106 protein-coding genes and 10 pseudogenes (1 of these 116 only partly in view) are annotated in these 103,567 nt (G+C 68.3%); 51 read left to right on the top strand and 65 right to left on the bottom strand.

Annotated elements, in window-relative coordinates; translation table 11 throughout:
- Positions 1–543: the 3' end of a site-2 protease family protein gene (locus JAP66_RS22030; RefSeq protein WP_199433721.1), read on the top strand. The gene continues 597 nt to the left of window position 1, outside the view; the window shows 543 of its 1,140 coding nt (coding positions 598–1,140); its start codon lies off the left edge, out of view; its stop codon occupies positions 541–543.
- Positions 544–720: 177 nt separating this feature from the next.
- On the opposite strand, the pseudogene JAP66_RS33000 reads toward JAP66_RS22030, so the two are convergent.
- A pseudogene (locus JAP66_RS33000) lies at positions 721–1,496 on the bottom strand (SulP family inorganic anion transporter); the annotation flags it as partial.
- 313 nt (positions 1,497–1,809) lie between these two features.
- Between JAP66_RS33000 and JAP66_RS22040 the strand changes: the two are divergent.
- Complete coding sequence (locus JAP66_RS22040) at positions 1,810–2,235, top strand: Hsp20/alpha crystallin family protein (protein ID WP_199433722.1); 426 nt, start codon at positions 1,810–1,812, stop codon at positions 2,233–2,235.
- A gap of 75 nt (positions 2,236–2,310) precedes the next feature.
- Positions 2,311–2,457, top strand: coding sequence for a hypothetical protein (locus JAP66_RS22045; RefSeq protein ID WP_199433723.1), 147 nt, complete (start codon positions 2,311–2,313; stop codon positions 2,455–2,457).
- An 88-nt stretch (positions 2,458–2,545) separates the two neighbouring features.
- On the opposite strand, the gene JAP66_RS33265 is transcribed toward JAP66_RS22045, so the two are convergent.
- The 8 genes from JAP66_RS33265 to JAP66_RS33505 form a co-directional block, all read right to left on the bottom strand.
- Positions 2,546–2,743: an Hsp20/alpha crystallin family protein gene (locus tag JAP66_RS33265; RefSeq protein ID WP_372449000.1), complete on the bottom strand. Its 198-nt coding sequence runs from the start codon at positions 2,741–2,743 to the stop codon at positions 2,546–2,548.
- 205 nt (positions 2,744–2,948) lie between these two features.
- Positions 2,949–5,099: an amylo-alpha-1,6-glucosidase gene (locus JAP66_RS22055; protein WP_199433819.1), complete on the bottom strand. Its 2,151-nt coding sequence runs from the start codon at positions 5,097–5,099 to the stop codon at positions 2,949–2,951.
- Between the two features lie 34 nt (positions 5,100–5,133).
- Positions 5,134–6,213 carry a glycosyltransferase family 4 protein gene (locus JAP66_RS22060; protein WP_199433725.1) on the bottom strand — a complete coding sequence of 360 codons (1,080 nt, stop codon included), beginning with the start codon at positions 6,211–6,213 and terminating at the stop codon, positions 5,134–5,136.
- A gap of 2 nt (positions 6,214–6,215) precedes the next feature.
- A complete protein-coding gene (locus JAP66_RS22065) occupies positions 6,216–6,422 on the bottom strand; it encodes a TFIIB-type zinc ribbon-containing protein (protein ID WP_199433726.1) in 207 nt (68 codons plus the stop codon).
- 51 nt (positions 6,423–6,473) lie between these two features.
- Positions 6,474–7,145 (bottom strand): universal stress protein, encoded by a 672-nt coding sequence (locus tag JAP66_RS22070; protein WP_199433727.1) that lies wholly within the window; start codon positions 7,143–7,145, stop codon positions 6,474–6,476.
- On the bottom strand, positions 7,142–9,187 hold the full coding sequence (locus JAP66_RS22075) for a glycosyl hydrolase family 65 domain-containing protein (protein WP_199433728.1): 2,046 nt from the start codon (positions 9,185–9,187) through the stop codon (positions 7,142–7,144). The genes JAP66_RS22070 and JAP66_RS22075 overlap by 4 nt, the downstream gene beginning before the upstream one ends.
- Positions 9,174–9,467 (bottom strand): HPF/RaiA family ribosome-associated protein, encoded by a 294-nt coding sequence (locus JAP66_RS22080; RefSeq protein ID WP_199433729.1) that lies wholly within the window; start codon positions 9,465–9,467, stop codon positions 9,174–9,176. The genes JAP66_RS22075 and JAP66_RS22080 overlap by 14 nt, the downstream gene beginning before the upstream one ends.
- Before the next feature lie 44 nt (positions 9,468–9,511).
- Positions 9,512–10,351 carry an Rv1733c family protein gene (locus JAP66_RS33505; RefSeq protein WP_443706214.1) on the bottom strand — a complete coding sequence of 280 codons (840 nt, stop codon included), beginning with the start codon at positions 10,349–10,351 and terminating at the stop codon, positions 9,512–9,514.
- Here JAP66_RS33505 and JAP66_RS22090 point away from each other — a divergent pair.
- The 14 genes and pseudogenes from JAP66_RS22090 (at position 10,259) to fbp (ending at position 21,366) form a co-directional block, all read left to right on the top strand.
- Positions 10,259–10,741 carry an adenosine-specific kinase gene (locus tag JAP66_RS22090; protein WP_199433731.1) on the top strand — a complete coding sequence of 161 codons (483 nt, stop codon included), beginning with the start codon at positions 10,259–10,261 and terminating at the stop codon, positions 10,739–10,741. The genes JAP66_RS33505 and JAP66_RS22090 overlap by 93 nt on opposite strands.
- A 78-nt stretch (positions 10,742–10,819) precedes the next feature.
- Positions 10,820–11,764, top strand: coding sequence for a baeRF3 domain-containing protein (locus JAP66_RS22095; protein ID WP_199433732.1), 945 nt, complete (start codon positions 10,820–10,822; stop codon positions 11,762–11,764).
- A 182-nt stretch (positions 11,765–11,946) separates the two neighbouring features.
- The gene (locus JAP66_RS22100) at positions 11,947–12,177 is read left to right on the top strand and encodes a hypothetical protein (RefSeq protein ID WP_199433733.1); all 231 of its coding nucleotides are present in this window, start codon (positions 11,947–11,949) and stop codon (positions 12,175–12,177) included.
- A gap of 17 nt (positions 12,178–12,194) precedes the next feature.
- Positions 12,195–12,836 (top strand): PhoU domain-containing protein, encoded by a 642-nt coding sequence (locus JAP66_RS22105; RefSeq protein WP_199433734.1) that lies wholly within the window; start codon positions 12,195–12,197, stop codon positions 12,834–12,836.
- Between the two features lie 250 nt (positions 12,837–13,086).
- Positions 13,087–13,656 carry a GNAT family N-acetyltransferase gene (locus JAP66_RS22110; protein ID WP_199433735.1) on the top strand — a complete coding sequence of 190 codons (570 nt, stop codon included), beginning with the start codon at positions 13,087–13,089 and terminating at the stop codon, positions 13,654–13,656.
- Positions 13,646–14,260 carry an archease gene (locus JAP66_RS22115; protein ID WP_307849675.1) on the top strand — a complete coding sequence of 205 codons (615 nt, stop codon included), beginning with the start codon at positions 13,646–13,648 and terminating at the stop codon, positions 14,258–14,260. Before JAP66_RS22110 ends, JAP66_RS22115 begins: the two co-directional genes overlap by 11 nt.
- Positions 14,253–15,492 (top strand): annotated as a pseudogene (locus JAP66_RS22120) (RtcB family protein). The gene JAP66_RS22115 and the pseudogene JAP66_RS22120 overlap by 8 nt, the downstream one beginning before the upstream one ends.
- 239 nt (positions 15,493–15,731) lie before the next feature.
- Complete coding sequence (locus JAP66_RS22125; RefSeq protein WP_199433736.1) at positions 15,732–16,151, top strand: CBS domain-containing protein; 420 nt, start codon at positions 15,732–15,734, stop codon at positions 16,149–16,151.
- Positions 16,152–16,156: 5 nt separating this feature from the next.
- Positions 16,157–16,783, top strand: coding sequence for a hypothetical protein (locus JAP66_RS22130; RefSeq protein WP_199433737.1), 627 nt, complete (start codon positions 16,157–16,159; stop codon positions 16,781–16,783).
- 76 nt (positions 16,784–16,859) lie between these two features.
- Complete coding sequence (locus JAP66_RS22135; protein ID WP_199433738.1) at positions 16,860–17,114, top strand: hypothetical protein; 255 nt, start codon at positions 16,860–16,862, stop codon at positions 17,112–17,114.
- A 52-nt stretch (positions 17,115–17,166) separates the two neighbouring features.
- Complete coding sequence (locus tag JAP66_RS22140; protein WP_235999248.1) at positions 17,167–17,622, top strand: pyridoxamine 5'-phosphate oxidase family protein; 456 nt, start codon at positions 17,167–17,169, stop codon at positions 17,620–17,622.
- 34 nt (positions 17,623–17,656) lie between these two features.
- Complete coding sequence (locus JAP66_RS22145; RefSeq protein WP_199433740.1) at positions 17,657–18,355, top strand: response regulator; 699 nt, start codon at positions 17,657–17,659, stop codon at positions 18,353–18,355.
- Positions 18,345–20,081, top strand: a complete 1,737-nt coding sequence (locus JAP66_RS22150; protein ID WP_199433741.1) for a sensor histidine kinase — start codon at positions 18,345–18,347, stop codon at positions 20,079–20,081. The genes JAP66_RS22145 and JAP66_RS22150 overlap by 11 nt, the downstream gene beginning before the upstream one ends.
- Positions 20,082–20,220: 139 nt before the next feature.
- Positions 20,221–21,366 (top strand): fructose-1,6-bisphosphate aldolase/phosphatase, encoded by a 1,146-nt coding sequence (fbp, locus tag JAP66_RS22155; RefSeq protein ID WP_199433742.1) that lies wholly within the window; start codon positions 20,221–20,223, stop codon positions 21,364–21,366.
- Between the two features lie 1,638 nt (positions 21,367–23,004).
- On the opposite strand, the gene JAP66_RS22160 is transcribed toward fbp, so the two are convergent.
- The 5 genes and pseudogenes from JAP66_RS22160 to JAP66_RS33270 all read right to left on the bottom strand — a co-directional run.
- Positions 23,005–23,586 (bottom strand): CBS domain-containing protein, encoded by a 582-nt coding sequence (locus JAP66_RS22160; protein WP_199433743.1) that lies wholly within the window; start codon positions 23,584–23,586, stop codon positions 23,005–23,007.
- A gap of 10 nt (positions 23,587–23,596) precedes the next feature.
- Positions 23,597–23,908, bottom strand: a complete 312-nt coding sequence (locus JAP66_RS22165; protein ID WP_307849676.1) for a DUF1918 domain-containing protein — start codon at positions 23,906–23,908, stop codon at positions 23,597–23,599.
- A gap of 105 nt (positions 23,909–24,013) precedes the next feature.
- A complete protein-coding gene (locus JAP66_RS22170) occupies positions 24,014–24,178 on the bottom strand; it encodes a hypothetical protein (protein ID WP_199433744.1) in 165 nt (54 codons plus the stop codon).
- Positions 24,179–24,197: 19 nt separating this feature from the next.
- Complete coding sequence (locus JAP66_RS32295) at positions 24,198–24,455, bottom strand: sigma 54 modulation/S30EA ribosomal C-terminal domain-containing protein (RefSeq protein ID WP_307849677.1); 258 nt, start codon at positions 24,453–24,455, stop codon at positions 24,198–24,200.
- Between the two features lie 6 nt (positions 24,456–24,461).
- Positions 24,462–24,542, bottom strand: a pseudogene (locus tag JAP66_RS33270) (hypothetical protein); the annotation flags it as partial.
- Positions 24,543–24,765: 223 nt separating this feature from the next.
- On the opposite strand from JAP66_RS33270, the gene JAP66_RS22180 reads away from it, so the two are divergent.
- Complete coding sequence (locus JAP66_RS22180) at positions 24,766–26,505, top strand: phosphoribosyltransferase family protein (protein WP_307849678.1); 1,740 nt, start codon at positions 24,766–24,768, stop codon at positions 26,503–26,505.
- Positions 26,506–27,048: 543 nt separating this feature from the next.
- Positions 27,049–27,671, top strand: a pseudogene (locus JAP66_RS22185) (DUF2267 domain-containing protein).
- Between the two features lie 46 nt (positions 27,672–27,717).
- Here JAP66_RS22185 and JAP66_RS22190 read toward each other — a convergent pair.
- Complete coding sequence (locus tag JAP66_RS22190; protein ID WP_199433745.1) at positions 27,718–27,945, bottom strand: hypothetical protein; 228 nt, start codon at positions 27,943–27,945, stop codon at positions 27,718–27,720.
- A 435-nt stretch (positions 27,946–28,380) separates the two neighbouring features.
- Here JAP66_RS22190 and JAP66_RS22195 point away from each other — a divergent pair, with 435 nt between their 5' ends.
- From JAP66_RS22195 to JAP66_RS33005, 3 genes are read left to right on the top strand one after another with little or no spacing between them, the layout of a single operon-like run.
- A complete protein-coding gene (locus JAP66_RS22195) occupies positions 28,381–30,954 on the top strand; it encodes a glycoside hydrolase family 65 protein (RefSeq protein ID WP_199433746.1) in 2,574 nt (857 codons plus the stop codon).
- Positions 30,882–31,040, top strand: a complete 159-nt coding sequence (locus JAP66_RS33565) for a DUF302 domain-containing protein (protein WP_504957349.1) — start codon at positions 30,882–30,884, stop codon at positions 31,038–31,040. Before JAP66_RS22195 ends, JAP66_RS33565 begins: the two co-directional genes overlap by 73 nt.
- Positions 31,037–31,309, top strand: a complete 273-nt coding sequence (locus JAP66_RS33005; RefSeq protein ID WP_307849679.1) for a DUF302 domain-containing protein — start codon at positions 31,037–31,039, stop codon at positions 31,307–31,309. Before JAP66_RS33565 ends, JAP66_RS33005 begins: the two co-directional genes overlap by 4 nt.
- Positions 31,310–31,426: 117 nt before the next feature.
- On the opposite strand, the gene JAP66_RS22205 is transcribed toward JAP66_RS33005, so the two are convergent.
- Complete coding sequence (locus JAP66_RS22205) at positions 31,427–31,699, bottom strand: hypothetical protein (RefSeq protein ID WP_235999249.1); 273 nt, start codon at positions 31,697–31,699, stop codon at positions 31,427–31,429.
- Positions 31,700–31,964: 265 nt separating this feature from the next.
- On the bottom strand, positions 31,965–32,951 hold the full coding sequence (locus JAP66_RS22210; RefSeq protein ID WP_199433748.1) for a DUF6119 family protein: 987 nt from the start codon (positions 32,949–32,951) through the stop codon (positions 31,965–31,967).
- Between the two features lie 816 nt (positions 32,952–33,767).
- On the opposite strand from JAP66_RS22210, the pseudogene JAP66_RS33275 reads away from it, so the two are divergent.
- The 8 genes and pseudogenes from JAP66_RS33275 to JAP66_RS33280 all read left to right on the top strand — a co-directional run.
- Positions 33,768–33,881: pseudogene (locus tag JAP66_RS33275) on the top strand (hypothetical protein); the annotation flags it as partial.
- A 61-nt stretch (positions 33,882–33,942) separates the two neighbouring features.
- A complete protein-coding gene (locus JAP66_RS32300) occupies positions 33,943–34,104 on the top strand; it encodes a hypothetical protein (protein ID WP_235999253.1) in 162 nt (53 codons plus the stop codon).
- Positions 34,105–34,565: 461 nt separating this feature from the next.
- Positions 34,566–34,781, top strand: a complete 216-nt coding sequence (locus JAP66_RS32305; protein ID WP_235999255.1) for an SHOCT domain-containing protein — start codon at positions 34,566–34,568, stop codon at positions 34,779–34,781.
- Entirely contained in the window at positions 34,778–35,395 is a 618-nt protein-coding gene (locus JAP66_RS22220; RefSeq protein ID WP_199433750.1) for a hypothetical protein, read from the top strand. The genes JAP66_RS32305 and JAP66_RS22220 overlap by 4 nt, the downstream gene beginning before the upstream one ends.
- A gap of 37 nt (positions 35,396–35,432) precedes the next feature.
- Complete coding sequence (locus tag JAP66_RS32310; RefSeq protein ID WP_199433751.1) at positions 35,433–35,708, top strand: DsrE family protein; 276 nt, start codon at positions 35,433–35,435, stop codon at positions 35,706–35,708.
- Positions 35,675–35,785, top strand: a complete 111-nt coding sequence (locus tag JAP66_RS32750) for a DsrE family protein (RefSeq protein WP_210770500.1) — start codon at positions 35,675–35,677, stop codon at positions 35,783–35,785. The genes JAP66_RS32310 and JAP66_RS32750 overlap by 34 nt, the downstream gene beginning before the upstream one ends.
- 448 nt (positions 35,786–36,233) lie before the next feature.
- Positions 36,234–36,695, top strand: a complete 462-nt coding sequence (locus tag JAP66_RS22235) for a universal stress protein (RefSeq protein WP_199433752.1) — start codon at positions 36,234–36,236, stop codon at positions 36,693–36,695.
- A gap of 497 nt (positions 36,696–37,192) precedes the next feature.
- A pseudogene (locus tag JAP66_RS33280) lies at positions 37,193–37,791 on the top strand (MFS transporter).
- 199 nt (positions 37,792–37,990) lie between these two features.
- Here JAP66_RS33280 and JAP66_RS22250 read toward each other — a convergent pair.
- From JAP66_RS22250 to JAP66_RS22265, 4 genes are all read right to left on the bottom strand, one after another.
- Positions 37,991–40,285, bottom strand: coding sequence for a heavy metal translocating P-type ATPase (locus JAP66_RS22250; protein ID WP_235999295.1), 2,295 nt, complete (start codon positions 40,283–40,285; stop codon positions 37,991–37,993).
- A 511-nt stretch (positions 40,286–40,796) separates the two neighbouring features.
- Complete coding sequence (locus tag JAP66_RS22255; protein WP_199433753.1) at positions 40,797–40,970, bottom strand: DUF8730 family Cys-rich protein; 174 nt, start codon at positions 40,968–40,970, stop codon at positions 40,797–40,799.
- A 19-nt stretch (positions 40,971–40,989) separates the two neighbouring features.
- Positions 40,990–41,859 carry a sulfite exporter TauE/SafE family protein gene (locus tag JAP66_RS22260; protein ID WP_199433824.1) on the bottom strand — a complete coding sequence of 290 codons (870 nt, stop codon included), beginning with the start codon at positions 41,857–41,859 and terminating at the stop codon, positions 40,990–40,992.
- Between the two features lie 37 nt (positions 41,860–41,896).
- Positions 41,897–43,294 carry an MBL fold metallo-hydrolase gene (locus tag JAP66_RS22265; protein ID WP_199433754.1) on the bottom strand — a complete coding sequence of 466 codons (1,398 nt, stop codon included), beginning with the start codon at positions 43,292–43,294 and terminating at the stop codon, positions 41,897–41,899.
- 250 nt (positions 43,295–43,544) lie between these two features.
- Here JAP66_RS22265 and JAP66_RS22270 point away from each other — a divergent pair, with 250 nt between their 5' ends.
- Positions 43,545–43,802 carry an SHOCT domain-containing protein gene (locus JAP66_RS22270; protein ID WP_199433755.1) on the top strand — a complete coding sequence of 86 codons (258 nt, stop codon included), beginning with the start codon at positions 43,545–43,547 and terminating at the stop codon, positions 43,800–43,802.
- Between the two features lie 20 nt (positions 43,803–43,822).
- On the opposite strand, the gene JAP66_RS22275 is transcribed toward JAP66_RS22270, so the two are convergent.
- Together JAP66_RS22275 and JAP66_RS33010 are read right to left on the bottom strand one after the other, a co-directional pair.
- Positions 43,823–44,095, bottom strand: a complete 273-nt coding sequence (locus tag JAP66_RS22275; protein ID WP_199433756.1) for a metal-sensitive transcriptional regulator — start codon at positions 44,093–44,095, stop codon at positions 43,823–43,825.
- 181 nt (positions 44,096–44,276) lie between these two features.
- Positions 44,277–44,399 (bottom strand): annotated as a pseudogene (locus JAP66_RS33010) (DUF6069 family protein); the annotation flags it as partial.
- A 459-nt stretch (positions 44,400–44,858) separates the two neighbouring features.
- Here JAP66_RS33010 and JAP66_RS22280 point away from each other — a divergent pair.
- The 6 genes from JAP66_RS22280 (at position 44,859) to JAP66_RS22300 (ending at position 49,998) form a co-directional block, all read left to right on the top strand.
- Positions 44,859–45,713 (top strand): LiaF transmembrane domain-containing protein, encoded by an 855-nt coding sequence (locus JAP66_RS22280; RefSeq protein WP_372449001.1) that lies wholly within the window; start codon positions 44,859–44,861, stop codon positions 45,711–45,713.
- A 186-nt stretch (positions 45,714–45,899) separates the two neighbouring features.
- Positions 45,900–46,328, top strand: coding sequence for a hypothetical protein (locus tag JAP66_RS32325; RefSeq protein ID WP_235999258.1), 429 nt, complete (start codon positions 45,900–45,902; stop codon positions 46,326–46,328).
- Between the two features lie 150 nt (positions 46,329–46,478).
- Positions 46,479–46,808 (top strand): nitroreductase family protein, encoded by a 330-nt coding sequence (locus JAP66_RS32330; RefSeq protein ID WP_235999259.1) that lies wholly within the window; start codon positions 46,479–46,481, stop codon positions 46,806–46,808.
- Positions 46,809–46,999: 191 nt separating this feature from the next.
- Positions 47,000–47,332: a cupin domain-containing protein gene (locus tag JAP66_RS22290; protein ID WP_199433757.1), complete on the top strand. Its 333-nt coding sequence runs from the start codon at positions 47,000–47,002 to the stop codon at positions 47,330–47,332.
- A gap of 345 nt (positions 47,333–47,677) precedes the next feature.
- Complete coding sequence (locus JAP66_RS22295; protein ID WP_199433758.1) at positions 47,678–48,667, top strand: Acg family FMN-binding oxidoreductase; 990 nt, start codon at positions 47,678–47,680, stop codon at positions 48,665–48,667.
- The gene (locus tag JAP66_RS22300) at positions 48,664–49,998 is read left to right on the top strand and encodes a wax ester/triacylglycerol synthase family O-acyltransferase (RefSeq protein WP_199433759.1); all 1,335 of its coding nucleotides are present in this window, start codon (positions 48,664–48,666) and stop codon (positions 49,996–49,998) included. Before JAP66_RS22295 ends, JAP66_RS22300 begins: the two co-directional genes overlap by 4 nt.
- A 216-nt stretch (positions 49,999–50,214) precedes the next feature.
- Here JAP66_RS22300 and JAP66_RS22305 read toward each other — a convergent pair whose 3' ends face one another.
- Both JAP66_RS22305 and JAP66_RS22310 read right to left on the bottom strand, forming a co-directional pair.
- The gene (locus JAP66_RS22305) at positions 50,215–51,261 is read right to left on the bottom strand and encodes an NAD(P)-dependent alcohol dehydrogenase (protein WP_199433760.1); all 1,047 of its coding nucleotides are present in this window, start codon (positions 51,259–51,261) and stop codon (positions 50,215–50,217) included.
- The gene (locus tag JAP66_RS22310; RefSeq protein WP_199433761.1) at positions 51,261–52,172 is read right to left on the bottom strand and encodes a universal stress protein; all 912 of its coding nucleotides are present in this window, start codon (positions 52,170–52,172) and stop codon (positions 51,261–51,263) included. Before JAP66_RS22310 ends, JAP66_RS22305 begins: the two co-directional genes overlap by 1 nt.
- A 155-nt stretch (positions 52,173–52,327) precedes the next feature.
- On the opposite strand from JAP66_RS22310, the gene JAP66_RS22315 reads away from it, so the two are divergent.
- Positions 52,328–52,615 (top strand): hypothetical protein, encoded by a 288-nt coding sequence (locus JAP66_RS22315; protein ID WP_210770501.1) that lies wholly within the window; start codon positions 52,328–52,330, stop codon positions 52,613–52,615.
- A gap of 8 nt (positions 52,616–52,623) precedes the next feature.
- On the opposite strand, the gene JAP66_RS22320 is transcribed toward JAP66_RS22315, so the two are convergent.
- The 5 genes from JAP66_RS22320 to JAP66_RS22340 form a co-directional block, all read right to left on the bottom strand.
- A complete protein-coding gene (locus JAP66_RS22320; RefSeq protein WP_199433763.1) occupies positions 52,624–53,610 on the bottom strand; it encodes a magnesium transporter in 987 nt (328 codons plus the stop codon).
- A 48-nt stretch (positions 53,611–53,658) separates the two neighbouring features.
- The gene (locus JAP66_RS22325) at positions 53,659–54,243 is read right to left on the bottom strand and encodes a CBS domain-containing protein (protein WP_199433764.1); all 585 of its coding nucleotides are present in this window, start codon (positions 54,241–54,243) and stop codon (positions 53,659–53,661) included.
- 15 nt (positions 54,244–54,258) lie between these two features.
- A complete protein-coding gene (locus JAP66_RS22330; RefSeq protein WP_199433765.1) occupies positions 54,259–54,537 on the bottom strand; it encodes a DUF1918 domain-containing protein in 279 nt (92 codons plus the stop codon).
- 339 nt (positions 54,538–54,876) lie between these two features.
- Positions 54,877–55,068 (bottom strand): hypothetical protein, encoded by a 192-nt coding sequence (locus tag JAP66_RS22335; protein WP_199433766.1) that lies wholly within the window; start codon positions 55,066–55,068, stop codon positions 54,877–54,879.
- The gene (locus JAP66_RS22340) at positions 55,068–55,403 is read right to left on the bottom strand and encodes a hypothetical protein (RefSeq protein ID WP_235999261.1); all 336 of its coding nucleotides are present in this window, start codon (positions 55,401–55,403) and stop codon (positions 55,068–55,070) included. Before JAP66_RS22340 ends, JAP66_RS22335 begins: the two co-directional genes overlap by 1 nt.
- 516 nt (positions 55,404–55,919) lie before the next feature.
- Here JAP66_RS22340 and JAP66_RS22345 point away from each other — a divergent pair.
- Positions 55,920–56,132, top strand: a complete 213-nt coding sequence (locus tag JAP66_RS22345; protein ID WP_199433768.1) for a GyrI-like domain-containing protein — start codon at positions 55,920–55,922, stop codon at positions 56,130–56,132.
- 182 nt (positions 56,133–56,314) lie between these two features.
- Here the strand turns inward: JAP66_RS22345 and JAP66_RS22350 are convergent, their stop codons facing one another.
- A complete protein-coding gene (locus JAP66_RS22350) occupies positions 56,315–57,067 on the bottom strand; it encodes a class I SAM-dependent methyltransferase (protein WP_199433769.1) in 753 nt (250 codons plus the stop codon).
- A 56-nt stretch (positions 57,068–57,123) separates the two neighbouring features.
- On the opposite strand from JAP66_RS22350, the gene JAP66_RS22355 reads away from it, so the two are divergent.
- The gene (locus JAP66_RS22355; RefSeq protein ID WP_199433770.1) at positions 57,124–57,915 is read left to right on the top strand and encodes a TetR/AcrR family transcriptional regulator; all 792 of its coding nucleotides are present in this window, start codon (positions 57,124–57,126) and stop codon (positions 57,913–57,915) included.
- Between the two features lie 141 nt (positions 57,916–58,056).
- Here JAP66_RS22355 and JAP66_RS22360 read toward each other — a convergent pair whose 3' ends face one another.
- Both JAP66_RS22360 and JAP66_RS22365 read right to left on the bottom strand, forming a co-directional pair.
- Positions 58,057–58,326 carry a DUF1876 domain-containing protein gene (locus JAP66_RS22360; RefSeq protein WP_199433826.1) on the bottom strand — a complete coding sequence of 90 codons (270 nt, stop codon included), beginning with the start codon at positions 58,324–58,326 and terminating at the stop codon, positions 58,057–58,059.
- A 136-nt stretch (positions 58,327–58,462) separates the two neighbouring features.
- The gene (locus JAP66_RS22365; RefSeq protein WP_199433771.1) at positions 58,463–58,882 is read right to left on the bottom strand and encodes a hypothetical protein; all 420 of its coding nucleotides are present in this window, start codon (positions 58,880–58,882) and stop codon (positions 58,463–58,465) included.
- A gap of 526 nt (positions 58,883–59,408) precedes the next feature.
- Here JAP66_RS22365 and JAP66_RS33285 point away from each other — a divergent pair.
- Positions 59,409–60,136, top strand: a pseudogene (locus JAP66_RS33285) (hypothetical protein).
- Between the two features lie 45 nt (positions 60,137–60,181).
- Positions 60,182–62,404, top strand: coding sequence for a phosphoenolpyruvate synthase (ppsA, locus tag JAP66_RS22380; protein WP_199433773.1), 2,223 nt, complete (start codon positions 60,182–60,184; stop codon positions 62,402–62,404).
- On the opposite strand, the gene JAP66_RS22385 is transcribed toward ppsA, so the two are convergent.
- Together JAP66_RS22385 and JAP66_RS22390 are read right to left on the bottom strand one after the other, a co-directional pair.
- The gene (locus JAP66_RS22385; RefSeq protein ID WP_199433774.1) at positions 62,405–62,686 is read right to left on the bottom strand and encodes a hypothetical protein; all 282 of its coding nucleotides are present in this window, start codon (positions 62,684–62,686) and stop codon (positions 62,405–62,407) included.
- The gene (locus JAP66_RS22390; RefSeq protein ID WP_199433775.1) at positions 62,677–62,868 is read right to left on the bottom strand and encodes a hypothetical protein; all 192 of its coding nucleotides are present in this window, start codon (positions 62,866–62,868) and stop codon (positions 62,677–62,679) included. Before JAP66_RS22390 ends, JAP66_RS22385 begins: the two co-directional genes overlap by 10 nt.
- Positions 62,869–63,036: 168 nt before the next feature.
- Between JAP66_RS22390 and JAP66_RS22395 the strand changes: the two genes are divergently transcribed.
- The gene (locus tag JAP66_RS22395) at positions 63,037–63,189 is read left to right on the top strand and encodes a hypothetical protein (protein WP_199433776.1); all 153 of its coding nucleotides are present in this window, start codon (positions 63,037–63,039) and stop codon (positions 63,187–63,189) included.
- Between the two features lie 393 nt (positions 63,190–63,582).
- On the opposite strand, the gene JAP66_RS22400 is transcribed toward JAP66_RS22395, so the two are convergent.
- The 7 genes from JAP66_RS22400 to JAP66_RS22430 all read right to left on the bottom strand — a co-directional run bounded on the left by JAP66_RS22400 (position 63,583) and on the right by JAP66_RS22430 (position 67,858).
- Positions 63,583–63,759: a hypothetical protein gene (locus JAP66_RS22400; RefSeq protein ID WP_199433777.1), complete on the bottom strand. Its 177-nt coding sequence runs from the start codon at positions 63,757–63,759 to the stop codon at positions 63,583–63,585.
- Positions 63,760–63,782: 23 nt separating this feature from the next.
- A complete protein-coding gene (locus JAP66_RS33015; protein WP_199433778.1) occupies positions 63,783–64,253 on the bottom strand; it encodes a P-type ATPase actuator domain-containing protein in 471 nt (156 codons plus the stop codon).
- A gap of 10 nt (positions 64,254–64,263) precedes the next feature.
- Positions 64,264–64,866 carry a CBS domain-containing protein gene (locus tag JAP66_RS22410; protein WP_199433779.1) on the bottom strand — a complete coding sequence of 201 codons (603 nt, stop codon included), beginning with the start codon at positions 64,864–64,866 and terminating at the stop codon, positions 64,264–64,266.
- A 21-nt stretch (positions 64,867–64,887) separates the two neighbouring features.
- Positions 64,888–65,499 (bottom strand): Rv1733c family protein, encoded by a 612-nt coding sequence (locus JAP66_RS22415; RefSeq protein WP_199433780.1) that lies wholly within the window; start codon positions 65,497–65,499, stop codon positions 64,888–64,890.
- Positions 65,500–66,179: 680 nt separating this feature from the next.
- Positions 66,180–66,635, bottom strand: a complete 456-nt coding sequence (locus JAP66_RS22420; protein ID WP_199433781.1) for a hypothetical protein — start codon at positions 66,633–66,635, stop codon at positions 66,180–66,182.
- Positions 66,636–66,644: 9 nt separating this feature from the next.
- Complete coding sequence (locus tag JAP66_RS22425) at positions 66,645–67,238, bottom strand: DNRLRE domain-containing protein (RefSeq protein WP_199433782.1); 594 nt, start codon at positions 67,236–67,238, stop codon at positions 66,645–66,647.
- On the bottom strand, positions 67,226–67,858 hold the full coding sequence (locus JAP66_RS22430) for a hypothetical protein (protein ID WP_199433783.1): 633 nt from the start codon (positions 67,856–67,858) through the stop codon (positions 67,226–67,228). Before JAP66_RS22430 ends, JAP66_RS22425 begins: the two co-directional genes overlap by 13 nt.
- A 1,336-nt stretch (positions 67,859–69,194) precedes the next feature.
- Here JAP66_RS22430 and JAP66_RS33290 point away from each other — a divergent pair.
- Positions 69,195–69,527, top strand: a complete 333-nt coding sequence (locus tag JAP66_RS33290) for a hypothetical protein (RefSeq protein WP_199433784.1) — start codon at positions 69,195–69,197, stop codon at positions 69,525–69,527.
- 257 nt (positions 69,528–69,784) lie between these two features.
- Here JAP66_RS33290 and JAP66_RS22440 read toward each other — a convergent pair whose 3' ends face one another.
- The 17 genes from JAP66_RS22440 to JAP66_RS22520 all read right to left on the bottom strand — a co-directional run bounded on the left by JAP66_RS22440 (position 69,785) and on the right by JAP66_RS22520 (position 91,549).
- Positions 69,785–70,693, bottom strand: a complete 909-nt coding sequence (locus tag JAP66_RS22440; protein WP_199433785.1) for a nucleotidyl transferase AbiEii/AbiGii toxin family protein — start codon at positions 70,691–70,693, stop codon at positions 69,785–69,787.
- On the bottom strand, positions 70,690–71,271 hold the full coding sequence (locus tag JAP66_RS22445) for a type IV toxin-antitoxin system AbiEi family antitoxin domain-containing protein (RefSeq protein WP_199433786.1): 582 nt from the start codon (positions 71,269–71,271) through the stop codon (positions 70,690–70,692). The genes JAP66_RS22440 and JAP66_RS22445 overlap by 4 nt, the downstream gene beginning before the upstream one ends.
- A 536-nt stretch (positions 71,272–71,807) precedes the next feature.
- Positions 71,808–73,115 carry an aminotransferase family protein gene (locus tag JAP66_RS22450; protein ID WP_199433787.1) on the bottom strand — a complete coding sequence of 436 codons (1,308 nt, stop codon included), beginning with the start codon at positions 73,113–73,115 and terminating at the stop codon, positions 71,808–71,810.
- A complete protein-coding gene (locus JAP66_RS22455) occupies positions 73,112–74,785 on the bottom strand; it encodes a hydantoinase B/oxoprolinase family protein (protein WP_199433788.1) in 1,674 nt (557 codons plus the stop codon). Before JAP66_RS22455 ends, JAP66_RS22450 begins: the two co-directional genes overlap by 4 nt.
- Complete coding sequence (locus JAP66_RS22460) at positions 74,782–76,806, bottom strand: hydantoinase/oxoprolinase family protein (RefSeq protein ID WP_199433789.1); 2,025 nt, start codon at positions 76,804–76,806, stop codon at positions 74,782–74,784. The genes JAP66_RS22455 and JAP66_RS22460 overlap by 4 nt, the downstream gene beginning before the upstream one ends.
- Entirely contained in the window at positions 76,803–78,281 is a 1,479-nt protein-coding gene (locus tag JAP66_RS22465) for a sodium:solute symporter family protein (protein WP_199433790.1), read from the bottom strand. The genes JAP66_RS22460 and JAP66_RS22465 overlap by 4 nt, the downstream gene beginning before the upstream one ends.
- Positions 78,282–78,447: 166 nt before the next feature.
- On the bottom strand, positions 78,448–79,215 hold the full coding sequence (locus JAP66_RS22470) for an IclR family transcriptional regulator (RefSeq protein ID WP_199433791.1): 768 nt from the start codon (positions 79,213–79,215) through the stop codon (positions 78,448–78,450).
- Positions 79,216–79,415: 200 nt separating this feature from the next.
- Entirely contained in the window at positions 79,416–79,745 is a 330-nt protein-coding gene (locus JAP66_RS22475) for a hypothetical protein (protein ID WP_199433792.1), read from the bottom strand.
- 444 nt (positions 79,746–80,189) lie between these two features.
- A complete protein-coding gene (locus tag JAP66_RS22480; protein WP_199433793.1) occupies positions 80,190–81,446 on the bottom strand; it encodes an acyl-CoA dehydrogenase family protein in 1,257 nt (418 codons plus the stop codon).
- The gene (locus tag JAP66_RS22485; RefSeq protein WP_199433794.1) at positions 81,443–82,993 is read right to left on the bottom strand and encodes a class I adenylate-forming enzyme family protein; all 1,551 of its coding nucleotides are present in this window, start codon (positions 82,991–82,993) and stop codon (positions 81,443–81,445) included. Before JAP66_RS22485 ends, JAP66_RS22480 begins: the two co-directional genes overlap by 4 nt.
- Positions 82,994–83,021: 28 nt before the next feature.
- Positions 83,022–83,438 carry a hypothetical protein gene (locus JAP66_RS22490; protein WP_199433795.1) on the bottom strand — a complete coding sequence of 139 codons (417 nt, stop codon included), beginning with the start codon at positions 83,436–83,438 and terminating at the stop codon, positions 83,022–83,024.
- The gene (locus tag JAP66_RS22495) at positions 83,435–84,454 is read right to left on the bottom strand and encodes a phosphotransferase family protein (RefSeq protein ID WP_199433796.1); all 1,020 of its coding nucleotides are present in this window, start codon (positions 84,452–84,454) and stop codon (positions 83,435–83,437) included. The genes JAP66_RS22490 and JAP66_RS22495 overlap by 4 nt, the downstream gene beginning before the upstream one ends.
- Positions 84,455–84,462: 8 nt before the next feature.
- Entirely contained in the window at positions 84,463–86,010 is a 1,548-nt protein-coding gene (locus JAP66_RS22500) for a sugar ABC transporter ATP-binding protein (protein ID WP_199433797.1), read from the bottom strand.
- Positions 86,007–87,131 carry an SMP-30/gluconolactonase/LRE family protein gene (locus JAP66_RS22505; RefSeq protein ID WP_199433798.1) on the bottom strand — a complete coding sequence of 375 codons (1,125 nt, stop codon included), beginning with the start codon at positions 87,129–87,131 and terminating at the stop codon, positions 86,007–86,009. The genes JAP66_RS22500 and JAP66_RS22505 overlap by 4 nt, the downstream gene beginning before the upstream one ends.
- A 13-nt stretch (positions 87,132–87,144) precedes the next feature.
- Positions 87,145–89,352, bottom strand: a complete 2,208-nt coding sequence (locus tag JAP66_RS22510; protein ID WP_199433799.1) for an ABC transporter permease — start codon at positions 89,350–89,352, stop codon at positions 87,145–87,147.
- An 88-nt stretch (positions 89,353–89,440) separates the two neighbouring features.
- Positions 89,441–90,517, bottom strand: coding sequence for a sugar ABC transporter substrate-binding protein (locus tag JAP66_RS22515; protein ID WP_199433800.1), 1,077 nt, complete (start codon positions 90,515–90,517; stop codon positions 89,441–89,443).
- Between the two features lie 33 nt (positions 90,518–90,550).
- Positions 90,551–91,549: an ABC transporter permease gene (locus JAP66_RS22520; RefSeq protein WP_235999263.1), complete on the bottom strand. Its 999-nt coding sequence runs from the start codon at positions 91,547–91,549 to the stop codon at positions 90,551–90,553.
- A 187-nt stretch (positions 91,550–91,736) separates the two neighbouring features.
- On the opposite strand from JAP66_RS22520, the gene JAP66_RS22525 reads away from it, so the two are divergent.
- The gene (locus tag JAP66_RS22525) at positions 91,737–92,921 is read left to right on the top strand and encodes a CaiB/BaiF CoA transferase family protein (RefSeq protein WP_199433801.1); all 1,185 of its coding nucleotides are present in this window, start codon (positions 91,737–91,739) and stop codon (positions 92,919–92,921) included.
- A 39-nt stretch (positions 92,922–92,960) separates the two neighbouring features.
- Here the strand turns inward: JAP66_RS22525 and JAP66_RS22530 are convergent, their stop codons facing one another.
- Entirely contained in the window at positions 92,961–94,145 is a 1,185-nt protein-coding gene (locus JAP66_RS22530) for an acyl-CoA dehydrogenase family protein (RefSeq protein ID WP_199433802.1), read from the bottom strand.
- Between the two features lie 130 nt (positions 94,146–94,275).
- On the opposite strand from JAP66_RS22530, the gene JAP66_RS22535 reads away from it, so the two are divergent.
- Positions 94,276–94,911: a TetR/AcrR family transcriptional regulator gene (locus JAP66_RS22535; protein ID WP_199433803.1), complete on the top strand. Its 636-nt coding sequence runs from the start codon at positions 94,276–94,278 to the stop codon at positions 94,909–94,911.
- Positions 94,912–94,932: 21 nt separating this feature from the next.
- Here JAP66_RS22535 and JAP66_RS22540 read toward each other — a convergent pair whose 3' ends face one another.
- Positions 94,933–95,967 carry an alcohol dehydrogenase catalytic domain-containing protein gene (locus tag JAP66_RS22540; RefSeq protein ID WP_199433804.1) on the bottom strand — a complete coding sequence of 345 codons (1,035 nt, stop codon included), beginning with the start codon at positions 95,965–95,967 and terminating at the stop codon, positions 94,933–94,935.
- Between the two features lie 84 nt (positions 95,968–96,051).
- Between JAP66_RS22540 and JAP66_RS22545 the strand changes: the two genes are divergently transcribed.
- Both JAP66_RS22545 and JAP66_RS22550 read left to right on the top strand, forming a co-directional pair.
- A complete protein-coding gene (locus tag JAP66_RS22545; RefSeq protein ID WP_199433805.1) occupies positions 96,052–97,230 on the top strand; it encodes a thiolase family protein in 1,179 nt (392 codons plus the stop codon).
- Complete coding sequence (locus JAP66_RS22550; RefSeq protein ID WP_307849681.1) at positions 97,223–97,954, top strand: SDR family NAD(P)-dependent oxidoreductase; 732 nt, start codon at positions 97,223–97,225, stop codon at positions 97,952–97,954. Before JAP66_RS22545 ends, JAP66_RS22550 begins: the two co-directional genes overlap by 8 nt.
- 211 nt (positions 97,955–98,165) lie before the next feature.
- Here JAP66_RS22550 and JAP66_RS33295 read toward each other — a convergent pair whose 3' ends face one another.
- Together JAP66_RS33295 and JAP66_RS33300 are read right to left on the bottom strand one after the other, a co-directional pair.
- Positions 98,166–98,849 carry an MmgE/PrpD family protein gene (locus JAP66_RS33295; RefSeq protein ID WP_268963291.1) on the bottom strand — a complete coding sequence of 228 codons (684 nt, stop codon included), beginning with the start codon at positions 98,847–98,849 and terminating at the stop codon, positions 98,166–98,168.
- A pseudogene (locus JAP66_RS33300) lies at positions 98,838–99,332 on the bottom strand (MmgE/PrpD family protein); the annotation flags it as partial. The pseudogene JAP66_RS33300 and the gene JAP66_RS33295, both read right to left, overlap by 12 nt.
- Here JAP66_RS33300 and JAP66_RS33305 point away from each other — a divergent pair.
- Positions 99,258–99,649, top strand: a pseudogene (locus tag JAP66_RS33305) (TIGR00366 family protein). The pseudogenes JAP66_RS33300 and JAP66_RS33305 overlap by 75 nt on opposite strands.
- Positions 99,650–99,718: 69 nt before the next feature.
- Here the strand turns inward: JAP66_RS33305 and JAP66_RS33310 are convergent.
- The gene (locus JAP66_RS33310) at positions 99,719–99,988 is read right to left on the bottom strand and encodes an energy-coupling factor transporter transmembrane component T (protein ID WP_372449002.1); all 270 of its coding nucleotides are present in this window, start codon (positions 99,986–99,988) and stop codon (positions 99,719–99,721) included.
- Between the two features lie 1,628 nt (positions 99,989–101,616).
- Positions 101,617–102,222 carry a helix-turn-helix domain-containing protein gene (locus JAP66_RS22575; protein ID WP_199433811.1) on the bottom strand — a complete coding sequence of 202 codons (606 nt, stop codon included), beginning with the start codon at positions 102,220–102,222 and terminating at the stop codon, positions 101,617–101,619.
- A gap of 87 nt (positions 102,223–102,309) precedes the next feature.
- On the opposite strand from JAP66_RS22575, the gene JAP66_RS22580 reads away from it, so the two are divergent.
- Both JAP66_RS22580 and JAP66_RS22585 read left to right on the top strand, forming a co-directional pair.
- On the top strand, positions 102,310–102,936 hold the full coding sequence (locus tag JAP66_RS22580) for a class I SAM-dependent methyltransferase (protein WP_199433812.1): 627 nt from the start codon (positions 102,310–102,312) through the stop codon (positions 102,934–102,936).
- 40 nt (positions 102,937–102,976) lie between these two features.
- A complete protein-coding gene (locus JAP66_RS22585) occupies positions 102,977–103,474 on the top strand; it encodes a DinB family protein (RefSeq protein ID WP_199433813.1) in 498 nt (165 codons plus the stop codon).
- Positions 103,475–103,567 lie beyond the last annotated feature (93 nt).

A 103,567-nucleotide genomic window follows, 5' to 3' on the forward strand; every position in this document is an offset into this window, starting at 1 on the left:
CTGGTGGTCGCCGGCTTCACCGAGGTTCTCTTGCTCGCCCAGTTCACCGGACTGTGGCTGGCGCTCATCGGCTGGTTCCTGATCGGGGCCGCGGCGGCGGAGCGCGCACACGCCAACGTGCGGGAGCAGCTCGCGGACATGCCGGTGCGTGCCATCATGAGCCCCGATCCGGTCATCGCTCCGGGATGGCTGACGGTCGAGGCGTTCCTGGAACGGATCGCCTTCTCCGCACGGCACCGCACCTTCCCGGTCGTCTCGTTCGAGGGGGCTCCCATCGGGGTGCTGAGCCTGAGTGATCTCGCGAGACTCACGCCCGAACAGCAACTCACGACCCGGGTGTCCGACGTGTGCCGCACGCCGCCCCGAGTCGCGATCGTGCCCGCCAGCACCCCGCTCACCGACATACTCACCCACCACCCGCTTCGCCCCGGCGCGGACCTGCTGCTTGTCACCGACAACGCCACGCTCGCCGGCGTGGTCAGCGCCCAGGACGTCACCAGGACCGTCGAGCTGGCCATGCTGCACCACCGAGAGCGCCGGTAACCCGCTCCCCAAGGGCGCATTGTGGTTGCGTTCAACGCGACCACAGTGCCCTTGGGCGGGCGCTACTCCTCCTCGCGGCTGCCGAACGCCACGCCCGGTGAGCACGTTGTCGGAGAACCCGACGATCGCGATCCCCTCGTCCCGCAACGAGAACACGGCCACGACCACGGTCGCGAGCAGGATTCCGATGAGCGGACCGGGGCTGCGTGGCGCCAGCTTGCCCAACACGAGCAGCAGCGCGAGCACGCCGTCCGACAGCATGGCCGTCGGCCAGTGAGCCTGCGCCGATGTAGAGACGAACGATCGCAGCTCGGCGAAGAACTCCTCACCGGTGACGGGCACACCGGTCACTGTGCCCAGCTGGCTGACGATGTCACCCCGACTAGCAACGCCAGCATCGCCGCCAGGGCCGCGTATCTGCCGGGATCCCCCGCGGCGATCGGCGCCAACGCGACCGCCGTCATCAGGGCTGTGGTGGACTCCAGCCCCACCGACAGCTGCCGGGACGAACCGAACAGCACATACACCGCGAGCGGGCCCACGATCGCCCACAGACCGGTCACCGGCGGCAAGTCGGCCACATCGGCATAGGCCATCACCTGTGGGACCAGGTAAGCCGCCACGGTGACGCCGGCGAGCAGGTCACCCGCGCAGCCAGGCACGCTCGTAGCGCCGGAACTGGGCCAAGCCCGGTACAAGGCTCCCGATGACCACACCGATGACGACAGCACCGCAAAGACCTCACGCGCCAGAGCACAGCGGCACGTGCCACCGGGCCACAAGGCCCTGCAACACACCAACCTGGCTGACCTGTCACCTCGCCGAGCCCGACGAGAGACGGTGACCATCGACCCAGGCACCGTACGACTTTCCGCTCCACGGTACTCCTCGTGCGCGCCGACAGCCTCTACTCGACGCTTCCCCGGAGAAGGCACCCGGCACGGTGCGGTCATGACAACCGCCGTCGGCAAGCTGAGCGCCGTCCTGCGGACGGCCACCGGACTGTTGTTCCTGTGGGCGTTCTCTGGACAAGACCCTCGGTTTCGGCTACGCCACCACCACGGAGCGTGCCTGGATCAACGGCGGTCCCACCGAGGGTTTTGTGAGCGGGGTTTACCGAAGCCTTCCGCTCGTAGACCGGAACCGGTGGCTGCTCTGACGAAGGGTCTTTGGTCCCGCAGGAGCTGCACCGACGACCCTACATATGCAGGCGGCACGCAGCGTGGAATCGGCGATGTCAGTTCAACCCGAGCGAGAGGACTCGTGATGAGTTTGCCCGTCCGCAGGCAGGCGCCATCCCTGCTGCCCGACCTGCACGATCTGTTCGACATGTTCCCCTCCTTCCCCGGGATCCGGCCGCTGCTGGACTTCCACTCCATCCGGGTCGAGGACAAGGTCGAGGAGAATCGCTACGTACTACGTGCCGAGCTTCCCGGCATCGATGCGAGCAAAGACCTGGACATCACTGTCCAGAACGGAATGCTCACCATCGCGGCGAAGCGGTCCGAGGAGAAGACGGAGAAGGGCCACTCCGAGTTCCGGTACGGCTCCTTCACACGGACGGTCGCGCTGCCCACCGGCGCGAAGGAGGACGAGATCGAGGCCGACTACACGGACGGTATCCTCACGGTCGTCGTCGGCCTCGGCGAGCCGAAGGAGCCGACCAAGCACATCAAGGTGCGCAAGGCCTGACACCCCGCGGTGGCGGCCCGCCGGGTGCCGGGCCGCCATCGCGCCCGGCAAACCCAGGAGATTCCATGCCGCAGCATGTCGTCTGGTAACCCGACCTCCGCACGCGGGACACCGCGCTGGCCGGCGGGAAAGGCGTCAACCTTCGCCCTGCCCGACCAGGTCGAGCTGGCCGCCGCGCTACCGGTGGACGGCGTCAGCTTGCTGCGGACGGAGCTCATGTGATCACCGAGGCGCTCAACAGGGCGGCATCGCTCGGCACTGCTGCCGATCAGCGGCGCGTCGCGCCCCACCGTCATCTGCCGGAAGTGTACTACCGAGTGGTAGCCGCAGGCGGCAAGCTTCCTGGCAGGGAAGTCCTCCCGGCTGGTCTCTTCTCTTCGGTCCGCTGTGCGTTGATGCAGAGCTCCTCACCCTCGACGGTGATCTTGATGTCGTGTTCGGGATCCATCCCGGGCAGCTCGGCGCGCAGGATGTACTTGTGGTCTTCGACGGAGTCTTCCACGCGCACCCAGTGCCGGTCGGCGAACGTGCCGAACGGGAGCTCCGATTCGAGCCTGTGGAAATGTCTGGCAGCAGCGAACCCCGCGGTATTAGCGATGTCATCTCGTGATATCCCTCAGGCGGGTGTGCTCCGACACCGTCCAGGAAACCCCCGGTCTCGACCGGGGTGGCGGGTCACCGTTCCCTATCCGTTGGGACCAAAGACCCTGTCCTCACCTGGCTTCGCTGGCGCGCTCGCCGTGTGCCGGCCGCGGCTGGGCGAACATCCGAACACCGATGTCGTCGAGCCCGCGTAGCCGTGCGCCGCCGGTGGTGACATCGAGGCTGACGTCGTGGTCGCTGAGCCCGAGGCGGCTGATGCTCAGTGGCAGGTAGCGCTCGGGAAGGACGGGATCGCACCACAGGCGACCGCTGGGAATCTGCGGGTCGAAGCGGAGCAACGTGCGCAGCAGGTGTAGCGGGGTCGCCGCGGCCCAGGCTTGCGGCGTGCACGAGGTCGGGTAGGGCACTGGTGGATCGAACTCGTCACGGGGAAAGCCGCAGAACAGTTCGGGCGGCCGGTGGTCGAAACAGGTCGCCGCGTCCAGGATCGCCTCGGCGACGCGCTGCGCGTGCTCGACGAACCCGTATCGCATGAGCCCGGCAGCGCAGATGGCGTTGTCGTGGGGCCAGACCGATCCGTTGTGGTAGCTCATGGGGTTGTAGGCGGTCATCGACGTGGCGAGGGTGCGGATGCCCCAGCCGCTGAACATCTCCGGCGAGAGCAGGTGCTGCGCGACGGCGGGCGCCTTGTCGTCATCGACGATGCCGGTCCACAGGCAGTGGCCGATGTTCGAGGTGAGCGAGTCGATGGGGCGCTTCTCGGCGTCGAGGCCAAGCGCGTACCAACCGCGCTCGGGAAGCCAGAAGGCCTCGTTGAACGCGCGTTTGAGGCTCGTCGCCTTATCCTCCCAGTGCCGTGCTGCATCGAGGTCGCCGGCTTCGGCGGCGAAGTGCGCGCGGGCGATGTAGGCAGCGTAGGTGTAGCCCTGCACCTCGGCCAACGCGATGGGTGAGTGGGCGAGGTCGCCGTCGGCGAAGGTGATGCCGTCCCAGGAGTCCTTCCAGCCCTGGTTGGCCAGCCCGTGCTCAGTGGCCCGCTGGTACTCGACGAACCCGTCACCGTCGAGGTCACCGTGGCGTTCGATCCAGTCCAAGGCTCGGTCGGCATGCGGCAGCAGGGCCTCGACCTCGCGTTGGTCCAGGCCCCAGCGGCGCAGTTCGCCGAGCAGCATGACGAACAGCGGGGTGGCGTCGGCAGTGCCGTAGTAGATGTTGCCGCCGCCGAGGGCGAGGGAGGCGGCGGGGCCGAACCGCATCTCGTGCAGGATCCGGCCAGGTTGCTCCTCGGTGCGGGGATCGACGGTCGTGCCCTGGTAGGCGGCCAGTGTCTGTAGGGTGCCCAGGGCGAGCCGCTCGTCCAGTGGCAGCAGCATCCAGGAAGTGAGCAGCGAGTCACGGCCGAACACGGCCATGAACCAGGGCACGCCCGCGGCGACCACGGCGCGCTCGGGGTGGCGGGGGTCGAAGATGCGCAGCGACCCGAGGTCGTCGACGCTGCGCTCCAGCGCGGCGGCCAGGCCCGCGTCGCTGGTGCTGACCTCTGGGCCGCGGCTGCGCCACTCGCGCAGGCTGCGGGCGGGCAGGGTGTGCTCAACGGGGTAGCCGCACGGGTGTCGCAACGGCATCGGCACACCGCCGTCGATAGGCCTGGCTTCGACGCAGGTCGCCCACTCGCTCCGCGGTGGAATCAACACGTCCCAGTTCAGCGTGGTCCCGTCCATGACCGGGGCGCGCAGCGCCGTGACTGCCACCCCGTGGATGCGGTCGGCTCGGCGACGAGTCAGCTCGAGGATTCTCCCCGTCCTGCTGACGGAGATGTTCTCCGCCGGATGGGCGCGGCCCTCCTTGACCTCGAACAGATCCGCGAAGTCGGCCCACACGTGCAGGTCCACGGCGCAGGTGGCGGCGGTGGGGCCGACGTTGCGGATCTCGATGTCTTCCCGCATGCCGTCACCGACATACCGCCTGACGATGACCAGCAACGAGCTGTCCGCGTGGCCCGGCGCGGGAGGAACTCGACCGAGGAACGTTGCGGCGAAGGGCTCGTCCAGCACCGCGGTGAGCGGCTCGGGCCGCCTGCCGTCAATACGCAACTCCCGGGTTGACAGAAACCGGGTGTCCCGCGCGAAGAGCCCGTGCGCGTTGCCGGGCAGGATCGCGCCGTCGCCGGCGCTGATGCAGAAGGTGGACCCGTCGATCACTGTGACGTGGCCGTCCGTCGACCTGCGTCCGGCCGGTCCGCCCGTGCTCGCCCATGGCATCGTCACAGCCAGGACCTCCAGGCACACTGTCGGGTCAAGCCTCGAGGACGGGTACCGCGTCGAGAGGGCGCAAGGCCCGCTCCGCCGCCGGGAACCGTCTCGTCAGAATCGAACGATAGACCTGCTCGTGGTCGCGTACCATGCGCTCGAGCGAGAACCGCTGTTCGGCGGCTGCGCGACACCGGGCGCGATCGAGGGCGCCGAGGCGGTCCAGGGCGGCGGCCATCTCATCGTCGCCCTCGCACAGGTAGCCGGTTCTCCCGTGGTCGACAATCTCCGGGGCCGCGCCACGGGAAAAGGCGAGCACCGGTGTCGCGCAGGCAAGCGCCTCAGCCATCACCAGGCCGAACGGCTCCGGCCAACCGATTGGGTTGACCAGCGCGTCGGCGTGGCGCATCAGCTCGAGCCGACGTGGCAGCGGCTGCTCGGCAGGCCAGTCGTCGCCCGCCGAAAGCAGCGGGCGCACCTCCCGCTCGAAGTACTCTTGCTCCGCTCGCTCGCGAATCTTGGTAGCCATGATGAGCGTGCGGCCCGCCCGTTTCGCGATGCGCACCGCCCGGTGTACGCCCTTGTCAGCGCACATCCGGCCGACGAACAGCAGGTAGCCTCCGCCGCCGGGCCCTGCCCGGTACAAGTCGAGATCGATCCCGTGGTGCACTACCGCGGCGATCGGAATGTCGCCCGCGGCCAGCGCCTGTGCGTGAGATACAGCCACGACCGCCGTGTGGCGGGCGATCTCACGGAAGACCCGGCGGCTGACCGGGGTGAAGGGTCCGTGGTGGGTGGTCACCACCGGTGGCGAGCCCAGGCGGCGGTGTGTGGCCAGCAGCGGCCCGAGCATCGTGTGGTCGTGGATAATGTCGGCGTCCGACAGTTCTTCGTAGGCGGCGAGCACGTGGGCTGCCTCGAGCAGGCTGTCACCCATGGGCTCTGCCGCGACCGGGTACAGGCTTCGTCGATGCACGGGTGTCGTCGACTCGCCGACGGTGAACAGCTGGACGTCGTGCCCGCGGGCGGCCAGGCCACGGGCAAGGTTGTCCACCACGACTTCGGTGCCCCCGTAGGCGGGCGGAGGCACGGGCACCCACGGGGGCGCGATCAGCCCGATCCGCATGCTCAGCCTCCCGTTGCTCGGTGCATCGTGTCGGCACGGGCTATCCGTCCGAGCTGGAGGTGCCAGCACGCCCCGCACGCAGTGCAGCAGAAGTTCGTGCGCTCGGCGTCGACGACCGCCTTGATGTCGGCGGATCCGCAGTCCGGGCAGGTCTTCACGGGTTCGAACGCGGGCCCGAAGTCGAGCTTGGCCCGGTAGGTGAACGACATGTCAGGCAGCAAACGCGATATTCGTGATGCGCGGACAGGGCCGAACGTCACTCACGGAAAGGCCAACGGGACCAACATGACCGGCATGTCGGCGTGGGCCACCGTCGCGCGCACGGTGCGTGCCCGTCCCGCGTCGAGATGTTGCGACCAGCCGAGCGCGATCAGATCCGCGCCCTCGCTGACGGCCACGTGCACGACGTGCTCTCCGGGCACGCCGTGGCGCAGTTCCAGCCGGATGTCCCGCGGTGTGCTGCACCGGATCCGGAACTCATCCTCCCACCCTTGGCGCGCATGCGCGGCCTGGTCCCAGAACAGCGGGGTGGTGGCCTCGTCGAAGACGTGCAGGATCACGAGCTCGATCCCGGCGTCGGCGAAAAGCCGCATCGTGTCCCCGACCGCGGCGGCCGCTTCCGCGCTGCCGTCCAGCGGCAACAGCACCCGGGAGATCGCGGGCCCGTGCACTGCGACGAATCCCGGCGGAACGACGACGATCGGCTTGCTCGAGTGGCTGGCGATCCGCCACGACGGCGCATCACGCAGGAGCACACCGACGGCGGTCTCCGGTCTCTCGAGCGCGTCGAGCAGGGCCGCCGCATGGTCCTCGACGGTGAGATCGACCTCCACGGTCCGCACGTCGGCGCGGAGCACGGTCGCCATCGCGGTGGCCACGCTGGACACGGTGTCCCGGCATTCCCGGCTCGACGCGGCAAGCACTTGTGTCATGGCACTCGTCCCGTCGGCAGCCGGGCATGCCCGGTTACACTGCGGACCTCGGATCCCCGCAGGCAAACCCGCAGCGGCGCGTCGACGTCGATGTCGATGACATCCCGCGTGATGTCCAGTCGGACGCGGTGTCCCAGACAGCAAAAGCTCACGCCGAGGCTGCCCCAGTCGCTCGGCAGGGCCGGATCGAGATGCAACACGCCCCTGCGTACGCGGACGCCGGCGAAGCCGAACAGCAGCGCCTGCCAGGCGCTGCCTATCGTGGCCAGATGCAGCCCGGCGGCCGTGGTGCCGGTCAGATCGTCCAGGTCCAGGCGCAGCGCGATCCGCAGCAGCCGCAACGCCTCGTCCGGCTGCCCGGCCCGCGCCAGCAGGGACGCGGTGATGCCCGGTGACAGGGACGAGCCGTGCGCGGTGCGCGGCAGGTAGAAATCCAGGTTCGGGCGAAGCGTTCCCGGCGCGGTCTCGTCGGGCACGAGGTGATGCAGCATCAGGACGTCCGGCTGTTTGCTGATCTGCGACGCAGCTATGCGTTGCGGGCCCAGCAGGACATCAGCGGCCACGGGTGGCCGAGCGAGGTCGGCGATGAGGAGCGGTTCCAGCCCGAAGTACCCGGCGAACTGCTCGTACAGGCCCGTGGCCGCGTCATGGCCGTCCACGATCTTCGCCGCCAGCCCGCGGAACGTGGCGCCCTCGTCGCCGCCGACCAGGTCCGCGGCAGTCCGTAGATTCCAGCGCGCCATGACATTGGTGTAGGCATTGTCCGTCACCGACTCGTGGTACTCGTCCGGGCCGATCACGTCTTCGAGGTGGCCGTGGCCGTCGCGATCCAGCCGAACCCGCGACGCCCAGTAGCGCGCCGTGTCGATCAGCAGCGCGCGCCGCCGCCCGCGCAGGAACCGCCGCTGGCTGGTCCACTGTGCACAGTGCCAAGCCGCCCATGCCACGTCGGCGGTGATATGTTCTTCGAGCGTTCCGGTCTTGATCACAACGGGCTGCCCTCCGAGGTCGCCCGACGTCGGCGTGACGTCGTGCCCGTCCGCCGCGGACTCCCACGGAAACCGCGCACCCCGATAACCGGCGGCGCGCGCCGCGGCCCGCGCCGCCGGGAGCCTGCGCACGCGGTAGTCGACCATCGCCAGCGCGAGTGCCGGGTCCATGCTCACCACAGCCGGTAGCACGAACACGTCGGCGTCCCAGAACACATGACCGGCATAACCGTGCCCCGACAACCCACGCGCCCCGACGGCCGCCTCACCCTGCCCGCCGACATTGCACCACAGTTGAAACAATGCGAATCGGGCCGTGAGCTGCACATCCGGGTCGTCCGGGATGCGCACGTCTACCGCCGCCCAGCGATCTGCCCACACCGCGCGATGCTCGGCCAGCAGCCGGTCGAACCCCACCCGCCGCGCGGCCTCGACCGCCGCCTCGACGACCTCGATGCCACCCGTGCCGTAGGCGGCGAACCGCTCCACCGTCCGCGTGCCACGATTCTCGCGGGAATCGTGGATTGCCACCGCAGTGATCCCTGCGTCGCCGCCGACGCGCGCCCAGCATCGGCCCTCCTCCCCAGAGCCGCTGCTCATCGGCTCGTCACCGGGCGGCCGCAACCCGGCACCAGCACGAAGCCGCGTGGTCGCGGCCTCGGCCCGCAGCACCATCACCCCTGGCCGGTGCGCGGACACAAATCGCAGGGTCCGCACGGGGCAGGGCGCGCCGAGTTCCTCGCGCACCAGCACACCGCTGCGCAAGTCGAGCACGCGCCGGTCCGCCACCGGCGCGGGAGCGATGTCCAGCTGCGTCCAGTCGGGTCCCGGCAACAGGCGCTGTCGGGGCCCCGTGCCCGTGTACACGCCGGCAACCAGCACGGCCGGGCCGTCGCCCGGCGACTCCTCGACCGCGCCGCGGGTCGCGTACCCGCCGGCGCCCAGCGTGAACAACGTCTCGTCCACGCGGCGGCGCACCGGATCCCGGGTCGTCTGCTGAACCGTCCACGCGGGGTCCTCGCGCGGACCGGCCAGATCATCAACCGCTGTCATGTCCGGAATGCGGCCGCGAGCGAACCCACCGGGCCACGAGCTGAGCCTGCCCGGTGATCTCGTCGTACACCCGGTCAATCGCGGCCCTCGGGGTGCAACCCGCGGTCGCGGCCCGCACTGCCCGCCCGGCCAGCACCGCCGTCACCTCGACCCGCATGCCGTGGCCATCGCGAGCCACCTCTACTCGCAGGGAGTCCAGCGGGTGTTCGGCCGCCAGGCACCGCAGCTGGTCCAGGGCGTAGCCGACGACCACCGGATCCACGCGGCCCCGGGTGGTCACGTGTACGACCGGCTGATCCTGCCCCGTGGCTGTTGTCCCTTGAATCACGACCAGCTCCGATCCTGCTCGATGCGCTCCCACTCGCGCGCCCACTGCGCGTGTCGCAGTCGATCAAGCCCCTTGCGCGTCAACCAGAATCCCGCGGACAGCACCACCACCGTGGCCAGCCAGATCGACACCGCGGCGCCCACGGCGCGGCGGGCCGCGTCACCTGGTGTCGTAGGAGCCGACGTCAGTTCACCATTGTCGTCGAGCCAGATCGGCACCTCACTGCCTGCCGGTGTGTCATAGTCGGCGCGAACGAAGCCGGTGCGCTCGCTGCCACCGGACAACACCCACTGCACCCGCACCCGCGCCCCAGACCTCGACACGGCGCGGGTATCGCCGTAGGGCCGCGGTGGCGCGTTGGCCAGCAGGACAGCCGTGCCGCGGTGTCGACTGCTCATCTCCTGGCGGGCCGTTTCGAGTGCCTGCGCGCGGGTCTCCGACCCGGCCGACGCCGCGAAGGGAACTGCCAGCAGCGCCAGCAGCATGACCGTCAGCAGCGCCACGGCCTCCACACGGTCACTGCCACGTGCCAGGGGGTTACGCCCGAGGTGCATGAGGCGCCACAGACGCTGGAGCCGCAGCAGGTGCGGCGACGAAGCAGACATGGCGACCGACCTCCTTGCACAGCATGGCTCCACTGGCAGCGTCCTGCGGCACACCAGGCTGGCGAAGGGCCTAGAGACCCCTGAGGGCCGGGACCTTCGCCACTGAACGCGGCCACGCGCGCCGCCCACACTGGGCACATGGCCATCACAGCGGTCAGAATCGACAAACCCGAAGATCTCAACGTGATCGTCGGGCAGGCCCACTTCATCAAGACGGTCGAGGACCTGCATGAAGCCCTCGCTGGTACCAGCCCACACCTGCGCTTCGGGTTGGCGTTCTGCGAAGCGTCCGGGCCCCGGCTCATCCGCCACTCGGGGAACGACCCCGAATTGACCGAGCTCGCGATCAAGAACGCGCAGGCGATCGGAGCCGGCCACTCGTTCATCGTGTTCCTGCGCGAAGGCTACCCCGTCAACGTGCTGGGAGCCATCAAACAGGTCCCCGAGGTGTGCACCATCTTCTGCGCCACCGCCAACACCGTCGAGCTCATCATCGCCAGCACCGGGCTCGGGCGCGGCATCGTCGGCGTCATCGACGGCGCCGCATCGCAGAGCGTTGAAACCACCAAGGACCAGGCCGAACGCAAGGCCCTGCTGCGCCGGATCGGCTACAAGCCGTAGCGAGGAAGCGGTGACGAGCCGGTAGGCAACGGACCGAAGGGAGCCGCTGTCGATCTGTTCTCCCGACACGACCTGACCATGCTGCTCGACCAGCCACGGTCGCAGTGCGTATCGCTGTACCTGCCCACACACCGCGCGGGCCCGGAACCGACAGGACCCCATCGACCTGACGAATCTGATCCGTCATGCCGAGGAGGAACTCGTACGCAGCGGGCTTCGCCGGCCGGGGCCCGCGACCTCCTCCAACCAGCCCGCGCACTCGTCGCGGATGCGGACTTCTGGCGATCTCGGGACGACGGCATTGCCATATTCCTGCGCGCGGGCTGGTGGCGGGCCTTTCGGCTGCCATTGGCTTCCGCCGAACTGGCCATGGTCTCGGATCGGTTCCACGTGTTGCCGCTGCTGCCGCTGTTCACCGGGGACGGCCGGTTTTTCGTGCTCGCGCTGAGTGAGAACGAGGCGCGGTTGCTCACCGGCACCCATTCCGGTGTGGACGTGGTGACCGTGCCGGGTATGCCGCACGGCGTGAAAGACGCGCTGCGCTACGACGAACCTCAGAAGACACGGGGCCACCACCTCGGGCAGCGCGTGGGGGCGAAGGTGCGGACCGTGTTGCACGGGCAGGGCATCGGCGCGGAAGTCCCGAAGGAACGACTAGGCCGCTACCTGCGGGCCGTCGATGACGCGGTACACACAGGCCTGCGGGGGCAGCACACTCCCCTCGTGCTGGCCGGAGTCGACTACATCCGGGCGGCCTACCGCAGCGTCACCGCCTATTCGCATGTCCTCGACGCCGGCATCCCCGGCAGCCCGGACCACGTGCCGGTGGCGGAGCTCGGCGCGCTTTCGTGGGCCCTGGTGGAGCCGGTATTCGCCCGCAGACGCGGCGACGCGGCGGCCAGCCTCGAAGAGGCGCTCGGCACGGGGCTGGCCTCCCATGACCGCAACGATGTCATCGCGGCTGCCGAAGCCGGCCGTGTCGCTGTCCTGTTCCTCCCCACCGGAGCCACCGTGCGCGAGTAGGACCGGCTCGAATCGGTCGCCGCCCACACGATCCGCGCCGGTGGACCGTCTATGCCGTCCCCGAAGCGGACTTGCCCGGCCGAGCGCCGATCGCGGCTCTGCTCCGTTACTGAGTAGTCGGGAAAGGTGCCGAAGGTCCCGAAACATCCCGACCGAGCGTCCCCGATGGAGGAGAAAGCCCCATGCACAGCGTGGACGCAACGGACCTGGACCAGTTCCGCACTCAACCACCGATCAACATCGCCACATCGGCCGACGCAGCGATACAGCATGCCACGAACGCCCTGCTGGCAGGCGACATCGCGCTGGCCAGAGAAGTGATCGCCGAAGAAAGAGCCCTCCTGCGCCGCCACGACATGCTCGACCGCACGCACTCGGGGCGCTCGCCAGGCCGCGGGGCACCGCAGATCTGAGCACGGTCGTCACCGACATGCACAGGAGGATCGACCTCGAACGTATGGTCACCCTCGCCCGACGGATCGCCGAGCTCGTGTGCCACCGCCACCCACGCCCGATCATCCCCGGCGAGCTGCACACCACCGTCACCGCGATGGGCCACCTGGCCCGGCTGCTCGCCGCCCACGCCCAACGTGCCGCCGTCGCAAACGACACGGTCGCAGCCCAGCACGTGCCGCACGAACGCGATGAGATGGGCCGGCTGCTCGTGTCGCTGTACCGGCAGCTGTTCGCGGGCGGTCGGCAACCCGGTACCGACCGGGCAAAGGACCTGATGCTGATCGGGCGTTATTACGAAGGTTTCGCCGACCAGGCCGTGTCCCTCGCGCGCCATCGCGCAGATGACGTGTTTGCGCCGGCTCTTACATCCACAGTGGACCAGAGGCGCACGCTGAGCGGAGATCCCTGTTCGACAAACAGGGGGATGGCGGTGTCGAGCGCTGCCCGCTCGGTGGCCTCGATGTCGCGTCGGCAGCCTTCCCGCGAAGGGCGAGATATCCCCCGAGCGGAGGGCCTTCGCGCTCGTCGGCATGGTGAGCTGGCGCGGCCTGCTGCGCGCCACCACCCGCAGCGCCCGCGACGCCCAAACGAAACGGGACTGGAACAACAACGGTAACAGCCTGTTGGTCCATGATCAGCAGTGTCAGGGCGGGTTCACAGCACCCGGGCACTGCGGTGGGACATCACTTCGGCGGTGCCTCGGTCGCAGGCGAACTGCGGCGAGGCATGCCGCCGCACCGGTGACCTCGACAGTCCAGCCGGGGAGTTCCACGTGGTCCCAACCTGGTCACATCGGTGACTCGCAAAGGCCGTCGAAGGACCTTCGTCCCTTTTCCGACCCGGCCGACTGACGTAGGACCACTGGTATGGACTCTGCGCAGCATGCCGACGAGATCGCCCCGGGAACGCCGCCGCGCGAGTTCCACCGGACCGTGCGGCTCCGGGACGGGCGCGAGGTCACCGTGACGCCGCTGACTCCGGCGGACGCCGGTGAGCTCGGCACGGCGTTGCGACAGGCCGACAGGGAGACGCTTTACCGCCGGTTCTGCGGGCCGCCGCCACAGGTGACGGCGGGTTTGCTGCGGTACCTCACCGAACTCGACTACGTGCGCCGGTTCGCTTTGGTGGCCCGCGACCAGGACGGGCACGGGGTGGCCGTCGCACGGTACGAGGCCACAGGACAGCCCGGGATCGCCGAGGTCGCAGTCGCTGTCGACCCGGCCTGGCGGCGGGTAGGCCTGGCAACCGCATTGGTGCGCCTGCTCGCCGAGGCGGCCCTCGCGCGTGGCATCACCCACTTCGCCGCGACCTACCTCGCGGACAACCGTCCCGTGGCCGACCTGCTCAACGAAGCCCACGCCAAACAAACCATCGCCGCGGGAGTGGCCGAAGCCGTGGTCCGGCTCCCCCAGCAGGAAGCTCGTCATGACACATGACCTCCGCGCCGGTCACCGGGACGCGGCGCACACCGCGGATCTGCGCATCGAGGCGTGGGCCCCCACCCGAGAACGCTGCATCGCCGAAGCCGTCAGCGCTATGGTCGAAAGCTTCGCGGGTGGGTCGCTGCCGACACCGAACTCGACCATCGAGTGCAACGTGACGGGCAGCACTGACGAGAACCTGCTCGTCGCCGTGCTCGACGAAGCCATCTACCGCATGGAAACGACAGGTGAGATCCCTACCTCGACCGAGATCCTGGCCACGCCCGAAGCGGTGCGGGCGCGGTTCTCGACAGTCGAGGCCGCCACCGTGATCCCGACCGGCTCGATACCAAAGGCTGTCTCCCTGCATGAGCTGCGCGTCGAGCCGAACCCGGATGGCTGGTCGTGTTCGGTCACCATCGACGTGTGGCGCCATGGAACTCATTGCAGAGACCCCGTACCGGTTCCGCATCCCCCGGCCTGGCCGGATGCGAGTACCGGGCATCGTGTACGCGTCCAGCGCACTGCTACCGGATGTGCACGCGGACAAGTCGCTGGAGCAGGTGGCGAACGTCGCCACGCTGCCAGGCATCGTGCTGGCCTCCTATGCGATGCCTGATGTGCACTGGGGCTATGGCTTTCCGATCGGCGGAGTAGCCGCCACCGACGTCACCGACGGTGGGGTGGTCTCACCTGGCGGGGTCGGTTTCGACATCTCGTGCGGTGTACGACTGCTCGTCGCCAGACTCGATCGCGATGAACTGGCCACCCGGCTCGCTCCGCTCATGGACACGCTCAGCCACACCGTCCCCCGCGGGCTGCACCGGGGCAGTCCCTCGAAGCTGTCGGGCCGCGCGCAGCTGGAGAAGGTGTTGCTCGGCGGCGCGCGCCACGCGGTGGAATCGGGGAACGGCGTAGGTCGTGACCTGCAACGCTGCGAGGACGGCGGCGAGGTCGATGGCGCTGACCCCGGCCAGATCAGCTTCCGGGCCTTCGAGCGAGGGCTCGGTCAACTGGGCAGCCTCGGCTCCGGCAATCACTTCCTCGAAATACAGACCGTTGACGGGGTCTACGACGACACCGCCGCAACGACGTTCGGGCTCCGCCGCCATCAGGTTTGCGTGATGGTCCACTGCGGTTCGCGCGGGCTCGGGCACCAAGTGTGCATCGACCACGTGCGCACCATGGAGGAGGCGATGGCCCGCTACGGGACCTGGGTGCCCGACCGGCAGCTCGCCTGCTCACCCGTCGAATCCCGCGAGGGGCGCCTATCTCGGGGCGCTGGCCGGGGCGACGAACTACGCTCGCGCCAACCGGCAACTGTTCACCGAGACCACGCGGCGCGCGTTCGAAGCGCACGCGAGCGCCGGCCTGGACTTGGTCTACGACGTGTCCCACAACCTCGCGACGATCGAAACGCATGAGGTCGGCGCGCGGCCTCGCCGATTGTGCGTGCATCGCAAGGGCGCCACCCGGGCTCTCCCGCCCGGCCACCCCGATCTGCCCGACGAGCTCGCCGGCACCGGTCAGCCGACCCCCATCCCAGGTACCATGGGTGCCGCCTCCTACGTGCTCGCCGGCGTGCCCCGATCGCCCGCTTTCCACTCCACCTGCCACAGCGCGGGCCGGACACGCAGCCGCCACGCAGCCACCCGCGCGACCAGTGGGCACGCCCTGCTTGCCGAACTCGAGTCCCGCGGCATCGCCGTGCGCGGCACGTCCTGGAAGGGACTCGCTGAGGAAGCACCCACCGCCTACAAGGAGGTCACCGCCGTGGTCGAAGCCAGCCAAGGGGCAGGTCTGTGCCGCAAAGTCGCCAAGCTCGTCCCGCTCGGCGTGGTCAAGGGCTGACGGTAGGCGCAGCTCAGAGGTCGTGAGTGAAGAGCCGGGTTCTAACCCTGCTAAACACTCACGACTGGTGACCAGCGAAGACACCGACCCGTCGGCAGCACAGCCTCGTTAGGGACCTTCGTCAGTTCCCTCCCACGTGAAGAGCCCCCGGACGGCGGGGACTTTCGCCCCTTCCGCACCGTTGGTCGGGCGGAGCATGGTGCAGCTACACCGCTTCCAGCACGGTTGAGGAGGTCACCATGACTGCCGCGAAAGACATCATGCACACGGGTGCCGAATGCATCGGCGAGCACGAGACCCTCACAAACGCGGCACGGCGGATGCGCGAGCTCGACGTGGGCGCGCTGCCGATCTGCGGCGGCGATGACCGGCTGCACGGCATCATCACCGACCGCGACATCGTGATCAAATGCATTGCCGAGGGCCACGACCCGAGCGCGACCACCGCGGGCGAACTGGCGCAGGGCAGGCCCTACACAGTCGGCACCGAGACCGACACCGACGATGCGCTGGCCACCATGGAGGAGCACCAGATCCGCCGGCTGCCGGTCATCGAGAACCACCGGCTGGTCGGCATGATCAGCGAGGCCGACCTGGCCCGGCACCTCCCCGAGGACACCGTCGGCCGCTTCGTCGAAGCCGTCTGCGCCCAGAGCTGATCATCATGAGTTCCCCCACCGGTTCTACTCCGGCCCACACGGAAGCCACCATGCTGGCCGACCGATTCGCGCCCCGGTACGACGTCATCCAGGCTGAGCATCTCATCGTGAACGCCGAACCCGCACAGGCCTATGCCGCCACGCGCGAACTCGACTTCACCGACATCCGCAGACCACTCGTGACAGCCGCCATGTGGGTGCGGGCCCTTCCACAACGCTGGCGCCAGCGCAAGCAAGGACCGCCTCGCCAGCCGAGCCGCATGACCTTCGACGACATGGCCACCGGTTCCGACTGGGTCATCCTCGGCGAGAGGCCGGGCTGCGAGATCGCGGCAGGCGTCACAGGCCGGTTCTGGCGGCCGGTCGTGCAGTGGCGGCACGTCGACGCCGAGGCGTTCACCGAGTTCGACGAACCCGGCTACGGCAAGATCGTCATGTCGCTGTCCGTACACCCTTATGGTGCCGCTCGCTCCCTCGCCAGCTACGACATCCGGGTCATCCTCAACGACACCCTGAGCAGGACGGCGTTCGGGCTCTACTGGAAGACCGTGTCGCCGTTCGTCAGGGCGATCCAGAAGGCGACCCTCGACACGATCAAAGCCCACGCCGAACACCCGGCAAAACAGGGCTGAATCGACAGCACGTGAAGCCCGTGACGCACCAGCGCATCCGCTCGTGCGTGCCGAGCACACGTCCCATCAATGGCTCGTGGCCGTCGGCGAACAACTCGTCACGCACGACCGCCACTACAGATGCCGCTTCCTGCGCTCTGGCTACACGCTCTTCGTGACCGCCTCACCGTCGAACAGGCCGCGCATCTCGCCCGCCCAGCTGCCCGAGCTGCCGCGCGGCACCTACTTCGTAGGCTGGGAACCCAGCCGGTTGCGCGCGCTGAAGATCTCCGCGAGTGCACTGACCAGCACCGTCCGCGCCCTCGCGCGCGGCGCTGAAGAACCCCTTTGACGAGCCGCCCAGGAACCGCGGGGCCCGTGCGGCGTGGGAAGCACGCCAGATCATGCCGGCCGTGGCGGGTGACGCTGACGTGCACCATGCGACTCGACTCCTGTCGGTGACGCACTCGCGGGCGTCCAGGTGGGGGCGGACCGTGTTCATCGAGAACGCGTTGCCCGCCATCCGGCCGGTGAACTTCGCGCTCCGCGACGACACGATCGTCATCCGGCCCGTGTCCGGCAGCGAGCCCGCCACCGCGGTCCGGAACACGGTCGTGGCTTTCGAGGCCGACCAGTTCTCCGCGGAGCTCCAGACCGGCTGGAGCGTGAGCGCGCTCGGCCACGCCAAGCATGTCCGCGACCGGGCCGAGCTCGACAAACTGGCCGTGCTCCACTTCCGTCCGTGGAATCCGGTCGATGCCGAGCTCCATATCACCATCAGCATCAAGCTGTTGACCGGGCGGCGGAGCCCGCAACCACGCGCCACACGACAGCGGCCCTGGAGCCGCGTAGCCTGGTGACGCGGACGTACCGTCCGCAAGGTGGTGGTGCGACATGATCACAGCGTTCGTCGTCGATGACCACGAGGTCGTACGGCGTGGCGTGGTGGACCTGATCGAGGCTGACCCAGAGCTGGCCGTGGTCGGTGAGGCCGCGACCGCCGCAAGGGCGATAGCCCGGATCCCGGCGCTGCATCCGGACGTGGCCGTACTCGACCTGAGGCTGCCCGACGGCAACGGGATCGAGCTGTGCCGAGAACTCCAGTCCAAGCTGCCAGAGCTGAACTGCCTGATGCTGACCTCATACACCGACGAAGAAGCCATGCTCGACGCCATTCTCGCCGGTGCCAACGGCTACGTGGTCAAAGACATCGAGGGACTGCAGCTGGTCTCCGCGATACACGACGTCGGGTCCGGGCTGTCACTGCTCGACAACCACGCGGCAAGAGCGCTGATGACCAAGCTTCGCGAGGAGGCCGACGCCGATGATCCTTTCGCCAGCCTGACGGAGCGTGAACGTACGCTCCTCGAGCTTATCGGTGAGGGTATGACGAACCGGCAGATCGCTGAACACCTTTACCTGGCAGAGAAAACGATCAAGAACTACGTGTCACGCGTACTCACCAAGCTCGGTGTCGAACGTCGCACCCAGGCCGCCATATTGGCCTCCCGGCTGCATACACGGCGCCAGGCCGCCCTGACAGACCTGGAATTCCCGGCGCTGCGATGGCACGCTAAACCGGATGACCGGTAACGCGGACTCGAAAGGAGATGCCGGCGAGTCACCACCGCGGGATATGTTGCCCCAGCTGCGATCGCACGGGCTTCTCGGTGAAGTACACGACCGGATCGACCAAGCCATCAATACCCGTGACCAGCTGGATGGGCTGCTCGAGGCGATGCTCGCGGTCGCCTCGGGCCTGGAACTGGACGCCACGCTGCGGCGCATCGTGCACGCCGCGATGGAACTCGTCGACGCCCGCTACGGCGCGCTCGGCGTCCTGGCCCCGGACGGACACGGCTTGGCCGAGTTCGTCTACGAAGGCCTCGACGACATCACCCGGGAGCGAATCGGCCGCCTGCCCGAGGGCCACGGACTGCTCGGCCTGCTGATCGAGCAACCCAAACCGGTCCGGCTGAACGAGCTGTCCCGCCACCCATCGTCGGCGGGCTTCCCGAAGCACCACCCGGACATGCACACCTTCCTCGGCGTACCCGTGCGGGTCCGCGACAAGGCGTTCGGCAATCTCTACCTCACCGAGAAAGCCAGCGGTCAACGCTTCACCGAAGACGACGAGGTCGTCGTCCAGGCACTCGCCGCCGCGGCCGGAATCGCCATCGAAAACGCGCGGCTGTACGAGGACGCGCGGCTACGCCAACGATGGCAGGAAGCCACCAGTGAGGTCCGCGCGGCCCTGCTCGCCGCCGAGGACCCCGCCGACGTGCTGCAGCTCATCGCCGAGTGGGCGCTGAGTCTCACTGGTGCCGACTACACCTGCATCGCCCTGCCCGAGGACCCCGAGCTACCCGCAGAGGAGGTCACCGCGCTCGCCGTGACCGTCTGTGCCGCGCTCGACGACAACGACCTCAGCGGACAGGCCATCCCGGTCGAGGACTCGACCTGCGGCGCCGCATTCCGCGATCGCATCCCGCGCCAGGTGCCAGCGCTGGAGTTCGACCTCGCGTGCGGGCGCGGCCTCGAACTCGGGCCCGCGCTTGTGCTACCCCTGCGCGCCGCCACCGATACGGTCTCCGGCGTGCTGGTCACCGTCCGCAAGGCAGGCGGTACACCTTTCGACGCCGAGCAGCTGCCCCTGGTGGCCTCGTTTGCCGACCAGGCCGCGCTCGCCCTGCACCTGGCCAACAACCAACGCCGGCTCCGCGAGCTGGAAGTCCTCGACGACCGCGACCGCCTCGCCCGCGACCTGCACGACCACATCATCCAGCGCCTGTTCGCGATCGGGCTGTCGCTGCAAAGCACCCATCAGCGCGCCCGCTCCTCCGACATCCAACGCCGGCTGGCCGGCACCATCACCGACCTGCAACACGTCGTCAGCGACATCCGCAACACCATCTTCGACCTGCACGGCGGCCTCGAAGGCACCACCGCACTCCGCAAGCGGTTGCACGACGCCGTCGACGAACTCACGGCCGATACCGGGCTGCAGACCATCATCCGCATGTCCGGCCCGCTCAGCGTCGTGCGCTCCGATCTCGCCGACCACGCCGAAGCCGTCATTCGCGAAGCCGTCAGCAATACCGTCCGCCACGCCCGCGCCAGCACGCTCACCGTCACCGTCTCCGTCGACGATGACCTCGTCATCGACATCGCCGACGACGGCATCGGCATGCCGGACGCCACCGCCCGCAGCGGCCTGCACAATCTCGACCAGCGCGCCCGCGACGCAGGCGGCGCTTTCGCCGTCACCAGCGCGCCCGATGGCGGCACTCGACTCAACTGGTCTGCCCCCTTGCCCTGAGCCACCCCGTGCTTCCCAGCCCCGCGAGGACTTCCGCCCCTATCCGAGGGAAGCGGGCACGGCGAGCCTGGCGCCATGGCCGATGCGGAACAGGGTACCGCCGACAACCTGTGATAAGTCACCGAAGGAGCATGCTGCCATGACCACGTTGAGCATCATCAAGGCCGACACCGGAGGTTTCGTCGGGCATTCGGCGGTCCATCCGGACATGCTCGCCACCGCGCAGGACTGGCTGCGCACGGCGATCGGTGATCGACTGTTGCTGGACGGGAAGGTCGCCAGCTGTGGCGACGACATCTCGCTGATCATGATCCACGAGCACGGCCCCGACAGCGAGAACATCCACGAGTTCGCCTGGAACACCTTCCGCGCCACCACCCAGGTCGCGAAACGGCTCGGCCTCTACGGCGCCGGCCAGGACCTGCTCTCCGACGCCTTCAGCGGCAACCTCCGCGGCCTCGGCCCCGGCTATGCCGAGCTGGAGTTCACCGAACGTCCCAGCGAACCGGTCATCTGCTTCCTCGCCGACAAAACCGAGCCCGGCGCCTGGAACCTGCCGCTCTACAAGATGTTCGCCGACCCGTTCAACACCCCGGGCCTGGTGATCGACGAGAAGATGCACGCCGGGTTCTGCTTCGAGGTCTACGACCTCTACGAGGAGAAACGTATCAACTTCGACTGCCCAGCCGAGCTCTACGACCTGCTCATGTTCATCGGCGCCCCCGCCCGCTACGTCGTGCACGCCGTGGAATCCAAGACGCTGAGCGAGCAGGGGGCCGCGACCTCGACCCAGCGGCTATCGCTCATCGCCGGCAAGTACGTCGGCAAGGACGACCCCGTCCTGATCGTGCGCTGCCAGTCCGGGCTGCCCGCCGTCGGCGAGGTACTCGAACCCTTCTCCTTCGCCTACACCGTGGCCGGGGCCATGCGCGGCTCCCACCACGCACCGTTCATGCCGGTGAGCGTCGAACACGCCCACCCCAGTCGCTTCGACGGCCCACCCCGCGTGGTCGCGCTCGGCTTCCAGGTCCACGACGGCACGCTCCTCGGGCCCAGGGACCTCTTCGCCGACCCGGCCTTCGACCGTGCCCGCGACCAGGCCAACACCGCCATGGACTACCTGCGCCGCCACGGGCCGTTCGAGCCGCACCGGCTGCCGCTGGAGGACCTGGAGTACACCACCATGCGGGCCCTCGAGAAACGCATCGCTGAGCGCTGGCAACCCATGGCCGACGCGGCTGCCGTCAGCCTCGCCACTGAGCCTACGAGCGCGACGACCGTGTGAGCCGCTGAGTCAAGGTTTGCAGCGACTCGGAGCACGATCGGGACGGGTTCCGGGGCGCGCAGCTGCCGGGCCCGCACCGGCAACCACGCCAGGTCGTGATCGAACTTGTCCCTGGCGTCAGCGAGCGTATCCGGCGCGGGCTCTCGCTTGCCGCCCCGCAGCACGCACACCAGCAAGGGCTCCCGCCCCGCGTCGAACCGCAGCTCCCCCAGCGCGTCGAGATGCTCCGCGGGAAGGCCCCAGCCTCTCCTGCAGGCACGCCAGCTCGCCGTCGTCGAGTGAACCTCTCCAGGAGCGCGAGGCAGTTACAACGGCCAGCCCCGCGGACCCACGATCCTGTGGGAGCTTGCGCGCGAAGAGGCTGAACGTCGCGGGCGCGGTCATGCCACGACGCAGGTAGCTGACTGCCATCCTGACCTCGTAAAGATCGGTGTGCAGAGCCGTCATACCCGCGACGAGAGGCCGGGCCCCGGCTTGTCGATGAGAGGACCGGGCAGCCCAGGCGGGACTTTCGGCCCTTCTGAGCGCCGCTGCTGCCCCAACCTTCGGCGCTCCGGTACCGATGTGCTCGACATCCGCCGGCGACCCGCACGAGTACCGCGTCCGCGACGCCAGCCAGATCGACATGGAAGGCCACTACGGCGCAGCGCGCACGACTGCCCCGAATACAAGGTGACAGCCGTGCGGCTGGCGAGGACCTCCGGCCCTAGTCCGGCCTGAACGCGGCAACCAACAGTGGAAGGGCAGAGGCCCACATGGACATGGGAAGTGCATCGTGAGGGCCACCAATCTGACCCACCACGACTATGTCGAACTCGTCGCCTCACCGGACCGCAGCCACATGGGATCGGTGTCGATCGACGGGCACCGCCCGATCCTGCTCGTGTGGTTCATGGCGGACAACGGCGACGTACTCATCCCCACCGGCGAGAACCGCTCCCTGGTCCGAGCAGCCACGGGAAGCCCGGTGACCTCGAGTTCACGCACCATGATCAGGACGGCCACACGGGCTGGACGATCACGGCGACCGGGCTCGCCCATCCACTGGGACGGCACGACCGCCCCAAGCCCGTTCCCTACACCAGGGGCGCACTGGCCATGCTCGACGCCTTCCAGAACGGTATCCGGGTGCGCGTAGCCCGACTGGGCGGCCACCGCACAGCCGACGACCACGACATTCCGGCCCAACGGCGCACCGACGTCGAGGCCTCGTGAACGTCTCGAGATCGCGGCCGGTCGCGTCGCTCGTGCTCCTGCGCGGGTACAACACGGTCATGCTCTGGACCACGTCGCGCGTTGTCGTGGCCCAGACCCCTGCCCGGTGCGCCCCACGGAGGCCGCTCATGACTTCCGTGGGGCGCACGACGCAGGGCTACTGCTAATCCTCTGCTCGGCCAGCCGCCGCACTGCGACACCGAGCTTCTCGTCGCCACCGATGATGATCACGTGCCGGGTCGTCGCCTCTTCGGCTGACCTGCCGCGAGCCGGGTTCCAGGGGCACCAGCGGCGCAACTCGGTGAACAGCGACAGCGGCTCGACCACACCGTGTTGATCTTCCTTGACCAGGAGACCGGTGTCGTCGCCGTGACCGCGACGACCGGCCGGGTCATCACCTCGGCGACGGTTGGACCACGCACGTCATACCTCCACGCGCTTGGTTGACAGCTCGGTGCGGATTACGCCAGGCACGGTTCTGGCCAGCGCGTGCAGCGTGCTCTGTTCGGCGGCGTCGGCGAACTCGCCGCGGATCGTGGCAATCCCGCCGACGACGTCGACCGACCACTGGCGCTGGTGTCCGGCATAGTCAGCCAGCACCGCGCGCAACTGGGCGGCGATCGCGTCGTCATGGCGCACCAAGGGACGCAGAAGGTCCCGTCGGCTGATCACGCCGATCAACACACCGTCATAGACCACGGGAAGACACCGGAGCCGGTCGGTGAGCATCTGCCGACCAATCCGTGTGATATCGGTATCAGCGGTGATGACCTCGACCGGCGCGGTCATGACCGACGCCACCGTGCGGCTGGCGGGCGGTGGTCCGGTGGTCGCGCCGCTCACGAGGGCATCGGTCTCGGTGAAGATGCCCACAACCTGCTCATCGTCATCGACCACCGGCAACGCGGCGAACCCATGCCGGAGCAGGAGCGCGATCGCGTCTCTGATCGACGTGTCCGGGCGCACGGTCACCACCGGCCGGGTCATGATGTCTCTCGCGTCCATGACGGGCTCCTCACCCCACTGGGCTGCTGCGCAGGCTGTGGTTGTGGATGGCGCGCTGCATCTCGTCGATCCGGCGGCGCTGCTGCTCGTCGGCCACGGCCTTTTGCTCGGGAGTCAGCACGATCGCGTCCGGGCCGGGAAACACGAGTCCCTCGTGATCGTTACGCAACCACTTCACAAGATAGGGCGGTGTGCCGTCGGCTCCGCGCACTTCGAGAACGAGGCCCACCTCATCCGGACTGCCCACCAAGGTTCCCTTGATCACCAGCCAATCTCCTGATCGTGCCAACATGTCGCGCCTCCGCTCGATCGTCGGCGACATTCCTGCCGACGAAACTACGAGGGGACGGGCGCCGACGCTGCCTGCGTTGGTCCTCAGCCGGAAGGACCTTCGACACTGGCCGGTGTGCGGCGGCATGCCTTTTGATCACGCCATGTTTGGATCGCGCGCGGCGCCCGGACACGTGGCCAACACGAGGTCGTTGTCGAGCAGCGCTGTCGTGACGCGCTGCATGGCGTGGTGGATGAGCTGGGCGAAATCGGCCAGCCATTCACGGAATCGGGCGAGCTCGTGGTGGTAGGCCTCACGCATGATGGCACGCCCCAGCTGGTCAGGTGGCGGGTGTGAGGAGTCCGTAGTGCCCGTCATACCGGTGGTAGAGCACGCTGCCGCGGCCGCGGTCGGCGTCGAGGAAGAACAGGAACGGCAAGCCGGTCAGATTGAGCCGGTCAACGGCTTCCCCCGTGGTGAGCAGCGGCGCGGGCTGTGCGCTGATCGTCACCGCTAGCTGGAACATGCTCAGCTGCCCGTGTTTCAGTGGCGTCACCTGGGCCAGGCGATAGCCGGTTGCGCCGGCGCGGTAGAGCACGCTGTCCTGCCCGGTGCCGGATTCGGTGAACAGGTGGAAGTCATAGTCGAGCAGGTTATGTCCAGCGCGGCGGCGTCGACGGTGCAGCGCGTCATGGTCAACGACTTGTGCCGGACGACCTCACGGTCGGCCTCCGGGCGGGGAAAGTAGCTGGGCCGGTGCGTGGGCCCGGAAATGTGGCTCCACTCATGCGGTTCAGCCGAGGGCGTCCGGCCTCGGCGGGCCTTCCAGTACTGGGCAACGCGCTCCAGTGGTGCCGCACCTTGGCATCAAGCCGATCAGTCGCCTCCTCCGCGGTAGGTGCCTCGGCTTGCGCGCGCACCAACCGACCGTTGACATCGAGATTCGCCTGCGCCACCACCGGCCGCGACATCGCCGGGTCACCGCGCTTGGTCAGCCGCACCCGCGCAGCGAGCACTGGCTCGGAGCAAGGCGAACCAGCTTGCTGATCCTCTCGCGCATAGGCTGCCGCGCCGGGCGGGAATTCTCCGCGGAGTGTCACGTTCACGTCGACCGGTACGGTAGTTTTGGGTCGGCGCATGGCACGCGCTCCTCCCAACGGGGTTGTCGTTGTGCCGTGAATCCTTTGCTACGCCGCCCCTCCGATGTTCACCTAGGGTCGAAAGGCCACCGTTCGCGCACGCCATGCGGGGACCAATGGCCCTTTCACGACGACCTCAGCGAACGACACCATCGGCCCATGCCTTTCGTCGATCGCACCGACGCCGGACGGCGGCTGGCCGAACAGCTGGAAAAGCTCCGCGGCGAGAACGTCGTGGTTGTCGGCCTGCCCCGCGGTGGCGTGCCCGTCGCCTTCGAAGTCGCCCGCGCACTGGATGCGCCGCTGGACGTGATCGTCGTACGCAAGCTCGGCGTGCCGTTCCAGCCGGAGCTCGCGATGGGTGCCATCGGCGAGAACGGCGTGCGCGTCCTCGACACCGATATCATCCAGACCTGCCAGATAACCTCCGAAGAACTCGACGGCATCGAAGCCACCGAACGCACCGAACTCGACCGCCGCGCTCGCCGCTTTCGCGGCGACCGGCCACGAACACCGTTGCAAGGCCGTATCGCGCTCATCGTCGACGACGGCGTCGCCACCGGCTCCACCGCCCGTGCCGCCTGCCAGGTGGCCAGAGCACAGGGCGCGGAACAGGTCATCCTGGCGGTGCCGGTCGGAGCTCCCAGCGCGGTCGCAGCCCTGGGCCAGGAAGCCGACACCGTGGTCTGCCTGGAGATGCCGTCGTGGTTCTATGCCGTGGACCAGTGGTACGACGACTTCCGGCAAACCAGCGACGAGCAAGTCGTCGACCTGCTGCGCCGCTCGGCCGAACGCGCAGCCGCCCCCGAACCGGCAGCGGTAGGTGCGGCCGATCCACCCGCAAGGGATGAGGTCGAGGTGTTCGCCGGTATGATCCCGCTGGCCGGCCACCTCACCATCCCCGGCGACATGGTGGGACTGGTGGTGTTCGCACACGGCAGCGGCAGCAGCAGGCACAGCCCCCGCAACCGCCATGTCGCCCGTATCCTCAATGACGCCGGACTCGGGACCTTGCTCTTCGATCTGCTCACCTACCGCGAAGAAGTGGACCGCCGCCTGGTTTTCGACATCGAACTCCTCGCGGGCCGTCTCGTCGACGCCACCACGTGGCTGCGCAACCAGCCCAGCTGCAAGCACACGCGGATCGGCTACTTCGGTGCGAGCACTGGCGCCGCCGCGGCACTGTGGGCCGCCGCCGACTCCCACACCGATGTCTCCGCCGTCGTTTCCCGCGGCGGCCGCCCCGACCTCGCCGCGGAGCAACTGCACTGGGTGCGCACTCCGACCCTGCTCATCGTCGGCAGCCGGGACCACGCCGTGCTCGACCTCAACCGCCAGGCCCAGGAACACCTGCGCTGCGAGAACCACCTCGCCGTCGTTCCCGGGGCCACCCATCTCTTCGAAGAACCCGGCACCCTCGACCACGCCGCGTACCTCGCCCGCGACTGGTTCCTCACCCACATGGCCGGCGCAGCACAACCGGTGCCTTCCGGACGCCCTCAACCGTAGGCGGCGAGCTCCGCCAACGGCTCCGCGGGGCAACCGCCCGATCGCGCCGGGAGTCACGCTGTCCGTGACCACCATGCGCGGCTCGGCGATATCCTCGAGCCCGAACCCACCGAGCCACTCGACGACGCCTACCCCACCACAGTCGGCCAGGCAACGGCCTCACCTCGGCCACTGTCACGGCGTCATCGACGTCGGCTCCCTGGGCAACCCGCCGCAGCGCATCTGGCACCACGGAGATCGGACGCCGTCGGCGTGCGCCGAGGACCAGAAGCCCACGAAACAGGGACCTTCGGCCCCATATGACAGCGGTGGTGCGACGGCGGGATGCTCGTACTGCCGGGGAAACCCGGTGACTCGCCCGAGGTGGATGGTTGGTGGAGTCTCTTGAGCCTCGATTGACCCATCGTCGCAAGACGGGGAACTTCCGCCCCGGACGGGCCTTTTTCGTGCGCGACGGCCACCCAAGCCAAGGTTCTTGGCTCTGTGCGCAGACCGGCCACCAGCGCGAGACCAGGCCACATCGCCTCCACGCGGGAGGACACCATGCCACACAATAGCGATCCCTTCGCCCGTGCCCAGAACAGCGCCCACGAGTGGCTGGCAACCGTCGCCGACGCGCTGGGTACCCGCGATCGCCGCTACACCTACCGGATGCTGCGAGCGTGGCTGCACGCGATGCGCGACCGGCTCACCGTCGAGGCCGTAGCTCATTTCGGCGCCCAGCTGCCCGACCTGTTGCGCGGCATTTTCTACGACGGTTGGGTACCAGCCGGATACCGGTGCGCTACGGCGTCGCGGAGTGCCTCGACAGGATCTCGACCGAGGCCACCGTGCGCCGCGCTGACGTTAGGCAGGCCATCAGCGGGGTGTCCACCGGCCTGACGGAGCTGCTCTCCCCCGGCGCGCTGGAGCACGCGCTGGAGCAACTGCCGAAAGACCTGCGTGGCCTGTTCGCCGGTGAACAGCGGCCCCTCACGCCTCAGCCGCCCGACCCGGGCCTCGATGACCGGCTGCGTGGCATGAAAGAGGACATCGAACGTCTCGCCGATGCTGTCTCCGCCCTTGCCCTGGGGCTGCACGAGCACCCCGCCGACCAGCCACTCGGCCGACGTGGCGCGGAGGCCGCGCAGGCGGTCAACCGAATCATGCTCACCCGGCAGTCCTGAACCGCCTCAGCGGTACGCCGCCGACCAGTGATGACGAACAACGCCGTCATGTGGCCGTGTCCGGCTCTATGCCCTGCTGCTGGTCTTCGGATGCCGCGTCGCCGGTGTCTTCGTCTCCCTCGGCGTGATGCGCGCTGTGCCGACGCTGCTGCGCCGGTAGATAGCGCTTGATGGTGACCTCCGCGAGTTCGGCCGTCGTGCGTCCGGTACCTGTGTGCTCCTGCGCGGCTTCGCGTGCTTCCCGTGCTGCTCGTGCCTTCTCGATGTCGTTCATGCCACTCACCCCGATCGGGGACCGTCCGGTCCGAGCTTCACCGTCGCGCCACGCGTGGTGCGGCCACTAGTGACCTCCAGCCCCAATCGACGGGACCTGCGCTGCTGCCGGCCGCCGCCGTCCCCGCGTGATACTCGGGTCGTGAGCTGGCAAGTGCGACCCGCTGCCGGGTGGCCGGCTCGAGTCCGCCGCCGGGACGGTGGGTTGATGTGCTTCGATGCGACGCGGATCGAGTCCGGCACTGACAGTCAAGCTCGCCGGCCGCTCGGTGACCAGGGACCAACTGCTCCCTGGTTCGGGTCTTCCGGCCTGCTGCGGGACCCACCACCGGTGTCCATCCTGAGTCAGGAGGAACCCAGGAGGTGATCCCTATGCCGCACCGCGCCGACGCGAGTCTCGTCGTAGGGCGTGTACCGCCGCCGTATCGCGCCGAGCATGACCACTGACGCGCTCACCGATACTGGTGCCCAGACGTTCGGATGCCCGCTGTGCACGTCCACCGCCGCGGGCGGGGAGTGGCTGCTTTCCTATGGTGGCGACAGCCCGGAATCCGTCGCCACCAGGGAGGCGCTGCTCACGCTGGCCAACGGCTATGCCGGTGTCCGGGGCGCCGACCCTGAGTCGGCGGCCGACGGCGTGCACTACCCGGGCACGTATATCGCAGGCCTGTACAACCGGCTGACGTCGACCGTGCAGGGGCAGCAGCGGCAGGACGAGAGCATGGTTAACCTGCCGAACTGGCTGCCGCTGACCTTCCGGGTTGATGGCGGGCCCTGGTTCGGCGCGGGCTATGGGGAGGTGGCCCACCAGCATCTCGCCCTCGACCTGCGGCGCGGCTTGCTCATTCGAGAGGCTGTGGTCACCGACGAGGCGGGCCGATGGACTCGGCTCCGCCAGCGGCGGCTGGTGTCGATGGCCGCGCCGCACATCGCCGCTCTCGAGACCGTTCTGGTACCGGAGAACTGGTCGGGCAGGCTGGAGCTGCGGTCCACCATCGATGGGCGAGTCACCAACCGCAACGTCTCCTCCTTCGCAGAGTTGTCCGACCAGCACCTCGAGGTCATCGAAACCGGGCAGCAGAGTGACGGCGAGCTGGTGTGGCTCCTGGCGCGAACGGTCCAGTCCAAGGTGCGCGTCGCCACGGCCGTACGAACCCAGGTGCGTGGCATCGAGAGCCACCGGCCGTGGCGGCGGCCGGTGGCAGACCCCGGCGTGGTCGGCCACGAGTTCCTGGCCGACGTCGGTGAGGGGCAGGAGCTGACCGTGGACAAGGTCGCCGCCCTGTACATCTCACGGGACCGGGCCATCTCCGAACCGCTGCTCGCCGCGCTGCACGAGAGCAAGGCCGCCGGCCACTTCGAGACGCTGCTCCGGGCGCACGCCGAGGCGTGGGAATACCTGTGGCGCCGCTTCCGGGTCGGCATCCACAACGGCATCGGCGGACAGCTACCGGTCAACTTGCACATGTTCCACGTACTCCAGACGCTGACCGCGCACACCGCGGATCTCGACGTCGGGATCCAGGCCCGCGGCCTGCACGGCGAGGGCTACCGTGGACACGTCTTCTGGGACGAGCTGTTCGTCTTCCCACTGCTGAACTTCCGCATGCCGGAGCTGACTCGGTCGCTGCTGGGCTACCGGCACCGACGGCTGGGCCAGGCCCGTCGGCTGGCCGCCGCCCACGGCCGGCGCGGGGCGCTGTTCCCATGGCAGAGCGGCAGCGACGGCAGCGAGGAGACACCGAGTTCGTTCTTCAACCCACGCTCGGGGCGGTGGATGGCCGACAACTCCCACCGTCAGTACCACGTCAACCTCGCGATCGCCTACAACGTCTGGCAGTACTGGCAGGTCACCGGAGACCTGGCCTTCCTGGCCTCCCACGGCGCGGAGCTGTTGGTCGAGATCGCCAGGTTCTGGGCCAGCCTCGCCGTCCATGAGCCGACCGAGGACCGTTACAACGTACGTGGCGTGATGGGGCCCGACGAGTTCCACGACGGCTACCCGGGCCTACCCGGCCAAGGCATGGACAATGTCGCCTACGTCAATGTCATGGCAGCCTGGGCGCTCACCCGAGCAGTGGAGGCCCACGGGCTACTCGGCTCCGAGTATTGTGCCGAGCTATGGGATCGGCTGGACCTCACCGCCGATGAACTCGCGCACTGGGACCACGTCAGCCGGCGGCTGCGCGTCCCCTTCCTCGGTAACGGTCTGCTCGCCCAGTTCGACGGCTACGAGCAGCTCACGGAACTCGACTGGGAGCACTACCGGGACCGCTACGGCAACATCGGGCGGCTCGACCTCATCCTCGAGGCCGAGGGCGACACCACCAACGGTTACCGGGTCGCCAAGCAGGCCGACGTCCTCATGTTGTTCTACCTGTTCACCGCTGAGGAGCTCACCGAACTCTTCGACCGTCTCGGCTACCGATTCGACCCGGCGACCATTCCGGCCACCGTCGAGTACTACCTCGAACGCACCACACACGGCTCCACGCTCAGCCGGGTCGCCCACGCGTGGGTGCTCGCCCGTACCGATCGGACCCGCTCGTGGCAGCTATTTCGCGACGCGCTCCGGGCCGACCTGGCCGACACCCAGGGTGGCACCACGGGCGAGGGCATCCACCTCGGCGCCATGGCGGCCACGGCCGACATCCTGCAACGCTGCTACACCGGCCTCGAAACACGCGCTGACGTGCTGTGGTTCAACCCGCGGCTGCCGACCGAACTGCGCACTCTCGACCTGGACCTGCACTACCGGGACCAGTGGCTCACCGCTCGCTTCGAGCACACCGAAATGACGCTGCGCGCTATGCCCTGCGCCGCCCGGCCAGTCCGCATCGGGTGGCAGGGCGAGGTCCACGAGCTGGCGCCGGGCGACACCCTCCGACTCAGCCACGATCAGCCCCAATTAACCGCCGAAACGAACAAGGAGTTCCCATGGACATCGGTATCGGCATCCGGCTCACCGCGCCCTTCGCGGAGGTGCTCGCCCAAACGCGCACAGCGTTGAAAGAACAGGGCTTCGGCGTGCTGACCGAGATCGACGTGCAAAGCACCCTGCGGGAGAACTCGGCGAACAGCTGGAGGACTACGTGATCCTGGGCGCCTGCAACCCGCCGCTCGCGCACCGCGCCCTCGCCGTCGACCGGCGAATCGGGCTCCTGCTGCCCTGCAACGTCGTCCTCCGCACCGACGGCGACGACACCATCGTCGAAGCACTCGACCCCGAAATCATGGTGCAGGCCACCGAGGAGCCCGGCTTTGAGCCGATCGCACAGGAAGCCACCCACCGGCTGCGTGCCGCGCTCGACAGCCTCGGGACTTCGGGCCCCGGCAAGGGACCAAGAATGAGACGTCAGTCTTAAGTGCGTCGGCCAAGGGTCGCGCTGGTTGTCCTCAGGCTCGGCCTGGTTGCCAAGTGTGGGGTTCAGTGCGAGCGTCGAAACACCAAGCTTGACCCCGACGCGATCCTTCGACCACCCTCAACGCACGAACTCGATCTTTGACGTGTCTTCCGCCGGGTCGGCAACAGCGATCGGCTCGCGGTTCGGCCGATCCGACAGGCTGATGTGTGCGGCCAGATGTGCGGCTCTGGCGATCGCGTTGTCCGCCGAGACATACCGTTGCTCGGGTTCGAGTTCGCGGATCAGGCCGAGGAGTGCTCCGCCGAGGCGTTCGACCGCCACCCCGACCGCGCGGCGGCGGGGGTTCCGGTCCAGCGGCGCGGTATCCGGCCGCAGGGCCGCGGCCACCACAGCGGCCAGCTGATCGGCCGTCCGCGCGGCGAGCTCTGGAGTGTCCGTCGTGGCAACCATCGTGTCCTCCCGCCCTGCAGTCGATAACCATGCATGGTGTCCTCTGGCCTTTCGACTGTTGGAGGGGCGAAGGTCCTCATCGGCAGGGAACGTGGTCCTTGCGGTTTCGTGTAAGCCAATCCTTCGCGTCGCTCATTCGCGCGGGCCGCCGCCCGTCGAGCGTTCGTCGTGCGACGAACCGCTTGTCACTCCGGCGAGCGGGGCCTCACGGAATGACTGCGATCTTCAGCGGGATGTCGTAGGTGGTGAGCGCGACCCAGGCGCACACGAGCGCGGACCCGGCAAAGGTGAACAGTGTCTCTGGTGTCAATGGCTTGTCTGCGCGATGTATCGCGTACACCAACGTCTGAGGCCGGACATCGAACGCGTTCGCGCTGCGGACCTTGCTGTTCGACAGATCGTGGAAATCGTTCCAGGCCTGCTTATCGAGCAGGCTCTCGATCGCCACCAGCCCTTGCGCGAACAGACGGCTCAACACCGATGAGCCCTTTCTGCTGTCACCTTTCTTGACATGGACGAGTTCGTTGTCCGGGCCGAGCAGATCACATACTTCGAACTCTTTCGGATGTGCCTCGGTTCGGACGAGTTTGCGGTCCAAACAGAGGAATGACTCGTCCCGGTCTGCCACGAACTCGTTGTACGCGGCTTCGGTGATCCTGCCTGTGTCGTCGGCCGGGGCGTCCCGCCAGGCGGGAAGGCGCCACGTTGGCCGGCTGGCGAAGGCCTCGGCAACGACGCGGCCAACATGGCGCCGATACTCGTCCCCCAATTCGTACCATTCACCATCGAGCAGGACGTATCGATACCGCGGGTCCACGACCTCCGCAGCTATCCAATGCAGTGCGGAGGTGTCGTCACCGAGGGCGTCACCGACATCGTCGACGCCTTGAATCCGGCTCGTGCGCAGCGTTCGGAGGTACTCTTCACGCGGACGGGCGAGCAAGCCTTGGCGCAGGTCGTCGATCGTCAGATCGTCTGTGTCGATCGTCGCGTGGCCCACCTGCCCGACGTATGAGCCGACATCCAGTCCTTCGTAGTAGCGCGCCGGGTATGCGACGCCAGCCTCCCCCTTCGCGGGATCGGGGTCCGCGAGGAGGTCGGCGACCGTCGCGTCAAGCACGTCGGTCATTCCGTCACTGCGCGGCAGCCTGCGCACCCGTTGCAGCGACTCCAGACGCGGATCGACCGGCAACTCCCGGGCTCAAGCGAGACAGTTCGCGGAGGCCCGTGGTGAGGTCCTCCGCGTGCACACTCAACGGCACACGCAGACCGTCTCTGCGCTGGAGGGTGAGACGGAAGTTCTTGCGGCCGCCGCGTTGCCGGACATAGGTGAGCTCGAGAGCGCAGTCCTTCCGGGCAACCCCCAACCAACTCGCGAACCAATTCGGCGTGCTCGCGCAGACGAAGGCCCATCTCGTCCGGGTCGAGCGCGCGTACCGCAACAACGCGCAGCCCGAAGTCCGGTCAATCTTGCTCTCCCGCAGATATCGCCATCCGTGCCTGAAAGTCAACGCGTACGTATCGTCGTCAACCCGAACCAGCACGGCAGCCGAGGCGACAAGCCTGGGAACTCCACAGCCACGCCGGTCAACGACCGGACGGCAGGAGCCCAGTCGACTTCCTCCCCTTCGAAGAGTCCGGACGCCAGTCCCCTGGAAGATCGCCAAGTTGAACAGCGACGATGTCGTAGGACGCCGGATCATCGCGAACCTTGTCGGTGAGGAGAAGTGTCAGGTCATCGACCGACCACATCCGGTACACACTCATCGGACGGTTCGCCAATGCCCGCTCAAACCCGGCCTCTCACTCACGCGCTATCTCGGTCACGTCACCTCCACCCCGACCCTATCGTCGCCAGCGGAATGACGGAATCGTGTGCCAGCTGGGTGACATACCCCCGAACGCCTGCCGCTGCTGCCGCTCCTCGGCCCGATCGCCGAAGCCACCGGCCGGTTCGCGTCCCGGTACGGCGCACTGCAGATCCTCACCGGCCATGTGGATTACCAGCATGATCGGCCGACTGCCCGGCTGGCGATCGGTGCTCGCTGTGATCGCGCACCCTGACGACGAGGCCTTCGGCCTCGGCGCGATCCTGGCCGCGTTCACCGCACACGGCAGCAGTGTGTCGGTGCTGTGCTTCACCCACGGGGAAGCCTTCACCTTGCACGGCGTGCGCCGCCGAGTTGACCGCCGCCGACGCCCTCGGCATCGGCGACGTCGAACTGCTCGACTACCCCGATGGGCACCTCGACCAGATCCCGGTAGCCGATCTGGCCGCCCGCGTCACCGCCGCCTCCGCCGCGTCGCCGCGCAGGATCTGGTGGCGTTCGACCCGTCCGGCGTGACCGGGCACCCTGACCACCAACACGCGACCGCCGCCACCGGCCGCGGCCTGCCCGTCCTGGGCTGGACGCTCCCGGCCGACATCGCCGACACACTCAACACCGAACACGGCACCTCGTTCTCCAGCCATCCCGCTTCCGCCATCGACTTCGTCGTGACCGTCGACCGCACCCGGCAACGGGCCGGTGTCGCCTGCCACCCCTCCCAGGCGGTCCCACCAGCGTGCTGTGGCGAAGCCTGGACCTGCTCGGCGACACCGAGCATCTGCGCTGGCTGTATCGCGCCACCGAGCCGCGCCGGTAGGGGACTGGTTCAGCCGCGCGGTGGTGCCGGACGGCCCGCGGGAAGGGGACCAACGCCCCTGACCCGCTATCGGTGTCACCGGCCACCGTGGAAGGCACGACCACATTCCCAGGCAGGGGTGATACCGGTGATGTACGGATATGGGGCTGGCTGGTTCTGGATGGCAGTGATGCCGCTGCTGTGGATCGCGCTGATCGCCGTGATCGTCTGGGCCGCGGTCCGACTCGCCCACCGCGACCACAGCGCACCCGGCCCGCGGGATCGGGAAACGCCGCAGGAGACCTTGGATCGCCGGTTCGCCTCCGGCGAGATCGATACCGACACCTATACCCAGGCCCGCGCCCGCCTGGCCGGGCGGGAACCGGGGTCGCCATGATCTGGCTTCGCCACCGGTGGCTGCCGCTGACCGCGCTCGTCGCCGCGACCACGGCCCTGGTCGCCACGATCCTGTGGGCCGCGTCCGCCACCAGCACCGGCGGGTGGCCAGCCGGCAGCATGATGGGCCCGGCCGGGGACGGGCCGGTGAGCAGCCTGGCCGACGCCCAGACCGCCGCCGGGCGCTTTGCCCAACGGTGGGGACTGCGCGTGGGTGAGGTGATGCAGTTCGACAACGGCTTCTACGCCGAACTGCGCGATCCCGCTGGTAACAGCGCGACCGAGGTGCTCATCGACCCCGACACCGGCACAGTCGGCCTGGAATGGGGGCCGGCGATGATGTGGAACATCGCCTACGGCATGCACCCCGCCGCCCGCGGCACCTGCACCCTCGATCCCGACCAGGCAAAACGCATCGCCGACCAGTGGCTGCAAGGCCACCGGCTCGGCGAACACGCCGACGCGGCCGACGCGTTCCCCGGCTACTACACCCTGCACACCCTCCGGGGTGACCAGGTGGTTGGCATGCTGTCGGTGCACTGTGCCACAGGCTCCGTCTGGCACCACGACTGGCACGGACGCCTGCTCCAGATGCACGAACCCGACACCCAATAGCCACCCAGACCGCCCGCAGCGAAGAAGGAGGGCGGCCGTGAGCGGCACCCTGTTCATTCTCAACGACACGCCGTATGGCACGGAACGCACCTACAACGGGCTGCGCCTAGCCGCCGCGCTGACCAAACGTGGCAACAACGACGTGCGGGTGCTCCTGGTGGGCGACGCGGTCGCCGCAGCGATGGCCGGCCAGAAACTCCCCGACGGCTACTACCACCTCGATCGCATTCTCGCGCCTGCGCCCGCCACGGCGCCGACATCGCCTGCTGCGGTACCTGCATGGACGCACGTGGCATCACCGAGGACATGCTGACGAAGGGCACCCGCCGCTCCGCTCTGGACGAGCTGGCCGACTGGACCGAACAGGCCGACAAGGTCATCACCTTCTAGCACCGCATTCGCGACAGCTTCCTAAATTTAGTTCGGAGCGCCGTTGACACGTGAAGTGTGTTCTTGCGGGAACACCTTGGTGATGGCTTACGAAGACGCCGACACTAACCGCTGGCGCTCACTCCGTGGCACGAGCAGAAGGCCAATTCACCATCGCAGGCGGCCGGTGGCCGCTGGTCAGCCCGCGCTGACGATAGGCGTTACGCGGGTGACGGCCCGGACACGCGCAGCGCACGCCGACTCGGTGTCGGCACCGCAGTTGCCCTGCTGGCCATCGACCTCCACTACGTTCCCGCCGCACGCATCGCAAGGCATTCCCGCTCGACTGTGCAGGCGGCCTTCGCCGGACGGAGTGATGGCACGAGGTCCTCGGAGATCGGGCCGAAGGTCACTGTGGTCGTACACAACCACGTCGGCACTATCGGGGTAACACAAGGAGGAGACCAGTATGAGCGAGGAACGCCCGAACCGGGTGATTGTCGTGGGAGTGGACGGCTCCGCGGGTAGCGCCGATGCGCTGCATTGGGCAGTGCAGCAGGCCAAGGTTAGTGGCGCCCGGGTACGGGCGATCACGGCATGGGAGTTCCCCATGACCTTCGGCTATCCCATCAGCTACACCGACTTCGACTGGGAAGGCGCCGCGAAGCACACGCTCGAAGCCACTGTCGCGAAGGTGGCGGGCTCCGATCCCGATGTGGTCGTCACTCGGGAGGCGCATCGTGGGCACGCCGGGAACGTTCTCGTTGACGCGAGCCACGACGCCGAGCTGCTGGTCGTCGGCAGCCGGGGACATGGCACGGTGGCGGGTATGCTGCTGGGCTCGATCAGCCAGCACTGCGTTCAGCACGCCGCCTGCCCGGTCGTCGTGGTCCGCCCCGAACGGGCCGGCCGCGATGTCGACACGGCATAGCGCGAGGCCGAAATGCGGAAGTTCTCCCTCGACGCTCTCGCCCGCGAGCTGCTCGTGCGAGCCGCGGCCACACCTGGCGGACGTGCCGCGGACACTGTGTACGGCGGACACGAGCACGTACTCCGGCAGACCGTCGTCACGCTCACGGCCGGAAGCCGCCTCGCTGAGCACGAGAACCCGGGTGAGGCGACCTTGTTCGTGCTCAGGGGCTGCGTCGGGCTGCACGCCGGCGACGTGTCGTGGGACGGGGATTCACGGCGACCTTATCGCCGCCCCTCCGTCTCGGCACAGCCTCGAGGCACTGGAGGACTCGGCTGTCCTCTTGACGGCGGCCAAGACGAGTTGACGGCCTCTGCCCGCCGGTGCGATGCGCGGCTGTCGCGGACGGACGGTGCCACACTTGACAAGCCACGGGCCGTACCACGCGGAATGGGACGAGCGAAGTGACCGAAAGGGCCGATCGGCCGGAGTCCGGGCGCGGTGGCAAAGCCTGGCTGATGTTGGGCCTTGCCACCTTGGGCTTCGCACTGAACTTCTGGGCGTGGGCGCTGCTGAGCCCGCTCGCTCCGGGGCTCCAGCAGGAGCTGGCGCTCAGCTCGTTCGAGCAGGCATTGGTTGTCGCCGTTCCGATCGTGTCGGTTCGCTCGGGCGGGTTCCGGTAGGCGCGCTCACCGATCGCTTCGGTGGCCGCCTGATGTTCCCGCTCGTCTCGGCGGCCACGATCGTGCCGGTGCTGTTCCTCGGGCTAGCCGGGCAGAACTCGCTCGCCGCGCTGCTCGTCGGCGGTTTCTTCCTCGGTCTCGGTGGCACCGCCTTCGCGATCGGCGTGCCCTATGTCAGCTCTTGGTTCCCGCCGTGGTTCCGGTCTATCCTCACTCTCCAGCCAGAACCGCATCTGATGGCGAGCGCCACGCTCGGATTCCAGCTGCACGCGCTCGCCGCCTTCGCCTTGTTCGCGTTCTGGCCGTTCAGCCGCCTCGTGCACGTCTTCTCGATGCCCCTGGGCTACCTCACTCGGCCCTACATCGTCTACCGCAGCCGCGATACCCAACTCGGCACCCGCCGGCCACCACGCGGCTGGGAACGTGTCCGCTGACCACCAGCACAGGGGTTTGGCCAGCCCTGCGCGGCACCGCGCGAACGACCATATGTTGCTCGCCGGCCAAGGAACGGCCCACCAGGCGGGTTTCCGGGGACCTGCCTGCCGCCTCCTGGTCATCGCCCGTGAGGGCCTCGTCCCGCTCCGCGTGCCGCGCTTGATGGAGGTGTCGGCGAGTTCACCGTGTGTGCGGTCGTCATGACGACCGGGTTCCCCTGCCTGCAGGGGAACCCGGACCCGGTCCTGGGCGCCCGGCGGCGAGCGTGAAGAACGCTTCCTCCTCCTGAGCGAAATGCAGCGTGAGGATCGCGTCGATACCGTACAGGGTCGCGCGCAGGTCGTCGATCTGATCCGGCTGGATCGCCTCCGGTGCCTCGGCCAGATGCCGTTCGAGCCGGTGTGCGAGCCGGTCGATCTCCGCGTGCGCACGGCTCATCGTGACCGTCCCTTCCGGACTCCCGAGCACGCCGGCCAGCGCCGGATACAGCTCGGTCTCCTCGGCCCGCTCGTGTGGCAGCAGCTGTTCGGTAAGCAGCCGGCACGCCCGGCGCACCGCGGCGTCCGCATCCGGTCCCGCCCCTGCGGCCAGCGCGTCGGCGGCCTGCCGCACCGCGGCGCGCGCCGGCGCGAGCGGCTCGTGCTCGTCGGCGAACCGGCGCAGCAGCTCATCGGCCTCGTCATGCCGACGACGGATCGGGGCCTGCAGCGCGCGGAGGGCGTTGCCGATCACCGCGACGTCGATACCCTCCTGGAGGATCGCGCCCGCGACGGGGAGCAGCCAGCCGGCGGCTGCGGCGAGCATCGCGAGCACCGACAGCGCCGTGCCGGCTCCCGCGCTCTGCAGTGCGATCCGGCGCGTTCGCCGCGCGATCTCCATGGCGTCGGCGAGCCGGTCGATGCGGTCGTCGACGATGACGGCATCCGCGGCTTGCACGGCGGCCGTCGAGCCGCGCGAGCCGAGCGCGATTCCGACGTCGGCCGCGGCCAGCGCGGGGGCGTCGTTGACCCCGTCACCGACCATGACCGTCATGCTGCGCTCCCGCTCCGCTCGCACGCGCGCGATCTTCTCAGCCGGGCTCGCGCCGGCCTGGACCTCGTCGAGCGCGAGCATCCGCGCGACGTCCTCGGCGTTGTCCACGCGGTCGCCCGTGAGCAGCAGTATGCGTTCGAGCCCGGCCGCCCGTAGCCGCCGCATCGTGCGCGCCGCATCGGCGCGGATGCGGTCCCGGACCAGCAGAGCGGCCGCCGGCGAGCCGTCGATCTCGACCCACACCACGGTCGCGAGGTCCAGCCTGCCCCTGCGTGCCGCGGTCCTCGCCCAGCCGGGCAGGTGGGTGCCCTCGGGCAGGCGCCCCACCCGGACCGCCCGGCCTTCGACCAGCCCGGCCGCGCCCCGTCCTGGCTCTTCGGTGACGCCTTCGGCGGCCGCGGAACACACACCTGCCCGCCGCGCAGCCCTGACCACCGCGCCCGCCAGGACATGGGGCGAGAACTGCTCGACCCCGGACGCGAGCCGCAGTACGTGTTCCGGCGTCAATCCGGCCGCGCACACGACGTCGGTCACCTCGGGCCTGCCCCAGGTAACCGTGCCGGTCTTGTCCATGACCACCGACTTGGCCTGGCCCAACAACTCAAGCGCCGCACCGCCCTTAGCGACCAGCCCAGACCGGGACATCCGCGACATCCCGCCGGTGACCGCGATCGGCACGGCCAGCAGCAACGGGCACGGCGTGGCGGTGACCAGCACGGCGACCGCGCGCACCGGCTCGCCGCTGACCGCCCATGCGGTCACGGCGATACCGAGCGCCAGCGGCAGGAACCACACCGCCACGCGGTCGGCGATCCGCGCGACCGGGGCGGTGGCAGCGGCTGCCTCCTCTGCAAGCCGCACCACCCCGGCGTACGTGCTGCCGGCCACCGTCGCCGATGCCCGCAGGTCCACCGCCGCGCCCGCGTTCACGACCCCGCTGCGTACCGGGTCTCCCGCCGCGCGCCCCACCAATGCTGACTCTCCGGTCAGCGCCGACTCGTCGAACAGACCGTCCCCAATGCACACGCCGTCCACCGGGACGATCTCCCCGGGCAGCACCACGACCCGGTCGCCAGTGCGGACGGAATCCGCCTCGATGGTGTCGACCCGGCTGTCCCGGCGCACGTGCACCAGCCTCGGCGCCCGGTCCAGCAGGGCGGAGACATCCCGCCGCGCCCGTCGCCCGGCCGCCGCTTCGAGCAGGCGCCCGGTGGCCACCATGAGCGCGACAACGCCGCCCGCCAGGAACTCGCCGAACACCAGGGTGCTGACGAGCGCCAGCACGGAGAGCGAGTCGGCCCCGTAACGGCGCCTGCGCAAGTCGACGGCGACCCACCAGACGGCCGGAAGCAACGTCAACGCGGTCGCACCCGCCCACGTGAGCCGCGCCGCCGTCTCGTCGAAAGGCCATGCGATGCCACCGCCCGCGAGCAGCACGGTGACCGCAGCGAGCAGCAACATCTCTCGAGACAGGAGTTGCTTCACCCGGCCAACGCTAGCGACCACGACGCGTAAGCGACGAGAGCCCATCGGCCAGGTCACGGAGAGACCTTCGGCTCCTGACGCGACCCGCCACGCCAGACATGTCCGACGTCCTGGGTAGCCTCGGCCAAGTTCCGGCCTTGCGGATGGGCAGCCAGCGGAGCGCGCGTAGAAGGTTGGCCAAGGACGTCGCCGCCGCGGACAACTTCCTCTGTGTCCGATCCCAGGCTGGCCGCAGCCGAGTGCGCCGCACAGTGCAGAAGGTCCCAGCCGGTCGGGGCGCTGGAGGGCGGGGGCTGCGGCGTGTGGAGACGCCGCAGCAGTCGCCGTCTGGCGGATCGATAATCACACCCATGCCCGAGCGACCGCTTCGCCCGCCGCAGGTCGGTCCGATTCTCGTCACCGGTACGTGCATCCGGCGGCTCTTCGATGCTCCGGCCCCATCCTCGCCGAAGCGGGCATGAAGCTGGCAGGGGACCAGATGCACGGCTCACGCAGACCAGCGGCCGAACAGTCGCCACCGCCTCCGTTGCTGCCGCGGCGTGTCCTGCTCGCAGGAGCAGCGCCGGGACGGCGGGACGTCGCCGAGCACCTGCTCGACGTGGCGGCCGCAGCCGCGGTAGGTGGGCTTCCCGCACCGGGAGCAGACGGCTCGCTGGCACATGTGTCGTTTCCTTTCCGAATCAACCGGGGACAGAACTGCGGTGATGCCGCCTGCGGTAGGCGAGCCAGGCTCCGGCCGAAACGGCGGCGAGCACGGCGAGAGCGATCCACACGACGGGCTCGGTGGCGACGGTGTGCCAGACGGCGGCCGGCGCCTGTTGCCCGAGGACGAAGCCGCCCATCACGATGACGAACCAGCCGAAGCCCTGGCGCAGCACGCTTTCCGGAATACGGCCTGCCAGGCGGCCACCGAGCAGGCCACCGGCGACGGCCGCGGCGGTGACCGCCATCGCGAGCGGCCAGTCGATCTCGACGCTCGCGAGGTATCCGGCGAGTGCCGCGAACGACTTCATCGCGATGACGACGAGCGAGGTGCCGACGGCCACGGCCATGGGCAGGCCGCCGAGCAGGGCCAGCGCGGGCACGACGAGAAACCCGCCACCGGCGCCGACAAGCCCGGTGACGGCCCCGACGACGACACCCTCGACGACGACCACGAGCACGGGAAGCTCACCGTGCGGCTCGCCCCGGCCACCGGACCGTCCGCGGATCATCGCCACGGCGGTGCCGATCATCATAAGCCCGAAGCCGGCCAGCAGCCAGCTGTCCGGGACGAACGCGGCGAGCCTGCCACCGCCGTACGCCCCGGCCATGCCCGCCGCGCCGAACACGAGCCCGGTGCGCCAGCGCACCCGGCCCGCGCGAGCGTGCGAGACCGCGCCGATGGCGCTGGTGACACCGACGACGAACAGGGACAGGGCGATGGCGTGCTTGGCGCCCAGCCCGGCGAGATAGATCAGGATAGGCACGGTCAGGATCGACCCACCGCCGCCGAGCACGCTCAGCGCGAGTCCGACGACCACCGCGGCGGCGAGCGTGAGCACGAGCATCGCGGTCACGTCCGGTCGTCGCGGCCGGCCGGGGTGCTCATGGGGTGTCCTGCCCCGAGGCGATGGTCAGGCGGGTGGCCGCGAGGTTGTTGTAGTCGTCGTCCAGGTGGACCACTCGCCTGCCCGCGCGGGCGAGCAGGCTGGCCGCGACGGCGGCGCGGTAGCCGGACTGGCAGTGCACCCACACCACTCCGTCGGGCACGTCGGCCGACCGGGCCGGCAGCTCCGGCAACGGAATGTGCACCGCGCCGTCCAGGTGTCCCGTGCGCCACTCGTTGGCGAGCCGCACATCGAGCACCACGTCGGCGTCGGGCAGCCCGTGGGGCCGCCGCCCCGCCCGCACTGCCGCGAGTTCCGCGAAGGTGGCCGTGGCCAGCACCGCCAGCCGGGACCGCTCGTCGGCCCACTGCTCGGGTGTGCCGGTGGCCGCGGCGGCTGGCCGGTCGATCCCGATCCGCGCCAGCTCCCGCTGTGCGCCCGCGACCTGCTCCGGTGTTTCGGCGAGAAGGGTGATCGGCTCGCCCCACGGGGCGAGCCAGCCCAGCCACGTCGACATCGGCCCGTCGAGACCGAAGCTCAGCGTGCCTGCCAGATGGCGGTGGGCGAAGGCCTTGCGGGAGCGCAGATCCACGACCCACTCCCCCGCGTCGATCCGAGACCGCAGCTCGACCGGATCGGCGCGCCTCGCGGGCGTCAGGTCGATCGCGTCCGCGCCCGCCGCGTTCGCCACACCCATGTGCGCGTAGTACGCCGGGTAGACATCCAGTCCGGCCAGGGTCCGGGTGACGAAGTCGTCCGCCTCCAGCCGCAGCGCGGGGTTGGCCTGCCGCTCCCTGCCGATCGTGGAGGCGGGCGCGTCGGACTGGGCCGCCGAGCAGAAGCTGCCGAAGCCGTGCGTCGGCCAAACCTGCACGCCGTCCGGCAGAAGGTTCGCCAGCCGGCGCGCCGAGGAGTGCTGGTGGTGTGCCAAGGTGTGCGCGTGCTCCTGGCCGAGCAGGTCCGTGCGGCCCGTGGTGCCGAACAGCAGCGAGCCGCCCGTGAACACGCCGAGCGGGCCGTCCGGCCCCGACAGCACGTACGCCGCGTGGTGGAACGTGTGCCCCGGCGTGGCCAACACGCCGATCCTCATATGCTCCGACACCGTGACCTGGTCGCCGTCCGTCACCGGGAGGCGCTCGAAGGCGACCTCTTCGGCCGCGGCCACGAGATACATCGCGCCGGTCACCTTCGCCAGCGCCAGGCCTCCGGACACGTAGTCGTTGTGCAGGTGCGTCTCCACGACGTGCGTGATGCGCACCCCGAGCCTGCCTGCCATCGACAGGATCCGGTCGATGTCCCGCTGCGGGTCCACGACCACGGCGACCCGCCCGTCATGGGCGAGGTAGCTGCGGTCGCCCAGCGAAGACGTCTCCACGACCTCCACCTCGATAGGCATGGTGTCCCTCGACTCTCGCTAGTGTTACCTGAAGTTATATACCCCGGGGGGTACCATGCTTGTCACTGTACCCAGAGATTCGCGACTGTTCAAATACCCCCCGGTGTATCCGACTGTAGCCGGGTCACCGCTCGTCGGCAGCAGCGAAAGTCCCACAGAGGCGGGCATTGTGGCCCTGCCGGGGCGGCGCTACCGAGAGGGACAGTGACACCGTCAGCGGCTTTCGCCGATCACGACCGGGAGGTGCGCCATGCCGTACTGGGACCATGGCGATTGGGGTAACGGCTGGCTGATGGGCCTGCTCGGGCTCATCTCGATGGTAGTGCTGTGGGGCGGACTGATCGCCGTGGTCGTGCTCCTGCTGCGCCGATTCACGCCACCGGCACGGGGAGGCGGCGACAGGGTCGGCGACAACAACAGCGCGCTGCGCATCCTCGACGAGCGCTTCGCCCACGGCGAGATCGACGAGGAGGAGTACCAACGGCGCCGGGACAGCCTGCGCCGCTGAGGACCCCGTTCACAATGCCGTCAGGCCAGTGACAGGAACAGCCGCTCCAGCTCGGCACGGTCGGCCTCGGCCTGCGGGGAGCCGGACTCCGCGTTCCGCACGCATTCTGTCAGCCCGCTCGCGATGATCTTGAACCCGGCGCGATCGAGCGCCCGGGAGACCGCCGCCAGCTGCGTGACGACGTCCTTGCAGTCGCGGCCGTCCTCGATCATCTGGAGCACGCCGCCCACCTGACCCTGCGCCCGCCGCAGCCGCTTCACCACGTCGGAGATGACGTCCTCGCTGATGTCCAAGCCTCACACTCCTCCATCGATACCCCGCAGGGTACCGCGTGAGCGCCCGCGGCCGTACCCGTCTCAGCGACTCGCTCTCGTAGGGCGGATACTCGTCGAGTCCGTCCTCCCGCCGCGCAGCCCTGGCCACACCCTCCAGCGTCACAATGATGGCGAAGCCGATCGCCAGGTTGATCAACCCGGTGGCGAGCCGGGTGCCGATGTCATAGGGCAGACTCAGCGGCAGCACGATCCCGATCGCGGTGACCAGCGCCATGATCCAGCCGAAGAACAGCCGCGGCCTCGGCGCGGTCAGCAGCAGCACGTGCAGCAGGGCGGTCGCGGCCAGCGCGACCCCGGCCGCACCCAGCGCGTAGGTCAGCGTGTCGCCGCCCACCCACACGCCCTCGCCCTTTCGGCGCGAGCACCGCGACATGCGCGATGCCGCGCGCGACAAGGATTCCGACCACCGCGACCAGCGCAGTGACACAAGCCGTCGCGGCTGCACCCGACCACAGCCGTCTCGCGTCGACGTTACCGTTCATGCCCGAAGCCTCCCGACGCAACCGCCGGGCGGCCAGAGGACCACGGCCCGGCGCTGAGGCCGACGTGCCCTGCCAACGCGGTACCTCCAGCCCTGACCAGGCACGGGCTCGGCCCGGCACGGCGTCGGCTCGCTGCGGGAAGCCGGCGTCACCGAACCACCGCTGCCGCCGCCGTGGAGCCACACCGCCCCGTCTGTCTCCACGGAAAACTCCTTCCCCGCCCGTGGCTGCTGCGGGGGGTGATCAGCGGGCTGGCCACCGGCATCGGGTACCTGCTCGGCGTCGGCGTCGGTCTGCTGGGCAAGCCCCTGCTGACCGTGCCGCCACCCGGTCTTGGCACATCGGTGCCGAACGTCCTTGCTCGAAGGGCGTATCGGCACTTCGGCGCCATGGTCGGTCATGTGACGCTGAGCGCAGGCAAGGAGGTTGTGATGAAGGTCGTTCGGTTGTGGCTGGGGCTGGTGCTGCTCACCCTCGGTGTGTTCGGAATCCTGGACGCGGCAGGGGTGCTGGAGGTCGGTTCGACCATCGGCAGGTGGTGGCCGCTGGCCGTCATCGGCCTCGGGCTGTCCGCGATGTGGTCACAGCGGCGGATCTCGATCGTCCCGATCGTGATCACGGTGACCGGCGTGGTGCTGCTCGCCGGAACGCTGGACTGGACGGATGAGGACCTGTTCTGGCCCGCCCTACTCTTCGTGTCCGGTTCGGTGGTGCTCGCGGGGCTGTTCAGGCGGCGGGGTGGCGGGCGTCCGGCGCGCGGAGAGTCGGTGGCGTTGTTCGGCGGCGCGAAGACGGTGGATCGTTCTGAGCACCTGCGGCACGCTGACGTCTCCGCGGTGTTCGGCGGCGCGACACTCGACCTCCGCGCTGCCCACATCGACAAGGAGGCCAGCGTCGACGCGCTCGCGCTCTTCGGCGGTGTGGACGTCCTGGTCCCCAAGGACTGGCGAGTGGAGGTCAGCGGCTTTCCCGTCCTCGGGGGCCTCGACGACAAGACGAGAGGCAACGGCTCGCTGCCCGAGGATGCCCCGGTACTGAAAGTGAACGCGACGGCTCTCTTCGGTGGGATCGAGGTGGCCAACGAGCCGAAGTGACGAGCGCCGCAGCGGCGAACGCGAACGGCGACGTCGTCGCGCCCTACGCGTGGTCGTCAGGCCGGGCAGCCGCGTCTCGTATCGCCGAGTCCTCCGGCGGTATGCCGTAAGTGTCGATGTCGGCCGAAGCCATGGTCGGCAGGTGCTGCCGAGACCCGGGCCAGGGCCGTCGTCCATGCCCCTTCCGTGCTCAACACCCAGCCCTGGTCACTCGAAATACGCGACCGTGACGTGCTGCTGTTCGAGCGCACCGATCTGGTGCTGCGCTACCAAGATCCACCGGGTCGTGACCGGGCGATCTCGTCCGGCGCGGCCGTGGCCAACTTGCGGCTGGGCCTGAGGATGATCGGCCGCGGCGGCAGCCTCTCGTTACTTCCCGACACGCACCGACCAGAGTTGGTCGCACGCTTCACCATGACCGGAACCGCGCAGCCCAGCGACGAGGACCGGCGCTGGCATGCTGCCATCACACGCCGCCGCAGCTACCGGCGCCAGTTCACCCGCCAGCAGGTCTCGGCCGCGCGCCTGGACATGCTGCTGCGGGCGGCACCGGTGGGCGATGTACGGGCGATACCGCTGCGCGATCCGGAACATCTCGCGGTGCTCGCCGGGTAGCTCGAGTACGCCGGAATCAAGTAGCAACACGACGAGGGGCTGCAACGAGAGCTCTCGCTCTGGACGATCAGGGCGGAACACGCACACCGGCACGGGGTCGGCATCGCCGGCAGCTGCCTCCCCACGCGGGCGAGGCAGCCGTCGGCGGGCATGGTGCGGCAGCGCACCGAGTTACCCGACCGGGATACGCTGGCCGAAGAGACCGTGCTGCTGTTCCTCTCCCAGACCGACACCCGCTCGAGTCACGTACGAACGGGGATAGCCATGCAGCAGACCTGGCTCGCTGCTGTGGACGCGGGGCTCGTCGCGGCCGTGCAGACCCAGCCGCTGCAGCTGCCCGAGGTGCGCTCGCGCCTGGCCCAGGGACTTGGCGTGGAAGGTTACCCACAGCTGCTGATGCGGGTCGGCTACGCCGCCGGTCCCGTCCCGCAAAGCCCGCGCCGCGCTGTCGCCGAAATACTGCATCATGGCGACGGTTGAGCCCCGCGGTGGACAACTCCATACCGCGCGGCGGTCGGTATCCGCATCTCGGGGCCCGTGAGCTGCTGACCCTGGCCAACGACTACCTCGGCGTCCGCGCGACCGATCCGGACTGGCTGGCAGGGCCAGATCCAGATCGGCCCGGAACCGAGGACATTCGACCGTAAGGCTGCCCCTGCCACATTGCTGGTATGCACAAGTTCTCACTGGACGCCCTCGCACGCGAACTACTCAAACTTGCCACCGGCTCGCCACAAGGACGCAGTGCCAAGACCGTCTATGGTGGACACGAACACGTCTTGCGCCAGTCAATCCTGACACTGACCTCGGGCAACACTCTCGCCGAGCACGAGAACCCCGGCGAGGCCGCCTTGTTCGTGCTCCGTGGCCGCGTGCGCCTGCACGCGGCGGGCATCTCGTGGGAGGGGCGCCACGGCGACCTCATCGTCATTCCGCAGTCCCGGCACCGTGTCGAAGCCCTCGAAGATTCCGCTGTACTCCTGACTGTCGCGAAGATCCGCTGAGCTGGCTCAGGCCCCGTCGGGCGGGCTTGTGTCCTGTCAGCCCCGGGCACGCCCTGTTGGGCTACTCGGCCACCGGCGGTGGGCCTACGACGAGGTCAACGAGACCACCTTCATCCCGGCCGTGGAGGTCGTGCTGGTCGGGCTGCTCGGTCCGTCCGCGCTCTTCGTGCTCGGGACGTTCTTCCTCATCTCCGGGTTTTGTCCACGCCGATGTCGGCCGACCGCAAGGGCATCGCGGGGTTACTGCGGCATCGGACCCTCCGTCGCCGGCGGCAGCGAAGGTCCTTGTCTGTCGAGGCTCTTCGACCCTCCCGCGGGTTCGGGGACGCCGCCCACAGTTGAGGCATGAACGCGAGACTTCCTGACCACGAGACCATCACGACCGCGCTTGCCCTCGCGGTGCGGGCACCGTCGGTGCACAACTCCCAGCCGTGGTTATGGCGGATCGGCGACAGCACCGTGCACCTGTACGCCGACCCGGCACGCCGCCTGCCGCACACCGACCCTGACGGTCGGGACCTGCTGCTCAGCTGTGGCGCAGCATTGCACCACGCCCGTGTGGCCTTCGCCGCGCTCGGCTGGCGGACCGTTGTGCACCGGCTGCCCAACCCTGCGGAGCCCGAGCACCTGGCCGCGATCGAGCCGCATCGCCACGATCCCGACCCGGGCGCGATCTCGCTCGCGGCCGCGATCCCCCACCGCCGCACCGACCGCCGCAGGTACAGCTCCTGGCCGGTGCCCGGCGGTCATCTCACGGCCATCGCCGAGGTGGCCGCTGAACAGGGCACCGTCGCGCGGGACGTGCGCGACGCCGAGCGGGACCAGCTGCTGCGCGCGCTGACCGAGGCCGCCCGCACCCATGCCGACGACCCGGCCTACCGGCTGGAACTGGCCGAGTGGAGCGGCCGCCACGGTTCAAGCGAGGGCGTCCCGGCCCGCAACGCGCCCGCGGTCGAACACGTGGCAGGTGTTCCCGAGATGCGCGAGTTCGCCGACCCCCGACTGCCCCAGCCGCCGGGCTCGATCGCCGTCGACGACGGCGCCGAGCTGCTCGTGCTCGGCACAGCCTCCGACGACCGGCTCTCCCGGCTGAGGGCGGGCGAAGCGACGAGCGCCGCGCTGCTGACCGCCACGACGCTCGGGCTCGCATGCTGCCCGCTCACCGAGCCACTCGAGAACCCACACACCCGCGAGCAGATTCGCGACCTGGTGGCCGAGGATAACGCGCCGCAGATGGTGCTGAGGGTCGGCTGGGCACCGGTCAACGCCGACCCGCTGCCGTCGACGCCCCGCCGGCCCGTCGACGAGGTCACGGGACGACTGGCCCCGCGATGAACCGGCTCAGCCCGCTGGACTCGCTGTTCCTCGACATCGAGGACGCCGACCCGCACGTGTCACTCGCGATCGCCTCCGTCCTCGTCGCCGACGGACCCGTTCCATCGTCCGCCGAGGTGTGCGCCGCATTGGCCGACCGGCTGGCACCGGTTTCTCGCGCCCGCCAGCGCGTCCGGCACGCGTCACTCGGCCTGGCCCGGGTGTGGACCGACGACTCCGGTTTCGCCGTCGCGAACCACGTGCACCGTATCGGGGTACCCGCTCCCGGCGACGACGATGCTCTCGGCGAGCTCATCGCCTACCTGATGGAGCGGCGGCTCGACCGCGATCGGCCGCTGTGGGAATGCTGGGTCATCGACGGTCTCGCCGGTCGGCAATGGGCGCTGTTGTTCAAAGTGCACCACTGCATCACGGACGGCGTCGCGGGCACCAGGTTGCTCGGCGCCGTCCAGGACACCGGCGAGCCGCCCAGGTTGCGCACGGCCGGCAGGTCCACCGGGCCTGGCCCACTACCTACGCTGGTGCATGCGCTGCGGTCACCGGTCGAGTTCGCGGGGCAGGTTGCGGGCCTGGCGGCGGGCGCGGGTTCCCTGGTGCGCGCGCTGCTCACCGCCGACGACTCACCCCTCAACGGTCCCGTTGGCGGGAGCAGGCGGTTCGCCCTCGCACACGCGTCCGTTGCGGACATCCGGGAAATCAGCGCAGCGTTCGGAATCACTGTCAACGACGTCGCCCTGGCCGTGATCGCCGGGGCGTTCCGGGCGCTGCTGCTGCGTCGCGACGGCCGGGCGCCCAACCGGCCGCTCCACGCCCTCGTGCCGGTGAGCCTGCACGCCCACGACCAAGACGTCGTCGGCAACCGCATCTCCTGGCTACTGCCGCCGCTTCCGGTGGATCTCGCCGATCCGGTGGCCCGTCTCTTCGCGGTACACGAGCGAACACGCGCACTCAAGCAGCACCACCAGTCCGACGCCGGAGACCTGATAACGGCACTCGCGCGCCTGGTGCCGCAGGAGATACGCGCGCTCAGCGTACGCCTCGCCGGGCAGTTCCCCCAGCGCGCGGTCACCACGGTGACGACCAACGTCCCCGGCCCGGCCCGCCCGATCACGTTTCTCGGCAGGCGAGTCACCGATCTCGTCCCGTTCGTGCCGATCGCGATGCGGCTGCGTACCGGCATCGCGTTCCTCAGCTACTGCGATCGGCTCACGTTCGGGATCACCACCGACTCCGGCAGCGTACCGGAGGCCACCCCGATCGCCCGGTGCATCGAGGGCGGTGTCACGGAGTTGCTACAGGCCGCGCGGTCGTTGAGGGCAGCGACAGCCTGACGGTCCCGCTATCCCCAAAGGTATGTCAACTTGAATGCAGGCATGAACCGGCGGTTGTGGTGGACTCGCAGCTGGCGCAACTGGCCGATGCCGAGTATCCGTTCTCTGCCGACGACGAGGTGCCGTTCCGGCGCCGCGGCCGGAGATCCACAGTGAGGAGTACGAGCGGCGCCGCGACCTGCTGCGGCGCCGCTGCGCTCCCCGCGGTTCCGTCGCTCAGGGCGTGATGACGGCGCGGCCGGTCAGCTCGCCTGCTGCGAGCCTGCGGTAGGCCTCGGGTGCCTCCGCCAACGGGAAGATCGTCGTCACGGCGCGCAAGAGCCCGCGTGCGGCGAGGTCGAGGACCTCGATCAACTCGGGTCGGCTGCCCCAGTAGGTCGTCTGCACCGACAGTTCGTAGGGCAGCGCGAAGAACGAGACCGGCAACGTGCCACCACCGAGACCGATGATGGTGAGGTCACCGAGGATCCTTGCGGACGCGGCGCCCAGCGCCAGCGTCGAATCGGTGCCGACGCAGTCGAGCACGACCTCGGCGCCACGTCCGCCGGTGTAGTCACGGATCTGGGCCGCGGCCTCTTCGCCCGGCGCGAGTACCAGGTCAGCGCCCTCCTGAGTGGCGAGCGCAAGTGCCTCGGCGCGGGTGTCCACAGCGATCACCCTCGCCGCGGTGGTGGCCTTGAGAATCTGCACCGCCAGGTGGCCCAGCCCGCCCACGCCGATCACCACGGCGGTCGAGCCCGGCGGCAGCTTGGGCCACGCCCGGCGAACCGCGTGATACGGAGTCAGGGCCGCGTCGGTCAGTGGCGCCGCGTTGACCGGATCCATGCCCTCGGGGAGAGGTACGGCATGGCGGGCGTGCGGCACGAGCATCAGCTCGGCCATCCCGCCGTCCAGTCCAAGGCCACCGCCGCCACCGGGCACTGGGGCTGCGGCGAGGTTCTCGCAATAGGTGTCCACACCCTGCAGGCAGCGCTGGCAGGTGCCGCACCCCCACGGCCCGTACACCGCGACGGGCTGGCCGGGCCGCAACCCAGTGACTCCCTCGCCGAGCGCGTGCACCCAGCCCGCGTTCTCGTGGCCGAGCGTGAACGGCGGCGCCCAGGGCAACTGCCCGGACTCGAAGTCGTGCATGAGGTGCAGGTCCGAGTGGCACGCACCGGCCCCGCCGATGCGCACGACCACCTGACCTGGCTCCGGACGCGGCTCCGCCACGTCGACGAGCACCGGGTCGGACTTCCAGTCCAGCAGACGCAGTGCCTTCATCACCGATGGCCTTCCTTCTGATGGCGGACGACGATCACCGGGCACTGCGCGTGCTGAATCAGCGCCTGGCTGGTCGAGCCGAGCAACAGCCCCCGGAAGCCGCCCCTGCCCCGGCTGCCGACAACCAGCAGCGACGCCGAGCGCGAACGCTCCAGCAACTGGTGACGCGGACGGTCCAGGACGACCACACGCTCCACGGCCACGTCCGGATAGGTCTGCTGCCACCCGGCCAGCCGCTCGGCGAGAATCCGCTCCTGATCCTGCTCGTGGGGGCCGCCCTCGAAGTACACTCTGGCCTCGTTGAACGCGCTGTAGTACTCCACGTCCAGCCACGCGTTCACCGCGACCAAGGGCGCGTTGCGCAGCGACGCCTCCTGGAACGCGACGGCTATCGCCTCCTCGCTGACCGGGCTGCCGTCGACGCCGACCACCACGGGGCCATCCGCCCGCACGGGCGTGCCGTCCTCGCGGCGGCGGATGACGACGACGGGGCACTCGGCGTGGCTGGTCACGCCCACGGCCGTGGATCCCGCCAGCATGTCCGCGAAACCACCACGGCCCGAGGCACCCAGCACCACCATGCCGGCCGATCGGGACTCCCCGACCAGCGCCGGGACCGCGTCGCTGTTCAGCAACGCGGTCTCGACGGCGCCGGCCCCCTCGTCCTTGGCCGCATGCTGTGCGGCGGCCAGGATGCTCTTCCCTTCGGCCTCTAACGTGTCGTAGACCTCCGCACTGGGCGGCAGCGCTCCACCGTAGAACGCCTGGAATGCCGTGAACGCGTGCACGATCCGCAGCGGCCGGTGCCGGCGCGCAGCGACCTCGGCTGCCCAGAGCACGGCGTCCGTCGCCGACTCCGACCCGTCGGTCCCGACAACGATCGGGCCGCCGGAAAAGTCCCCAGTGCTCATCGTTTCCTCCTTCACAGTGCGGTTGTGTCGAAGGTAGGAGCCGGACACCCACCGCCGATGCGGTCGTTGGTCCCCGCCCGCGGGGACTTTCGCCGCCGCCGAGGGCATGGCGGACGAGGCGAGACTTCTGGCCGTACCGCCGAGCAGGCATTGCGGTGGCCATGGCGGCAGCCACCTTACGTGGCGACGAGGTCGAGGCCGGGGTCGTGCGACAGCGCGACAAACTCCTGCCGGGCACTTCGTTCACATTCCAGCCACCCGGACGCAAGCCCGTCACCGACGAGGAACCCACCCGCGCATACCTGGGCGCCGCGTCGCAGCGCTGGCTGCCCGTCGTTGACGAGGGACGCGTGTTGGGCATCGCCAGCTGGCGCGACGTCCTGCGCCGAGCGGTCGTGAGTGTTCAGCGGGTTAAAACCCGGCGCAACACTCACGACTCGTGACCCGCTACTCACCCGACGATGGCGCTCGCGGTGGCCAGGTAGATCAGAATGGACAGCAGGTCCTGCAGCACCGTGGCCAGCGGCCCTGAGCCGTACACGGGGTCGATACCGAATCGGGAGAACAGCCAGGGCAGCAGCATGGCGACCAGTGTGGCGATGGAACACGCGGCGAACAGTGCCAGCCCCACCGCGACCGCGACCTCGGCATTGCCCCACAGCCACAGCGTGAGCGGCAACGCGATGCTCGCCAACAGCAGCCCGATCAGCACGCCAGTGACCAGCTCGCGAAACACCACCCGGCCGACCGGTACGCCGACAGAAAGGCCACGCACGACCAGAGTCTCGGTCTGCGTGCCGACCGCGTCGGCCAGGTAGACCACGGCCGGGACGAAGAACGCGAGCAGCACCTGACGTTCCAGCGCCAGCTCGAAGGCGCCCACGACGCCGGCCGAGAGCATCGCGCCGAGCAGCCCGGCGAAAAGCCAGGGCAGCCGGTGCCACAGTCTCCGGTGGATGCTTTCGGTGCTGGCCTGCCGCGCAGCCGAGGCCGTGCCGAGGAAGCCACCGAGCCGGGCGAGATCCTGGTCGTGCTCTGCCAGCAGCACCGCCAGCAGCCGCTGCGGGGGAATGAGTCCGAGGAAGCGCCCCGCGGTGTCCACCACGGCCAGGCCCGGCTCGTCATGCCGCAGGGCAGCCCAGGCGGCCCGCTCCTGCTGTGTGTCAGGGGCGACCACGGGGGGCGCGGCGTCCATCACCTGGGCCACGGTGGCTCCGGCGGGCGCCGCCAGCAGCCGCTCCATTGTGGCCAGCCCGGCGAGGCGCTCGTTACGGCAGACGGCGACTACGGCCGCGCTGTCGAACCGCCTGCCGCGCAGGGCGTCCAGCACCGCGTCGACCTTGTCCTCCGGGGCCACGATCGGGACCCGGACGGTGGCGTGCGCTGCGGCGGTACCCAGGATCCGCGTGTTCTCGCCCGAAATCAGCGTGGTGCTCATGCGCGGTCAGCGTGCCTCTCACGGGGTGACCGTGTGGGTCCACGCATCTCACACCCCCACGTGCCCAGCGGCCAGCTCGGTCCGGACCACACCAGGCACACTCCTGGCCAGTGCGGTGAGCAGCTTCCGCTCGGCGGCGTCGGCGAGTTCGCCACGGATGGTGGCGATGCCGCCCACGACCTCAATGGACCACCGGTGACGACGGCCGTCGTAATCGGCCAGCAGTGCGCGCAGCTGCGCGGCGATCGCGTCGTCCCGGCGTACCAGCAGCCGCAGCAGGTCGCGCCAGCTGACGACGCCGATCAGAAACCCATCATGCACTACGGGGATACAACGCAGGGAGTCGGCGAGCATCCGGCGACCGATCTCGACGATGTCGGTGTCGACGGTGACCACCTCGACAGGCGTTGTCATCGACGATGCGACGCGCTGGTCGGACACGCGTCCACCGGCGGCCACCTGGCCGCGCAGTGCGTCCGCCTCCGTGAAAATGCCGACGACCCGGTCGTCGGCGTCGACCACGGGAAGGGCAGCGAACCCGCGTTGCAGCAGCAGCAGCGCGATCGCGTCCAGAATCGTGGTGTCGGCGGACACGGTCACCACCGGGCGGGTCATGATGTCGAGCGCGTCCATTACGTGTCCCCCATTTCAGTGGCTGCTGTGCACGATGCGGTGGCCGAGGATCTCTTCCTGGGCCCGGTCGATCCCGCGGCGTTGTTGCTCGTCGGCGGCGGCCTTCTCGCCGGCAGTCAGCACGATCGCATCCGGCCCCGGGAAGACAAGTGACTCTTGGTCGTCGCGCAGCCAACGGACGAGAAACGGCGGCGATCCGTCGCCTCCACGGACCTTGAGGATGATGCCCGCTTCGTCCGGGCCACCCACCACGGTGCCCCTCACCACCAGCCAGTCTCCTGATTCTGCGTACATGTCGGACCTCCACTCGGAGCAACCGGCGATACCTCTTGCTAGCAGGCTACGACCCGATCGGAGACGCGAGGCTGCCTACGTTGGTCCCCAGCCACCGGGACCAATGTCCCTGCCACCCGTCCCTGACCGAACGGCTGTGCCTGTGCGCGGCGGCGGGTGGCCGTGCCGGGCTTCGTACCACTGGACGCAAGCTGCGACCGCGCTCGACAGGGTCATGAAGATACGGCGGCGACGATCCGCTCGTCAGTCCAGCCGCCACGAGCTTGCCCCGGGCAGGTCCTGCCTCACCCTGGCCATGAACTGCACGACACCGGGGACCAGCGTGCGTCTGTCACCTCGCTACGAGCCGGGGCGCCTGCGGGCCGCTCGTTCGTGTCCGCGCATCCTCGCGACCCGGCCCCTGACGAGCAGGTAGACGATCACCACCGCCGCGAACATCACCGTCACCCCGTTCTTCTCGACCGGGTCGGTGTACACGCGGCGCGCGGAGACAGCCTCCCGCGCCTTGCTCAGCAACTCGTCCACCCGCATCACGACCTCCTCGAGCTCGTTATGTCCCCGACACGTGGAAACGCCCGCAGCCCGGCGAGCATGACCACCAGACCGGCGAACGCGGAGACCGGCTGCAGCCACGAGTACGAGCGGACGACCCCGATCTGCACGGCGATCCACCCCACGAGCGCCGCGCCCGCCACGATCGCGGACAGCGGCGCGTGCCGGTGACCGGTCGCGCACAAGTAGGCCGCCACGGTCATCGGCACAGCGACGACAAGCGCCAGCGCCACCCCGGCGAACACGGCACTGCCGAAGGGTAACCGTGCCATGATCTCGGCTCCGAGATCGATGTCACCAAAGGCAAGGCCCACGAATCCAGCGTAGGAGGAGGCGGCAACCAAGCCCGCGAATGTCGCGAGCCACGGCCGCCGACGCCCGCCTTGGTCGGTCGGCCGCCAGGTGGCTTTGCTTCGGATTCTGCCCATCAGCACACACTCCCCGCCGGCCCCCGCCGTGGAAAGGGACGCAAGTCCCCGATACGCGTGGCTTCCGGCCCCGTCATGAAACGCGTACCGCTTCGAACTGGATCTGAAGCTACGAAGCCTTTCGGGATGGAGTGCACACCATGAACTACGACGTGCGTGTTAGAGAGATCGTACCCAGGACCGTACTCGCGCTGCGGCAGACGACCACCCCGGACCGGCTCGGTGACGTCATCGGAGTCTCCCTGTCGAGGTTGTGCACGGAAGCCGGCAGGCACGGGTATCTCCCGCGGAACCGCCCGAGGTCAGCTATCCCGGCGACTTCGCCGACGCCGAAGTAGACGTCGAGATCCGGATCCCCCGTGTCCGGCCACGAAAGGCGCGGCGCGACTGGATGAGATCGAGGTGTTGGAACTACCGGCGGCACGATGCGCGAGCACAGTTCATTCAGGACGGTACGACAATCTTGGGGAGGCGTACCAGGCTCTCGAGCAATGGATGGCCAGCAACTCATGCCGAGCGGCAGGGCCACCGACCGAGTTCTACCTCACCGGCCCCGGTGAGGACCGGCCGACGAGCGAGTACCGCACCGAGGTGACGATTCCGATCGACCGGTGAGTCTGGGTGTCGGATGTGCGGCTACAGGTCGTGAGTGTTGCGCCGGGTTCTAACCCTGCTAAACACTCACGAGCGGTGACCAGCAACGCGGACGACAGGCTGCGGCGGGCTCGTGTGGCTGCGGCTGTGGCGCGGTAAGGATGGACTGCTTCGTTCGAGGCGTAGCGGTCCGGCACGTGCTGTCAGCTGGACAGGCGTTCGAGCTGGAAGACCGACAGCTCGAATCGCTCGTCGGCCCGGCGCACGCCGATCCCCAGCGTCGCGGCGGAGGCGCGCTCGGCGCTCACGAGTTCCCAGCCGTCCTGGCTGAAGCGGTGCCGGACCTCGTCGACAGTGACGCCTGCATGCATGGGGGCGGCCTTGGGCGGCCGGCTGAATCCGTACAGCAGCAGCGTCGCTCTCGGCCCTGCCGCCTGGGACACGCTGCTGACGTAGGCGAGTCTCCGGTCCTCAGGCAGGGTGTGGAAGCAGCCGAAGTCCACTACCAAGGTGTAGCCATCACCGACACCGAAATCGCGCAGGCGCGTAACGTCGCCTTCGATGAAGCGGGGCGCCACGCCTGCGGCGCTCGCGTTGCGGCGTGCGCTGGCCAGCGCCTTGGGCACCATGTCGATCGCGGTGACCTTCCAACCGTGCGTGGCCAGGTAGATGGTGTCGGTGCCGGTACCGCAACCAAGATCGAGGGCATGGCCGGGCGGAGGCGCCGACGGCCCTTCAACCAGCGCGACCAACTCGGCGGGCGGGGTGCGCCGTTGCCACACCGTCAGGCCCAGGCGGTAGGCCAGCCAGTAGACCACGCGATACCAGCGAACGCCCGGCAGTGTGCGCCGGCGCAGCAGCAACAGGCCGATCAGCACGCCACCCGCCGTGGCCACCACCCACTGGGGATACCGCCGGATGTTGAGGTCCGTCCCATAGTTCTCTGCGCCGTCCATGTCCCGACTCCTCACTGGCACGGCATGAGATGAGATGTCTCGTCTAGTATAGCGCCATGCCTTCGGAAACGTCACGCGACGAAGTGCTAGCCGCGGCGCGACACGTCTGCGCGGGCGAACGACAACCCACCATGGACGAGTTCGCCGCCGCGGCCGGCGTCGCCGTGCGCACCCTGTACCGCCTATTCGGCAGCCGTGCGGCGCTGCTGCGCGAAGCGGGCTGCGCGCAGGAGCTGAGCGCACGGCAGCGGGTTCTGGACGCGGCACTGGAGCAGGTCGGCCGCGGCGGCCTGGCGGAGCTGTCCATGGACGAGCTCGCCGCGACCGCCGGGGTATCCCGCGCCACCGTCTACCGACTCTTCCCAGGCAAGTCGGCGTTGTTCAGCGAGTTGATCAGGGCGTTTTCCCCGTGGGAGCCGGTAGCTGACGTCCTGGACGCCCTGCCAAACGGTCACCCGGACGACGTCATGCCCGCCGTTGCGCAAGCGATCGCCGACGCCATGCATGACCGGGTCGGCCTGCTGCTGCGCATGGTATTCGAACTGCTGCAAGGTGACCCCGACACCGCAGAGGGCATGCGGCACAGCATGGCGCGGGGACTGCCCGACCTGGTCGGCTACCTGAACGACCAGATGCAGGCCGGACGCCTACGGGAGATGCGCCCAGTGCTGGCGATCCAACTGCTGGCCGGCCCGATCGTCGTGCATTTGCTCACCCGGCCACTGGCCGAGGGGCTGATCGGCGCCGAGACACCACAAGAGTTGCTCGGCGAGATCGTGCACGCCTGGCTGCGAGCCATGGCGCCGGAAGCTGATGCTGATGCTGATGCTGATGCCAAGGATGACTGAACTGCCCGCACCCTGGTGCCCGCAGACGACGAAGTAATGGGGGATGGCGAGCAGACCTCAAACCTGTCTGGCGGCAGCGCACGGCCGGTAAGCAGAACGTGCATCGCGCATCTGCGCCTGTGTGTCGCGGCACTGTCCTTGTTATTCGGCCAGGCGAGCAGGTAGCTGGGTAACGGCCTCGATATCCGCCGCGGTCGCTTCGATCAGCTGGTGTGAAAGGTCGGCCATCGCCCGTGCGACAGCCAGCTCGTCACCGATCTCCGGAACGTTGAGATCACGCGGGTTCCGGCGCGCATGGCCGATACCGGTGCGCTGTGTACCAGCGCTCGTCCACAGTCTGGCCTCGGCCCTCGTCCGATCGTCGTGCTCGTCGATGTAGATATCGACCTTCCACCGTGTTACGTGGTCCATCATGACCTCCTTGCGTCGTGCCTGGTTTGATGGTCGTGCGTGACGCTCCGGCGGCGAAGGGCCTTTGGTCACGCCGGCTACGAAAACCGCTCGGCGTGCGGAATAACTGCGGCGGCGCATCCGGAAGGTGGCCGCGTTATCCGCCTGCTGTTCGCCTACCACCGACGTCGCGTACCAAAGACACGACACCGGCCACGATGCCGATCGCGGAGCCGGCGATAGCCACGATCAGCACAACACGGACCACCATCGGCCAGTCGAACGAGGAGCCGCCGAAGTCGAACGGGAACAACTGCCAGATCCGCAGCAGACAGGCGAGACCAGTGCCGGTGATCAGCAAGCCGCCCAGCGAGGCGAACCATTGGACGTCGTAGGCCAGGTAAACCAGGTTGACGACGATCCCCGCCGTGATCGAGACGTTCACGAGCCAGAGCACCTGCCCGGTGTCCGCGGTGAGGAACGGCAGGACCTCCCAGCCCGGGCGAACGTTGATCAGAAAGAGCAATGCCGCGCCGATCGATGCGGCGACGACGTAGCCGAATCGTCGAGCGGCCAATGATGGACGATGCTTCCGCGTAACAGCTGTCATGACGTCCTCCAGCGGGGGCTTACGACGCGGTCACCGTAGCTTCGGGACGCTCGTCGGAGTCAGGGAGCGCGCCAACGCTCGCGGAGACGGCTTCCGATGTCGTCGCACGTCCAGCATCGACGGTGTGGCCCCGTCCGGCCAGTGGCCGCTTGTCACCAGGTGAAGGGGCTTTCGACCCTCTCCGCGCGATGAGCATCCGTACGCTGGGCGGCGTAGACGAGTGTGTTGGCTGTGGAGCCGGGCAGCATCCCGCTGACGCCGCCTCGGCCTTGGCTCCCCAAGGACACGAGCAGGGCTGCCTCTGCCTGGCGCGGCAGGTTGTGTACACGCTCGGCGTCAGCGAGATCATCCGAACGCCGGATGCGGTTACCCGGCGATGACGCCGCCCGGTGACCAACGGGGCCCCGCACCGATGACTTTCGGCCCAAGCCACGCATCAGCCACCGCCGAAGACTGGTGAACAGCACCACCCTTCGCGGGTAAGGAGTGAACAATGTCCATTCAAGACAAGGCTCGGCTCAACCGAGCCATGCAGCTGTCCCCGCGCAGCGCCGCGGAGACTTCGCCGGCGCACGGTGCGGTGATGACGACGACAGCGGGCAAGCTGATCGCCGTGTTGCGCATCGCCACCGGACTGGTGTTCCTGTGGGCGTTCCTGGACAAGACGTTCGGCTGGGGTTACGCGACCGCATCGGACAGGGCCTGGATCAACGGCGGCTCCCCCACCGAAGGATTCCTGAGTGGGGTCAATGTCGGACCGTTCTCCGAGACGCTGCGGTCGTGGGCGGGCGCGGGCTGGGCCGACTGGCTGTTCATGATCGGGCTGCTCGCCATCGGCCTCGCCGTGCTAGCGGGTGTCGGCCTGCGCATCGCGGCCGTCACCGGCACCGCGATGATGCTGCTGATGTGGGCCGCGGAATGGCCGCTGGACCNATCGGGCTGCTCGCCATCGGCCTCGCCGTGCTAGCGGGTGTCGGCCTGCGCATCGCGGCCGTCACCGGCACCGCGATGATGCTGCTGATGTGGGCCGCGGAATGGCCGCTGGACCGCTTCGCCGAGAACGGCGAGCCGTCGATGGCGACCAACCCGATCATCGACTACCACATCATCTATGCGCTCGTGCTGATCGCCCTCGCCGCCTGCTACGCCGGCAACACCTGGGGTTTCGGCAGGCAATGGGCGCAGATCCCGGTTGTCGGGCACAACCGCTGGCTGCTCTGACTACACCCGACGACTCTGAGTACACCCGACGATCGGAGGCTCTCCATGCCGAGACATATCGTCCCCCTGCCCGAGCTGACCGCCCGCGACACCGCGCTGGCCGGCGGGAAAGGCGCCAATCTCGGCGAGCTGACCGCTGCGGGCCTTCCGGTACCACCGGGTTTCGTCGTCACCGCGCCCGCCTACCTCGCCTCGATGGAGGCGGCCGGGGTGCGAGGCGAGCTACGGCACGCCGCCACGGAGCCGGCTGGCCCCGCGGTCTCCGAACGGTTGCGCGCACTCGTCCACAAGGCCGGCGTCGCGCCGGCGATCGCGGACGAGGTGCTGGGGGCCTACGCGCGGCTCGGCGAGGATGTCCCGGTCGCGGTGCGATCGTCGGCGACGGCCGAGGACTCCCCGCACGCCTCGTTCGCCGGGATGAACCGCAGCTTCACCAACGTCATAGGCGATGACGCGGTCGTCTCGAGTGTCCTGGCGTGCTGGGAGTCGCTGTTCGCCGAGCGGTCCCTGGCCTACCGCGGCGAGCGGGACGTCACCGGCGAGCCCGCGATCGCTGTCGTGGTCCAGCGCATGGTCGACGCCGAGCGCTCCGGCGTGATCTTCACCGCCGACCCGCCGACCGGTGATCGCGACAAGATCGTCATCGAGGCGGTGCTCGGCCAGGGCGAGGTGCTCGTCAGCGGGTCCGTCGAACCGGACACCTACGTGCTGGACAAGCAGGGGAACCTGCTGGACGCCAGGCAGGGCCGGCAGGCCTACGAGCTGGTGCGGGCCGATCGTGGCGGCGATCGGCGCGTCGAGCTGACCGGCGGCGAACAACCGCCGGTGCTGCGGCCGGAGGAGACCACCGCGCTCGCCCACCTCGCCGTCCGCGTCGAACGCCACTTCGGCGTGCCACAGGACATCGAATGGGCGATGTCGGACAAGGACACCTGGCTGGTGCAGACCCGCCCGATCACGACCCTCACCGAGGAGCGAGCCGACGAGATCGTGCTCAGGGGACTGCCCGCCGCTCCCGGGGTGGCTTCGGGTGCCGTGCGGATCCTTCACTCACCTGGCGACAGCGATCAGCTCCGCCCCGGCGACGTCCTGGTCGCCGAGATGACCGCACCCGACTGGGTACCAGCGATCCGGCGAGCCGCGGCGCTCGTCACCGACCAGGGCGGCATGACCTGCCACGCCGCGATCGTCGCCAGGGAACTCGGCCTTCCGTGTGTCGTCGGTACCCGATCAGCCACCCGCGACCTGCACGAGGGCCGGCTCGTCACCGTCGACGGCGCCGCAGGGACGGTCACCACGGGCGCCACACGCCCCGCCACCACCACACAGCCACAGGCCCCCGCACCGGCTCCGGTGGCCGAGCCGCTCGGCACCCGCCTCTATGTCAACCTCGGGCTACCCGAACAGGCCGAGCGCACGGCCGCGCTCCCCGTCGACGGTGTCGGGCTGCTGCGCGCCGAGTTCATGCTCACCGAGGCGCTCGGCGGGCGGCACCCGCAAGCGTTCCTCGCCGAACCGGGCCCGAAGCCGTTCGTGGAAGCGATGTCCGCGGCGCTGGTTCGCATCGGGACCGCGTTCGCGCCGCGGCCCGTCGTCTACCGCACGATCGACTTCCGCACGAACGAGTTCCGGCGGCTGGCCGGCGGCAAGAACTTCGAGGCCGCCGAGGACAACCCGATGATCGGCTACCGGGGTTGCTACCGCTACGTCGACGACCCCGAACTGTTCCAGCTGGAACTGCGGGCGCTGGCCATCGCGAGGGAGCGCACCCCGAACCTGCACGTCATGCTGCCGTTCGTGCGCACGAAATGGGAGCTCGACGCCTGTCTCGAGCTGATCGACGCGAGTCCACTCGGCCGCCAGCGCGGGCTACACCGGTGGATCATGGCCGAGGTGCCGTCGGTGGTCTACTGGATCGGCGAGTACGCCCACCTGGGCATCGACGGCGTGTCCATCGGCAGCAACGACCTGACCCAGCTCATGCTCGGCGTCGACCGCGACTCCCAGGTTTGCGCACCATTGTTCGACGAGTCCGACCCCGCCGTCCTCGACGCGATCGCCCGCATCGTCAACAGCTGCCACGACACAGGCCTCACCTCATCGCTGTGCGGGCAGGCGCCATCAACGAAGCCGGAGTTCGCCGAACACCTCGTACGGCTCGGCATCACATCGATCTCCGTGAACGCCGACGCCGTCACCGCGGCGCATGCCGCCATCGCCTCGGCGGAACGGCGCGTCATGCTCGACGCGGCCCGGAGCGCTGGGTGATTAGTTCTTGAGGTAGCGCAAATACAGGTCACGCATCGGGACGGAGCGGACGTGAACCCTCGCGACGAGTACCACGCACCCGTCGCCGGTGACGACGAGCGCCTTGAGGTCGAGCTCGGCGACGCCGGGCACGAGGTCGGCGAGCACTCCCACCCGCACCAGAACGTCCTGCACCGAGTCCGCCGGCAGCGTCGCGACTGGGTCGGCCGACGCGCGCAGGCCCTGGATCAACCAGTCCGCGGCGGCCTCGGCGGTGAGCGCCAGCGCCGTCCCTACCGGCACCCGGCGAACGTCGCGCGCAGCTCGTCCGGCACGCCCAGTGCCACCCCGCCGCACACGGGCTCTTGTGCACCAGCCCGTCGGCGGTCGACCGGACCGTACCGGTTCACCAGCCACAACCAGCGAGACAGCGCTGGGTCGAGAGTCGCCTCGACCCGGACCGGATATCGGTTCGCGGTCGTCACGGAAGCCACCTCCTCACAGGGTTGTCCGTATGAGTCGACGATGCGCCACCGTGACTGCCCGCAGGCAGAAACGAAGGTCCCGAAGGCCGTGGCTTCAGGCCCTGCTCGCGTCCCGGCGTGCGGTGCGACTCTGATGGAGCGCACGGACACTCTCCCGACCGCGCCACCATGGACGCGGCACTGTCGCTGGCCGTGCGCGCCCCGTCGATGCGCAACCCGGCGCCCTGGCGATGGACGGTCGACGGCCCGGTCGTGCATCTCCATACCGCCCCGGGCCAGGACGGATCCGATACCGGATGCCGGGACGTGCTGCCGGCGTGAGCCCGAGCAGCACGGCTGTGCTTTCGCCGGTGTTAGTTGGCAGCGTGCAGGCGAGGAATTTACGGAGGTTGTCGAAGCCGCCGCGCCCTTCCTCGACGGCCGACTCGATCGAGGCGAACCGGTCGTCGACGAGCACCATGCCGGCGGCATGCCGGGCGGCGCGGTGCCGCCGCGGCCCACGGCCACCCCGATGTCGGCCTGGCGCAACGCCGGGGGCGTCACGCCGGGGCGTCGTTCACGACGTCTCCGGTCATGGCCACCACGTGCCATTGGGCGCAGCAGCTACCGCACCAGTCGCAAGCTTCTGCTCCGGTGACACCCTGGCGAACAGTGCGGTCTCCCGGACGGCCGCGTCCAGCTGGTCGCCGTCCGGTCGCTCAAGGTCGGCGCCGGTCAGCACGGCGGCCGCCTGATCGCGACGGTCAGCAGGCGGGCGAAGCGGGCGAGCTTGCGGGTCAGCGGCGTGGGCTCCAGTTCGGCGGCGACGAGCCGCTGGATCTCCCCAGCTGGGTGCGCTCCGATGGCGGTCACCGCCAGGCTGCCCGAACCCTTGGTCACGAGCGTGCCCAAGTAGAGCGTATTCGTCCGGTCCGTCAGCGGCGTCGCGAAAGCGATGGCGGCGGACTTGCTCCGGCCACCGACTCGCCGGTCAGCGCGGACTCGTCGACCTCGAGTGTGCATGCGTCGGTGAGCCGGGCGTCGGCGGGCACGCGGTCTCCCGCGGCGACCCTGACCACGTCGCCGGGCACGAGCTGGTCCACGGGAACGCGGCGAGCGATGCCTTCCCGCACGAGCGTCGTCTCCGTGGGGACCATGCGGCCCAGCGCGTCGAGTGCCCGCTGAGCCCGGGACTCCTGGACGTAGCCGACGAGCATGTTGACCAGCACGACACCGGCGATCACACCGGCATCGACGCCCTCACCGAGCAGTGCGGAGATGCCCGCCGCGGCGAGCAGCACGTAGACCAGCGGGTTGTGCAGGTGGCTGAGGAGCCTGCGCAGCGCGTGGAAGTCCAGGCTCCCGCAGCCTGCGGTGCGCGGTGGCGGACCGCAGTGCCGGGCCACCGGCCTTTGTTCACTGCGCGGCCCGGACGCACCGGGCGCGCAGCACTCCGGGCACGCTTTCGGCCAGTACCGTCGCGACGTGGCGGTCGGTCTCGCTGCCGAACCGGTCGGTGATCGTCACCTCGCCACCGGCGACGTCGACGGACCACCGGCCAGGCCCGCCGAAGATCGCGAGCCGATGCCGGATGTCGCGGGCGAGCGCCTCGTCGCTACGGGCCAGTGTGCGGACCAGGTCACGGCGGCTCACGATGCCGACCACCCGATCACCGTCCACAACGGGCAGGCTGCGGAGGTGCTGGTCCAGCATCAGCCGCACCACGTCCACGACGTCGAGCCGCACGCCTACCGCTTCGGCCGGTGCCGTCATCACGTCCCCGACCAGGGCGCCGGCCGCGGGTCGTGCGTCGCCGCCGGCAGGCGACGACCGGGCGTCGCGGGGAAAGCGGTCGCGTACCAGGTCGGCCTCCGTGACGACCCCGAGCAGCCATCCGTCCTCGTCCACCACGGGCAGTGCGGTGAAGCCGCGCGCGGCCAGCGTCTCCGCGGCGGCCTTGACGGGCGTCTGCGGTGTGATGGTCACGACGGGTGTGCTCATGACGTCGCGTGCTCGCATTGTCGTGTTCTCCTCAGTCCCCTAGAAACCGCTGCGCTGGCGGTCGATGTCTTCCCATTCGCGTTCCCATTGGCCGAACCTGCGCCGGTCCAGGGCCCTGCAGGCGAGCCAAAAGCCCATGGCACACATGGCGACCGCGCCCAGCCACAGGGTTGCCGCCACGGCGACGCCCTCCCATGCCGCGGTGGTGGCCGTCCGGGGCGCCAGTACGACGTCACCGTCCTCGTCGAGCCAGATCGGCACTTCGGTGCCGGCGGGCAGTCCGGCTTCGGCTCGGATCGTCCCGGTCCGCCGGGTGCCGTCCGGCAGTCGCCACTCGGCGAGCACCGAGGTCTCGTCTCTGCTCGCGCCACCGTGTGCCGACAGCGGAGTCGCCGGTGCGTCGGCGACGAGCACGGCCAGCGCCTCGTGCCGTTCGCTCGCCTCGGTCGCGGCGACCCTCGACTCGCGGGCATAGGTCTCCGAGCCGAGGGCGGCCGCGAACGGCAACACCATCAGCGGCACCAGGATTACCAGCAGCAACAGGTGGCCCTCCAGGCGGTCCCAGCCCCGCACCAGTGGGTTGCGGCCAGGCCGGATGCGCCAGCCCAGCCGGGCTGCCCACGACGGGCGGCCCGACGTCTCCGCTGCCATTGCCATCGCCTCCTCCGAGCTTGTCCGCAACCCAGCATCGGCGATCTGCCAGGCACGGCAGAGAGCCGTTGGTCCCTCACCGCCGGGGCCAAGGCCCTCGATACTCGACGGGTTTGTGCGCCCGGGCAGCGGGTAGGAACCGGCCGAGGCCATCGACCGGCACATCGCGACCCACTTCGGGCCGGTCGCGTTCGTCCTGCACCAGATCGCCTCGCACCTCGTCGGTGTGCACGTCCACGTGTCAAACCCACCCGGAGCCGCTCTACCACGCGCATCATCTCGGGAATGCGACGGCCCGTGACAGTGCTCCAGGGGACGGGCTCAGCCCGTACGCGGAACCGATGCTGTGCCTGCCGGCCGACTGGCCACCCAGGCGCCCACTGCACGCACCAGGAACACCGCTCGCAGGCGTGGTCATCCCCGATACTCAACGTCCCGCCCGAAACCGAATCATCGACGTCGGCGACGGCACCCGGACCAACCTGCTCGCGCTGATACCACTACATCCTGCCGACTCGAACTCGAGCCATCCAGGGCACCGACGCACTCATCGACACACTCGACCACGGCAGAACCAACGAACTCCTGGACCCGCCCCTTACCCGCACGACCGCGCACTCACACCAATTCAGCCGCATGTATGGCCGCACGACTTGGCGGCTGTCTTTGCCCGAGGGCAATCAGCCGACGGTCAAACGAACTTGAAGATCGTCGAAGTCGGCGTCACCTTGGCCGTCACTGCAGGACACAAGCAAGACATCTCCGGTATCGCCTCTGCGGACCCGCATCGCTGAGTTGCCTAGCCAAGCCTGTGTCACCCCAAGGCCACCGCGCCAGACATTCCAAAATTTCAAAGACGTCCGCGCGCCCGATTTCGTGATACGAACGGCTACCTGGTCGGGCCTGGTATCGCGCCACAACACGAGATCGCGAGATTCGACGTCGTTAACCTTCAACAAGCCGTTATGGATCTTCATTTTAAGACCCTGAACTGGATACTTCTTCGCGGCCAACAAATCGACAGTAATCATGTCTGGAATCCGGTCGAACTCGTAGAGAGCGAGTATCTGTTCTCCATTCCATTCAACAACGGGGCTTTGCGCGGTGGCGAATAGGTCTGACAACGATTCGGTCATTTCAATACCCTAGATGTCTGTATGGATCGCGCTCTGCATGGTCTTGAGGCCATCTCGGCACGAAACCCGTTCCGCCATGTCGACGCGGGACCGGTTCATGACTAAACTCCATCGACTCCGTACCTCCGTGTTCGACGCCCGTACTGTGATCCCGTAGTTGGCCGCGCCATGCGTCCAGCCGTGCACCATGTCCCGACCGACGTTGCCGAGATGCATGCTCACCCAGCGGGAACTACACCCACTGTCGTGTCCGTAAGCGAAGCCCACCCGTCTGATCAAGGCGCCGTAGTTCGGCCCCGGGTACGTCTTCGCGCCACTCACCGACCACGGCTGCGTGACCTTGTGGATGAAGACGTCACGCGGGCTGCAGGAGTACGACCAGGTCTCGTACATCTTCAGATGAGCATCGAGGATGTGGTTGCCGGCCAGCTGCGAGGAGATCGAGTCGAACTTCAGGTACGCGGCTGCCTTGTTCCCGCCTCCGTTGTACGTACCCACGCTCAGGTTCGGATCGCCGGAATTGTCGGCGTTGAACGGCGACTGCACGAACGTAGAACCGTTGGTGTTCTTGGTGACCGTGGGATCAACCTTCACCGGGAACACGCGCTCCGGATCCGCGAGCCAAGCTCGTCCGCGTGCACCCGCAGCACGGGATTCGCCCTGTCGCCAGCGAGCTCGTACGTCACGCCGTACGAACGCACGCTCTCACCAGAGAGCGGATCGACGTTTGAGTCCTCCATGAATCCCGGCGGGATCGTCGCTTGCCCTGTGCCCTCGACTTCCGTGAGCACCACCGAGCCCTCGTCCATCGACGCCGTCAGGCCGCGCAACCGCAGTGGGAACTCCCATTCGGTCGGCGCAGCCACCGACTTCAGGATGATCGTCTCCATGGCTCCGGCAGGTGTCGCCTGGACATGCAGATCCGCCTCGGTACGCACCTCCGGGTAAGTCACCGCATCATCGGACACCTCTCCCACGACCGGGTTCGCCGACGCCAGCCCAAAGCCGAACGACCTCCCACCACCCAGCTCCACCGATACCAACTGCTCCGCATCCGCGACAGCGGCGAAACGCTTAGGCTCGGGCTCCGCTTTCGTCCGCCACGCCCGCCCGTCGGCCACCAGCGAAGAATCAACCCGCTTCCAATCGCCATCCCCGTCACGGAAAAACTGCCGCCCCTGGAACGCCCGCAACGTCCGCGTTCCGTCCGCGTTCGCGAACACCTGCCGGTCAACCGCTCCCTCAGCTGGCAGTTCCCGACTCGTAGCCGAATCGAATCCCTTCACCGCACGCGGCGCTCGGGCTTTGCCGACCGCGACAGACGGCCGCTCAACCGGCGGAACCACCAGCCCCGGAGCCGGACCGCGCTCATCCGGGCCCAACCCGCCCTTGGCCGGAGCAGCATCATGGCGGCCCGCGTCGGTCTTCGCGTTCGTCGTCGCAGCGGACACCGCATGGCCCCGCCCGGCAGCCGAACCCCACCCCTGCTCGGGAATCCTCCCCTGCTGGGCCTGCTCCCCCAAGCCACGGTGTCGCCGCCACCAAACCCGCGGTCACCGCCAGCACCAGCAGCAACGTCAACATCCGAGACGAACCCGATGCGGAACGGCGCACCATGCCCCAACCCACCCAGCACAGAAGCACGAACGCATTGGCACGCTCGCCCGAAAACAAAAGGATGTACTCGCAGCCGGAATGAGGACGGAATTCTAGATCAATCCCGAATGCGCCCGACGCAACGTATCCGTCAACCAAGCGCCACGGTTAGTCCGGTGTTCAAACCGTGACAATACGGACACCACACATAAGTCTTGACTGCCCCTCCCCCAACACACCCAAAGTAGAAGGACAACTCAAGCAAGCCAAGATCGCCAAGGTGCGATAGGCCGAAACGGCAAGACGAGTATCACTCTAACCGCACAACGTAAGAAGCCGACCCTGCTCCTGCCCTCCATACCACCAAATGAGCCGTCAGCCCGGCAGGCACAGAAATCTCACCAGACAAGCAGTCGATAAGACCCGCCAGGATACGAGGTTGGAAACTTGCAGACCGCCCGTTACGGGCGTGTCGTCGCGTCAGATCAACCACAACACCGCCATACAGAGCAACATTTGCCGCAACACTGTCGACTCCTATCGAGCGTTGACCACCCGGTATGCACTGGAGTCGACAGCTCGTTTACTTTCGGCGAAAGTCGGGGTCGGACCCGCACCGTCGGACTCATTGCCGTACCGCAGCCCACGTCGTGCGGGTTCGCCTCCCCTCTGGGGTTGGTGTGCCAGTATCGCGCACCACGGCTCCTCGACTGATTGGTGCCAACGCGGGAATTGACCATCGCAGCCCTCGCCGCAACCACGGTGGCACGGTCCCGCACACGAGGAAGACCCGCGTGGTAAACGTCGACGAGATCTCGACATTGTCGGCTTGCGGGGGGCGTTCGGCCGGCCCGATGGTGATCTCCGTGATGCCGGACTCGAGACCCGGCGTGTGCCTGAACACCACGCCCCTGGTAATCACCGTGCACCTTCTCGAGGTACGCGCGCTGCAGCCCGCCGTAGGTGACATCATCGATCATCATCTGCCCCTGGGACAGCCCGGACTGCAGCAGCACCGGCATGAACGGCGAGCTCGCGATCTCGTTCTGCGGCAGCCACAGCATCGGGCTTGGTAACGGGGCTTGTCAGTCCTGCTTGACGTGCACGAGCTTCGACGCGGGCAACCCGCCGCCCTGGTTGTCGGTCACGAAGAGGTTGTTGCCGGGGCCCCAGCCGATGCCGTGCGGCGTGCGCGGGCCGCCCGCGGTGTACTCGACCTCGCCCGTCCGCCCGTCGACCTTGATGGTGGTGCCGCGGTTGGGCGCGGGCTGCGGGTTGGTCGTCGTGCCGCCATAGTCGATGGCGACCGACAGGTTCAGGTAGAAGTGCCCGCCCCCGGTACAGCAGGCCGAACGCGAACTCGTGGAAGTTCCCGCCGAACGGCCAGGTCGCGACGATCCGTTGCTCGTCGGCGACCTCGTCGCCGTCGGTGTCGCGCAGCTCGGTGAGCTCGTGCTTCTGCGACACGTAGCGAAGCTCGAGTCACTGGAAGGGCCAGTGGCGGAGACCAGGTTGCCGCGGTCGTCGTAGCCGAACGTGTGTGCGTGCGGTGATCATCCTGGTCCCCAGGCTAGCGAGTCTCGCTGCCAGGATTGGCCAGTGACGCCTGACAGGGAGCCGAGTGCCGGGTCAGCGAACCGTATGACGAGGGCGAGAACGTCGGTGAACTGTTCGGGCAGCAGGCGCTCGAGCGCTTGCTTGCGACGCCACGCGGCCCACCGTGACTGCCCAATCCGGCCGTAGCCGTCCAGCACGTCGCTGAGCGGCCGAAGGGACACCCGGCGATGGTCGGCTACCTTGCGCACGGCCTTGTACAACACCTCTGCTGAGACAGCGTGGCCGCTGGCCAACAGGTATATGTCGGCGAAGTCGCGCCAGCGCGTGTTGACGGTGGCCCGTTCCAGGGCGGTGACCAGCTTCTCGGCAAGCACCATCTCTAGCGGGTAGCCGCGCAGCACAATCTCACCGCCCAGCAGCCGAGGAAGGCGGACCTCGGCCGGTTGTGGGTAGATGGGATCACCGATGTTCACATCGACGTGGAACCTCACCACCGCGCTGGCCAGCCGGGCCGTCAAGCTCACGCGGATGCCCGCATACTCGTCCTCGTCACGGATCTGTTCCGCGCTCACGCTCGCCGTGTCGAATTCGATCCCGTCATCGAGCTTGTGCGCGGCGACCGCCGCCACCAAGTCTCGCACGTCCTCGAGCTCACCCGGCAGTCGCCGCGCAGCGATATCCACGTCGGCGGTGGGCCGCCGAATCGCATACGCAGCCAGCAGCACACCACCCTTGAGCACCAGATTCTCTCGCTGCCGACTCACCGCCAAGCGCGCCAGAAACCCTTCCAACACATACAAACGCAGATACTCATCAGTCGCGCGCCCGTCCCCACGTGCTTTCCGGCGCAGCTCCAGATAAGCCTGTCCGGCACGGTCGGCCCGGGTCGGGCGCCGAGTCGTCACAGCAGCACCTCCAGCGCAGAGCGCAGCCGGGGAAGCGCCCGCGGAAACCACGCGCCGATCTCCAGCAACTCGGCCGGCTTTCCACCAGCACGCAACCACCGCCGCAGCGCCTCATTCCCCAGCTCCGGCCCCTGATCTGCTACCAGCCGAAACGCGTCAACGATGCTGCGCTCTCCGCTGTAGAGTCCAATCTGGGTGTGCTCGTCCACCGACATCAACTCCCGACCCACCTCGAACGTCGCCGGAGCGAACCGATGCCAGGCCACCGGAGCCACCACCACCGGCGTACGGCGCCCCCGAGGCACCGCCACATCATGCACCGCCGGAATGGCATCGCTGAGGCCATGGCGCACCAGCGCCGACGTCAAACACAACGTCGCCTGCGGCGCCCGCCGCGCGATCTCGACCAGATCCAGATCAGCAGCAGCCGCGTCCGCCCGCCGAAACAACCCGCGCCCCACCACCTCCAGCACACCCTCATCCCGCCACCGGTACAACCGCCGCTTCGACACCCCCAACGCGCGCGCCTCCCGATAGCTAAACGACACCGGCAGACGATCCAGATCTTCCACACCCACGGGAACAAACGTACACACAACACGTGCTACTGGCAACAAAAGTTCCCGCCAGGGATCGACCCGCGCCTACCCCAAGCCCGGGTGCGCCCCGCCGAGCCAGACACAAACCCAGATCGACACCAGATCGACACCAGCTCGACAAAGTGTCGAATCCCTTGCTATCCGGACGCTATACGCCGAGCAGCTGACAAGAGCCACCAGGTCAACGCCCACGCGAAGAGATATCCTTCGACCAAGGGATTCCTATCCCGCAAAAGGAACTCAGCATGAATCCGCAGTTCGAACACGGATCGGTGGGCCGGGCGGAGCTCGAACCCGCGGCCAAGGGATTATGAGTCGCGCAACCAGCGGCCAACATGGCTTCTACCTGGTTACTTGTCGCTCACCGTTGGGTGCGAAACCACTCCAGAGGCAACGATCGACCGCAGTTCGCACCCAAACTCGCACCCACGAACACTGGGCAGGTGTCCGGGTCAGAGACCAAGCTCACTCCAGCATCGCGGGCGAAAGACAGTCTCTGCTAGTGGGATGGTGCCTCACCGACCAGGACGATCAGCCGAGTGCTCGCGGTCGACTCGGGAGAGTGCCATGTCCAGCTTCTCTATCAACTCGGCCAGCTCGGCCGGCGAGATGATCAAGGGCGGGGCGACGAGGACGCCGTCGCCTGCGCCGTTCCGGGCTCCCTGTACCGCGGGGTAGAGCAGTAGTCCCACGTCGCGGGCAGCGGCGAGCAGCCGTTGCGTGAGCTGGAGTTTGCTTGGCCATGGCTGGCCTGCCTGTACGTCTCCCAGCTCCAATGCCCGCAACAACCCCAACCCACGGCACTGCCAGACGATGCGGTGTCGCTCGGCCAATGACCGCAAACCTGCCTCCAGTTTCCGGCCCATCTCATCCGCGTGCGCGACGAGGCCGCGGCGCTCCATCTCGCGGATCACCGCGACGCCGACGGCCGCAGTGAGCGGGGTGTTGGTGTAGGTATGCCCGAAACTCACGTATCCCCGCTCGGCGAGCACGGCCTCGGTCACCGGCTCGGTGGCCACCACACCCGCCAGCGGCCCGTACCCGCCGCTGATCCCCTTGCCGAACACGAGCAGGTCCGGCACGGCGTTCCAGTACTCGGTCGCGAACCAGCGGCCGGTCCGGCCGAAGCCGCACATCACCTCGTCCGCGATCCACAGCACATCGTGCTCGTCACACCACGACCGCAGCACCTCGTAGTACCGAGGTGGGGGGACGAGCGCGCCGCTGGACGCTCCGCCGACGGGCTCGGTGACGACAGCGGCGACCCGCTGCGGGTCGAGCCCAGCCAGCTCGGCCCGCAACTCCTCGATCGACGGATCGAACGGATCACCTGCGTGCAACCGGGGAAAGCCGTGCAGCAGCGGTTCGACGCCAGCCCGGCGCCGCGCCTGGCCCGTCAGCGACAGCGCGCCGAGCGTCGATCCGTGGTAGCTCAGCGTGCGGGACACGAAATCGACTCGGCCGGCATGCCCGCGCGCGGCCGAGTAGGCCAGCGCGAGGCGGAGCGCGAGCTCGTTCGCCTCCGACCCGCTGCTGCTGAAGATCGACCGGCAAAGCCCGCCGGGCGCGTGCTCCCCGACAAGCTCCGCCAGCTCCACGGCCGGGCGGGAGCGGAAGTGCGTGCGGTGCGCGAAAGCGACTGTTCGGGCCTGCTCGGCCAGCACCTCGGCGATGCGCAAGTCTCCGTGCCCCAGGTTCGCCGCGACGGCGCCGGAGCTGCCGTCCAGGTATCGCGTGCCGTCGGTGGCGTGCAGGTACACGCCGTCACCGCCGGCGACCAGCGGCAGCTCGGTCGCCGAGACTGGGAACAGTCTGCCGGTCACGAAGGCCGCCCCTGGTAATCGCGTGCGACCTCGGCTTCGGTGAGGTATCCACCGCACACGTCCGCGGCTATGTCGGCATCCGGCCGATCGACGGGTGGCCCCCAGCCCCCGCCGCCTGGCGTGCGCAGGCGGACCCGGTCGCCGTGCCGCAGTTCCACGTTCTCCCCTTTGGACCGCATGGGCAGTACGACCTTTTCACCGCCGAGCACGAAGTACGGCTCGGCCACGCTGCCGGGCAACCCACCAGCGACCCCGCGCGGGGCGTTACAAGCCTGGTCTCCCAGCAGCGAGGCGCGGGCGATGCCGCCGGTGAAGGTGAACTCGTAATCCACGCCGAATCCGCCCCGGTACCGACCGGCGCCCGCCGAGCCCTCACGCAGGGCATAACGGTTGAATCGCACCGGGTACCGCTGCTCGGTCACCTCGATCGACTGTGTGCGGGCGCTGGACATCAGGCTGCATCCATTGGAGAGGCCGTCGCCTGCGCGGTTCCCGCCGTACCCTCCGCCGAGGAACACGTACATGACGTACGGATCGCCCACTTCGTCCTGCCCGCCCATGGATAGGTTGTTGATCGTGGCGCAGCTGCCCGCCGGAACTCGCTCGGGCGCGGCCTGTGCCAACGCGCCCATCACCGCCGTGATGATGCGCTGCGAGGTTTCTGCCGCACAGCCGGCCACGGGCCGGGGCACGGCGGCGTTGAGGAACGTGTCCTCGGGGATGACCAGGTTCAGCGGTTCGAACATGCCGCTGTTGAGCGCGATGTCCGGAAAAATGTGCTTGATCGCAACCACCGCCGACGACACGGTGGCGGCTTCGACGCTGTTCATCGGCCCGAGGCACGGTGGCGAGCTGCCGCTGAAGTCGACAGTCATCTCGTCGCCCCGCACGCTCGCCCGCACACGGATCTCCAGCGGCTCGTCGACTAGGCCGTCGTTGTCCATTTCCTCGACGAACTCGTAGTCGCCGTCGGGCAGTTCGGAAAGGTACGAGCGCATCTCGCGCGCCGCCCGCTCTTCCAGCTCGGCCCAGCACTGCTCGATGACCCCAACGCCGTACTCGTCGAGGAGCTCGGCCAACCGCCGCTCCCCCACGCGCAGCGCGGACACTTGTGCGTCGATGTCGCCCTCGATGTCCTCCGGGATGCGGCTGTTGAACTTCAGAATGTCCACGATGTCCTGCCGCAGCACACCACCGGAGACGATGGGAACGGGAGGCAGGCGCAGCCCTTCCTGGTACACATCGGAGGCTTGCGCGGCGAACCCGCCGGGTACTCGCCCACCGAGGTCCGGCCAGTGCCCGGTGTTGGCGAGGAAGCACAGCAGCTTTCCCTCGTGGAAGAACGGCCGCACCATCTTGACATCCATGATGTGTGTTCCGCCGAGGTACGGGTCGTTGAGCAGGTACACATCGCCCTCGGCAGGGCTCTCCACGTGCTCTGCCACAGCGCGTACGGCGAACTGCATGACCCCCACGAAGATCGGCAGCCCGCGCTCTCCCTGGACGATCATGCTGCCGGTTCCCGGCCGGTACACGCCGTTCGCGCGGTCCAACGCGTCGGAGATGACCGGGGAGAACGCCATTCGTTCGAAGACGGTGTCCATCTCGTCCACGAGTTGCTCTAGCCGTCCGCGGACGACCGCGAGGGTGGTTGGGTCGACGGTGGTCACGTGTGCACCTCCACCACGAGCGAGCCGGAGGGGTGTGCGCGCACGCTTGCGCCCGGCGGGATCAGGATCGTCGTGTCCGACTGGTCGACCACGAGCGGACCCTCCCTGGCGCTCTGCTCGGCGATGGCGCCCCGGCCCAGCACCGGTGTGTCGAACGCGCCACCGGTGAACACGACGCGCCGCCGTCCCTCGCGACGGTCGGTGTCGTCCGGCACGGTCAGCGGCGGGGTGTCCCGCCGTGCGGTCACGGTCGTGCGCAGGTTCGCCAGCCGCACCGGCGCCGAACGCGGCATCCCGCCGTAGTGGGCGCGGTAGGCGTCCACGAACGCGGCAGTCAGTCGCTCCTCCGTCCAGCCGTCTGCGCGGTCGCCCAGCTCGACGGGCACCGTGTGCAGTTGCTTCTGGTAGCTCATCTCTGCCCAGTGCGCCACGGTGAGCTCCTCGCCGGCGAGACCTTCCGCGCGCAGCTGCCCCGTGCCGCGCCGCGCGTGCCTGGAGAGCACCTGTTCGACCGTGGCCGCGTCGAGGCGTTCCGCGAGGTCCTCCACGGGGTGCGTGAGGTCGACGCGGGCGTCGGCGACCAGGCAGCCCAGTGCGCTGGCAAGCCCGGGCCTGGGCGGCAGCACGACGTGTGCGCAGCCGATCTCCCTTGCGAGCTCGACGGCGTGCAGCGGCCCGGCTCCACCGAAGCCGACGAGTGCGAACTTGCGGGGGTCGGCGCCTGCGTCGACGGACACGTTGCGGATCGTGCCTGCCATCTTGGCGTTGGCCACCGCAATGATGGACAGCGCGGCCTCCTCTGGCGTCTGGCCCAGCGGCTCACCAACACGCTCACGGATGGCGTGCTCCGCGGCCTTCAAATCCAGGCGCAGCCCCTCCTCAGTGCCCAACGACGCCTCGCTCGGCAGTCGCCCGAGCACCACATTCGCGTCGGTGACCGTGGGTTCTTCGCCGCCGAGGCCGTAGCACGCCGGGCCGGGGTTCGCGCCTGCGCTGCGCGGTCCCACCTGCAGCACCCCGCCCCGGTCCACCGCCGCGATCGAGCCGCCGCCCGCGCCGATGGTGTGGATGTCGATCATGGGCAACTTGAGCGGGATCCCGAAGTCGAGCTGGGTCAGGGTGCTTACCGCGGGCGTGCCGCCGGGAATCAGCGCGACATCGAACGACGTGCCCCCCATATCCGCGGAAATGACGTCCGGGTGACCTGCTGCGGCCGCGATGGCGGCGGCGGCCACGGTTCCGGCCGCGGGCCCCGACAGCGCGGTCCTGGCGGGTTCGCGGATCGCCCTCGACACCGGCATCAACCCACCCGAGGACTGCATCACCTGGACCTCGTGCGAGAAGCCGCCCTCCCGCATCTGCTCGCGCAAGCTACCGAGGTAGTCCCGCATCTTGGGCTGCACGTAGGCGTTCACCGTGACGGTCGACGCACGCTCGAACTCGCCGGCCTCCGCGGCAAGCTCGTGCGACAGCGAGATCGGGACGTGCGGCAGCCGCTCCCGGAGCGCCGCGCCAAGCCGCCGCTCGGGCTCGGCGTTGGCATATGAGTTCAGTAGGCATACGGCAACGGCCTCGAAGCCACGCGCCTCGATCCGCTCGGCGAGCCCATCGATCGCCTCTGGTTCCAGCGGAACCAGCACGGTGCCATCCGCTGCGACCCGCTCGTGGACCTCGAGGCAGTTCGCCCTGGGGGCCAGCGGGCGGTAGTCACTGGTCAGGCCGTAGGTGTGCGGCCGGTCCCTGCGGCGTAGTTCGAGCACGTCACGGAACCCGGCCGTGGTGACCAGCGCGACTGTGGCCCCGCGCCGTTCGAGGATGGCGTTGGTCGCAACCGTCGTCCCGTGCACGAGCGTGTCGAGCTCCGCCAGTGAGGCACCCGCCTCGCGCAACCCGTGCACCAGCCCGTCAGCCTGGTTGACAGTGCTGAGTACCTTCGCGACCGTGATCCGCCCGGTCGTCGTATCGGCGATCGTGACGTCGGTGAAGGTGCCCCCCACATCGACGCCGGCGCTTGCCGTCATGCGGTTTCCTCCGAAGGGGTTGGCGTGGTCGCCGGTTGCGGCGTGCGCAACCGGTCGAATGCGGACGTCGCCGCCGCGTCGGTGGGGGTCGCGAGCGACACCCCGACCAGGAGCAGCGCAGTGCCCAGCAAGGTGGGCAGGATCGGGTCGAACCATTCCGGCGTGAGCCCCGCGCTTTGCGCGACGCGACCGACCACCGCGGACACCGCGCCAAAGATCAACCCGGTCCATGCGGCCTGTCGAGTGGTCCGCCGCCAGTACAGGCTGAACAGGATGAGCACGCCGCCGGAAGCGCCGGCGATCGTGTACGCAATGGTCATCATTTCGGTGATGTAGGTCGGACGCCACAGTCCGAACGGGAGAGCGGCGAGCCCGAGCAGCACGACGACGTACTTGGTGCGGCTCAGCAACTGCCGATCGCTCCAATCCGTACGGCTGACCTTGCGTAGCAGGTCGTGGGTACCCGAGGACGCGGCGGTGAGCAACCACGTGTCCGCCGAAGACAAGATGGCCCCCAGGATGGCGGCGAACAAGATGCCTGCGATGATCGAGGGCGTCTGCTCGACGACGAACCGGACCCACACCGTCTCGGTGTCCGCGACGTTCGGGTAGAGCTTGCGCATCGCCGCCCCGGCGAAACCGATCAACGCCCAGAACGGGAGATATACGGCCGAAACCGCGATCCCGGTCTTGATCACATCGCGCTCGCTACGTGCGGCGTAGAACCGAGTGAGGAAGCCGGGATGGCCGAGGTAACCGAGGAACCACACGAAGAACAGGGCCATCACGTTGAGGACGCTCACCGCCCCGCCCGTCACCCCGAAGAAGCCAGGCTGATCTGCAGAGACCGTGCTGGTGATCTCGCCCCATCCACCTGCGGCACCGATCGTGGTCGGCACGACCACGACCACCGCGATCAGGAACGCGGCCGCCTGCGCAAAGTCCGTGTACAGCACGGCTTTCTGCCCACCGAAGAAGGTGTAGAGGATCACCACGGCAGTGATCACGACCACCGACGTGCCGTAGTTCCAGTTCCACAGCGAACCGAACAGCAGGCCGCCCTGCACCAGCACTGTCGCCAGCAAGAACACCATCCACAGCACCGTGACCCCCGCGAACACCACGCGCAGCCCGGGCGAGTTGAACCGGCCGGCGAAGTACTCGGGGATGGTGAATCGGCCGTACCTGCGCAACCTGGGCCCGACCGCGAAGCAGATCACCAGCCACGAGAACGCCACACCGAGCGGGATCCAGTGCACGGAGAAGCCCATGCGGTAATAGGAACTGATCAGTCCGAAGAACGTCGCACCGGACACCGTGGAGGCGATCAACGAGCCGGTGATCAACCACCACGGCGCCTGCCGCCCCGCGACGAAGAAGTCTGCTGACCCGCTGGTTCTGCGGTAGCCGTGCCAAGCGGACCAGACGACGACGGCGGCGAACACGGCGACGCAGCCCGTGACGACTGTACTCATTGGCGACCACCCCGCTCACGCTTCGTGCGCAGCAGGTAGGCGCCGATGACGAAGGCCAGGGCCATCTGCAGGATCCCGATCAGCAGCAACGGAATCACGTCGGTGAACCAATCCATACGGACACTCCTTGACCGGCCAATGTGGCCTCGCGGGCGGAAAAGCCCGTTCATTTACTTGCGACGCTGGTCGCGAGAATCTTCGACATACGGTCAGCGGTCTCGGTGAGCTCACCCAGCCATTGCGACGGCCGGAATCGGGGGTTCGGCCCGGCGATACTCAATGCGGCAGCTACGCGACCGTGCCGATCCCTGACCCCGGTGGCGATCCCCCGCACCTCGTCGGTGTACTCCTCGTCATTGGTGGCATACCCCTGCCTTCGGACCTCGGCCAGCTGTCGCAACAGCACGGGCTTCCGGCGGGTCGTGTACCTGGTCACCGCAGGCAGGGTCTCGGTGGGGAACAACGCGTCGAGTTCGTCGCGGTCCAGCTCGGCCAGGAAGACCTTGCCGGAACCGCAACTGTGCACGGGCATCCTGGTACCGATCCGGATCTCTGCGCGCAGGATGCTCGCACTCTCGAAACGCTGCACGATGATCGCGTCCCGGCCCCGGTGGATGGCAAGCGAGACCGCCTCACCGGAAAGATCCGCGAGCCGCCGCATCGGTGGCGCCAGCGCGCCCCCGAAGCGAGTGCTCTCCGGCACCGCGGAGCCGATCTCGAAGGCCGCGATGCCCAACCGGTAACTACCCGTGTCCAGCCGTTCCACGAATCCGTGGTCGGCCAGTGTCGCCAGCAGCAAATGCACCGTGCTCTTGCCGAGCTCCAGCCGGGTCGCCAACGCAGACACTCCGAGACCGTCCGGGCTATCGGCAAGCTGAGCGAGCAGGCGGAGCGCGTTGCTTACGCTATTGACTCGACGCGGTGCGTTCGACATAAACGAATGCCTTTCGTTATTGTCGGAAGGTACGCTAGGAGCTGCCCAGGAGCGCCGTCAATGGCAAGGGCGGCACAGAACAGCCACTCGACGAAATGCCGTTCGACATAGCCGACTGCTGTCGGAACCTGCCTGAGATGATCTGGTCGCGGTTCACCGATTCGCGACACAGGTGAGACGGCTGGGACAGAACTGGGCGTTCACTCACGTGCGCATGTACCGGCTGCTGTACCTGGCTCTCGCCCGAGGCTCCATAGGGCCAGCGCGAGGCCGCCGCAGCATACGAGCGCCAGGACAATCAGGCCTCCGTGGGCGCCGACCACGGAGGTGAGGCCGCCGAGCACAGCAGAGCACGCGCTGCCGCACGTGAGGAAGCCGAGGGTCGCGAACCCCGTGACCACACCGCGGATCTTGATCACGGCCAGATCGCTCACGACCGAGAACAGGGAGGGCTGGCCGAGGCTGAAGGCGGCGCTGACCATGGCGACTCCGGCGACCATCGGCACGACCCATCCCACGAACACGCCCAACGCGGACAGTACAGCGCCGCACAGGCCATCCCGGCGGTGATAGCCAGGCTCGCCCCGTTCCCGAACCTGCGGGTCACCCGCTGAGTGATTCGAGGCACGATCACCGTGACCACCGCGCTGAGCACCATCGTGAGCCCGACGAGAGCCGGGCCAGCACTGCCAGCACGATTCCTACCGGCGAAAGCAAATGCAGGAGTTTCTCGGGATTGATGTCCAGAGGCACCGATGTCGCCATTTCGCGTCCCGCATTGTTGTCCTGCGGGACTGCCCAAGTAGCCGTGGAGCACGGTTTACGCGACACGCCGCGCCGAGTGCGATGATCTCGCCGTCGTGGATGCGTCGCCCACCGGGTCACCGTCGCGCAGGGTCGTACAGACCGCCGGCCTCGGGCCTCAAATTCGCACTTGCCATGGCAGGTACTGGCAACTTTCGAACCACGGCGTGCTACTTGCGCTGAGCTGCTGCTCGGCGAGTGGGCACGTGCTCGGTCGGCACCCGGTCCGCTGGCGCGGAGTACTCGCGCAGGACCCGGCGCGCGACGACCTGGCGGTGCACCTCGTCCGGTCCGTCGTAGATGCGCGCCGCCCGCGCGCGCCGGTACATGTCCTCCAACGGCAGGTCGGCCGAGAAGCCGAGCGAGCCGTGCGCCTGCAATGCCCGGTCGATCACGTCATGCAGCACCTTGGCGCCCCAGAACTTGATCGCGCTGATCTGGGTGCGCGCGGCGGCGACACCCTCGTGGTCGATGATCCATGCGGCCTGGAGGGTCAGCAGCCGCAGGGCACCCAGCTCGGTCCACGAGTCGGCGATCCAGTTCTGGACCGTCTGCTTGTCGGCCAGGAGTGAACCATGGCTGTAGCGGTAGAGCGCGCGCTCACACAGCATGTCCAGTGCACGCTGGGCCTGCCCGACCCACCGCATGCAGTGGTGGATGCGGCCGGGACCAAGCCTGCTCTGCGCGATCGCGAAGCCGGCGCCACGCTCGCCGAGCATCGCCGTGCCCGGCACGCGGACACCGGCCAGCGACACCTCCGCGTGATTGTCGAGCCGCCGGGGCCGCGGGCAGGGGTCCTCCATCGACCCGAGATCGCGCTCGACGATAAGCCCGGGTGTCCCCGCGGGTACCAGGAACTGGGTGGCCCGCCGGCGGGATTCCGCATCGGGGTCCGTCACGGCCATGACGATGAAGAAGTCGGCGATGGAGGCATTGGTGATGAACCACTTGCTCCCGTCCAGCACCCAGTCCTCGCCGTCTCGGACCGCGGTCGTACGCAGCAGGGTGGGATCGGCACCCGCCTCCGGTTCGGTCATCGCATAGGCGGAGCGGATCTTCCCCTCGAGAAGAGGGTAGAGAAATTGCTCTCGCTGCGCCGCCGTACCGAACCTGGCGATGATCTCGCTGTTACCCGAGTCCGGAGCCTGGTTGCCGAACACGGGCGGCCCGAACCGTGACCGCCCGATGATCTCGTGCATGAGCCCGAGCTTGACCTGACCGAAGCCGCGTCCGCCTAGTTCAGGGTCGAGATGCGCGGCCCACAGGCCGCGGCGCTTCACCTCCTCCTGCAGCGGCGCCAGTGCACGCAGAAGCCCTTCGTCGTCGAGGTCGAGGGTCTCCAGCGGGTAGACCCACTCCTCGACGAACCGGCGCATCCAGGACAGCTCGCGCGCGAACTCGGCATCCGTGGCGAAGTCCCAACTCATGCGCTCATCCTCTCCCGTACCTTGAACTTCTGGACCTTCCCCGACGTCGTCCGCGGCAGCGGATCCCGAGTGAAGCTGTATTTCCGGGGGATCTTGTAGTTGGCCAGGTTCTCCCTGAGATAACCCACCAGCTCCTCCTCGTCCAGCGCGGCTTCGGGGGCGAGCACCACGAGCGCGTCTCCCACCTCGCCCCAGCGCGGGTCCTCGACCCCGACGACCGCTGCCTCCAGCACAGCCGGGTGCTGAGCGATAACCCGCTCGACCTCGGCGGGATACACGTTGAGCCCACCCGTGATGATCATGTCCTTGGACCTGCCCGAGATGTAGACGAAGCCCTCGTCGTCCACCTGAGCAAGATCTCCGGTGTGTAGCCAGCCGTCGACGAGCGTGCTCGCCGTCGCCTCCGGCCTCCCGTAGTAGCCGAGCATGGTGGCCGGCGAGCGGCAGATGATCTCGCCGACGGCACCCACCGGGGTGTCCTGTCCCTTCTCGTCGACGATGCGAATCTCGGCCGCGCTGCACGCCCTCCCGGCCGAGCCGATCTTACGCTCGGCGTTCGGACCGTCGAGGTAGAGCATCATGGTGGGGAACTCGCTCATGCCGTAGCACTGCAGCAATGCGCACGTAGGAAGCTTGCGGCGGGCGTCCTGGATGGCGGTGATCGGTACTGGTTCCCCGCCACTGCAGATGATGCGCAGCGACGAGAGATCGAATCGGTCGAACGCCGGATCCGCCAGCACCCGTTTGAGCACCGTAGGCACCAGCAGTGCCGAGGTGATCCGCTCCCGTTCCACAGTGGAGAAGAAGCGCTCCGGCTCGAAGCCGGTGCTCGGACTGAGTACCACCCGGCCGCCCATCCACAGCGTGGCCAGTGCGATGTCGTGGAATCCTGCCGCCCAGCACAGCGCCGGCACCACCAGGAACACCTCGTCGGAAGTGATGCCGTAGTCGACGACCTGGTGAAATGAGTTCCACAGCACGGTCGCGTGGGAATGCATGGCACCTTTGGGAACGCCGGTGGTGCCCGAGGTGTACTGCAACAGGAAGAGGTCGTCCGCACGGATGGCCGAAGTGGGTGCGGCCGCCGTACGCCCGGACTCCATCAACTCCGCGTAGTCGAGTACCCCGCCCTCGGACTTCCCGGTGGCGACACCGACGTAGCGGCGATCGCTCGCGCCGTCACCGGCGAAGGGCACGATCGAGCGTAACCCTTCCTCGAACACCAGCCAGGAGGCACCGCAGTCGTCCAGGATGAACTCGACCTCCTGGCGCTTGAGCAGGTAGTTCACCGGCACGACCACACCACCGAGCTTCGCGACCGCGAAGAAGATTTCCGGCCATTCGACCCGGTTGTACATGAGCACACCGACGCGTTCGCCCTTGACGAATCCCTCGGCCGCGAGGGCGGCCGCCAACCGGTCCGAGCGTTCATCGAGTTCGTCGTAGGTCAGCCGGGTGTCCCCGCAGACGACTGCGACCCGGTTCTCGTTGACGCGATGGGCAGTGCGCGGTTTGCGGAGCAGCTCGGCCACCGTATAGCTGTCCATGATGTTCCCTTCGGGCGGAGGTGGGTTCTCAGCGTATGCGTTTGAGCTGTTCGTCGAGGTCGGCACGGAGCACGGTCCTGATGTCGCGCAACAGTTCCATGCTGGGCTCGGGCTCTTGCCACAACCGGGCGACCAGCCGCTCCACCGCCTCCAGCGCCGCGACGCGCCGCCCGGACGGCGTCGCCGGCGCCGTGCCACTCGGCGAATCGAGCGCGGTGCACACGATTTCCGGACCTGCTTCGCGCCAGCGGTGCACGGCGGTCTCCAGCTGCTCTGCCGAGCGCGCCGCCCACTCGTCGTCCTCCCGCGTCTGCAGTACGAGCTCACCCAAGATCCCGGCGGCGGCGACCACGGACGAACGGGCGCGCTGGTCCGTGACGGCGGGCAACACGCGGGCCAGGAGCTCCTGCCGGATGGCGAGTAGCGCCCGCTCCGGCGTGATCACGCGGCCTCGAGCAGGTCGGCGACCATCCGGCGCATGATCGGCATGGTGTAGTGCATGCGGGCGAGCCGGAGATCGTCGGTCGCTCCACTCTCGAATGAGTGCCCGGCCTCAAGCCACATCACGGCATGCCGCACCTGGTGAAAGAGAACCCAGAACCGGAGTGCAGTGCGGTTCACCGTCGTGCCGGTGCAACGCTCGTAGCGCGTGAGCAGCGTCTCCTCGGGCAGCAGCATGCAGACTAGCTCAGTGCCGATCCGGTTGGAGGGACAGCACACCCAGCCGAGGTCGTAGAGGGGGTCACCGAGGGCGGCGAACTCCCAGTCGAGCACTGCGGTGACGCGGTCGTCTTCGAAGAGCAGGTTGCCGGTGCGATAGTCGCCGTGCACCAATGCCGTTCGCGCGGAGGGTGGGATCTGGTTGCGCAAAAGACCCAGTGCATCGACCAGGAGCGGCTCGGGTTCCACACGAACCCGCCGCAGGTAACGCTCCAACTCGGCGACCCTGGCCTCGGCGAATCCCCGCCCAGGGCCGGGGACGCCGAGGAAGCCCAGATCGAGGGCGCGCCAGTCGACGGCGTGGATGTCCGCGAGCAGCCGCACGAACAGGTCCCCGATCGGCCCGCGCCCGGCCTCGGCGAGGTAGGCCCGTCCTTCCGGCGACCACGGCACGACCGCGGATCCGGGTTGCCACGACACGACCGAGTACGGACCTCCGAACAGCTCGGGGTCGGGATCGAACCACAACGGGCGCGGCACCGGCAGCCCCGCGACGGACAACGTGGTGAGCAACCGGTGCAAGCGCTCCGGCCTGACCTCGTGCCGGGCGACCGTGCCGGGACGGAACAACCGCACGACGAGTCGTAGCGGTTCGCCGGAGGGACGATCGAAATCCAGGATCGCGGTCTCGTCCGAGAGCCCCTCTCCGGCGATGCTCCGGTGCGCGAGGTGGACGGGTTCGTCCAGCCGCTCGGTGAAGCGCCGCTCGATCCGTTCGCGCGGGCAGTCGCTGATTCCCATGTCGCCGCCTAGAAGATCGCCGCGTACATGATCTTCTCCTGCGTCGCCTCCTCGCGGCTGAACTCCGCGACCGTTCGCCCGAAGCGAGTGACCAGGATGCGATCCGAGATCGTGAGAACCTCGGGCAGGTAAGACGAGATGACGATGACCGCCTTGCCGTCATCGGCCAGCTGCCGGATCAGCTGGTGGATCTCCTCGATGGCCCCGACGTCCACCCCCCGGGTGGGCTCGTCGAAGATCACCACCTCGGGTTCCTGCACCAGGGACTTGCCGACGGTGAGCTTCTGCTGGTTGCCGCCGGAAAGCTCCACCACCTTCGCGTCCGCGTCGATGGCCTTGATGCGCAACCGGTGCGACCACTCCCGCGCGATCTGTTCCCGCTTACGCCGGGAGAGCAGCCAACTACGCCTGCCGTTGCGGGAAGCGAGGTGGCCGAGGTAGAGGTTCTCGGCCACCGTCATCGTCTCGAAGAAGCCGTCGAGCTTGCGGTCCTCCGTGATGTAGACGATGCCGTCGTCGATGGCCTGCTTGGGCACCCGGTAGCGGACCGGGCGACCGTTGAGCAGCACTCGACCGCCGTGGATACGGTTCCGTTTCAGCATCCCGGTAATGATCTTCGCGGTCTCCGTGCGCCCACTCCCGATCAGGCCCGCGATTCCGAGCACCTCCCCCGCATAGGCGGAGAAGGACATGTTGCGCACCACGTTGCCGAGGATCAGGTTCTCCACCTCGAGCACCTTTCGCTTACGCGCCGGGGCGCCGGTGCCCGGGACGGTCCGCTCGGGACCGCTGCCCAGCGACCGGCCCACCATGTAGCGGATGATCTCCTCCCGGTTCGTCCGTGCGGTGTCCACCGTGGCGACCCGCTCGCCGTCCCGCAGCACCGTGACCCGGTCCGCGATCTGCAGGGACTCTTCCAGCGCGTGCGACACGTAGATCACCCCGAGGCCCGCCGCACGAAGTTCGGCGATGACGTCGAACAAGTGCAACGTCTCCTCGGGCGTGAGGCTCGCGGTCGGCTCGTCGAAGATGACTATCCGCGCCTGCGACCGGAGTGCCCTGGCGATCTCGACCATCTGCTTCTTGGCGGCACCGAGCGTGGAGACGTAGGCGGTGGGGTCCACGTGGAAGTTCATCGACTGCAGCAACTGCTGGGCACCGATGTTCAGCGAGCGGAACCGGGTGAGCAGCTTCTCGTGACCCAGTTCGATGTTCTGCGCCGCGGTCATCGTGGGCACCAGGCTGGTCTCCTGGTAAACCATGGCGATGCCGTGCTCGAGCGCGTCGTGCGGCCTGCGGAAGTTCACCTGACTCCCACAGATCCGCAGCTGCCCTTCGGAGGGTTGGACCGCGCCGGCGAGGATCTTGCAGAGCGTGGACTTGCCAGCACCGTTCTCACCGACGAGGGCGTGCACCTCACCGGCGACGAGGTCGAAATCGATCTCGTGGATGGCGTGCACCCCGCGATAGGTCTTGGTCACGCTACTCATCTCGACGAGGGCGGAACCGGTGCTTTCCAGGGCACCTCCCACGGCATCGGCGATGGCGTTGCTCATCGCATCCCTCCCACGGTCGATTCCAGCACCAGGTCCCCGCCGCGCGCCGCGATCAGCAGCCGGTCGCCGAACTGCCGGGCGGAGGTCACCCCGTGACGGTTGGCGCCGCCCCTACTGTGCAGGCTCGACTGGGCGTGCCCGTCCTCCTCGATCCGGGCCACCAGCCCGTAGGATCTGGGCGGCGCCCACGGTTTGATGACACCCAGCTTGCGGATCTGTCCGCCCTGCAACGGCTCCAGACCCGAGTTGAGCGTGCGCAAGGCCGGTCGGATCCAGTAGTCGGGCTCGATGATGCGCATCATCTGCTCCACGTAGTCGCGCTGAGTCAGCACGAACTCGACCAGCTGCGTGCGTAAGGCGAAGACAGCGAGCCAGTAGCCACCGTCCGCCGCGGGCGCGATCCGGCCCGGATAGCCGGGAAGGTTGGCCCGTATCTGCTCGGGCGAACGGATGTCCGCCAGCGGGTAGCGGACGAGCCGGTGAGCCCAGGCCTCCGAGACGACGAGCGCGTCCTCCTCGGGGGAAAGGCACAAGCCACTCGGATAGCGCAGGCCATCGGCCAGCACCTGCGCACGCCCGCCCGAGCGTGGGCAGCGCAGCAGCCTGCCGAGGGCGTTCAGCTCCATCAGGTCGCGGACCCAGTCTCCACCGTGGTGCCGCTTCGACCCGTCCGTGAGATACACCGTTCCGTCCCCGGCGACGGCGACCCCCGTGGGGCACTGGACCGGCTGACCGTCGTCGGCGACGTCCGTGACCACGGTGGTCGTCGCATCCGGCCCGACTCGCAGCAGCCCGGCGCCTGCCACGCAGACGAACACCCCGCCGTCGCCGTCCCGTGCGATCGCGCCGGCCTCGCCGTCGAAGCTCGCGACCACGCTCCTGTCCCGGAATCGTGGTCCGGACAGTCGCAACAGGGAACGCCCGCTGGTGACCAGGAGGCTCCCGTCGGCGTCCAGGACCACGTCGTCGGGTTCCTGGACAGGCGCCTCGTGGGCGGGCTCGAGCTCATCCAGCCGGTCATTGGGGGTGAGCCCACCGTCGAGCGGCGGGATCGACGAACCCCGATGCCGTCCGGGGAACAGGAACTCCCTGACCAGATTGAGTGCCTCACGTCCGGGCATGTGGTCGTCCTCCTCAGCTCACGGTCGCCGGGGTCGTCGATGCTGTTCGTGCACTGCCGTCCGCGCCGGTCCGGGGACCGCCACGGTCGAGCTTGATCCGCCCGACCCGGTTGTTCTCCAGCCCGCCGATGTAGAGATAGCCGTCGTGCTCCCGCATCGACGTGATGGTGGCGTGCGCCTCCCCGCCGGGATCCCAGAACGTCTCCAGCACCTCGCCCTCATCGGACACCTTCACCACACAACCGTGGTTCATGCTCGGGTAGAGCCACTCGTCCCGGGGAATTCGCTTCATCATCCGTCGCCGGAAGGTGGGCATGCGCATGGCGAGGTCGTAGGCGGGCGAACGCATCCCGTTGAGCGCGACCCAGTACGCGCCGTCGGAGGATCGGTTGATGTTGTCCAGATATCCGGGGAAGTTGTCCATGAAGACCTCGATGCGGCCCTGGCGGGGCCCGCTGTGCCAGTAGCGCAGGATCCGGCAGAGCCAAGTCTGCGCGATCAGCAATGACTCGCCGTCGTGGGCACTGCAGATGCCGTTCGGGAACACCAGGTCCCGAACTACCGTGCGGGTCTGGCCGGTCGCCGGGTCGTAGCGCACGAGGCGGCCGTTGGGCCTGCCCTCCACACCGTCGAGGACCCAGTCCGCCATGTCGAATCGCGTGGTCGCCTCACTGAAGTAGATCTGCCCGCCGGGTGTGATGTCGAGGTCGTCCGCCATCCGCAGCCTCGAGTCGTCCCGCAGCCTCGTCCAGGTCCGGCCGGTCTCGTCGGAGAGCTTGCGGTGCGTGCCGTCCGGCGCCACCGCGTAGAGGCCCATCCCGCCGACGCACACGATGAGGTTCTCGTCGGAGTCGAAGCCGAGCCCCAGCGGATGCCCACCGATGCGCGCGAAGATCTCCTTGTGTCGGAAGCCTTCTCCGGAGAAGCGGACGATCCAGCCCTGGCGGGTGCCGCAGTAGAGACGGCCCTGCCGGTCCAGCACGACGTCCTCAGGTCCCTCCACCTCACCGGCGCCGATGGATTCGGCGTCGCGTAGCCGGTCGTTGATCTCGAACGGGCTGCCCGAGCCTTGGCGCACATCCGGTAGTGGCCCGTACTCGACCACGGTCGGGTTCACGTACACCTTCTGAATCGCCTTGCCGCGGTTCTTGCCCCACTTGATGTCCAGGCCGACCGCCACGATCAGCACGATCGCGAGCGCCGTCTGCAGAGTCTCCCCTCCGACGTTCATCAGCAGGAGTCCCTTGCCGAGCAGGCTGATCGTGGCGGCGCCGATGAACGCCCGCCACACCGTGCCTTTGCCTCCGGAGAGGCTGATGCCGCCGAGGATGACCGCGGTCAGCACGTTGAGCTCCAGCCCCTCGCCGACTCGTGCGCTGGCGCTGCTCAGCCGCGCCGCGTAGAAAATGCCCGCCAGCGCGCACAGCAGCCCGGCGAAGACGTAGCTGACCAGCAGCACGCGTTCCACCCGGATCCCCGCGTGCCTGGCCGCCCTCCTGCTGGCGCCGACCGCCGTGATGTGCCATCCCAACCGGGACCGGCTGAGCACAACGTGCCCGAGGAGCAACACCACGAGCAGAGTGATGAAGCTGAAGGGGATCCCGGCGACCTTGCCCGTACCGAACCACTCCCACACCGGGTCGGTCACGAAGACGGTGGCGGTCTGCGCGGCGAAGTTGAGGTCGAGCAGATTCAGCACACCACGGAAGATGATGAGCGTGACCAGCGTCGTCAGGAACGGTCGCGCCTTCAGGTAGGCCACGATGCCGCCGTTGACGCTACCGAGAATCGCGCCGGCGAGCAGGGTGACACCGATCGCGGGCAGGACCGGCACTCCGCCGATGGTGATCAGCAGCAGCATGATCATGTTGCACAGGCCGAACATCGACCCAACGGAGAGATCGATACCGCCGGAGATCATCACGATCGCCATGCCGACACAGACGAAGGCGATCTCCGCGAGCTCCGCCGAGGAGGAGAGCAGGTTCTCCGGTGTCGCGAAGGCGGGCGTGGTCACGGAAAAGAAAACGATCACCGCGATCAGCAGCGCGAGCGGGATCGCCGGTTCCATCCAGCGCTTCTCGAAGAGTTCGGCGAACACCTGCTGCGGTGCCGCCCGGTGGCGCAGTTCACGGATCCGCTTGCCGATGGGCTGCGGTCCGATCACGTTACGTTCGGGTGGGCGGCGTGCGGACCGCCGCGAGGTCACACTGGCCGTCATGGGACTCTCTCTCAGAAGGGTTCCGAATTACGCCACCGGGTCCGGGACACCGGGCCGGAACCAGCGATGTCCCGGACCGGAGGCGTCGTCAGGAGACGGACAGACCATCGTTCTTGCCGTCGTAGCACATGTTGGGCTGGTCCCAGTTTTGCCGAGTGATCTTGACCAGCGGTGTGTAGTCGGCGATGCGGGCAGTGCCCGGAGCCTGTCCGGATTGCAGCAGATACTTCGCGATGGCCACGATGTCGGTGCCCTGCGTCGGCACCGAGTACCCGTAGGACTGGAAGAACATCCCGTCGCGCAGTGCCTCGCACGTGATCTTGCTGTGGTCGGAGGTGAACACCTTGACCTGGTCGATCTTGCCCGCTTCCTTGATGGCCGTGGCGGCGCCGTACTGCATCTGGTCCCAGAAACCCCAGCTGGCGCAGAGGTCCGGGTGTTGCTGGATGACGGTGGCGGTGATGTCGTGCGCCTTGGTGCGGTCCCAGTTCGCCGCCTGCGTCGACACGACCTTGATTTCGGGGTGCTTGTCAAAGACCTGCTTGGCGCCTGCCATAACGTCCAGGGTGAATCCCGACGTGGCGTCCCCTTGGACGATCTGGACCTTGTGCGAGGTGGACGTACCCTTACCGCACTCCGCGACGATGTCGGTCGCGATACGGCGTCCCAGATCGATGGTATCCGCACCCACGAAGGCACCAGACTTGTAGTTGGACACCATGTTGATCTGAATCACGTGAATTCCGGCCTGCTCGGCCTGCTGGATCAGCTTCGCCAGGACCTGCACGTCGAAGTTGTGCACGACGAGCACGGCAGGCTTCTCGTTGATGAGCGACTGCACGGCCTCCGCCTGCTTCGCGGTGTCCCAGTTGGGGTCCCGGACGACGAACTCCATTCCGGCGGCCTCGAAGCCTCGCTTCATCTGCCGGGCCCATTCCTCGGTGAGCGGCGTGCCGAGGCCGACCGGCACGAAGGCAGCCTTCTCACCCTGCAGGCTGTCCAGGGCGTGATTGCGCAGATCGTTCGACGATACCGTGGCCGGAAGCTGGTCTCCCCCTTCGGACTCCGCACCGGAATCACTTCCGGTCGAGCAGCTCGTCAGCGCGAGCCCGGCCACCAGAGCGAGCGCCGCCCCCCGCAGACCGGCCAGTTGAGCCTTACGCATTCAGGACCTCCTTGTCCTCTCGATGTCCGGCGGTCAGTCGCCTTGCCGGACCGTCTCCTCGTCACGGGGGTGCAGCCGGTTGTCGAGAATGAGCGCGCCCAGCAGGATCAGACCTTTCACGATGTCCTGCTCGTGCGTGTTCATGTTGAGAATCGTCATTCCGTTGAGCATCACACCGATCAGTGCCGTGCCGGCCACCACGCTCAGCACGCTGCCTCGTCCACCCACCAGGCTGATTCCGCCGACGACCACCACGAGCAGCACGTCGTAGATGAGCGTGCCGTCGATCACCTGTGTGTTCAGGCCACCCACCGATCCGGCCACGACCAACCCGCCGACAAAGCCGATCGTGGCACTGAGCATGTACTCGAGCGTCGTGAAGGGACGCACCGGGATCCCAGTGAGTGCTGCGGCGCCGGCATTGTCGCCGTGCGCGTAGATGAACCGGCCCGGGCGTGTCCTGCTCAGCATCCATTGCGCGAACAAGGCCACCGCGACGAAAACGAGGATCGGCACGGGGACGCCAAGCACGGCGCCCTGGCCGAGCCACGACACGAAGTCCCGGTCGCCCGGTAGTTGCGCGATCAGGCCGTTCAGCACGGTGGTGCGCGCCAGCCCGTAGACCAGCAACCCGGAGGCCAACGTCGCGAAGAGGGCGGGGATCTCGACGAAGGCGATGAGAAAGCCGTTGAACAGCCCCATGATCATTACGACACCGAGACCGACGAGCAGCGCCACCGGGGTACTCGCCGTGGTCTGCATCAGCTGGATGGCCACCGCGGTGGCGACCCCCATCGACGCGACCAGCGAGAGATCCATGCCGCGTGCGATCACCACGACCGCCATCGCCACGCCGAGGATTCCGAGCGACGACACGCTGCGCACGAGGTTCAGCAGGTTGTTCGTGGTCAGGAAACCGTCCAGTAGGACGCCGAACACGACGAAGAGCGCGAGCACGACCATGAGCACGATCTGTTCCTGCGACATCCGCAGGAGCCCGCTCGGGCGAAACCTCGCCGACACTGTACTCATGTTCGCTCCATGCACTCGACGCCTGTACCAATCGGTCGGTGTGTGTACCGACCGAACGGTACACTACTCACGTTGGCCGTCAAGATGGAGAAGGCCCGACGCCCACGACCCGGCAGCGGCCGTCACCTGATGAGGTGACGCCGCCGTTGTCATCCGTGCCCGGAGCCGACCAGTCTGGAGTGAGATAGTGCGGAGTACCGAGAGCACCGCCGGGGCGGGACCGTTGTCCGGCGTCCGCGTGGTGGAGCTGGCAGGCATCGGGCCGGCCCCGTTCTGCGCCATGATGCTGGCCGACATGGGCGCCGACGTCGTGCGCGTCGACCGTCCTGGCGGCCCCGCAGCAGGCAATCCGGTCGAACCCCAGCTCGACCTGCTCAATCGGGGCAGACGATCCGTGGTCGTGGATCTGAAACACCCCGAAGGCGTCGCGACCCTGCTCCGCCTTGTGGACGGCGCGGACGTGCTGATCGAGGGCTTTCGCCCTGGGGTCGCCGAGCGACTGGGGTTCGGCCCCGACGAATGCGGCCGGCGCAACCCTCGACTCGTCTACGGGAGGATGACCGGGTGGGGCCAGGACGGTCCGCTGGCCGCCCGCGCGGGACACGACATCAACTACATCGCGCTCGCCGGCGCCCTGGCCCCCATGGGGCCACCCGACGGGCCGCCGACGATCCCCCTCAACCTACTGGGAGACTTCGGCGGCGGCGGCATGTTGCTCGCGTTCGGCGTCACCTGCGCGCTACTGGAAGCGCGGTCGTCAGGGCGCGGGCAGGTCGTCGACGCGGCAATCGTCGACGGCACCGCCCTGCTCACCACGATCGTGCACGCCATGCGGGCGCAGGGAATCTGGTCGGACGAGCGGGGCAGGAACCTGCTTGACGGCGGTGCCCACTTCTACGGCGTCTACGAGTGCGCCGACGGCCAGTACCTCAGCGTCGGCGCGATCGAGCCGCAGTTCTATCGGAGGCTGCTGGAACTGCTCGGACTGGCCGACGACGACCAGTTCTCCGCGGGCCAGGCCGATCCGGCCCAGTGGCCACAGCTGCGGACCAGGCTCGCGGAAGTTTTCCGCAGGCACGACAGAAGCCACTGGTGTGAGTTGCTCGGCGGGGAGGATGCCTGCGTGGCTCCTGTGCTCTCGGTCGGCGCCGCCGCGGAGCATCCACACAACCGCAAGCGCGGCACGTTCAGCGAGGTCGGCGGCATTTCCCAGCCCGCGCCCGCTCCTCGCTTCAGCCGCAGTGGGGAAGCACCGCTACGCCCACCGCCTGAACCGGGCCTGCACACCCGGCAGGTGCTACAGGATGCCGGGTTCGGCATCGAGGAGATCAGCGCGCTACTGCGCTCGGGCGCGGTCGCCGAGCCCGACTGATGTCACCGGTGGCGGCGGGCTCCCGCCGCCACCGGTCGATCAAGGCCGGACGCCCGAGAAGTCGTCGGACCACCAGTGACCATCGAGGAACTCGCGTGCGGCGACGAGGTGCTGGATCGTCGGCGTGCCTTCCTCCAGCCAGTTCAGGCGCGCGTCGCGATACAGTCGCTCGATCGGGTGCTTCCGGGTGTAGCCGATGCCCCCGTGCACCAGTAGAGCCCGGTCAGTCACCCTGCCGACCGCCTCAAGCCCGAACAGCTTGCACAGGGAAGCCTCCGCGGGGATTCGCTGCCCGGCATCCCACTTGACCGCGCAGTCCTCCAGCATGAGCCGCAGTGCCTGCAGGTCCATCGCCATCTCGGCGAGGTAGCGCTGGATCGCCTGACGCTGCGCGATCGGCTTGCCGAACGTCACCCGTTGCCGGGCATGCCGCAGGGACAGCTCGAAGGCGCGCTGGCCCGTTCCCAGCGAGCTCGCCGCGATGAACACCCGGCTGATCTCGAGAGCACGCTCCAGGTTCGCCTGGCCTTGGCCCTCCTCCCCCACCCTGTTGCGGACGGGCACTCGAACTCCATGGAAGGTCAGCTCGCCGTGCTGCCCGCCCTTGCACCCCATCGTCTCCGGGAGAGATTCGATGGTGAGCCCCGGCCGGTCCCGCTCGACGAGGATCGAGGACACCTCGGCCTCGGACGTCTTCGCCAACACGAGAAAGTGCGAGGCGATGTCCGAGTTGGTGATCAGCCACTTCCGCCCGTCGAGCACGTACTCGTCGCCGTGCCGCCGGGCGGTGGTACCCAGGTCGGCGCCGGTGCCACGTTCGGGTTCGGTGAGAGCGAAGGCGATCGAGTTCTCCCCCCTCGCCAAGCCGGGAAGCAGCGTCCGGCGCTGGTCTTCGTCGGCGAGCTCGGAGAGGGCGTGTGCGAACGAGTTGTGCACGTGCACCAGCACGCGTATCGCGCCCTGGATCTTCGCGAACTCGGCGATGATCGGGAGGTACTGGCGGATACTCAGGCCATGACCGCCGTACTCCCGCGGGACCAGGAAGCCGAAGGCCCCCACCCGCTCGAGCACGGGCCACATCTTTTCATACGGCAGCGACTCGTCATCCTCGATCGCCGCCTCCAATGGAGCCAACTCGTCCCAGATCGCCGCAAACACTCGCTCTTTGAGCCTGTGGTGGTCTTGATCGTCCACTTCGTCCTCCCGATTGACCGATCGGTACATTGTTAACGCACCGCTTCGCTCGAGACAAGTGAGGATCGGCACGTTCGGGCGGTTGGCGAGACCGCAAGCTGACTGGTCGGTACTGTGGGACGGCAAGGCCAGACCGGCCGACGTAGGGAAGGGCGGGACCATGCCGAATCAACAGGACGAGCACGAGTCGACGCAGGAGCGGATACTCCGCGTGGCAGCCGAGGTATTCGCCCGGAAAGGCTACCACGGCACCGGGGTCGCGGAGCTCGGCGAGGCGACCGGACTCAAGCGCGGCGCGCTCTATTACCACATCGGCTCGAAGGAAGACCTCCTGTACAACCTGTCGAAGCGCCACGTCGAGGAGGCGCTCGATCGGGGCAAACGGGTCGTCGCCACGGATCTGCACCCTGTCGACAAGCTACGCGCGCTCGCCCGTGAGCACGTGCAGACGATCGCCGCGCGGCGGGATGAGGTGACTGTGGTGATGCGGGAGATGAACGCCCTCACCGGCAAGCGTGCTCGCCAGCTGGCGAAGCTGCGGGACGAGTACCAGGACCTGTTCACCGCGGTCCTACAGGAGGGCGTCGACGAGGGGGTCTTCCGCTCCGCCGATCACGTCACCGTGCTGGGGGTCCTGGGGATGTTCAACTGGACCTACGTCTGGCTGGATGCGGAGAGAGGCCCGCTCTCCCCCGAGCACGTCGCCGACCGCCTCACGGATATCGTCGTCTACGGCGAGCTACTGACCTCCCGTGGCGCGAAGCGCGGAGGACGCAAGCTGACGGGTCGCGCCTGAGCGAGCCGCACGAACGCGGACTCAACAGTAGGTCACCACCACCCGCACCGAGTCCGCACGCTTCTCCCGCGTCTCCGACAGGGCGTCGACGAACTTCTCGGGACGGTACGCCCTTGAGACGCTCGTGCCAAGCTCGAGTCGCCCGCGCGCGACCAGGGCGACCAGCTCCGTCAGTTCGGACGCGGTGCATCCGAAACTCCCAAGAAGCCGGAGCTCCCGCCCCACGAGGGTCTCCTGCCGCAGGCCGAGGGCGAGCCGTTCGGGCCCGATCCCCACGACGACGCACGTACCTTCCGGGCGCAGGCTGCGTAGCGCGGTACCCACGACGTCCGGTCCGCCGACGAACTCGAACGCCACGTCGGCGCCATCACCGGTCTGCTCGCGGATCCTCCGCAGCAGGTCCGGCGCGGCGGGGTCCAGTACCGTCGCGGCACCGAACAGGGTGGCCTGGGCGCGCGCGGCCGGTCGCGGATCGACACCGATCACCGTGCAACCGATGACCTGCGTCAGCAGGGCCACCGCATGCAGCCCTAGCCCGCCGAGTCCGAGAACGACCGCCGTCTCCCCCGCGACGGCCCCCGAGCGCCGCACCGCGTGATACGGCGTGGCCACCGCATCGGTGAGGATCGCACCGACCGCGGAGGGCACTTCGTCCGGTAGTGGTACGAGACACTCCGCGGGCACGGTGAGGAAGTCCGCGTGGGCACCGGGCCGGTCCACACCGAGGACCTGCCTGCGCGGGCAGGCCTGGGGGCGGCCTGCCCGGCACCGCCCGCATCCGCCGCATCCCACGTAGGGCAGCACCGCCACCCTCGTGCCCGGCTCGGGACCGGCCGCGTCCGGCCCGAGTCTGTACACCGTTCCCGCGGCCTCGTGCCCGAGCACGATCGGCAGCTTCGCCGCCGTCGTACCGTCCACGAGATGGACGTCGGATCCACAGACACCGCAAGCCTCGACGGCCACCAGTGCCTCTCCACGCTGCGGTACGGGTACGTCGAAACGGGCCAGCTCCACCTCACCCGGCGCACGTAACCGAATGGCACGCATCGTCGTCATTCCGCCTCCAATTGACACCGACCTGTGATGGAGAATAGTGTACCGATCAGTCAGTACTCAACGACGCTATTGAGAGGCTGCTGCATGGGACTCGATGCCGTCGTCGTGGATGCGGTACGTACGCCGTCCGGAAAGGGCAAGCCCGGCGGTGCGCTGTCCGCGGTTCACCCCGTCGATCTCCTCGCCGGGGTACTGGCCGAGCTCATCGAACGCACCGGAATCGACCCCGCAGCGGTCGACGACGTCATCGGTGGATGCGTTTCACAGGGCGGGGAACAGTCGGCGAACATCACCCGCAACGCCGTTCTCGCCGCCGGCTTCCCCGAACATGTCCCGGCGACCACTGTGGACAGGCAATGCGGGTCCAGCCAGCAAGCCGTTCACTTCGCCGCGCAAGGTGTGCTGGCGGGAGCGTACGACCTCGCCATCGCCTGCGGGGTCGAGTCGATGAGCAGGGTGCCGATGTTCAGCCAGTACGGCGACGCCGACCCCTACGGCCCGTCTCTGCGTCGGCGCTACCCGCCTGGCCTGGTCGAGCAAGGAGTCGCCGCTGAGCTACTGGCGCGACGCTACGAGCTCACCCGGGCGGAGCTGGACGAGTACTCGGCCGCTTCGCACGCGCGGGCGGCCGACGCGTGGGCTCGCGGCTTCTTCGCCGACGAGGTCGTCCCCGTCGGAACGGCGGTCACCGACGAGACCGTCCGCGGGCGGACCACGGTGGACGGCCTTGCCGGTCTGAGTCCGGTGTTCTCCGATCCGGCCACGGAAACACGTTTCGGTCGGATCCCGTGGATGATCACCGCGGGGAACTCCTCCCCGCTCACCGACGGCGCTTCGGCCGTACTGATAGCGTCGGCGCGTGCATCGGCTGCTCTCGGGCTGCGACGTCGCGCCCGATTCCGCTCGTTCGCTGTCACCGGCGACGACCCGATCCTGATGTTGCGCGCCGTCGTCCCCGCGACCGAGGCCGCATTGAAGCGCGCAGGACTGAGCATCGGGGACATCGACTCGTTCGAGGTGAACGAGGCCTTCGCCCCGGTCCCGCTGGTGTGGCAGCGGGAGACGGGCGCCGACGGAGCACGGCTCAATGCCCACGGCGGCGCCATCGCACTCGGGCATCCGCTCGGCGCCTCCGGCTCACGACTGCTGACCACATTGCTGACCACGCTTGAGGCCGGCGATGGAACGTTCGGGCTGCAGACCATGTGCGAGGGCGGCGGCATGGCCAACGCGACGATCATCGAGCGGGTCGACAGTGTCTGAGCCGTACCGCACCGCGCTCGTCACTGGAGGATCGCGTGGGATCGGAGCTGCCATCACCCGGCAACTCGCCGAACGCGGGGTACGGGTCGCCTGCACCTACCGCACCGGACGTCCCGAGGCAGCGGCACTGGCGGCCGAGTACGGCGACAGCGTGCTCCCAGTGCAGTACGACCTAGCGCAGCCAAACTCGGCGCGGGACGTAATCTCGACCGTGCTCGAGCGGTGGGGACGGCTCGACTCCCTGGTGCTCAATGCGGGCGTGTGGCGGGGCGGGCGGCTCGGCACCATCGACCACGGTGACTGGTGGAGCGTTCTCGAGTCCAACGTCGGCGGCACCGCGCGACTGTCCCGCGAAGCCCTGCCCGCGTTGCAAGCGAGCGACGGCGGAAGCGTGGTGCTGATCTCGTCGGCTGTTGGCCTCGTCGGGTTCGCGGGGGACACCGCCTACGCCGCGGCGAAGTCCGCCATGATCGGCTTCGCGAGGTCGCTGGCGAAGGAAACCGGCCGCGACGGCATCCGTGTCAACGTCCTCGCACCGGGGTTCGTCGAGACCGACATGACCGCGGCCGTCGGCGACCGGGCTAGGCGACGCATCACCGACGATCTCATCCTGCGTCGCTTCGGTGAACCCGGCGAGATCGCGAAAGCGGCAGTGTTCCTCAGCGAAGACGCCACCTATTGCACGGGGATCGTGCTCACGGCCGACGGTGGCTGGTCCCTCTAACCTCGTCGTCGGGTCGGGAATCGCGACCGTGTGGTTCCCGACCGCTACTCAAATCTGTCTAGTCTTGGCTGGCGCCCAGATCTCACGTGGTCGACTATGCCGGACGTGGGTCGCTAGCGGCGACTGGTCGGGTGGTCCGGCTGGCGACGGTGGCGCGGAAGTAGAGCGCCTTCCGACCTGCGCGATGCGAGTGGACTGTGCGTCCGGGGAGCTACCTGATCCGCGACTCGGGCCGCAAGTGACTAGTGAGATGGCGGAGAGGGACTTCAGGTTCGCCGTTGAGAACAAGGCCGAGCAGGTCGGTACCGCACGAGGAACTGAGGGACTCGGAAACGTGGAAGCAGTCGAGGAACTTGGTTCGTAGTTGTTCCAAGGTGAGGGGCCAGTCGGGGTGGCCGCGGCTGACTTCCGCGACTCGCTCGTAGGTGCGACCGTCGGCGAGATCGAGCCTGACCGCGCCTGGTTCGAGCGTTCCCGCGCGATCCTGTTCCGGATCGTGGGTCCACGTCACTCGCTCGGCCATCGCGGTGACTCGCGGATCACGCAGGCCGGCAGCGGTGTACGCATCGAGCGGGATGTAGCCGTGGAGGGCTCCGACTGCGACGTTGAAGGGTACGTTGCACAAGGCATCGGTGACGTGCCGTGGGTTGCGTCGGAGGTGCCCGGGTTCGCAGAGCTCGAGGTTGGTGTTGCCCACACGGATACGGATCGCCTCTATCTCCTCTCCGCTCACGTGGTGTGTTTGCAGTATGTCGGAGAGCGCTGTCAGCGTGCCGTGTACCTCGCGACAGCATGGCCACGGCTTGATGCTGACTGCTTCCGCGGTGAACCAGTCGCCAAGTCCTCGCAGGACATCAGCGGGCCGATAGCCACCGACGAAGTACGCCTGGAACAGGCCGTACTGCCCCTCGAACGGCTCGCGTTCACCTTTGACTCCCCTTCGGGCGAGCTCGAGCGCCAGTGCTGCCGAATCGGCACTGAATGCGTCTCGCATGGTGCGTACCCAGGAGCCGGGTTGGACGAGACAGGCAAGCGTCCCGCCGACGCGGGGTAGCACCAGCCCCCACGCGTTCGCGACCTCCTGTGCGGTGAGCCGAAGCATTCGCGCGCCTGCGGCGACCGCGCCGAACATCCCGAGCACGGGCGGACGCACCCACGGGTGGTCGAAAAGAAGTCCGGTCAAGGCGTCGCCGAGTCGGCAGGCGACCTCGTTGCCGACGGCGACGGCCTCGATCAGTGTTTGGAGGTCCGCACCTTGCCGCTCGCCGATGGCTAGCGCGATGGGCAAACTGTTCGCCGTGGGATGAACGACTGCCTTGTCGTGGGTGTCGTCGAAGTCGAGTTGGTGCGTCATCGAGCGTTTCGCGAGCACGGCGGCCCGGAAAGGAAGACCTACAACTTCTTCAGCTTCTGGGCCGGAGCGGTCGTGAGCCTGATCGCTCCCTCAGCCGGCGGCCAATGGCTGCTACAGGGCCCACTTCAGATTCCGCCCGCGCTCGAATTCGGTCTCGATCCCGGGAAAACGGCCATGTCGGTGGCTATGGGCGATGCTTGGGGAACCTTATTCAGCCGTTCTGGGCGCTGTCCATCCTCGGACTGGTAGGCCTTAAGGTGCGCGACATCATGGGCTACTGCATTCTCGTGAGCGTGTGGGTCGGCTTGGTCGCCAGCGGCATCATCCTCCTGTTCTGGTAGGCCGCCTATCCGCTGCCACGCCGGCCCCGAGCGCAAGTGGACCGTTCCGCCGGCTGTGTAGGAGCGCGCTCAGTCGGCTAGCCCGCGGGCCACTAGCGCGTTTGCGAGGGTGTCGGCGTGGCGTAGCGCGCGAACGATCAGCGGGACGGCGAATGCGCGTGGGCTCGTGGTGAGGCCTCGCGCTCGTTGTGCGTCGCGGATCTCCTCCGCGAATCCCACCACCACCGGGACCGCGCGGATACCAGCACGATGAGTCCAATGTGCTCGCATTTCGACAGACGATCGACGATCTCCTTCATGTCGCCTACGTGGAGAGTGTGAGCGGCATAGCTCACCCATGCCTGAGCTGTGCGATCGCTCGGGACCAGAACGACGACATTGATCGGTTCGGCGTCGACCTCGCGCTCATTCCTCCGGTCGAACCACCGCTTCAAGACCTGGTCCTGCTCGACCCGCAGCCGAGGCCACGGCTTGTTGGGCAAACTCGCGAAAATGTCGCGCGGCTCGATCAGCGCAGTACTAACGCCTGTGTTGATCTTGCTGAAGTCGATTGGCATGTGATCTCCGGAGTCGCGTCTGGTCGTCGGGTCAGCCACGGCTGCCCCGGGCGGGGATTCTGCAACGTGCAGACCTAATAGCGACATCGAGTTCGTAAGCCGACCGTTAACTTGCGAGCGCGTAGCGTTGCTAAGTCGTCACCTGACGCGACATACCTAGCTGCGACACCTGGGCGCCGTATACGAACGGAGTGAACGCAACCCGCATCCACCTAGCATGCACGTCCCACCGAACCGCCGCGTTCAGCACACCGCTCAGGACCGAGTGGATCTGCCGCACCGTTGACGACGCCATCCCCTGACACTCGTGGACCGCGCATTTGCTGGTCTCGCAGTCGTGGTCGCCCGTGGTCGGGTCCATGGCGTTATCCCCTTCATCGCGGATGATGCTGGCCGAATCCAGCTGTGGCTGGACCGAAACGCTATGACTCCGCTCGCGGGGGCGATCAGCCGTGAATCGCGCCGGGCCGTCCACTTCTCGCGGCACTGGGCTCAGCGGCTATGCCGGCGTGAGCACGGCGCCGACGTCCCTGCCATCACGACTGACCTTACTGTTCCCGTTGCGGGCTGTTGGTCGGCCTCGACGGCCTGCACGTGACCGCGATGGAATACGAAGCCATTTTTCGTGTTCTCCTCGTGCTCTGGCAGATCACTATTACCCTGAGCGGATTGTTGACGCGACTTACTGACGCGGGTCTAAAACTGCGGGAGATGGTTGACACCCGGGCTTGTTGGTCATAGGGAGTTCCGGGTGAGTGGACCTGTGTTGGACCGCGAGGTGCGTCGGCGCCTCGCGGTCCTTCGTCATGTGGAGGAAGTGTCCGGCAATGTCGCGATGACGTGCCGCTACTACGGCATCAGCCGGCCTGTGCCCGCGCGTCAACGACGCACCCGGACTGGGACGCCCGCTGGACGACCATGATCACGTACGCGACTGGGATGGGGTGGGTCAGTTCCGACGGCTGCACCTTACGCGCACACATCGAGACCGTCCATTGAGCCGTACCACCTCACCACGACCGACGTCGGCAACCTAGGTTCTCCGTCTGCGGATAGTTGTGGCGCGTGCTTCGTCGTCGAGCATCGCATTGACGATCGGGAGGACAAGCAACGCCTCGGGATCGGCTTTGACGTCGACCTGGAAAACCGTGGTCAGCTGGACCGATCGGTGCGGCGACCCCTCGTGCGGGTGGCGATCGTCCGACGCAACCGGCTCATCTTCACGGTCGTTCAGCGCTGCATCGAGTGCATACGCGCAAAGTTCGCTCTGGACGCGGACCCTCCGGCGCTACCTCGCGACCCGCGCACCAGCACTCCGCCGCATACCCTGGCCTGTCATCGCAATCGTCGTCGGGTTTCCCCGAGCAACGGGAGAATGCCGGAGCGACATGGGGAAACCTCTCGCTGAGTTCACCACTGGCTTCCGCCGCGGGACGGCCGATGCGGGTCGGCGTGTATGTGTGTACGCATCCCTTGCGGGTCGAACAGGATGAGTAGCTCGACCACGCCGCCATCGGCGCTGCCCAGCCAGTGCGGCGAGGAGGTGTCGAATTCGGCTGCCTCACCGGGTGGCAGTCTCAGGTCGCGCTCCCCGAGGACCAGCCGCAGGTTTCCGTTGAGCACGTACAGCCATTCGAAGCCGTCGTGTGTCTGCAGGGCCGGTTCGAGCGGTTTCGGCTGAGCGGGAATGATCATCTTGAACGCCTGTACCCCGCCCGGCCGCCGGGATAGGGGTACGAAGGTCATCCCGAACCTCCGGATCGGCGTGAGGTGGATGCGGGGGTCGCCGGTGCGTGGCGCGCCGACAAGGTCGTCCAGCGGAACGTTGTAGGTACGAGCCAGGGGCAGCAGCAACTCCAGGCTCGCCCGGCGCTGCCCGCTCTCCAGCCGGGACAGGGTGCTCTCCGACACACCGGTCGTCGTCGCGAGGTCAGCCAGGCTGATGCCGCGGTGACGACGCAGCGCGCGAAGCCGCGACCCTATCGCGTCGAGCACCTCGTCCATTTCGTGGTCCACAGGGCCATCTTGCCAGAACCGCAAGATTCCGTGCCAGACCGCGGAGCGACTGGCAAAACTGGGTCCACACAGGCGGAAGGAGCACTAATGAACGCCACCGATGCGGTCACGTTCTGGGAAGGCATCCACGCATCTCGACCGCCGGCCATCGGCCCACCGCCGAATGCCCGGCTCACCGAGACGGTGACCGACCTGCCGCCTGGCGACGCGTTGGACCTCGGGTGCGGCGACGGCGGCGACGCGCTGTGGCTGGCCGGGCAGGGGTGGCGCGTCACCGCCGTCGATATCTCGGCCGTGGCGGTCGAGCGGCTCGGCACCCTCGCCCGCTCGCAGGGTCTCGGCAACCGGGTCACCGCCCTGCGGCATGACCTGTACATGTCCTTCCCGCACGGTGAATTCGACTTGATCTGCGCCCACTACCTGCACACCCCGTTCGGCCTGGACCGGGCAGCCGTCCTGCGGTCCGCCGCGCACGCACTGCGCCCGGGCGGACGGCTGCAGGTCGTCGACCACGGCTCGACCGCGCCGTGGTCGTGGAACCAGGATCCCGACGTGCAGTACCCGCGCCCGCAGGAGGTCGCCGCGGAAGTCGCCCTGGACACGGCTGCCTGGACGGTCGAACGGGCCGACACACTCCGCAGGACCGCGATCGGCCCAGCCGGGGAGACCGCTGAGGTCACTGACCACGTCCTGCTCATCCACCGCACCACCTGACTCCGCGGCCAGAGCCGCAGGACACTGAAAGGAGTCCGCCGTGCCCACCACGCGTCGCAACCACCGTCGTGACACCCCGCCGCCCCGGACTGGAACCAGCGAGGCCGAAGTCTTGCGCGGATTCCTCGACTACCTCCGCGCCTCGATCGCCGGGAAGGTCGACGGCACGCCCGAACCGCAGGCCCGGACAGCCACGGTGCCGTCCGGTACGAACCTGCTCGGTCTGCTCAACCACCTGACCCTCGTCGAGCGCTCGATCTTCCTCGGTGACAACGTCACCGACTGGCAAGCGACGTTCCAGGCCCCACCGACGGACGACGTCGCCGCCGTGGTCGCCCGCTACCGGGAGACAGTCGGACGCGCGAACGACGTGCTCGACGGCTGCACCGATCTGGCCGCACAAGTCCCTCGACCGCGACCAGGACGTCACGCGCCCAGCGTCCGCTGGGCACTCACCCACATGATCGAGGAAACCGGCCGCCACGCAGGCCACGCCGACATCCTCCGTGAACTGATCGACGGCGCGACCGGACGATGACGCCACCACTCTCGCGAGAACGGCCAGGGCACCTGCGCCGTGAGTTCGCCGAGGGACTGTCCGGGTAACGGTGGATCTGGTCTTGGTCTGATC

The organism is Qaidamihabitans albus, assembly GCF_016464705.1.
Lineage (GTDB): Bacteria > Actinomycetota > Actinomycetes > Mycobacteriales > Pseudonocardiaceae > Qaidamihabitans > Qaidamihabitans albus.

What these genes read in the sequence shown, in the direction of transcription:
- JAP66_RS22265 (WP_199433754.1), bottom strand. Translation starts at nt 43,294, where the DNA reads ATGCCTATCGAGGTGGAGGTCGTGGAGACGTCTTCGCTGGGCGACCGC.
- JAP66_RS22045 (WP_199433723.1), top strand. Translation starts at nt 2,311, where the DNA reads ATGTCGTCTGGTAACCCGACCTCCGCACGCGGGACACCGCGCTGGCCG.
- JAP66_RS22070 (WP_199433727.1), bottom strand. Translation starts at nt 7,145, where the DNA reads ATGACACAAGTGCTTGCCGCGTCGAGCCGGGAATGCCGGGACACCGTG.
- JAP66_RS22095 (WP_199433732.1), top strand. Translation starts at nt 10,820, where the DNA reads ATGCTGCTCGACCAGCCACGGTCGCAGTGCGTATCGCTGTACCTGCCC.
- JAP66_RS22115 (WP_307849675.1), top strand. Translation starts at nt 13,646, where the DNA reads ATGACACATGACCTCCGCGCCGGTCACCGGGACGCGGCGCACACCGCG.
- JAP66_RS22165 (WP_307849676.1), bottom strand. Translation starts at nt 23,908, where the DNA reads ATGTCGCCGACGATCGAGCGGAGGCGCGACATGTTGGCACGATCAGGA.
- JAP66_RS22325 (WP_199433764.1), bottom strand. Translation starts at nt 54,243, where the DNA reads ATGGACGCGCTCGACATCATGACCCGCCCGGTGGTGACCGTGTCCGCC.
- JAP66_RS22260 (WP_199433824.1), bottom strand. Translation starts at nt 41,859, where the DNA reads ATGCTCGTGCTCACGCTCGCCGCCGCGGTGGTCGTCGGACTCGCGCTG.
- JAP66_RS22480 (WP_199433793.1), bottom strand. Translation starts at nt 81,446, where the DNA reads ATGAGTTGGGACTTCGCCACGGATGCCGAGTTCGCGCGCGAGCTGTCC.
- JAP66_RS22040 (WP_199433722.1), top strand. Translation starts at nt 1,810, where the DNA reads ATGAGTTTGCCCGTCCGCAGGCAGGCGCCATCCCTGCTGCCCGACCTG.
- JAP66_RS22530 (WP_199433802.1), bottom strand. Translation starts at nt 94,145, where the DNA reads ATGTACCGATCGGTCAATCGGGAGGACGAAGTGGACGATCAAGACCAC.
- ppsA (WP_199433773.1), top strand. Translation starts at nt 60,182, where the DNA reads ATGCCGAGACATATCGTCCCCCTGCCCGAGCTGACCGCCCGCGACACC.
- JAP66_RS22170 (WP_199433744.1), bottom strand. Translation starts at nt 24,178, where the DNA reads ATGCGTGAGGCCTACCACCACGAGCTCGCCCGATTCCGTGAATGGCTG.
- JAP66_RS33310 (WP_372449002.1), bottom strand. Translation starts at nt 99,988, where the DNA reads ATGGGTGAGCTATGCCGCTCACACTCTCCACGTAGGCGACATGAAGGA.
- JAP66_RS22360 (WP_199433826.1), bottom strand. Translation starts at nt 58,326, where the DNA reads ATGGACCACGTAACACGGTGGAAGGTCGATATCTACATCGACGAGCAC.
- JAP66_RS32330 (WP_235999259.1), top strand. Translation starts at nt 46,479, where the DNA reads ATGGTGCGGCAGCGCACCGAGTTACCCGACCGGGATACGCTGGCCGAA.
- JAP66_RS22410 (WP_199433779.1), bottom strand. Translation starts at nt 64,866, where the DNA reads ATGCGAGCACGCGACGTCATGAGCACACCCGTCGTGACCATCACACCG.
- JAP66_RS22580 (WP_199433812.1), top strand. Translation starts at nt 102,310, where the DNA reads ATGAACGCCACCGATGCGGTCACGTTCTGGGAAGGCATCCACGCATCT.
- JAP66_RS22075 (WP_199433728.1), bottom strand. Translation starts at nt 9,187, where the DNA reads ATGACAGCGGTTGATGATCTGGCCGGTCCGCGCGAGGACCCCGCGTGG.
- JAP66_RS22130 (WP_199433737.1), top strand. Translation starts at nt 16,157, where the DNA reads ATGAGTTCCCCCACCGGTTCTACTCCGGCCCACACGGAAGCCACCATG.
- JAP66_RS22220 (WP_199433750.1), top strand. Translation starts at nt 34,778, where the DNA reads ATGATCTGGCTTCGCCACCGGTGGCTGCCGCTGACCGCGCTCGTCGCC.
- JAP66_RS22520 (WP_235999263.1), bottom strand. Translation starts at nt 91,549, where the DNA reads ATGAGTACAGTGTCGGCGAGGTTTCGCCCGAGCGGGCTCCTGCGGATG.
- JAP66_RS33505 (WP_443706214.1), bottom strand. Translation starts at nt 10,351, where the DNA reads ATGCAGGTCCTCGACCGTCTTGATGAAGTGGGCCTGCCCGACGATCAC.
- JAP66_RS32750 (WP_210770500.1), top strand. Translation starts at nt 35,675, where the DNA reads ATGGACGCACGTGGCATCACCGAGGACATGCTGACGAAGGGCACCCGC.
- JAP66_RS22090 (WP_199433731.1), top strand. Translation starts at nt 10,259, where the DNA reads ATGGCCATCACAGCGGTCAGAATCGACAAACCCGAAGATCTCAACGTG.
- JAP66_RS22470 (WP_199433791.1), bottom strand. Translation starts at nt 79,215, where the DNA reads ATGTCGAACGCACCGCGTCGAGTCAATAGCGTAAGCAACGCGCTCCGC.
- JAP66_RS22270 (WP_199433755.1), top strand. Translation starts at nt 43,545, where the DNA reads ATGCCGTACTGGGACCATGGCGATTGGGGTAACGGCTGGCTGATGGGC.
- JAP66_RS22495 (WP_199433796.1), bottom strand. Translation starts at nt 84,454, where the DNA reads ATGGGAATCAGCGACTGCCCGCGCGAACGGATCGAGCGGCGCTTCACC.
- JAP66_RS22290 (WP_199433757.1), top strand. Translation starts at nt 47,000, where the DNA reads ATGCACAAGTTCTCACTGGACGCCCTCGCACGCGAACTACTCAAACTT.
- JAP66_RS22110 (WP_199433735.1), top strand. Translation starts at nt 13,087, where the DNA reads ATGGACTCTGCGCAGCATGCCGACGAGATCGCCCCGGGAACGCCGCCG.
- JAP66_RS22065 (WP_199433726.1), bottom strand. Translation starts at nt 6,422, where the DNA reads ATGTCGTTCACCTACCGGGCCAAGCTCGACTTCGGGCCCGCGTTCGAA.
- JAP66_RS22295 (WP_199433758.1), top strand. Translation starts at nt 47,678, where the DNA reads ATGAACGCGAGACTTCCTGACCACGAGACCATCACGACCGCGCTTGCC.
- JAP66_RS22310 (WP_199433761.1), bottom strand. Translation starts at nt 52,172, where the DNA reads ATGAGCACTGGGGACTTTTCCGGCGGCCCGATCGTTGTCGGGACCGAC.
- JAP66_RS22330 (WP_199433765.1), bottom strand. Translation starts at nt 54,537, where the DNA reads ATGTACGCAGAATCAGGAGACTGGCTGGTGGTGAGGGGCACCGTGGTG.
- JAP66_RS22540 (WP_199433804.1), bottom strand. Translation starts at nt 95,967, where the DNA reads ATGACGACGATGCGTGCCATTCGGTTACGTGCGCCGGGTGAGGTGGAG.
- fbp (WP_199433742.1), top strand. Translation starts at nt 20,221, where the DNA reads ATGACCACGTTGAGCATCATCAAGGCCGACACCGGAGGTTTCGTCGGG.
- JAP66_RS22055 (WP_199433819.1), bottom strand. Translation starts at nt 5,099, where the DNA reads ATGCCATGGGCGAGCACGGGCGGACCGGCCGGACGCAGGTCGACGGAC.
- JAP66_RS22485 (WP_199433794.1), bottom strand. Translation starts at nt 82,993, where the DNA reads ATGGACAGCTATACGGTGGCCGAGCTGCTCCGCAAACCGCGCACTGCC.
- JAP66_RS22105 (WP_199433734.1), top strand. Translation starts at nt 12,195, where the DNA reads ATGCACAGGAGGATCGACCTCGAACGTATGGTCACCCTCGCCCGACGG.
- JAP66_RS22250 (WP_235999295.1), bottom strand. Translation starts at nt 40,285, where the DNA reads ATGTTGCTGCTCGCTGCGGTCACCGTGCTGCTCGCGGGCGGTGGCATC.
- JAP66_RS22305 (WP_199433760.1), bottom strand. Translation starts at nt 51,261, where the DNA reads ATGAAGGCACTGCGTCTGCTGGACTGGAAGTCCGACCCGGTGCTCGTC.
- JAP66_RS22335 (WP_199433766.1), bottom strand. Translation starts at nt 55,068, where the DNA reads ATGCGGGTGGACGAGTTGCTGAGCAAGGCGCGGGAGGCTGTCTCCGCG.
- JAP66_RS22500 (WP_199433797.1), bottom strand. Translation starts at nt 86,010, where the DNA reads ATGAGCAACGCCATCGCCGATGCCGTGGGAGGTGCCCTGGAAAGCACC.
- JAP66_RS22415 (WP_199433780.1), bottom strand. Translation starts at nt 65,499, where the DNA reads ATGGCAGCGGAGACGTCGGGCCGCCCGTCGTGGGCAGCCCGGCTGGGC.
- JAP66_RS22510 (WP_199433799.1), bottom strand. Translation starts at nt 89,352, where the DNA reads ATGACGGCCAGTGTGACCTCGCGGCGGTCCGCACGCCGCCCACCCGAA.
- JAP66_RS32305 (WP_235999255.1), top strand. Translation starts at nt 34,566, where the DNA reads ATGGCAGTGATGCCGCTGCTGTGGATCGCGCTGATCGCCGTGATCGTC.
- JAP66_RS22300 (WP_199433759.1), top strand. Translation starts at nt 48,664, where the DNA reads ATGAACCGGCTCAGCCCGCTGGACTCGCTGTTCCTCGACATCGAGGAC.
- JAP66_RS22535 (WP_199433803.1), top strand. Translation starts at nt 94,276, where the DNA reads ATGCCGAATCAACAGGACGAGCACGAGTCGACGCAGGAGCGGATACTC.
- JAP66_RS22255 (WP_199433753.1), bottom strand. Translation starts at nt 40,970, where the DNA reads ATGTGCCAGCGAGCCGTCTGCTCCCGGTGCGGGAAGCCCACCTACCGC.
- JAP66_RS22320 (WP_199433763.1), bottom strand. Translation starts at nt 53,610, where the DNA reads ATGAGCACCACGCTGATTTCGGGCGAGAACACGCGGATCCTGGGTACC.
- JAP66_RS22505 (WP_199433798.1), bottom strand. Translation starts at nt 87,131, where the DNA reads ATGCCCGGACGTGAGGCACTCAATCTGGTCAGGGAGTTCCTGTTCCCC.
- JAP66_RS22465 (WP_199433790.1), bottom strand. Translation starts at nt 78,281, where the DNA reads ATGAGTACAGTCGTCACGGGCTGCGTCGCCGTGTTCGCCGCCGTCGTC.
- JAP66_RS22235 (WP_199433752.1), top strand. Translation starts at nt 36,234, where the DNA reads ATGAGCGAGGAACGCCCGAACCGGGTGATTGTCGTGGGAGTGGACGGC.
- JAP66_RS22150 (WP_199433741.1), top strand. Translation starts at nt 18,345, where the DNA reads ATGACCGGTAACGCGGACTCGAAAGGAGATGCCGGCGAGTCACCACCG.
- JAP66_RS22195 (WP_199433746.1), top strand. Translation starts at nt 28,381, where the DNA reads ATGACCACTGACGCGCTCACCGATACTGGTGCCCAGACGTTCGGATGC.
- JAP66_RS22395 (WP_199433776.1), top strand. Translation starts at nt 63,037, where the DNA reads ATGGACGCGGCACTGTCGCTGGCCGTGCGCGCCCCGTCGATGCGCAAC.
- JAP66_RS22125 (WP_199433736.1), top strand. Translation starts at nt 15,732, where the DNA reads ATGACTGCCGCGAAAGACATCATGCACACGGGTGCCGAATGCATCGGC.
- JAP66_RS22420 (WP_199433781.1), bottom strand. Translation starts at nt 66,635, where the DNA reads ATGACCGAATCGTTGTCAGACCTATTCGCCACCGCGCAAAGCCCCGTT.
- JAP66_RS33565 (WP_504957349.1), top strand. Translation starts at nt 30,882, where the DNA reads ATGGACATCGGTATCGGCATCCGGCTCACCGCGCCCTTCGCGGAGGTG.
- JAP66_RS22145 (WP_199433740.1), top strand. Translation starts at nt 17,657, where the DNA reads ATGATCACAGCGTTCGTCGTCGATGACCACGAGGTCGTACGGCGTGGC.
- JAP66_RS22100 (WP_199433733.1), top strand. Translation starts at nt 11,947, where the DNA reads ATGCACAGCGTGGACGCAACGGACCTGGACCAGTTCCGCACTCAACCA.
- JAP66_RS22545 (WP_199433805.1), top strand. Translation starts at nt 96,052, where the DNA reads ATGGGACTCGATGCCGTCGTCGTGGATGCGGTACGTACGCCGTCCGGA.
- JAP66_RS22190 (WP_199433745.1), bottom strand. Translation starts at nt 27,945, where the DNA reads ATGAACGACATCGAGAAGGCACGAGCAGCACGGGAAGCACGCGAAGCC.
- JAP66_RS22460 (WP_199433789.1), bottom strand. Translation starts at nt 76,806, where the DNA reads ATGACGGCAAGCGCCGGCGTCGATGTGGGGGGCACCTTCACCGACGTC.
- JAP66_RS22350 (WP_199433769.1), bottom strand. Translation starts at nt 57,067, where the DNA reads ATGGACGGCGCAGAGAACTATGGGACGGACCTCAACATCCGGCGGTAT.
- JAP66_RS22160 (WP_199433743.1), bottom strand. Translation starts at nt 23,586, where the DNA reads ATGGACGCGAGAGACATCATGACCCGGCCGGTGGTGACCGTGCGCCCG.
- JAP66_RS22060 (WP_199433725.1), bottom strand. Translation starts at nt 6,213, where the DNA reads ATGCGGATCGGGCTGATCGCGCCCCCGTGGGTGCCCGTGCCTCCGCCC.
- JAP66_RS22355 (WP_199433770.1), top strand. Translation starts at nt 57,124, where the DNA reads ATGCCTTCGGAAACGTCACGCGACGAAGTGCTAGCCGCGGCGCGACAC.
- JAP66_RS22515 (WP_199433800.1), bottom strand. Translation starts at nt 90,517, where the DNA reads ATGCGTAAGGCTCAACTGGCCGGTCTGCGGGGGGCGGCGCTCGCTCTG.
- JAP66_RS22140 (WP_235999248.1), top strand. Translation starts at nt 17,167, where the DNA reads ATGCCGGCCGTGGCGGGTGACGCTGACGTGCACCATGCGACTCGACTC.